This is a genomic window from Mycobacterium hubeiense (assembly GCF_002838065.1).
In the GTDB taxonomy this organism is placed as follows: domain Bacteria; phylum Actinomycetota; class Actinomycetes; order Mycobacteriales; family Mycobacteriaceae; genus Mycobacterium; species Mycobacterium hubeiense.
In genome coordinates this window covers 1-114,098 of record NZ_PIZU01000017.1, presented here as the reverse complement: position 1 = coordinate 114,098, position 114,098 = coordinate 1, and the positions used below count along the sequence as shown (strand labels likewise).

Annotated in this window: 109 protein-coding genes and 1 tRNA gene; 68 read left to right on the top strand and 42 right to left on the bottom strand. The window is 67.4% G+C overall.

The features are described 5' to 3' along the window. Positions 1-44: 44 nt before the first annotated feature. From CWS39_RS15145 to CWS39_RS15135, 3 genes are all read right to left on the bottom strand, one after another. On the bottom strand, positions 45-875 hold the full coding sequence (locus CWS39_RS15145) for an SDR family NAD(P)-dependent oxidoreductase (protein WP_102143745.1): 831 nt from the start codon (positions 873-875) through the stop codon (positions 45-47). Positions 876-977: 102 nt separating this feature from the next. Next, entirely contained in the window at positions 978-4,655 is a 3,678-nt protein-coding gene (locus tag CWS39_RS15140) for a multifunctional oxoglutarate decarboxylase/oxoglutarate dehydrogenase thiamine pyrophosphate-binding subunit/dihydrolipoyllysine-residue succinyltransferase subunit (RefSeq protein WP_102143744.1), read from the bottom strand. A gap of 176 nt (positions 4,656-4,831) precedes the next feature. Beyond that, positions 4,832-5,575 carry a hypothetical protein gene (locus tag CWS39_RS15135; RefSeq protein WP_102143743.1) on the bottom strand — a complete coding sequence of 248 codons (744 nt, stop codon included), beginning with the start codon at positions 5,573-5,575 and terminating at the stop codon, positions 4,832-4,834. Positions 5,576-5,801: 226 nt separating this feature from the next. Here CWS39_RS15135 and CWS39_RS15130 point away from each other — a divergent pair, with 226 nt between their 5' ends. Together CWS39_RS15130 and CWS39_RS15125 are read left to right on the top strand one after the other, a co-directional pair. Beyond that, complete coding sequence (locus tag CWS39_RS15130; protein WP_199178135.1) at positions 5,802-7,001, top strand: multidrug effflux MFS transporter; 1,200 nt, start codon at positions 5,802-5,804, stop codon at positions 6,999-7,001. An 87-nt stretch (positions 7,002-7,088) separates the two neighbouring features. Then, on the top strand, positions 7,089-9,098 hold the full coding sequence (locus CWS39_RS15125) for an MFS transporter (protein ID WP_102143741.1): 2,010 nt from the start codon (positions 7,089-7,091) through the stop codon (positions 9,096-9,098). Between the two features lie 30 nt (positions 9,099-9,128). On the opposite strand, the gene CWS39_RS15120 is transcribed toward CWS39_RS15125, so the two are convergent. Genes CWS39_RS15120 through CWS39_RS15110 form a run of 3 tightly spaced genes read right to left on the bottom strand, consistent with a single transcriptional unit; the run spans position 9,129 to position 14,495 of the window. Next, positions 9,129-10,484 (bottom strand): FAD-binding oxidoreductase, encoded by a 1,356-nt coding sequence (locus CWS39_RS15120; protein WP_102143740.1) that lies wholly within the window; start codon positions 10,482-10,484, stop codon positions 9,129-9,131. Next, entirely contained in the window at positions 10,481-13,894 is a 3,414-nt protein-coding gene (locus tag CWS39_RS15115) for a TM0106 family RecB-like putative nuclease (RefSeq protein WP_102143739.1), read from the bottom strand. Before CWS39_RS15115 ends, CWS39_RS15120 begins: the two co-directional genes overlap by 4 nt. Before the next feature lie 58 nt (positions 13,895-13,952). Beyond that, a complete protein-coding gene (locus CWS39_RS15110; protein WP_233213522.1) occupies positions 13,953-14,495 on the bottom strand; it encodes an LppP/LprE family lipoprotein in 543 nt (180 codons plus the stop codon). A gap of 84 nt (positions 14,496-14,579) precedes the next feature. On the opposite strand from CWS39_RS15110, the gene CWS39_RS15105 reads away from it, so the two are divergent. The 3 genes from CWS39_RS15105 (at position 14,580) to CWS39_RS15095 (ending at position 18,144) form a co-directional block, all read left to right on the top strand. Further along, positions 14,580-16,226, top strand: coding sequence for a DEAD/DEAH box helicase (locus tag CWS39_RS15105; RefSeq protein ID WP_102143737.1), 1,647 nt, complete (start codon positions 14,580-14,582; stop codon positions 16,224-16,226). Then, positions 16,223-17,362, top strand: coding sequence for an acyltransferase family protein (locus tag CWS39_RS15100; protein WP_102143736.1), 1,140 nt, complete (start codon positions 16,223-16,225; stop codon positions 17,360-17,362). Before CWS39_RS15105 ends, CWS39_RS15100 begins: the two co-directional genes overlap by 4 nt. Before the next feature lie 65 nt (positions 17,363-17,427). Beyond that, a complete protein-coding gene (locus tag CWS39_RS15095) occupies positions 17,428-18,144 on the top strand; it encodes a siderophore-interacting protein (RefSeq protein WP_102143735.1) in 717 nt (238 codons plus the stop codon). A 13-nt stretch (positions 18,145-18,157) separates the two neighbouring features. On the opposite strand, the gene CWS39_RS15090 is transcribed toward CWS39_RS15095, so the two are convergent. The 5 genes from CWS39_RS15090 to CWS39_RS15070 are packed head-to-tail and all read right to left on the bottom strand — an operon-like array spanning position 18,158 to position 22,596. Continuing rightward, on the bottom strand, positions 18,158-18,736 hold the full coding sequence (locus CWS39_RS15090) for a TetR/AcrR family transcriptional regulator (protein ID WP_102143734.1): 579 nt from the start codon (positions 18,734-18,736) through the stop codon (positions 18,158-18,160). After that, complete coding sequence (locus CWS39_RS15085; protein ID WP_102143733.1) at positions 18,736-19,959, bottom strand: cytochrome P450; 1,224 nt, start codon at positions 19,957-19,959, stop codon at positions 18,736-18,738. Before CWS39_RS15085 ends, CWS39_RS15090 begins: the two co-directional genes overlap by 1 nt. A 60-nt stretch (positions 19,960-20,019) precedes the next feature. Next, positions 20,020-21,384 (bottom strand): FAD-binding oxidoreductase, encoded by a 1,365-nt coding sequence (locus CWS39_RS15080; RefSeq protein ID WP_102143732.1) that lies wholly within the window; start codon positions 21,382-21,384, stop codon positions 20,020-20,022. Between the two features lie 13 nt (positions 21,385-21,397). Beyond that, positions 21,398-21,868 (bottom strand): DUF3237 domain-containing protein, encoded by a 471-nt coding sequence (locus CWS39_RS15075; protein ID WP_102143731.1) that lies wholly within the window; start codon positions 21,866-21,868, stop codon positions 21,398-21,400. Continuing rightward, positions 21,868-22,596 carry a maleylpyruvate isomerase family mycothiol-dependent enzyme gene (locus CWS39_RS15070; protein ID WP_102143730.1) on the bottom strand — a complete coding sequence of 243 codons (729 nt, stop codon included), beginning with the start codon at positions 22,594-22,596 and terminating at the stop codon, positions 21,868-21,870. The genes CWS39_RS15075 and CWS39_RS15070 overlap by 1 nt, the downstream gene beginning before the upstream one ends. A 77-nt stretch (positions 22,597-22,673) precedes the next feature. On the opposite strand from CWS39_RS15070, the gene CWS39_RS15065 reads away from it, so the two are divergent. Next, on the top strand, positions 22,674-23,324 hold the full coding sequence (locus CWS39_RS15065) for a winged helix-turn-helix transcriptional regulator (RefSeq protein WP_102143729.1): 651 nt from the start codon (positions 22,674-22,676) through the stop codon (positions 23,322-23,324). A 12-nt stretch (positions 23,325-23,336) separates the two neighbouring features. Here CWS39_RS15065 and tap read toward each other — a convergent pair whose 3' ends face one another. Beyond that, positions 23,337-24,554: a multidrug efflux MFS transporter Tap gene (tap, locus tag CWS39_RS15060; protein ID WP_102143728.1), complete on the bottom strand. Its 1,218-nt coding sequence runs from the start codon at positions 24,552-24,554 to the stop codon at positions 23,337-23,339. Between the two features lie 75 nt (positions 24,555-24,629). On the opposite strand from tap, the gene CWS39_RS15055 reads away from it, so the two are divergent. Next, positions 24,630-25,439 carry a uracil-DNA glycosylase gene (locus CWS39_RS15055; RefSeq protein ID WP_102143727.1) on the top strand — a complete coding sequence of 270 codons (810 nt, stop codon included), beginning with the start codon at positions 24,630-24,632 and terminating at the stop codon, positions 25,437-25,439. Continuing rightward, positions 25,436-26,293 (top strand): DegV family protein, encoded by an 858-nt coding sequence (locus CWS39_RS15050; protein ID WP_102143726.1) that lies wholly within the window; start codon positions 25,436-25,438, stop codon positions 26,291-26,293. The genes CWS39_RS15055 and CWS39_RS15050 overlap by 4 nt, the downstream gene beginning before the upstream one ends. Here CWS39_RS15050 and CWS39_RS15045 read toward each other — a convergent pair. Together CWS39_RS15045 and CWS39_RS15040 are read right to left on the bottom strand one after the other, a co-directional pair. Next, positions 26,283-27,032 carry an alpha/beta hydrolase gene (locus tag CWS39_RS15045; protein WP_158240350.1) on the bottom strand — a complete coding sequence of 250 codons (750 nt, stop codon included), beginning with the start codon at positions 27,030-27,032 and terminating at the stop codon, positions 26,283-26,285. The two genes, CWS39_RS15050 and CWS39_RS15045, sit on opposite strands and share 11 nt — an antisense overlap. Further along, positions 27,029-28,636, bottom strand: a complete 1,608-nt coding sequence (locus CWS39_RS15040) for a glycerol-3-phosphate acyltransferase (protein WP_102143724.1) — start codon at positions 28,634-28,636, stop codon at positions 27,029-27,031. Before CWS39_RS15040 ends, CWS39_RS15045 begins: the two co-directional genes overlap by 4 nt. Before the next feature lie 87 nt (positions 28,637-28,723). Here CWS39_RS15040 and CWS39_RS15035 point away from each other — a divergent pair, with 87 nt between their 5' ends. After that, positions 28,724-29,761: an LLM class flavin-dependent oxidoreductase gene (locus tag CWS39_RS15035; protein ID WP_102143723.1), complete on the top strand. Its 1,038-nt coding sequence runs from the start codon at positions 28,724-28,726 to the stop codon at positions 29,759-29,761. On the opposite strand, the gene CWS39_RS15030 is transcribed toward CWS39_RS15035, so the two are convergent. The 4 genes from CWS39_RS15030 to CWS39_RS15015 form a co-directional block, all read right to left on the bottom strand. Beyond that, entirely contained in the window at positions 29,758-30,204 is a 447-nt protein-coding gene (locus tag CWS39_RS15030; RefSeq protein WP_102143722.1) for a nitroreductase family deazaflavin-dependent oxidoreductase, read from the bottom strand. The genes CWS39_RS15035 and CWS39_RS15030 overlap by 4 nt on opposite strands. 5 nt (positions 30,205-30,209) lie before the next feature. Then, positions 30,210-30,647, bottom strand: coding sequence for an HIT family protein (locus tag CWS39_RS15025; RefSeq protein WP_102143721.1), 438 nt, complete (start codon positions 30,645-30,647; stop codon positions 30,210-30,212). Between the two features lie 125 nt (positions 30,648-30,772). Further along, positions 30,773-31,240, bottom strand: coding sequence for a VOC family protein (locus CWS39_RS15020; protein ID WP_102143720.1), 468 nt, complete (start codon positions 31,238-31,240; stop codon positions 30,773-30,775). A 57-nt stretch (positions 31,241-31,297) separates the two neighbouring features. Then, positions 31,298-31,657 carry a hypothetical protein gene (locus CWS39_RS15015; RefSeq protein ID WP_142386849.1) on the bottom strand — a complete coding sequence of 120 codons (360 nt, stop codon included), beginning with the start codon at positions 31,655-31,657 and terminating at the stop codon, positions 31,298-31,300. A gap of 191 nt (positions 31,658-31,848) precedes the next feature. On the opposite strand from CWS39_RS15015, the gene CWS39_RS15010 reads away from it, so the two are divergent. Beyond that, positions 31,849-32,682 (top strand): AraC family transcriptional regulator, encoded by an 834-nt coding sequence (locus CWS39_RS15010; RefSeq protein ID WP_102143718.1) that lies wholly within the window; start codon positions 31,849-31,851, stop codon positions 32,680-32,682. A gap of 3 nt (positions 32,683-32,685) precedes the next feature. Here the strand turns inward: CWS39_RS15010 and CWS39_RS15005 are convergent, their stop codons facing one another. Further along, positions 32,686-33,171, bottom strand: coding sequence for a DNA-deoxyinosine glycosylase (locus CWS39_RS15005; protein WP_102143717.1), 486 nt, complete (start codon positions 33,169-33,171; stop codon positions 32,686-32,688). Positions 33,172-33,252: 81 nt separating this feature from the next. Here CWS39_RS15005 and CWS39_RS15000 point away from each other — a divergent pair, with 81 nt between their 5' ends. Both CWS39_RS15000 and CWS39_RS14995 read left to right on the top strand, forming a co-directional pair. Then, complete coding sequence (locus CWS39_RS15000) at positions 33,253-34,362, top strand: adenylate/guanylate cyclase domain-containing protein (protein ID WP_102143716.1); 1,110 nt, start codon at positions 33,253-33,255, stop codon at positions 34,360-34,362. A 77-nt stretch (positions 34,363-34,439) separates the two neighbouring features. Further along, positions 34,440-35,081 carry a DUF305 domain-containing protein gene (locus CWS39_RS14995; RefSeq protein WP_102143715.1) on the top strand — a complete coding sequence of 214 codons (642 nt, stop codon included), beginning with the start codon at positions 34,440-34,442 and terminating at the stop codon, positions 35,079-35,081. Here the strand turns inward: CWS39_RS14995 and CWS39_RS14990 are convergent. The 3 genes from CWS39_RS14990 to CWS39_RS14980 are packed head-to-tail and all read right to left on the bottom strand — an operon-like array spanning position 35,078 to position 38,151. Next, positions 35,078-36,133, bottom strand: coding sequence for a HAMP domain-containing sensor histidine kinase (locus CWS39_RS14990; RefSeq protein WP_102143756.1), 1,056 nt, complete (start codon positions 36,131-36,133; stop codon positions 35,078-35,080). The two genes, CWS39_RS14995 and CWS39_RS14990, sit on opposite strands and share 4 nt — an antisense overlap. Before the next feature lie 56 nt (positions 36,134-36,189). Next, positions 36,190-36,921 (bottom strand): response regulator transcription factor, encoded by a 732-nt coding sequence (locus CWS39_RS14985; RefSeq protein ID WP_199178131.1) that lies wholly within the window; start codon positions 36,919-36,921, stop codon positions 36,190-36,192. Between the two features lie 36 nt (positions 36,922-36,957). After that, on the bottom strand, positions 36,958-38,151 hold the full coding sequence (locus CWS39_RS14980) for a L,D-transpeptidase (protein WP_102143713.1): 1,194 nt from the start codon (positions 38,149-38,151) through the stop codon (positions 36,958-36,960). A gap of 157 nt (positions 38,152-38,308) precedes the next feature. Here CWS39_RS14980 and CWS39_RS14975 point away from each other — a divergent pair, with 157 nt between their 5' ends. The 6 genes from CWS39_RS14975 to CWS39_RS14950 all read left to right on the top strand — a co-directional run bounded on the left by CWS39_RS14975 (position 38,309) and on the right by CWS39_RS14950 (position 44,655). After that, the gene (locus CWS39_RS14975) at positions 38,309-38,515 is read left to right on the top strand and encodes a heavy-metal-associated domain-containing protein (RefSeq protein WP_102143755.1); all 207 of its coding nucleotides are present in this window, start codon (positions 38,309-38,311) and stop codon (positions 38,513-38,515) included. Positions 38,516-38,528: 13 nt separating this feature from the next. Next, positions 38,529-39,434 carry a DUF8832 domain-containing protein gene (locus tag CWS39_RS14970; protein WP_102143712.1) on the top strand — a complete coding sequence of 302 codons (906 nt, stop codon included), beginning with the start codon at positions 38,529-38,531 and terminating at the stop codon, positions 39,432-39,434. Positions 39,435-39,456: 22 nt separating this feature from the next. Beyond that, positions 39,457-41,685 (top strand): heavy metal translocating P-type ATPase, encoded by a 2,229-nt coding sequence (locus CWS39_RS14965; RefSeq protein WP_102143711.1) that lies wholly within the window; start codon positions 39,457-39,459, stop codon positions 41,683-41,685. 94 nt (positions 41,686-41,779) lie between these two features. Beyond that, positions 41,780-42,190, top strand: coding sequence for a putative copper homeostasis (lipo)protein LpqS (gene lpqS, locus CWS39_RS14960; RefSeq protein WP_102143710.1), 411 nt, complete (start codon positions 41,780-41,782; stop codon positions 42,188-42,190). A gap of 189 nt (positions 42,191-42,379) precedes the next feature. Beyond that, a complete protein-coding gene (locus CWS39_RS14955; protein WP_233213521.1) occupies positions 42,380-43,405 on the top strand; it encodes a PLP-dependent cysteine synthase family protein in 1,026 nt (341 codons plus the stop codon). Further along, a complete protein-coding gene (locus tag CWS39_RS14950) occupies positions 43,405-44,655 on the top strand; it encodes an MDR family MFS transporter (RefSeq protein ID WP_233213520.1) in 1,251 nt (416 codons plus the stop codon). Before CWS39_RS14955 ends, CWS39_RS14950 begins: the two co-directional genes overlap by 1 nt. Here CWS39_RS14950 and CWS39_RS14945 read toward each other — a convergent pair. Then, complete coding sequence (locus CWS39_RS14945) at positions 44,642-45,484, bottom strand: AIM24 family protein (RefSeq protein ID WP_102143707.1); 843 nt, start codon at positions 45,482-45,484, stop codon at positions 44,642-44,644. The genes CWS39_RS14950 and CWS39_RS14945 overlap by 14 nt on opposite strands. Before the next feature lie 38 nt (positions 45,485-45,522). On the opposite strand from CWS39_RS14945, the gene CWS39_RS14940 reads away from it, so the two are divergent. After that, positions 45,523-45,723, top strand: coding sequence for a hypothetical protein (locus tag CWS39_RS14940; RefSeq protein WP_102143706.1), 201 nt, complete (start codon positions 45,523-45,525; stop codon positions 45,721-45,723). Between the two features lie 76 nt (positions 45,724-45,799). After that, positions 45,800-46,369 (top strand): hypothetical protein, encoded by a 570-nt coding sequence (locus CWS39_RS14935; protein WP_102143705.1) that lies wholly within the window; start codon positions 45,800-45,802, stop codon positions 46,367-46,369. Here the strand turns inward: CWS39_RS14935 and CWS39_RS14930 are convergent. The 3 genes from CWS39_RS14930 to CWS39_RS14920 form a co-directional block, all read right to left on the bottom strand. After that, positions 46,366-48,528, bottom strand: coding sequence for a molybdopterin-containing oxidoreductase family protein (locus CWS39_RS14930; protein WP_102143704.1), 2,163 nt, complete (start codon positions 48,526-48,528; stop codon positions 46,366-46,368). The genes CWS39_RS14935 and CWS39_RS14930 overlap by 4 nt on opposite strands. Before the next feature lie 97 nt (positions 48,529-48,625). Continuing rightward, on the bottom strand, positions 48,626-50,521 hold the full coding sequence (locus CWS39_RS14925) for an ABC transporter ATP-binding protein (protein WP_102143754.1): 1,896 nt from the start codon (positions 50,519-50,521) through the stop codon (positions 48,626-48,628). 8 nt (positions 50,522-50,529) lie between these two features. Next, entirely contained in the window at positions 50,530-52,266 is a 1,737-nt protein-coding gene (locus CWS39_RS14920; RefSeq protein WP_102143752.1) for an ABC transporter ATP-binding protein, read from the bottom strand. Positions 52,267-52,353: 87 nt separating this feature from the next. Here CWS39_RS14920 and CWS39_RS14915 point away from each other — a divergent pair, with 87 nt between their 5' ends. Both CWS39_RS14915 and CWS39_RS14910 read left to right on the top strand, forming a co-directional pair. Continuing rightward, positions 52,354-52,935, top strand: a complete 582-nt coding sequence (locus tag CWS39_RS14915) for a DUF3558 domain-containing protein (RefSeq protein ID WP_199178130.1) — start codon at positions 52,354-52,356, stop codon at positions 52,933-52,935. Next, on the top strand, positions 52,932-53,486 hold the full coding sequence (locus CWS39_RS14910; RefSeq protein ID WP_102143703.1) for a DUF3558 domain-containing protein: 555 nt from the start codon (positions 52,932-52,934) through the stop codon (positions 53,484-53,486). The genes CWS39_RS14915 and CWS39_RS14910 overlap by 4 nt, the downstream gene beginning before the upstream one ends. Positions 53,487-53,546: 60 nt before the next feature. Here CWS39_RS14910 and CWS39_RS14905 read toward each other — a convergent pair whose 3' ends face one another. After that, positions 53,547-54,089, bottom strand: a complete 543-nt coding sequence (locus CWS39_RS14905; RefSeq protein ID WP_102143702.1) for a SixA phosphatase family protein — start codon at positions 54,087-54,089, stop codon at positions 53,547-53,549. Positions 54,090-54,113: 24 nt separating this feature from the next. Between CWS39_RS14905 and CWS39_RS14900 the strand changes: the two genes are divergently transcribed. The 7 genes from CWS39_RS14900 (at position 54,114) to CWS39_RS14870 (ending at position 63,218) form a co-directional block, all read left to right on the top strand. Then, positions 54,114-54,638 carry a hypothetical protein gene (locus CWS39_RS14900; RefSeq protein ID WP_102143701.1) on the top strand — a complete coding sequence of 175 codons (525 nt, stop codon included), beginning with the start codon at positions 54,114-54,116 and terminating at the stop codon, positions 54,636-54,638. A 106-nt stretch (positions 54,639-54,744) separates the two neighbouring features. Next, positions 54,745-56,121 carry a PepSY-associated TM helix domain-containing protein gene (locus tag CWS39_RS14895; RefSeq protein WP_102143751.1) on the top strand — a complete coding sequence of 459 codons (1,377 nt, stop codon included), beginning with the start codon at positions 54,745-54,747 and terminating at the stop codon, positions 56,119-56,121. A gap of 123 nt (positions 56,122-56,244) precedes the next feature. After that, entirely contained in the window at positions 56,245-57,393 is a 1,149-nt protein-coding gene (locus CWS39_RS14890; protein ID WP_102143700.1) for a metallophosphoesterase family protein, read from the top strand. After that, positions 57,390-60,017, top strand: a complete 2,628-nt coding sequence (locus CWS39_RS14885; protein WP_102143699.1) for an AAA family ATPase — start codon at positions 57,390-57,392, stop codon at positions 60,015-60,017. Before CWS39_RS14890 ends, CWS39_RS14885 begins: the two co-directional genes overlap by 4 nt. Before the next feature lie 72 nt (positions 60,018-60,089). After that, entirely contained in the window at positions 60,090-60,872 is a 783-nt protein-coding gene (locus CWS39_RS14880; RefSeq protein ID WP_102143698.1) for a DUF2182 domain-containing protein, read from the top strand. Positions 60,873-60,886: 14 nt separating this feature from the next. Continuing rightward, positions 60,887-61,513: a DUF1326 domain-containing protein gene (locus CWS39_RS14875; RefSeq protein WP_102143697.1), complete on the top strand. Its 627-nt coding sequence runs from the start codon at positions 60,887-60,889 to the stop codon at positions 61,511-61,513. Positions 61,514-61,679: 166 nt separating this feature from the next. Next, on the top strand, positions 61,680-63,218 hold the full coding sequence (locus CWS39_RS14870; RefSeq protein ID WP_102143696.1) for a GMC family oxidoreductase: 1,539 nt from the start codon (positions 61,680-61,682) through the stop codon (positions 63,216-63,218). 54 nt (positions 63,219-63,272) lie between these two features. Here CWS39_RS14870 and CWS39_RS14865 read toward each other — a convergent pair whose 3' ends face one another. The 4 genes from CWS39_RS14865 to CWS39_RS14850 form a co-directional block, all read right to left on the bottom strand. Next, positions 63,273-64,943: an ABC transporter family substrate-binding protein gene (locus CWS39_RS14865; RefSeq protein WP_102143695.1), complete on the bottom strand. Its 1,671-nt coding sequence runs from the start codon at positions 64,941-64,943 to the stop codon at positions 63,273-63,275. A 62-nt stretch (positions 64,944-65,005) separates the two neighbouring features. Continuing rightward, entirely contained in the window at positions 65,006-66,826 is a 1,821-nt protein-coding gene (locus CWS39_RS14860) for a dipeptide ABC transporter ATP-binding protein (RefSeq protein ID WP_102143694.1), read from the bottom strand. Beyond that, positions 66,823-67,743 (bottom strand): ABC transporter permease, encoded by a 921-nt coding sequence (locus CWS39_RS14855; RefSeq protein WP_102143693.1) that lies wholly within the window; start codon positions 67,741-67,743, stop codon positions 66,823-66,825. The genes CWS39_RS14860 and CWS39_RS14855 overlap by 4 nt, the downstream gene beginning before the upstream one ends. Next, a complete protein-coding gene (locus CWS39_RS14850; protein ID WP_102143692.1) occupies positions 67,740-68,717 on the bottom strand; it encodes an ABC transporter permease in 978 nt (325 codons plus the stop codon). Before CWS39_RS14850 ends, CWS39_RS14855 begins: the two co-directional genes overlap by 4 nt. A 172-nt stretch (positions 68,718-68,889) precedes the next feature. Between CWS39_RS14850 and CWS39_RS14845 the strand changes: the two genes are divergently transcribed. The 6 genes from CWS39_RS14845 (at position 68,890) to CWS39_RS14820 (ending at position 72,904) form a co-directional block, all read left to right on the top strand. Beyond that, positions 68,890-69,147 carry a hypothetical protein gene (locus CWS39_RS14845; RefSeq protein ID WP_102143691.1) on the top strand — a complete coding sequence of 86 codons (258 nt, stop codon included), beginning with the start codon at positions 68,890-68,892 and terminating at the stop codon, positions 69,145-69,147. Between the two features lie 120 nt (positions 69,148-69,267). After that, positions 69,268-69,492: a hypothetical protein gene (locus CWS39_RS14840; protein ID WP_102143690.1), complete on the top strand. Its 225-nt coding sequence runs from the start codon at positions 69,268-69,270 to the stop codon at positions 69,490-69,492. Between the two features lie 118 nt (positions 69,493-69,610). Beyond that, the gene (locus CWS39_RS14835) at positions 69,611-70,315 is read left to right on the top strand and encodes a response regulator transcription factor (protein WP_102143750.1); all 705 of its coding nucleotides are present in this window, start codon (positions 69,611-69,613) and stop codon (positions 70,313-70,315) included. Beyond that, positions 70,293-71,888, top strand: coding sequence for a sensor histidine kinase (locus CWS39_RS14830; RefSeq protein WP_102143689.1), 1,596 nt, complete (start codon positions 70,293-70,295; stop codon positions 71,886-71,888). The genes CWS39_RS14835 and CWS39_RS14830 overlap by 23 nt, the downstream gene beginning before the upstream one ends. 146 nt (positions 71,889-72,034) lie before the next feature. Further along, complete coding sequence (locus CWS39_RS14825) at positions 72,035-72,334, top strand: hypothetical protein (protein ID WP_102143688.1); 300 nt, start codon at positions 72,035-72,037, stop codon at positions 72,332-72,334. A gap of 78 nt (positions 72,335-72,412) precedes the next feature. After that, positions 72,413-72,904: a beta-class carbonic anhydrase gene (locus tag CWS39_RS14820; RefSeq protein ID WP_102143687.1), complete on the top strand. Its 492-nt coding sequence runs from the start codon at positions 72,413-72,415 to the stop codon at positions 72,902-72,904. Here CWS39_RS14820 and CWS39_RS14815 read toward each other — a convergent pair. Next, positions 72,901-73,320, bottom strand: a complete 420-nt coding sequence (locus CWS39_RS14815; protein WP_102143686.1) for a PaaI family thioesterase — start codon at positions 73,318-73,320, stop codon at positions 72,901-72,903. The two genes, CWS39_RS14820 and CWS39_RS14815, sit on opposite strands and share 4 nt — an antisense overlap. 227 nt (positions 73,321-73,547) lie before the next feature. On the opposite strand from CWS39_RS14815, the gene cysD reads away from it, so the two are divergent. The 4 genes from cysD (at position 73,548) to CWS39_RS14795 (ending at position 77,618) form a co-directional block, all read left to right on the top strand. Beyond that, positions 73,548-74,474, top strand: coding sequence for a sulfate adenylyltransferase subunit CysD (gene cysD / locus CWS39_RS14810; protein WP_102143685.1), 927 nt, complete (start codon positions 73,548-73,550; stop codon positions 74,472-74,474). Further along, positions 74,474-76,318 (top strand): adenylyl-sulfate kinase, encoded by a 1,845-nt coding sequence (gene cysC / locus CWS39_RS14805; protein WP_102143684.1) that lies wholly within the window; start codon positions 74,474-74,476, stop codon positions 76,316-76,318. The genes cysD and cysC overlap by 1 nt, the downstream gene beginning before the upstream one ends. Continuing rightward, positions 76,315-77,043, top strand: a complete 729-nt coding sequence (locus tag CWS39_RS14800; RefSeq protein WP_102143683.1) for a 3'(2'),5'-bisphosphate nucleotidase CysQ — start codon at positions 76,315-76,317, stop codon at positions 77,041-77,043. Before cysC ends, CWS39_RS14800 begins: the two co-directional genes overlap by 4 nt. Before the next feature lie 92 nt (positions 77,044-77,135). Further along, a complete protein-coding gene (locus CWS39_RS14795; protein WP_102143682.1) occupies positions 77,136-77,618 on the top strand; it encodes an Rrf2 family transcriptional regulator in 483 nt (160 codons plus the stop codon). Here the strand turns inward: CWS39_RS14795 and CWS39_RS14790 are convergent, their stop codons facing one another. Then, positions 77,619-78,008 (bottom strand): VOC family protein, encoded by a 390-nt coding sequence (locus CWS39_RS14790; RefSeq protein WP_102143681.1) that lies wholly within the window; start codon positions 78,006-78,008, stop codon positions 77,619-77,621. A gap of 20 nt (positions 78,009-78,028) precedes the next feature. Here CWS39_RS14790 and CWS39_RS14785 point away from each other — a divergent pair, with 20 nt between their 5' ends. Together CWS39_RS14785 and CWS39_RS14780 are read left to right on the top strand one after the other, a co-directional pair. Next, on the top strand, positions 78,029-78,556 hold the full coding sequence (locus CWS39_RS14785; RefSeq protein ID WP_102143680.1) for a GNAT family N-acetyltransferase: 528 nt from the start codon (positions 78,029-78,031) through the stop codon (positions 78,554-78,556). Beyond that, a complete protein-coding gene (locus CWS39_RS14780) occupies positions 78,553-79,560 on the top strand; it encodes a nitronate monooxygenase (RefSeq protein ID WP_102143679.1) in 1,008 nt (335 codons plus the stop codon). Before CWS39_RS14785 ends, CWS39_RS14780 begins: the two co-directional genes overlap by 4 nt. A gap of 17 nt (positions 79,561-79,577) precedes the next feature. On the opposite strand, the gene CWS39_RS14775 is transcribed toward CWS39_RS14780, so the two are convergent. The 4 genes from CWS39_RS14775 to CWS39_RS14760 form a co-directional block, all read right to left on the bottom strand. Beyond that, positions 79,578-80,462, bottom strand: a complete 885-nt coding sequence (locus tag CWS39_RS14775; RefSeq protein WP_102143678.1) for a DUF4097 family beta strand repeat-containing protein — start codon at positions 80,460-80,462, stop codon at positions 79,578-79,580. Positions 80,463-80,482: 20 nt separating this feature from the next. Beyond that, positions 80,483-81,127 carry a response regulator transcription factor gene (locus CWS39_RS14770; protein ID WP_102143677.1) on the bottom strand — a complete coding sequence of 215 codons (645 nt, stop codon included), beginning with the start codon at positions 81,125-81,127 and terminating at the stop codon, positions 80,483-80,485. After that, positions 81,115-82,416 carry a sensor histidine kinase gene (locus CWS39_RS14765; protein ID WP_199178129.1) on the bottom strand — a complete coding sequence of 434 codons (1,302 nt, stop codon included), beginning with the start codon at positions 82,414-82,416 and terminating at the stop codon, positions 81,115-81,117. The genes CWS39_RS14770 and CWS39_RS14765 overlap by 13 nt, the downstream gene beginning before the upstream one ends. Positions 82,417-82,549: 133 nt before the next feature. Continuing rightward, positions 82,550-82,963 carry a VOC family protein gene (locus CWS39_RS14760; RefSeq protein ID WP_102143748.1) on the bottom strand — a complete coding sequence of 138 codons (414 nt, stop codon included), beginning with the start codon at positions 82,961-82,963 and terminating at the stop codon, positions 82,550-82,552. 54 nt (positions 82,964-83,017) lie between these two features. Between CWS39_RS14760 and CWS39_RS14755 the strand changes: the two genes are divergently transcribed. The 3 genes from CWS39_RS14755 (at position 83,018) to CWS39_RS14745 (ending at position 85,746) form a co-directional block, all read left to right on the top strand. Further along, on the top strand, positions 83,018-83,899 hold the full coding sequence (locus tag CWS39_RS14755) for an LLM class flavin-dependent oxidoreductase (RefSeq protein WP_102143747.1): 882 nt from the start codon (positions 83,018-83,020) through the stop codon (positions 83,897-83,899). A 119-nt stretch (positions 83,900-84,018) separates the two neighbouring features. Further along, entirely contained in the window at positions 84,019-85,434 is a 1,416-nt protein-coding gene (locus CWS39_RS14750; protein WP_102143676.1) for a DUF2254 domain-containing protein, read from the top strand. Positions 85,435-85,515: 81 nt separating this feature from the next. Further along, positions 85,516-85,746: a hypothetical protein gene (locus CWS39_RS14745; RefSeq protein ID WP_102143675.1), complete on the top strand. Its 231-nt coding sequence runs from the start codon at positions 85,516-85,518 to the stop codon at positions 85,744-85,746. Here CWS39_RS14745 and CWS39_RS14740 read toward each other — a convergent pair. Next, positions 85,739-86,365: a cutinase family protein gene (locus CWS39_RS14740; protein ID WP_102143746.1), complete on the bottom strand. Its 627-nt coding sequence runs from the start codon at positions 86,363-86,365 to the stop codon at positions 85,739-85,741. The genes CWS39_RS14745 and CWS39_RS14740 overlap by 8 nt on opposite strands. A 588-nt stretch (positions 86,366-86,953) precedes the next feature. Then, positions 86,954-87,026 (bottom strand) — tRNA-Arg (locus tag CWS39_RS14730). Positions 87,027-87,129: 103 nt separating this feature from the next. On the opposite strand from CWS39_RS14730, the gene argS reads away from it, so the two are divergent. The 6 genes from argS to rho all read left to right on the top strand — a co-directional run bounded on the left by argS (position 87,130) and on the right by rho (position 95,705). Continuing rightward, complete coding sequence (gene argS / locus CWS39_RS14725; protein WP_102143674.1) at positions 87,130-88,782, top strand: arginine--tRNA ligase; 1,653 nt, start codon at positions 87,130-87,132, stop codon at positions 88,780-88,782. Positions 88,783-88,862: 80 nt separating this feature from the next. Continuing rightward, positions 88,863-90,200, top strand: a complete 1,338-nt coding sequence (lysA, locus tag CWS39_RS14720; RefSeq protein WP_199178133.1) for a diaminopimelate decarboxylase — start codon at positions 88,863-88,865, stop codon at positions 90,198-90,200. Further along, positions 90,197-91,525 carry a homoserine dehydrogenase gene (locus CWS39_RS14715; protein ID WP_102143672.1) on the top strand — a complete coding sequence of 443 codons (1,329 nt, stop codon included), beginning with the start codon at positions 90,197-90,199 and terminating at the stop codon, positions 91,523-91,525. The genes lysA and CWS39_RS14715 overlap by 4 nt, the downstream gene beginning before the upstream one ends. Further along, positions 91,522-92,604 (top strand): threonine synthase, encoded by a 1,083-nt coding sequence (thrC, locus tag CWS39_RS14710; protein WP_102143671.1) that lies wholly within the window; start codon positions 91,522-91,524, stop codon positions 92,602-92,604. The genes CWS39_RS14715 and thrC overlap by 4 nt, the downstream gene beginning before the upstream one ends. 3 nt (positions 92,605-92,607) lie before the next feature. Beyond that, positions 92,608-93,552 carry a homoserine kinase gene (thrB, locus tag CWS39_RS14705; protein ID WP_102143670.1) on the top strand — a complete coding sequence of 315 codons (945 nt, stop codon included), beginning with the start codon at positions 92,608-92,610 and terminating at the stop codon, positions 93,550-93,552. 278 nt (positions 93,553-93,830) lie between these two features. Then, positions 93,831-95,705 (top strand): transcription termination factor Rho, encoded by a 1,875-nt coding sequence (rho, locus tag CWS39_RS14700; protein ID WP_102143669.1) that lies wholly within the window; start codon positions 93,831-93,833, stop codon positions 95,703-95,705. 52 nt (positions 95,706-95,757) lie between these two features. Here rho and CWS39_RS14695 read toward each other — a convergent pair whose 3' ends face one another. Next, positions 95,758-96,363 carry a TetR/AcrR family transcriptional regulator gene (locus CWS39_RS14695; protein ID WP_102143668.1) on the bottom strand — a complete coding sequence of 202 codons (606 nt, stop codon included), beginning with the start codon at positions 96,361-96,363 and terminating at the stop codon, positions 95,758-95,760. A gap of 137 nt (positions 96,364-96,500) precedes the next feature. On the opposite strand from CWS39_RS14695, the gene fadD1 reads away from it, so the two are divergent. After that, positions 96,501-98,096, top strand: coding sequence for a fatty-acid--CoA ligase FadD1 (fadD1, locus tag CWS39_RS14690; RefSeq protein ID WP_102143667.1), 1,596 nt, complete (start codon positions 96,501-96,503; stop codon positions 98,094-98,096). 42 nt (positions 98,097-98,138) lie between these two features. Here the strand turns inward: fadD1 and CWS39_RS14685 are convergent, their stop codons facing one another. Next, complete coding sequence (locus tag CWS39_RS14685) at positions 98,139-98,543, bottom strand: MarR family winged helix-turn-helix transcriptional regulator (protein WP_199178132.1); 405 nt, start codon at positions 98,541-98,543, stop codon at positions 98,139-98,141. A gap of 95 nt (positions 98,544-98,638) precedes the next feature. Here CWS39_RS14685 and CWS39_RS14680 point away from each other — a divergent pair, with 95 nt between their 5' ends. From CWS39_RS14680 to CWS39_RS14605, 16 genes are all read left to right on the top strand, one after another. After that, the gene (locus CWS39_RS14680; protein WP_102143665.1) at positions 98,639-99,235 is read left to right on the top strand and encodes a maleylpyruvate isomerase family mycothiol-dependent enzyme; all 597 of its coding nucleotides are present in this window, start codon (positions 98,639-98,641) and stop codon (positions 99,233-99,235) included. Between the two features lie 155 nt (positions 99,236-99,390). After that, positions 99,391-99,639, top strand: a complete 249-nt coding sequence (rpmE, locus tag CWS39_RS14675; RefSeq protein ID WP_102143664.1) for a 50S ribosomal protein L31 — start codon at positions 99,391-99,393, stop codon at positions 99,637-99,639. A 75-nt stretch (positions 99,640-99,714) separates the two neighbouring features. Next, positions 99,715-100,788: a peptide chain release factor 1 gene (gene prfA / locus CWS39_RS14670; RefSeq protein WP_102143663.1), complete on the top strand. Its 1,074-nt coding sequence runs from the start codon at positions 99,715-99,717 to the stop codon at positions 100,786-100,788. Further along, positions 100,785-101,621, top strand: coding sequence for a peptide chain release factor N(5)-glutamine methyltransferase (prmC, locus tag CWS39_RS14665; protein ID WP_102143662.1), 837 nt, complete (start codon positions 100,785-100,787; stop codon positions 101,619-101,621). The genes prfA and prmC overlap by 4 nt, the downstream gene beginning before the upstream one ends. Further along, positions 101,618-102,271 (top strand): L-threonylcarbamoyladenylate synthase, encoded by a 654-nt coding sequence (locus CWS39_RS14660; protein ID WP_102143661.1) that lies wholly within the window; start codon positions 101,618-101,620, stop codon positions 102,269-102,271. Before prmC ends, CWS39_RS14660 begins: the two co-directional genes overlap by 4 nt. A gap of 30 nt (positions 102,272-102,301) precedes the next feature. Beyond that, positions 102,302-103,474 carry a glycosyltransferase family 4 protein gene (locus tag CWS39_RS14655; RefSeq protein ID WP_102143660.1) on the top strand — a complete coding sequence of 391 codons (1,173 nt, stop codon included), beginning with the start codon at positions 102,302-102,304 and terminating at the stop codon, positions 103,472-103,474. A gap of 226 nt (positions 103,475-103,700) precedes the next feature. Continuing rightward, positions 103,701-104,132 (top strand): ATP synthase subunit I, encoded by a 432-nt coding sequence (locus CWS39_RS14650; protein WP_102143659.1) that lies wholly within the window; start codon positions 103,701-103,703, stop codon positions 104,130-104,132. Then, on the top strand, positions 104,129-104,884 hold the full coding sequence (gene atpB / locus CWS39_RS14645; protein ID WP_102143658.1) for a F0F1 ATP synthase subunit A: 756 nt from the start codon (positions 104,129-104,131) through the stop codon (positions 104,882-104,884). Before CWS39_RS14650 ends, atpB begins: the two co-directional genes overlap by 4 nt. A 70-nt stretch (positions 104,885-104,954) precedes the next feature. After that, positions 104,955-105,200, top strand: a complete 246-nt coding sequence (locus tag CWS39_RS14640) for a F0F1 ATP synthase subunit C (RefSeq protein ID WP_011561261.1) — start codon at positions 104,955-104,957, stop codon at positions 105,198-105,200. Between the two features lie 20 nt (positions 105,201-105,220). Beyond that, positions 105,221-105,757: a F0F1 ATP synthase subunit B gene (locus tag CWS39_RS14635; RefSeq protein WP_102143657.1), complete on the top strand. Its 537-nt coding sequence runs from the start codon at positions 105,221-105,223 to the stop codon at positions 105,755-105,757. 3 nt (positions 105,758-105,760) lie between these two features. Next, the gene (locus tag CWS39_RS14630; RefSeq protein ID WP_102143656.1) at positions 105,761-107,098 is read left to right on the top strand and encodes a F0F1 ATP synthase subunit B/delta; all 1,338 of its coding nucleotides are present in this window, start codon (positions 105,761-105,763) and stop codon (positions 107,096-107,098) included. Between the two features lie 48 nt (positions 107,099-107,146). Continuing rightward, entirely contained in the window at positions 107,147-108,793 is a 1,647-nt protein-coding gene (gene atpA, locus CWS39_RS14625; protein WP_102143655.1) for a F0F1 ATP synthase subunit alpha, read from the top strand. Between the two features lie 6 nt (positions 108,794-108,799). Beyond that, entirely contained in the window at positions 108,800-109,720 is a 921-nt protein-coding gene (locus CWS39_RS14620; RefSeq protein WP_102143654.1) for a F0F1 ATP synthase subunit gamma, read from the top strand. A 24-nt stretch (positions 109,721-109,744) separates the two neighbouring features. Further along, positions 109,745-111,196, top strand: coding sequence for a F0F1 ATP synthase subunit beta (gene atpD, locus CWS39_RS14615; RefSeq protein WP_102143653.1), 1,452 nt, complete (start codon positions 109,745-109,747; stop codon positions 111,194-111,196). 33 nt (positions 111,197-111,229) lie between these two features. After that, positions 111,230-111,595: a F0F1 ATP synthase subunit epsilon gene (locus tag CWS39_RS14610; protein ID WP_102143652.1), complete on the top strand. Its 366-nt coding sequence runs from the start codon at positions 111,230-111,232 to the stop codon at positions 111,593-111,595. A 21-nt stretch (positions 111,596-111,616) separates the two neighbouring features. Next, entirely contained in the window at positions 111,617-112,051 is a 435-nt protein-coding gene (locus CWS39_RS14605) for a DUF2550 domain-containing protein (RefSeq protein ID WP_102143651.1), read from the top strand. A 36-nt stretch (positions 112,052-112,087) separates the two neighbouring features. Here CWS39_RS14605 and CWS39_RS14600 read toward each other — a convergent pair whose 3' ends face one another. Continuing rightward, positions 112,088-112,663: a cob(I)yrinic acid a,c-diamide adenosyltransferase gene (locus CWS39_RS14600; RefSeq protein WP_102143650.1), complete on the bottom strand. Its 576-nt coding sequence runs from the start codon at positions 112,661-112,663 to the stop codon at positions 112,088-112,090. 58 nt (positions 112,664-112,721) lie between these two features. On the opposite strand from CWS39_RS14600, the gene murA reads away from it, so the two are divergent. Next, positions 112,722-113,978 (top strand): UDP-N-acetylglucosamine 1-carboxyvinyltransferase, encoded by a 1,257-nt coding sequence (murA, locus tag CWS39_RS14595; RefSeq protein ID WP_102143649.1) that lies wholly within the window; start codon positions 112,722-112,724, stop codon positions 113,976-113,978. Positions 113,979-114,098: the final 120 nt, after the last annotated feature.

Here is a 114,098-nt window from a genome sequence, read left to right as displayed (position 1 = left end):
ATTTCGCAACAGCCCGTGAGCGCGACCCAGCGCGCCGAAATCGCTCAGTGCGCGCCGGGCATGAAGCGCGACAGCGCCGGGCCGAACAACCGCTGATAGCCCGACCCGGTGGCCCGCACAATCAAATCGAGCACCTTGGCGTCGGTGCCGATCAGCACCCTGGCCTTGTTCTTGTGGACGCCGTCGAGGATGACGCGCGCGGCCTTCTGTGGCGACGTGCTGGCCAGCTTCTTGTCGAAGGTCTGCGCCAACTCCGTGGTGTCGAGGCCCTCGGCCGCGGTCATGTTGCGGGCGATTCCGGTTTTGATGCCGCCCGGATGCACCGTCGTCACCTTCACCGGATGGCCGGCCAACACCATCTCCTGACGCAGCGCCTCGGTGAATCCGCGCACCGCGAACTTCGCCGCGTTGTAGGCGGCCTGACCGGGCACCGAGAACAGCCCGAAGACACTCGAGATGTTGATGACGTGCCCGTCGCCCGACTCGATCAGATACGGCAGGAACACCTTGGTGCCGTTGACGACACCCCAGAAGTCGACGTCCATCACACGTTCGATGTCCTTGAACTGGCTCACCTCGACATCGCCGGCGAACGCGATGCCCGCGTTGTTGTAGATCTGGTTGACCTTGCCGAAGTGTTCCTTGACCGCGTCGGCGTACACCTGGAACGCCTCGCGCTCGGTGACGTCGAGCCGGTCGGTTTTCACCGGCGCGCCGATGGCCTTGAGGCGCTCCTCGGTGGCCGCCAGACCCTCGGTGTTGACATCGCTGATCGCCAGCTGTGCGCCCGAGCGGGCCAACTCGATGGCCAGCGCCTGTCCGATACCCGACCCGGCACCGGTCACGACGGCGACCTTTCCGGCGAACCCCTCCATGAGCACACTCCCTCGCGTCAGTTGACTCGCAACGAGGTTAGCCGGTACCCGCGGTCCCGCGTCCGCCGGGTTTGGTGACGGTACAGCGTTGAGAAACCAGAACTACGCGAAAGCCTCGTCGAGGATCTGCTGCTGCTCGACGGCGTGCACCTTCGTCGAGCCCGACGACGGCGCCGACATCGCCCGCCGCGAAATGCGCTTGAGACCCTGCAGGCGATCGCAGAGCTCGGGCAGCTCCAGTCCGAATCGCGGCCAGCAGCCCTGATTCGCCGGCTCCTCCTGCACCCAGAAGTACTGCCCGACGTTCGGATACCGGTCGAGCGTCTCCGACAGCCGCCGCTTGGGCAGCGGCGCGAGCTGCTCGATGCGCACGATCGCGATGTCGTCGCGCTTTTCCTTGTTCTTGCGGGCCACCAGCTCGTAATACAGCTTGCCGCTGGTCAACAGCACGCGTTTGACCAGGTCACGGTCGCCGATGCCGTCCTCGTAGGTGGGCTCTTCGAGCACCGAGCGGAACTTCAGATCGGTGAAGTCCTTGAGCTCGCTGATCGCAGCCTTGTTGCGCAGCATCGACTTCGGCGTGAACACCACCAGCGGACGGTGGATGTTGTCGATGGCGTGCCGACGCAGCAGATGGAAGTAGTTCGACGGGGTGGACGGCATCGCGATCGTCATCGACCCCTCGGCCCACAACTGCAGGAACCGCTCGATGCGACCCGACGTGTGGTCCGGGCCCTGGCCCTCATGGCCGTGCGGCAGCAGCAGCACCACATCGGAGAGCTGACCCCACTTGGCCTCACCGGAGCTGATGAATTCGTCGATGATCGGCTGCGCACCGTTGACGAAATCGCCAAACTGCGCCTCCCACAACACAAGTGCGTTCGGGTTGCCCACCGAATAGCCGTATTCGAAACCCACCGCCGCGAACTCCGACAGCGCCGAGTCGTAGACCAGGAACTTGCCGCCGGTCGGTGTGCCGTCGGTGTTGGTGGCCAGCAGCTGCAGTGGAGTGAACTCCGCGCCGGTCTTGCGGTCGATGATCACCGAATGCCGTTGCGTGAACGTGCCACGCCGGCTGTCCTGCCCGGACAACCGCACCAGCTTGCCCTCGGCCACCATCGACCCCAGCGCCAGCAGTTCGGCGAACGCCCAGTCGACCTTGCCCTCGTAGGCCATCTCGCGGCGCTTCTCCAGCACCGGCTTGACCCGGGGATGCACGGTGAAGCCGTCGGGCAGCGCCAGATGCGCGTCGCCGATGCGGGCCAGCAGTGACTTGTCCACGCCGGTCGCCAGCCGACGCGGCAGCGGCTGGTCGGCCTCCACCGACTCGCTGGCGCCCACCGCGTGCTTCTCCAGCTCCCGCACCTCGTTGAACACCCGCTCGAGCTGCCCCTGGTAGTCACGCAGGGCGTCCTCGGCCTCTTTCATCGAAATGTCGCCGCGGCCGATCAGCGCTTCGGTATAGGTCTTGCGCACACCGCGTTTGGTGTCGATGACGTCGTACATCGCGGGCTGCGTCATCGACGGGTCGTCGCCCTCGTTGTGTCCGCGCCGGCGGTAGCACAGCATGTCGATGACGACGTCCTTCTTGAACCGCTGCCGGAAGTCCATCGCCAGCCGCGCCACCCACACCGCGGCTTCCGGGTCGTCGCCGTTGACGTGGAAGATCGGCGCGCCAATCATTTTCGCGACGTCGGTGCAGTACTCCGACGACCGCGAGTCATGCGGTGACGTGGTGAACCCGATCTGGTTGTTGACGATGATGTGGATCGTGCCGCCGACGCGGTACCCCCGCAGCAGCGCCAGGTTCAGCGTCTCGGCCACCACACCCTGCCCGGCAAATGCGGCGTCGCCGTGCAGCATCAGCGGCACCACCGAGAAGCCGTCGGGGCCGTCGCCCTTGTCCAGCAGATCCTGCTTGGCCCGCACGATGCCCTCCAGCACCGGGTCCACCGCCTCCAGGTGCGATGGATTGGCCACCAGCGAAACCTGAATGTCGTTGTCGCCGAACATCTGAATGTAATTGCCCGACGCGCCGAGGTGATACTTCACGTCGCCTGAGCCGTGCGCCTGCGACGGGTTCAGGTTGCCCTCGAACTCACTGAAGATCTGCGAGTACGGCTTGCCGACGATGTTGGCCAGCACGTTGAGCCGGCCGCGGTGCGGCATGCCGATGACGACCTCGTCGAGGCCGTGTTCGGCGGCCTGGTCGATCACCGCATCCATCATCGGGATGACCGTCTCCGCGCCTTCCAGCGAAAAGCGCTTCTGCCCAACGTATTTCGTCTGCAAGAAGGTCTCGAAGGCCTCCGCGGCGTTCAACTTGGACAGGATGTACTTCTGTTGCGCGACGGTCGGCTTCTCGTGCTTGACCTCGACGCGTTCCTCGAGCCACTTCTGCTGTTCGGGCTCGAGGATGTGGGTGTATTCGACACCGACGTGGCGGCAGTAGGAATCGCGCAACAGGCCGAGCACGTCGCGAAGCTTCTTGTACTCGGCGCCGGCGAAACCGCCGACCTTGAACTCGCGGTCCAGATCCCACAGCGTCAGCCCGTGGGTGAGCACGTCGAGGTCGGGGTGGCTGCGGAACCGGGTCTTGTCCAGCCGCAGCGGGTCGATGTCGGCCATCAGGTGACCGCGGTTGCGGTACGCCGCGATCAGCTCGATGACGCGCGCGTTCTTGTCCTCGATCGAGTCCGGGTTGTCGGTGCGCCAGCGCACCGGCTCGTACGGGATGCCCAGCTCGCGGAAGATCTCGTCGAAGAAGTCGTCGCTGAGCAGCAGCTCATGGATGGTGCGCAGAAAATCGCCGGACTCCGCGCCCTGGATGATGCGGTGGTCGTAGGTCGACGTGAACGTCACCAGCTTGCCGACGCCGAGATCGGCGATGCGTTCCTCGGATGCGCCCTGGAACTCGGCGGGGTATTCCATCGCGCCGACGCCGACGATGCAGCCCTGCCCGCGCATCAATCGCGGCACCGAATGCACCGTGCCGATGGTGCCGGGGTTGGTCAGCGAGATCGTCACGCCGGAGAAGTCCTCGGCGGTCAGCTTGCCGTCGCGGGCCCGCCGCACGATGTCCTCGTAGCCGGCGATGAACTGGCCGAATCGCATTGTCTCGCAACGCTTGATGGCCGCGACCACGAGTTGCCGGTTGCCGTCCTTGCCCTGCAGGTCGATGGCCAACCCGAGATTGATGTGCTCGGGCGTGACGGCCGTCGGCTTGCCGTCCACCTCGGCGAAGTGCCGGTTCATGTTCGGGAACTTCTTCACCGCCTGCACCAGCGCGTAGCCGATCAGGTGGGTGAAGCTGATCTTGCCGCCGCGGGTGCGCTTGAGGTGGTTGTTGATGACGATGCGGTTGTCGATCATCAGCTTCGCCGGGATGGCCCGCACGCTGGTCGCGGTCGGCACCTCCAGCGATGCCGACATGTTCTTCACCACCGCGGCGGCGGCCCCGCGCAGCACCTGAAGCTCCGCGCCCTCGGGAGGCGGTGGGGCCGCAGGCGCCTTCGGCTTGGCCGGTGCAGGCGCCGGCGCTGCCTGAGCCTGAGGCTTGGGTTCGGCTTTCGGTGCCGGTGCCGGTGCCGGTTCGGGTGGTGCGATTACCGCCGACGGCTGCCCGTTGCCCACTTGCGTATCGGTGGTTGGCTCGGGGGAGTAGTCGACCAGGAACTCATGCCAACTGGGGTCTACCGACGAGGGATCCTCGCGGAATTTGCGATACATCTCCTCGACCAGCCACTCGTTCTGTCCGAATGGTGATGGTGAACTGCTCACGGCAGCTACTCGCCTCGATTCCGTCGCCTCAGGCGAGCGTGCCGACGGCCGCCCGCCACTCGTATATCCCGGCAATCAGCGGTTACCCCGCTTTGTCGCCGCCTAAAGGCTAACGCTTGTGCCGTCGCGCAGCAGACGACACCGCGGTAATGGCGCTCCGCGCGAACAACCCTCGGCTAGTGCTGGGGGGCCGGCAGCACATGCAGTGCCGCGGGCCAGCGCGGCGGCGGGCTCCCGAACGCCTTGCGCGCGTTGGAAATGATCTTCTTACCCATCAGCCGGTTGCCCACGCCGCCGACCACCGCGCCGATGCCGACCGGCAGCACCTTGCCGAACGCGATCGCCCCGCGCTTGAGCGTGTAGCGCTTGACGAAGTAGCGCAGCAGCCGGTTGTTCAGCTGCGACACCGCGGGCAGCGGCAACGTCGCCGCGCCGTCGGTGATCCACGCCCCGCTGGTGCGGCCCGGACCGAACAGGTCGGCGATCGCGTGCTCGCCGTCCTCGCCGACCAGCACCGCGAGCACCAGCGCGCGACGGCGTTCGCGGTGATCGGCCGGGATGCCGTACACCTCCGCGACGGCGAGCACGAACACCGTCGTCGCCTCCAGGAACACCACCGTCTCACCGGCGACCGCCGACAGCGCCACCAACGTGCCGATGCCCGGGAACGCCGCCGCCGAACCAACGGCCGCACCGCTGGCCATCACCGCGGCCATGTAGTGCTTCTCGAGTTTGGTGACGATCTCGGCGGGTGTCGCGTCGGGGTTCTGGTCGCGCAGCCGTTGCACGTAGGCCCGGATCGCCGGCGCCTGGACGCGGGACCCGCGTTCGATGATCTGCGACAGTGCGCGCGCCAACGCGCCGGGTTCTTCGTCGCCGTTGGTGGTTGCCGGCAGCTTGCTCTTGGAACGAGCGCGCATCGCGGCCTCCTGTCGGGTAGCGGCTGGCCTTACAGGCTAACGCCTCGACAACGAACGACGACCGTTGCGGGGTGCCGACAAGTGACGGCCGTCACTGTCGGCGATCGCGGGAAGAAAATATTGATATGCGGTGCTAACTATCTGCATGGCAGTATCGACCGACGTGACCTCAGGAGCCGAATCCGCGACCGCAGAACGCGAATCGGTGACGCCTGGTCGAACCAAGATGATTCTCGTGCTGGGCGCCCTGGTCGCGCTCGGCCCACTGACCATCGACATGTATCTGCCCGCGCTGCCGGGCATCGCCGATGAGCTGCACGTGTCGTCGTCGGTCGCGCAGCTGACGTTGACCGGGACGCTGGCCGGGCTGGCGCTGGGTCAGCTGATCGTCGGTCCGCTGTCGGACTCGCTGGGCCGCCGCCGGCCGCTGATGGCCGGCATCGTGCTGCACATGCTGGCCTCGGTGCTGTGCCTGCTGGCGCCCAACATCACCGTGCTCGGGCTGGCCCGCGGGCTGCAGGGCATGGGCGCGGCCGCGGCGATGGTGGTCGCGATCGCCGTCGTCGGTGACCTGTTCGCCGATTCGGTGGCGGCGACGGTGATGTCGCGGCTGATGCTGGTGCTCGGCGTCGCGCCCGTTGTGGCGCCCTCGCTGGGCGCGGCGGTGCTGCTGCAGGCGTCGTGGCACTGGGTGTTCGCCGCGCTGGTGCTGCTGGCCGGGGCCCTCCTGGTGATGGCGGCGCTGGCGCTGCCGGAAACGCTGCCGCTGTCGCATCGCCGGCCCCTGAAGGTGCGCGGCATCGGCGCGACCTATCTCGAGCTGCTGCGCGACGTGCGGTTCGTCATCCTGGTGCTCGTCGCCGCGCTGGGCATGTCCGGGCTGTTCGCCTACATCGCCGGCGCGTCGTTCGTGCTGCAGGGTCGCTACGGCCTGGACCAACAGGCGTTCGCGCTGGTGTTCGGCGCCGGCGCGGTAGCGCTCATCGGGGCGACGCAGTTCAACGTGGTGCTGTTGCGCCGGTTCGCCCCGCAGACCATCACGGTGTGGGCGCTGGCCGCGGCGTCGCTTGCGGGCGCGGTCTTCATCGGGCTGACCGTCGCCGGCGTCGGCGGGTTGGCCGGTTTCGTCGTCCCCGTCTGGGCGATCCTGGGCGCGATGGGCTTCGTCATCCCCAACGCCCCGGCCGTCGCGCTGTCGAGGCATCCCGATGCGGCGGGCACTGCGGCAGCGGTGCTGGGCGCCGGCCAGTTCGGGCTCGGTGCGGCGGTGGCGCCACTGGTCGGGGTGCTGGGCAACGACGAGTTCGCGTTGGCGCTGGTGATGACGGCCGGTGTGCTGGTCGCGTTGTTCGCGCTTCTTGCGGTCGGTGCGCAGAGCCGCGACGATGACGTGAACGCCGACGATATGCTCGCCGAGCTGGCCTGATCCGGCCCGGGGGCCGTCCCCCGACTTGTCCGGACCCCAGCGCGGTCCGTAGCGTCGGCTGAATCGTTCACACCGAGTCGACCTGAGATGTCCCGATCGCTGACTGCCCGACAGCAGGGCCGCACCACCACAGCGAACCCCTGGCATGCGCTGTGGGCGATGATGGTCGGCTTCTTCATGATCCTCGTCGACGCGACGATCGTCGCCGTCGCGAACCCGTCGATCATGGAGCAGCTGGGCGCGGACTACGACGGCGTGATCTGGGTGACGAGCGCCTACCTGCTCGCCTACGCGGTGCCGCTGTTGCTGGCCGGGCGGCTCGGGGACCAGTTCGGCCCGAAGAACCTGTATTTGCTCGGTCTGGCGGTGTTCACCGCGGCGTCGTTGTGGTGCGGTCTGGCGGGCAGCATCGAGATGCTCATCGCCGCCCGCGTGGTGCAGGGCATCGGCGCGGCGTTGCTGACGCCGCAGACGTTGTCGACGATCACGCGCATCTTCCCGCCGGAGCGGCGCGGCGTGGCGTTGGGTGTGTGGGGTGCGACGGCCGGGGTGGCCACCCTGGTGGGTCCGCTGGCCGGCGGCGTGCTTGTCGACGGGCTCGGCTGGCAGTGGATCTTCTTCGTCAACGTCCCGATCGGCATCGTCGGCCTGGCGCTGGCGGCGTGGCTCGTCCCGACGCTGCCGACCCAGCGGCACCGGTTCGACGTGCTCGGCGTGCTGCTCTCCGGCATCGGCATGTTCCTGATCGTGTTCGCCCTGCAGGAGGGGCAGACCCACGAGTGGCAGCCGTGGATCTGGGCGACCATCACCGCGGGCGTGGGCTTCATGGTCGGCTTCGTGTACTGGCAGTCGATCAACACTCACGAGCCGCTGATCCCGCTGCGCATCTTTCGCGACCGCGACTTCGGCCTGTCCAACCTGGGCGTGGCAACGATCGGTTTCGTGGTGACCGGGATGATCCTGCCGGTGATGTTCTACGCGCAGGCGGTGTGCGGGCTGTCCCCGACGCGCGCGGCGCTGCTGACCGCGCCGATGGCGGTGGCGACGGGCGTGCTGGCCCCCGTCGTCGGCAGGATCGTCGACCGGTCGCACCCCCGTCCGGTGATCGGATTCGGCTTCTCGATGCTGGCGATCGCGCTGACCTGGCTGTCGGTGGAGATGACGCCCACCACGCCGATCTGGCGGTTGGTTCTGCCGTTCGCCGCGATGGGCATCGGCATGGCGTTCATCTGGTCACCGTTGGCGGCGACCGCGACCCGAAATCTGCCGCAGGACCTGGCCGGCGCCGGCTCGGGCGTCTACAACGCCACCCGGCAGGTGGGCTCGGTGCTGGGCAGCGCCGGGATGGCGGCGTTCATGACGTCGCGGCTGGGCGCCGAGATGCCGGCGCGGGCCTCCGAGCCGCGCGGCGAGGGCTCGGTGACCCAGCTGCCCGGCTTCCTGCACGAGCCGTTCGCCGCGGCGATGTCGCAGTCGATGCTGCTGCCGGCGTTCGTCGCGCTGTTCGGTGTGGTGGCCGCGCTATTCCTGCTCGGATTCGGCGACCGATTCACCGCCGCGGCGCAGGAGCCCGAGCGCGCTGTCCCGCCGGTCGACGACGACTACTTCGACGACTTCGATGAGGACGACTACGTCGAATACACGGTGGCGTGGGACGACCCCCACCCGCGTCCGCAGCCTCGCGCACAGCTGGCCGACGACGACAGCGACACCGAGCCGCTGACGTCGCGCCGCCCCGAACATGTGCTGCCGGCACCCGCGGACACGTGGCACAGCGGCCCGGTCGAGTCGTGGCACAGCCTGCTGCAGGAGCGGAGTTCGCCGGAGCCCGCACCGCCGGCGGAGGCGCCGCAATCCGACACCGACCGCTGGCGCAACATCTTCAACCAGATATTGGCCGACGAGCCACCCGCGCCCGCTGCGGAGCCGATCGGCCTTGCGCACAACGGGTTACACGTCGAGCATGAGGAGCGGTTCCAGACATTGCGCCCGCCGCCGGGGCCCAAGCCGCCGCCGCGGTACAAGACCAACGGCCGGCATTCGCGGAGCGATCCCGACGACTCCTACGGCCGACATTCCCGACCGCGCCGCGATTGATGCGCGAGTGTGCAGTGGCTTCACACTCGGCTAGCGGCGGAACAGGACGGCCGGGTTGAGGTAGCCGGTCGGGTCGAAGGCCTTCTTGACCGTGCGCATCGCAGCGATGTCGGCGTCGGTGCGGGACATGCCGACGTAGTCGCGTTTGCGGCTGCCGACGCCGTGCTCGGAGCTGACGTTTCCGTCACAGCGGGCGATCAGGTCCATCATCGCCGCATAGAGCGCGGGTTCGGCATCGGGGGAGCAGCGCAGCAGGTTCAGATGCAGGTTGCCCTCGCCGATGTGCCCGAACAGCACCGGGATGGCGTCGGGGGCGTGGGCGGCGACGAGCTCCGCCGAATCCCGTGCAAACGTGTCGATCATCGAAAGCGGCAGCGACACATCGAATTTCAGCGGCGGGCCGAACACGCCGAGAATCTCGGCGACCGATTCGCGGACCTGCCACAGCCGCTGCTGGCTGTTGGCGTCGACGCCGACAGCCGGCTCGCCGGCGAGCCGCGCATCCCCTAGCGCGTCGGCCAGCCGCTCGGTCTGGTCGCTGTCGCCGGCCAGCTCGATAAGCAGCTGCCAGGCGCCGTCGACGGGTGCGGCGACGCCGAGGTGTTCGGCGGTCAGCGCGCTGGCCCGCGCGTCGACCAACTCCAGTGCGGCGATCGAGTCCATATCGCGGAACACCCGACCGGTGTCGACCAGAGCGTCCAGCTCGGCGAAGCCGCACACCGCCGTCACCCGGTGTGCGGGTGCGGGGTGCAGCCGCAGGTCCAATCCGGTGATCACGCCCAATGTGCCTTCGGCGCCAACGAATAACGAGGTGAGGTCGTAGCCGGTGTTGTCGCGGCGGACCCGGCTATGCCGGTGCACCACCGACCCGTCGGGCAACGCGATGTCCAGGCCGAGGATCTGTTCGCCCATGTTGCCGTAGCGCACGGTGCGCAACCCGCCGGCATTCGTCGACGCCATACCGCCGACGGTGGCCGAATCCCGCGCCGCCAGGTCCACCCCAAACAGCAGGCTTGCCGCGCTCGCAGCCCTCTGCACCGCCGCCAGCGTCACCCCCGCGCCGACCGCTATGCGCCGCTCCACCACATCGACGTCGCCGATGCCGGTGAGGCGTTCGGTGGACAGCAGCACGTCGTCGTGTTCAGGCACCGTGCCGGCGACCAGCGACGTGCGTCCGCCCTGCACGGTGACGTACGCACCGGCGTCGCGGCATGCCCGCAGCACCGCCGCGACCTCGTCGGCGCTGCCCGGCCGCACCAGCGCACTGGCGCGACCGCGGTAGCGCCCGGTGTGGTCGACGGCTCGACCGTCCAGCACGTCGGGGTCGGTGCTGACATATCCCGCGCCGACGATCTGCGCCAGCCGGCCGGTCAGCGATTCGGTCATTGCCAGCGAGTATCACACGGTGCGAGCGACAGGAACGCACCCAGGTCGACCAGCCCTGCCGGCGTGGACGGCAGGTACTCGGTGAGCGTCTCCGACCGCACGATCACGCTGGCGTATTTCGCCCGGCTCACCGCAACGTTGAGCCGATTTCGGTTGAGCAGGAACGAGATTCCGCGCGGCACATCGTCGATCGAGGAGGCCGTCATCGACACGAACACCACCGGGGCCTGGCGGCCCTGGAACTTGTCCACCGTCCCGACATCGACCTCGCGCAGATCGGCCGCGTCAAGGTACTCGCGCAGCAGCAACACCTGTGCGTTGTACGGCGCCACCACCAGGACATCGGTCGCGGCGAGCGCGCGGGCGCCGTGCTCGTCGGTCCACTGCGCGCCGAGCAACCGACGGATCTCGTCGACGATGGCCTGGGCCTCCTCGGGGCTGCTGGTGGAGTTTCCGTCGTGGGGCACGGTGATAACTCGGATGCCAGGCGGATGGCCCGCGAGATGGCGTGCGGTGGTGCGCTTTTCGTCGGATTGCAGCCGGCCGTCATAGGACAGCCGGGACACCGGCGCGCACACCGCCGGGTGCATCCGGTAGGAGCGATCCAGGAAGTAGCCCCGCTGTTCGGGTAGCGTGCGATGCCCGTCGACGAGCCAACCCAGTGCCGAGGCGTCGACGGGTTCCGGATGGCACCCCTGGCTGACCTGCGGCAGCTGCTGCGGATCCCCCAGCAGCATCAGGTTTTTCGCGGCGCGCGCCACCGCGATGGTGTTGGCCAGGCAGAACTGGCCGGCTTCCTCGATCACCAACAGGTCCAGGCTGCCGGGCGGCACCCGGGCATCATTCGCGAAATCCCAAGCGGTGCCGCCGATTACACAGCCGTCGTTGTCCGCGATGAAGGCCGGGTAAGCGTTTTCGCTGATCTCCTGCCACACCGGATCGGGATCGTGCTTCTTCTTGGCCACCCGCGCCGGGTCGACGCCCGCAGCGAGCACATCGCGAAACAGGTTCTCCACCACGGCGTGTGACTGCGCGACCACACCGACGCGCCACTGGTGCTCGTTGACCAGCGCGGCGATGATCTTGGCGGCGGTGTAGGTCTTGCCGGTGCCCGGCGGTCCGTGCACCGCGAGGTAGGAGGAGTCGAGGTCGAGCAGCGCCTTCGTGATGTCGGTGGCCACGTCGCCTGAAACCCCGCTGTGCGGCAGCGGCGCACCGCTTTTGGTGCGCGGATCGCGACGCAACAGGATGTCGACGATTGCGGTTTCGGGCAGGGCGGGCAGCCCCGCAGCGATCTTGTCGGCGGCGGCCTCGATCGATTCGCGCAGTTTCGCCGTGGAGATCGGCGGGCCCGGCGTCAATGCGAACGGCAGCTCGCGGTACGGCCCGCCGTCTTGTGGCTGGCGTTCGCAGATCACGACTTCCGTTGGCACCGTAGGGTCGTCGATCGCGATGACCTCGGCCTTGCCCGCCGCGCGGCGGTCGGGATGCTCGGCGATGCCGGCCGGCGCGGGCGGGTGATACAGCGCGTAGACGTGTTTGTTGAGCGCGCCCGCGGCGAGCGTCCCGGTGAGCTTGACGTGGCGCTGCGGTTTACGGGCACGCGGCGGGGTGTGCCAGTCGGCGACGACGGTGGCCTTCTCCGCGAGGAAGACGTCGCTGTTGTCGCCCCACTCGTCGACCGGGTTGTTGAGCCGGTCGAAATGCCCCCACCAGAACGGCTTGTCCTCGCGGCGGTGATACCCGCGCGCGGCCGCGATCATCGCCACCGCGGTCTGCTCGGCGGTGCGCCCGTCGACACCGTCGCCAGCGAAGCCCATCAACGTCTGCGACAGGGCGTCGTCCTGCTCGACGGCGCCGCCGTCGGCGACCGGCTGCGCGCCCAGCGGCAGCACGCCGCATTCGATCGCGCGGCTGATCAGCCAGTCGCGCAGGTTGCGCGTCGAGGTGCAGTCGTAGAGGTTGTAGTCCTCGATCTCCTTGAGCAGCACCGCTGCTTCCTCGTCACGCCCGGCGGCGCGTAGCTCGCAGAACCGGGCGTACTGGGTGATCGAGTCGGCGGCGGTGGTGACATCGCCGGACCGCAACTGGCTACCCATATAGAGCGGCTCGAGCGATTTGAGGCTGTAGTTCTCGGTGCCAACGCGAATGCACTTGCGCACCAACGGATACAGGTCCACCAGCACCCCGCTGCGCAGCAGGTCGTCGACTTCATCCTCGCCGACCCCATACCGCCCGGCCAGCTTCAGCAGTGCGGTCTTCTCGTATGCCGCGTAGTGGTAGATGTGCATGTCAGGAAAACGGTTGCGGCGCTTGCGGACCCGCTCGAGGAACTTCAGGAACGCGCGACGTTCGCCGGCCCGGTCGTGCGCCCACAGCGGTCGGAAGGCACCGCCGGCCTCGAGCACGCCGAACATGTACTCCAGCCCCCAGTCGCGGCCGTCGGCGGTCCACAGCGGGTCGCCCTCGAAGTCGAAGAACAGGTCGCCCTTGTCGGGGTGCGGCAGCAGGGTCAGCGGCTGCGGGTCGGCGATCGCATACGGCGGCTTCCCGTCGGTGCGCGGCTGGATCTGCAGGCGTGCCTGTGCGACCAATCCTTCGACGGTGCGGGCGGGCAGCTCGGGCACCGGGCCGTCGTGGTGGGCCAACTGCGTCATCGTGGTGATGCCGGCGTCGAGCAGCCGGGCGCGCTGGCTGACCCGCATGTTGGCCACCAGCAGCAGATCATCGTGGGCGCGGACCGCAATCGCGCACTCCGGGCAGCGGAAGCAGGCCCGGACCGTCTCGTCGTCCCACTGCACGGGCCGGCCACCGGCCAGGTGCGCGTCGAGCAGCTGTTGCAATTCGGCGCGACGCGGCCGGTACACGGGCAGCAGTTCGTCGACCCGGTAGGAGGCCGTGGCGTTGTCGCCGAGCACCAGTTCGACCTCGTCGGCGACCGGCACACCGGCGGCGGCCAGCACATCGGCGTAGGCCGCAAGCTGCAGCAGCGACTCGACCTTGACCGAGCGCGCCAGCTTGGTGTCGCGCAGCCGATACTGCGCGCCGTCGTAAAGCAGGAAGTCGGCGAAGCCGGCGAAGCGGCCGTCGAACATGGCGGCTTGATAGATGACCGGGGCACGACGCTCGACGGCGCGCATGGTCTGCTCGGCGGCGGCGGTCAGGCCGTCGACGGTGTAGGGCGGGCGCCCGATGATTGCGACCGTGTCGTCGGCTCGCAGCTGATCGAGGTGGCGTTGCTCGTGCTCGCCGCCGAGTTTCGCGGTGCGGGCGAGCAATTCGTCCTCGGTGGCGACGGGCGGACCCCAGCCCAGTTGTGCGTCGAACGCCCGCAGCAGCGCGTACTCGCAGCGCGCATGGGCGGCGAGGTCGGATGCGCTGTAGACCACTCTGTCGTCGGCGACGAACACGCTGTCACCCTATGCCCGCGCACCGACAGGTCACGGTGGCGGAATTCGATTTCGCGGCTCAGCTCGTATTGCCGACAAGCTCCACGCCGTTGCCGTTCCACCGGAACTTCACCACGCTGGCCAACCCGTCGATGCCGCCGGAGTACTTCAGTGCGACGGTGTCGCCGGTCGTCGCCGACTCGTCCAATCCGTTGAACCCGTAGGTGTCCGGCACGCCGGTCGGGATGAACTTGCCGAGGTGGAACATGACGGCGCGGGTGTTGGGGTTGTCGGCGTTGGTGTTGGCCTTCACGATCACCGCCGACAGCTGCGCGCATTCGTTGTAGTTCCCGGCGATCGGCTCGGGGCTCCATGGTTGGTTGCTGCGCGGGTCGCGGGGCAGTTCGGACACCGCCTCGGCGATCTCCGGCGCGGCGAGGTTCACCGCGCACGGATCGGCGGGCGCGCTGGTGGTCGGGGTCGGCGCGGCCGCGCGCGGCGGCCCCGTCGTCGGCGGTGCGCTGGTGGCCGTCGGTCCGGGGGTCTTGGAGACGGTGGAATCACCCGAACCGCAGCCGGCGAGCGTGACCGCCGCGACCGCGATCGCCCACGCCCATCTCACAAACCGGCAACATACCGGCATCGGCCCCGGTCATCCGGCAGGCGCGCGGCGGGTCGACCGCGCCGCTACCTCTAGACTTCACACGTGACGTCGCCCGAACTGACCTTTGCTGACCTGCAGATTCACCCGTCGGTGCTGCAGGCCGTCGGCGACGTCGGATACGAAACGCCGTCGGCCATCCAGGCCGCCACCATCCCCGCGATGCTGGCCGGCTCCGATGTGGTCGGCCTGGCCCAGACCGGCACCGGCAAGACGGCGGCATTCGCCATCCCGATCCTGTCCAAGATCGACACGGCCAGCCGCGCCACCCAGGCGTTGGTGCTGGCCCCCACCCGGGAGCTCGCACTGCAGGTCGCCGAGGCGTTCGGCCGCTACGGCGCGCACCTGCCTCAGATCAACGTGCTGCCGATCTACGGCGGTTCGTCCTACGGCCCACAACTGGCGGGGCTCAAACGCGGGGCGCAGATCGTCGTCGGCACGCCCGGCCGCGTGATCGACCACCTGGAAAAGGGCCGGCTGGACCTGTCCCATCTCGACTACCTGGTGCTCGACGAGGCCGACGAGATGCTGCAGATGGGCTTCGCCGAGGACGTCGAACGCATCCTCGCCGACACCCCGGAGTACAAGCAGGTCGCCTTGTTTTCGGCGACCATGCCGCCCGCCATCCGCAAGATCACCACCAAGTACCTACACGATCCCGTCGAAGTGACGGTCAAGGCAAAAACCGCGACCGCGGAGAACATTTCGCAGCGCTACATCCAAGTGTCGGGGCCGCGCAAGATGGACGCGCTGACCCGGGTGCTCGAGGTCGAGCCGTTTGAGGCGATGATCGTGTTCGTCCGCACCAAGCAGGCCACCGAGGAGGTGGCCGAGCGGTTGAAGGCCCGTGGTTTCGCCGCGGCCGCCATCAACGGCGACATTCCGCAGGCCCAGCGGGAACGGACCATCGCGGCGCTGAAGAACGGCGACATCGACATCCTCATCGCCACCGACGTCGCCGCCCGCGGCCTCGACGTCGAACGCATCAGCCACGTGCTCAATTACGACATCCCGCAGGACACCGAATCGTATGTGCACCGCATCGGCCGCACCGGACGCGCCGGCCGCTCGGGTAACGCGCTGCTGTTCGTCACGCCGCGCGAGCGCCACCTGCTCAGGTCAATCGAAAAGGCCACCCGCTCAACGCTGATCGAGGCCGAGCTGCCCAGCGTCGAGGATGTCAACGCCCAACGCGTGGCGAAGTTCCGCGACTCGATCAGCGAGGCGCTCGACGCGCCGGGTATCGATCTGTTCCGCAGGCTTATCGAAGACTACGAACGTGACAACGACGTGACGATGGCCGATATCGCCGCCGCGTTGGCGGTGCAGTCGCGCGACGGCGAAGAGTTCCTCATGGTCGAGCCGCCGCCGGAGAAACGCCGCGAACGACCCGAGCGCTCGGCGAAACCCGACCGCAAGCCCCGCGAGGGCCTGGCCACCTACCGCATCTCCGTCGGCAAGCGGCACAAAGTCGGGCCCGGCCATATCGTCGGCGCGATCGCCAACGAAGGTGGTCTGCACCGCAGCGAGTTCGGCCACATCACCATCCGTCCCGACTTCTCGCTCGTTGAACTGCCGGCCAAGCTGCCGAAGAAAACGCTCAAAGCCCTTGAGAACACCCGGATCTCGGGCGTCAAGATCAATCTGCAGCCGGATCGGGGTCCGGCGAAAAGCCGTCGGAAAACCCCATGACGTTGTCGCGGGACCTGGACGCCCAAGGCGGCCTGGAATCGATTTCGAAAGCCGAGCGGGTCGCCTCGCTGACCGGAATCCGCGCTGTCGCAGCCCTTCTGGTGATGGGCACCCACGCCGCCTACACCACCGGCAAATACCCGCAGGGCTATTTCGGGCTGGTCTGCTCCCGGATGGAGATCGGCGTGCCGATCTTCTTCGTGCTGTCGGGGTTTCTGCTGTTTCGGCCCTGGGTCGACGCCGCGGCCACCGGCGGCCCGCCACCGTCGGTACGCCGCTACGCCTGGCACCGGGTGCGACGAATCATGCCGGCCTATGTCGTCACCGTGTTGGCGGCCTACCTTGTGTACCACTTCCGCACCGCCGGGCCGAACCCCGGACACACCTGGGAAGGCTTGTTCCGCAACCTCACGTTGACCCAGATCTACACCGACAACTACCTGTACGCCTTTCTGCACCAAGGGCTTACGCAGATGTGGAGCCTTGCCGTGGAGGTGGCGTTCTATATCGCGCTGCCTGCGCTGGCCTACCTCCTGCTGGTGTTGCTGTGCCGGCGGCGCTGGCAGCCCCGGTTGCTGTTGACCGGACTGGTCGCATTGTTGGCGATCTCACCGGCGTGGCTGGTGCTGGTGCACACCACCGACTTCCTGCCCGACGGCGCCCGGCTCTGGCTGCCCACCTACCTGGCGTGGTTCGTCGGCGGCATGATGCTGGCGGCGCTGCACGCGATGGGGGCGCGCGCCTACGCGTTCGCCTGCCTGCCGCTGGCGATCATCTGCTACTTCATCGTCTCCACGCCGATCGCCGGTGAACCCACCACCTCACCCGCCGAGCTACGCGAGGCGCTGGCCAAGACGGCGTTCTACACGGTGATCGCGACGTTGGCGGTGGCGCCGCTGGCGCTGGGCAATCGCGGCTGGTACTCGCGATTCCTGGCCAGCAGACCGATGGTGTTCCTGGGCGAAATCTCCTACGAGATCTTCCTCATCCACTTGATCACCATGGAGCTGGTGATGGTGGAGATCCTGCGGTATCCGATCTACACCGGCTCCATGGTCAATCTGTTCGTGGTCACGATGATCGTGACGATCCCGTTGGCCTGGCTGCTGCACCGGTTCACGCGCGTCCGCTCCTAAGGGGCCCCGCCTTGGCCGCTTAGATAGGTTATGCTGCCCTAAGTTGTCGAGTGAAATGAGGGCAGATGTCCGACCAAAAGACATCGCGTGGGATCCAAGGTGCGCTGGTCAAGCTGTGGCGCGGCGGCGACTACGAGATGACCGTCACGGGCCGGACCGAGATCACCCCGAACTACCTGCGGCTGCATTTCACGGCGCCCGAGCTGCTCAACGACCGTCCCCTCCACCCGACGATGTGGGTGCGCGGCTGGTTTCCCGACGGTGCGAAATCGCACCAGCGCGGCTACACCCTGGTCAATCCCGACCCCGCGGCGGGCACGGTGGACATCGACTTCGCCATGCACGACGGGCTGGCCACGCGATGGGCGCAGCAGGCGAAGGCCGGCGACGTGCTCGAGGTGACCGTGCTGGGCAGCAACTTCTCGCTGCCCGAGCCGCCTCCGGCCGGATACGTCATCGTCGGCGACACCGCCTCGCTGCCCGCCATCAACTCCCTGCTCGACGCGATCGGTGACGCCCCGGCGCGGGTGTTCCTGGAGTCGGCGCACGACGACGACCGCGAGCTGCCGATCGCGCGGGACGCCGACGTGGTGTGGGTAGATCGCAAGAACGCCGGCGAGGCGCTGGTCGAGGCGGTGCGCTCGGCGGCGTTCGACGCGTCCGACCACTTCGGCTGGGTGGCGTGCGACAACCGCACCACCCGCGCAGTGGCCAAGCTGTTCCGCGAGGAATACCAGATCCCCCGCAAATCCATTAAGGCGCAGGCGTACTGGTCGGCCTGACGGTCGCTCGCGGCTATTGGCCCGCCCGCTCGGCGGCGGGTATCACGGTGGGGAGTACGAACTCCTCGATCATGGCCCTCTCGTCGGCTTCGTCGCGGCCGGGGAAGACCAGCAGCGACGTCATCACCCGCACCAGCCAGCGCGCCCGGTGCTCGACGTTGTCGCCGGGGCCCAGCGAGGCGACGAACGCCTCCACCAACGCCTTGATGACGTCGGACTGTTCGGCCATCTCGCCGCCGATGGGCCGTTGATTGGTGGCGAACCACGATGACAACGCGGGACTTTCGCGGACCATGCGCAGCGCCACCGTGATGCCGTCGAGCAGCCGCTGCGCTGGATCGTGGACGCCGGCCAGCTTCTCCGTCATCTCCTGGTAGACGCGATAACTCTCTCGGTGCACATACGCGGTGTAGAGCGCCTCGCGATTCTCAAAGTACCGATACAGCGTGGCCCGTGAACATCCTGCCGCACTGGCGATTTCGTGCATGCCGACGGTGGCGGCCTCCTGCCGGGCGAACAACTCGCCGGCCGCGTCGAGGATGCGGTCGGCGGCCACCTCGGAGCGTCGTGCGGCGAGCCAGTCGCCGGGCATCAGGACCTCACCGTGAACGGCACCGACAGCGGCCGTCGTACGTAGCTTCCACCGGCCCAGACGACGCCGGACTCGTCGATCTCGAAATCCGGGCAGCGCGAGAGCAACTCGGTCAACGCGACCCGCGATTGCATACGCGCCGCGGCCGCACCCAGGCAGAAGTGGGCGCCGTGGCTGAACGTCAGGATGTTGCGCGGACGTCGAGTGACGTCGAGTTCGCCTGCGTCCGGGCCGAATTCACGCTCGTCGCGGTTGCCCGACCCGTACAGCAGCAGGGTCTTGCGGCCCTGCGGAATCGTGGTGTCACCGATGGTGACATCGCGGGTGGCGGTGCGGGCCAAGCCTTGAACGGGCGAGGTGAGGCGCAGGAACTCGTCGATCGCGTCGGGGATCAGCGCGGGATTCTCCGCCAGCAGCCGCCGCTGGTCCGGCCGACGGTGCAGCAGCTGCACGGTGCCGCCCAGCATGCCGGTGGTGGTGTCGTTGCCGCCGGTGACCATCGTGAACGTGAACGCCAGGATCGACAGCGTGCCCGCGATATCGCCATCGGCGCCCAGGCCCGCGGCCACCAGATGCGAGATGGTGTCGTCCTCGGGCTCACGGCGCCGCCGCTCGATGAGCTCGGAGAAGTAGCCCATCATCTGCATGACGGCGTCGCCCGCGGTCGCCACGCCGCCGGGTTCGGTGCTGGCCGCGACGATCGCGTCGGTCCACCCGTCGAACTGTGTGCGATCCTCCTCGGGCACACCGAGGTAATGCGCCACCACCATCGACGGCAGCGGTTTGAACAACTCCGCGACGATGTCGCCCCCGCCCTTCGCGCGCAACCCCTCGATGCGCTCGACGACGAACTCGCGGACCTTGGGCTCCACGGCCTCCACTTGGCGAGGCGTGAAGCCGCGTGAAACCAGCTTGCGAAACTCGGTGTGCACCGGCGGATCCTGCATGACGAACGGCGGATTGTCCGCCAGGCCGATCATTTCCAGTTCGCCGTAGTTGACGGTCAGCCCCTGTGCCGAGGAGAAGGTCTCGTGATCGCGCGCCGCCGCCCAGATGTCGGCGTGGCGAGACAGCACGTAGTAGTCATGCTCGGGGTGGTCGGCCGGCACGACGTGGTGTACCGGATCGTGGTCGCGCAGCGCCGAGTACATCGGCCACGGGTTGGGCCAGGTGTCGGCGTCGGCGAGTTCGAAGCGTGCCTCATGAGACACAGAAGCTGTCATGTCTCATGAGTACGACAAATCCCAGACGGTGTCAACTGCCGGCGTTACGTACGCGAACCGCTAGATCGCCGCGCCCGGATTGAGGATGTTGTCCGGATCGAGCGCCTGCTTGATCCGCTGGTTGAGCGCCATCGCCTCAGGCCCCAACTGGCCCGCCAGCCACGGCCGCTTGAGCCGGCCGACGCCGTGTTCGCCGGTGATGGTGCCGCCCAGGCCGACAGCGAGATCCATGATCTCGCCGAACGCGGTGTGCGCGCGTTCGGCCATCGCGGGGTCGGCGGGATCGAAGACGATCAGCGGATGGGTGTTGCCGTCGCCGGCGTGCGCGATCACCGAGATCATCAGGTCGTGCCGGGCCGCAATTTTCGCCACGCCGCCGACCAGATCGGCCAGCGCCGGCAGCGGCACCCCGACGTCCTCGAGCAGCAGCGAACCCTTGGCCTCCACCGCTGGGATCGCGAAGCGCCGGGCCGCGACGAACGCCTCGCCCTCGTCCGGGTCGTCGGTCGAAAACACTTCTTTCGCACCGGCTTCGGTGAATACCCGCGCCATGAATTCGGCGTCTTCGGTGCCGGCCGCGCCGCGGTCGTCGGAGGAGGCCACCATCATCGCGGCGGCATTGCGGTCCAAGCCCATCCGCAGTTTGTCCTCGACGGCGTTGATCGCGACCGAGTCCATGAACTCCAGCATCGACGGCCGGATCTTGCCGGTGATCGTGACGACGGCGCTCGCGGCTGCCTCCACCGAATCGAACGTCGCCACCACGGTGCATGCCGGATGCTGGGCCGGCAACAGCTTCAGGGTCACCTCGGTGATCACCCCCAGCGTGCCCTCGCTGCCGACGAACAACTTCGTCAACGACAGCCCCGCAACGTCTTTGAGGCGCGGCCCGCCGAGGCGCACCGCGGTGCCGTCGGCCAGCACCACCTGAAGGCCCAGCACGTAATCGGTGGTGACGCCGTACTTCACGCAGCACAGCCCGCCGGCGTTGGTGGCGATGTTGCCGCCGATGCTGCAGATCTCGAACGACGACGGATCCGGCGGGTACCACAGCCCGTAGTCGGCGACGGCCTTCTTGACTTCGGCATTCAGCAGGCCGGGCTGGACGACGGCGGTGCGCGTCACCGGGTCGACGGTGATATCGCGCATCTTCTCGGTCGACAGCACGATGGCGCCGTCAAGCGCCGTCGCCCCGCCGGACAGCCCGGTGCCCATGCCGCGCGGTACCACCGCGATCTTGTGCGCCGACGCCCACCGCAACACCGTCTGCACCTCTTCGGTGCGCCGCGGCCGGATCACGGCCATCGCGGTCCCGGCGCTGGGATCGAAGGCGCGGTCCTGCCGGTACGAGGCGAGGATGTCGGGATCGGTGACGACGACACCCTCGGGCAGCTCGGCAATGAGCTCGGCCAATACGGACTGCACCCCCCAATCCTAGTCAGCGCACGGCAAACACCCGATAGTGCACCGCCGAGAGCGAAACCTCGTTGATCGCAACAGTATGAACCGCGTTGAGCCACCGATAGCGTTCGTCGTCGGTGTCGAACAACGGGCTGGACCGCGCGTACATCTCGTCGTGGCGGATCAGTTCACCCGCCGAAAAGCGTTGGGCTACTTCGGGGCTCATCTGGATGCGGCCGGTGTTGGTGAAGTGGATATCCGCGCCGTCGTCGGTGCGCAGCGTGGCCCGCACGTCCAGGCGGGCCACCCGATCGGTGCCGAACAGTGCCCAGTCGCCACCGCCGGGCAGCACGTCCGCGGCGATCGCGTGGCCCTCGCAGCGGCCCTCTTTGATCATGCTCGTAATCCGCATGCCGACCGGCGTGGTGAAGATGTGCACCGGATCGAGCGCGATGCGAATGTCCAGCAGATGCTCGAGCGCCGGCTCCGCGGCGATGTCGACCAACATCACAGCGGCCTGATGGCGTCGGCGAAACGATCGGCCACCCCGGCCGGATCGTCCAGCGAGATCTGCGGGTCAAAGATGTCTAGCCGTCGCAACATCAGGCGTGCGGCGGCGTCGTCGGATGCCGTGATGCGGCACTGCGGCCCGTCGCCCGGTCCGGCCGACCAGGCGCTGCCGTCCCAGCTGATGGCCACCGTCTTGGACGGCGCGACGACCGTGAAGCCGATCGGTCCGCTGCCCATCGGCGCGGCCTGCATCAGCAGATAGAGCTCGCCGAACCCGAACATCGCCTCGAGCGTCGCCGGACTGAACGGTGCCTGCAGGTCGCCGCGCGCGATCGCCAAGTCGTTGCGGTGCACACCGAATTCGATGACCAGACATTGCAGCGCGACGTCGGCAGGGTAGCCGCCGAACGGCATCGGAACCGTCGGCCACGGCGACGGCCCACGGTCCACGGCATCACGCAGGTGATCGACGCCCAACCGAATCGCTTCAGCGAAATCCTTGCTGTCCAAGGCCAATTCGCCGGGAGGTGTTGACGTGCCCAGACGCGCCCGGTGAAAGGACTCCGCGTCGCGAAAGATGCCGCTTGCGACATGGGCGGCCAGGTCGTCGATGGTCCAGCCCTCGCAGGGAGTCGGGGAGTGGCGGTCGACGGTCTCGTCGAGAAGGTCGGCGAAAGCCAGAGCCTCCGCCGCGGCCTCATCGGCCAGCTTGGTGAGTGTGGTCATGTGAACACGCTAAATCCAGATACTTGGAAAAAGCAAGTACTAACTCTGAAAAACCAAGCACCCAGTAGACTGCCGCTATGGCGTCCCGCTCCTACGGTCAGCACTGTGCGCTCGCGAAGAGCCTCGATCTGGTCGGCGACCGCTGGTCGCTGCTGATCGTGCGCGACCTGCTCGACGGGCCGAAGCGCTACGGCGACCTGCTGGCGGGGCTGAAACCGATCGCCACCGACATGTTGGCCGGGCGTTTGCGTGACCTGGAGAAACACGGCCTGGTCCGCAAGCGCAGCCTGCCCAAACCGGCGACCGGCAGCGTCTACGAGCTCACCGACGACGGGCGCGCACTCGAAGACGTCGTCAACGCATTCGCGCGGTGGGGCCGACACCTGCTCGAGACCCGCGAACCACGCGACGCGGTGCGCCCCGAATGGTTGGCCAGGGCCGTGCGGGCCTTCGTCCGCGAGGACCGCAGCGGACCGGACACCGTCGTGCGCTTGGTGACGCCGGAGGGCGCGACGACGATGCGCATCGGTCGCCACAGCGTCGACACGGTCGACGATGACACCGCCGTCGACGTTACGCTGACCGGCGACGTCGATGTGCTGGCCGCGGCGATGGACCCCGGCCGGGTGCCCGCGCTGGTCGCCGACGGCAAGCTCAACATCGACGGCGACCCGCGGGCGGTGCGACGACTCGCGAAAGTCTTTGCCCCGCCGCGGGTCCGGGCCTAGCCAACGCCGGCGCTAACGGTCCAGCTCCCGCAGCGCCGGCAAGAACACCGCGACCACGCCCAGCAACAGCATCGGCAGCGACAGCGCCAGAAACGTCGCGTGCAGGCCCGCCGCATCGGCCAGCGGCCCGGCCACGATCAACCCCAACGGTCCCGCCGCATAGGCCAGCGAACCCATCACCCCGACCACCCGGCCGCGCAGGTGCTGCGGCGCGCGGGTCTGCATGACGTAGTTGTAGATCGGCGCGATCGGCCCGTACACGAAGCCAACGATGCCGCACAGGACCAAGATCAGCGGCAGCGGCGGCAGGAACGCGATCACCGTCATCGCCACACCCAGCGTCAGCACCGCGGTCAACATCACCGCCCGCCGGCTCATGTACTTCGACAGCACCGCGTAACCCAGCGCGCCGATCAGGCCGCCGACGCTCAACGCCATCAGCACCCAGCCCAGCTGTGCCGGCTCGTCGCGGTCGCTGAAGTACTTCGGAAACAGCACGCTCTCCATCGGCATGTACAGCCCCGTCGCGGCCAAATCCACGAATGCCAACGTCCGTAAAACCGGTGTGCGCCAGACGAACCGGAGCCCCTCGACGATGCCCGTCCACACCCGCTCGGGCAGCTGCTCAAGGTCGGGCTTGCCGGCGCCTTCCAGCCGCAGCACCGAGATCGCGGCGATCGACAAGCCGAACGTGCCCGCCGTCACCCACATGGTGTTGATGCCGCCCAATGTGGCGATCAGCAGGCCGCCGATGCCGGGGCCGACGATGTAGGCCAGGTTGAACACCGCCTCGTAGACGCTGTTGGCGTGATCCAGCGTCCACCCGGCGCGGGTCGCCGCCTCCGGCAGCATGGTCTCGCGCGCCGTCATCCCTGCCGGGTCGAAGAACGCGCCCAGCGCGGCCAGCCCGGCGAGCACCGCGACGTTGACCGCGTCCGCCCCGAACGTCAGCGCCAACACCGGCACCGCCGCCACCGACAACGCGGACAGCAGATCGGAGATCATCGACACCCGCCGCCGGCCCAGGTAATCCACTGCCGCGCCGGCGATCAGCGTGGCCACCAGCAGCGGCAAAGTCCCCGCCATGGCCACGATCGACGCGTCCAGCGCGGATCCGGTGCGCCGCAACACCAACCAGGGGAACGCGACGATCGAGATGCCGTTGCCCGTACCGGCCATCAGCGCGGCGAACAGGATCAGCAACAGTGGGCCGCGCTTGGAGGTGTTCATCGGATACCGCGGCCGAATCTAACAGCGAACCAACCCGCTCGGCACCGCATTTTCCGCGGCGGGCACAGTAATGGTGTGCTGTTGGCTCATCCCCGCACCGGCGCGTTGTTCGACTCGCCGGTGCCGCCGGGTGCCGGCTGGCCGGGTGATCCCGCGACGCCCGACACCGTGGCCGCACTCGACGCCGCGCAGGTCTGCGCGCTGGCCGCCGCCGTGACGTCGGTCGACGAGCTCGACGCCTTGGTGTCGGTGTGCCGCGCCTGTCCCCGGCTGGTGGCCTGGCGCGAAGAAGTGGCGGTCGTCAAGCGGAAGTCGTTTGCCGATCAGCCCTACTGGGGCCGACCCGTAACCGGTTGGGGCGCAAAAGAACCACGATTGATGATCGTCGGTCTGGCACCGGCCGCCCACGGCGGCAACCGCACCGGGCGGGTGTTCACCGGTGACCGATCCGGCGACTTCCTGTTCGCCGCCCTGCACCGCGCCGGGCTGGCCAACCAGCCCGAGTGCGTGGACGCCGCAGATGGGTTGGTGCTCAAGCACACTCGGGTCGCGGCGGCAGTGCGATGCGCACCGCCGGGTAATGCGCCCACGCCGGCCGAGCGCGTGACGTGTGCGCCGTGGCTGGACGCCGAATGGCGGCTCGTCGGCCCCCATGTAAAGGTGATCGTGGCGCTCGGCGCGTTCGCCTGGCGCGCGGCGTTGCACATGGTGGGTGATCACCCGAAGCCGGCCCCGAAGTTCGGCCACGCCGCGACGGCCGAGCTGCCGTCTGGCAGGCACCTGATCGGCTGCTTCCATCCCAGCCAGCAGAACACCTTCACCGGGAAGCTGACACCGGCGATGCTCGACGAAATCTTCGCTCATGCAAAGGATCTGATGTCATGAGCGTCACCGTCATCACCGACAGCGTCGCGTGTCTGTCTCCGCAGCTGCGGGCCCGGCTCAATATCGGCATGGTCGGCATCATCCTCATCCTCGACGGCACGCAGTACCGCGACGGCGTCGACCTCACCGCGGAAGAGTTCTACGCCCGCCTCGACGACACCATCAGCCACAAGACCGCCGCGCCGTCGGTGGGGGACTGGCTCGACGTCATGGCGGGTGCGGTCGACGCCGGCGCCGACGGTCTGCTCGTCGTCACCCTGGCGCAACGGTTGAGCAGCACCTTCGACAGCGCGCGCGCGGCCGCCAGAATCGTCGGCGTCCCCGCAGAAGTCGTGGATTCCAAGACCGCGGCCGCCGCCGAGGGCCTATACGTGCGTCGGCTCGCCGAAGAGGCGCACCGCGGTGCAAGTCTCGAGGTACTGGTCCGAAATGCCGAAAGTCGGCGTGGCTCATACCGTCTGGAGTTCGTGCTCGAGGGGCTCAAGCGGCTCGCCTACACGGGGCGGATGCCGACGTCGCTCGCGAAGTTCGGCGACGCCATCGACGTCAAGCCGATGCTGACCTTCGGACCCGAAGCCGAGGTGCGGCCCGTCGGGGCGGTGCGCGGCATCCGTCGCGGCATCGAGCGCGTCTATCGGCGGGTGCTGGCGGTTTTCCCGGAGGGCAGCCCCGGCCGCGTCGTGGTCAGCCACGCGCTGCTGGACGACGACGCCCGTCAGCTCGCCGAGCGCATCCGCATCGCACGACCCGACGTCGAGGTCGACATCGCGCTGTTCAGCCCGGTGATGGCCGCCAGCACCGGTCCGGTCATCGGTGTGGCGTGGGAGGATCCGGCGCTGACGGCTACCGGTTGACCGGGTGCTGCTCGAACGCCCACTCGACCGCCCGCGTCACCGCGGGGACACCTTCGAGCTGGAACGCGTGCCCCATGCCGTCGACGAGATCGATGCGACGGGGGTCGGACGCCGCGCGGTACACGTCCAGCGCCGCCCGCGCTCGAACCATCGCGTCGGCCTTGCCGTGCACGATGGCCACCGGCACATGAACCCGTCGCACCTGGGCGGTGGGCGCGCCGGAGGACTGCCAGATCGGCGAGATGCGCGTCCCGGTCGCGCGGCGCATGTACGCGCGTCCGGCCGTGGTGCGGGTGAACAGGGCCGCCGCTGCGCCACGGGCCGTGGTGACCGATCGCCACGACGTCGCGATGCTGACCAAGACGATGCCCGCCAGCCCGCCGTTGCCGACCGCATGCGACAGCACCGCCAGCGCCCCCATCGACGCGCCGACCGTGACGATCTGGTCGACCGCGCCGCCGAGGTGGGCCACCGCGGCCCCGACGTCGTGTACCTCGAGACGGCCCAGCGTGCACTCGCCGTCGGACATGCCGTGCCCGCGTCCGTCGTACGTCAGCACCAGGTAGCCGGCATCAGCCAGTGAGCGCGCTTGTTCGACGACGGCTTCGAGTCGACGGGTGGCCGAAAAGCCGTGCACGACAACGACTCCGCCGCGGGGTGTGTCGGACGGGTGGTACACGTCGCCGGCTAGCCGGGCGCCGTCGGCCGTCCGCAGGATGATGTCGTCGACGCGGGTCACTGCACCGCGCCGCCATGTTGGCCGGCGAGGTCGGTGACTTCGACCTCCGAGACGGCGCCGGCCTCCCGCGCCGCGGCGAGCGCGCCGTCCACGTCGTCGGTGTGCACGTGGCAGCGCCAGGTGTGATCGCCGCCCGCGATTGCGATCGTGTCGCCGAGCGCCAGCCACCTCTCGCGCAGCTGCTGCAACCGGGCGCGGTCGGCGCTGATAAGGCACATCACCTCGTATTGTCCGCCGGCGCCGGCCTCCATGGCTTCCGCCTGCTGTGTCGCGGACGCGAGTTCGATCGGCGGATTCGCCAATCCGGTGACCGCCTCCGCCAGCGCGTCCAGGAACAACACATAGCCCACCCCGCCGGCGTCGACCACCCCCGCGCGGGCGAGCGCGGGCAGCAGATCGGGTGTCCGCATCAACGAGCGCCGCGCTTCCTCGGCGGCGGCGGTGACCACGTCGGCGATGGCGCCGGCGGCCGCCACGGCCGTCGCCCGCCGGGCCGCGTCGTCGGCCACGGTCAGGATGGTGCCCTCGACCGGGTCGCCGACGGCGTCGCGGGCCGCCGCCGCGGCCGCGGTGAGCGCCGAGGCCAGGTCCGCGGCCTGGAAGCGATCGGGCAGGCTGGTGGCGAACCCGCGCAATGCCTGCCCGAAGATCACGCCCGAGCTGCCGCGACCGCCGTACAAAGCGCCGGTCGCGACCGCGTCCACGACGTCGCCCGGAAGCCGAGCGGTGACCGCGTCCATCATCGCGACCAGGTTGTCGCCGGTGTCGCCGTCGGGTACGGGATAAACATTGAGGCGGTTCAGCTCGTCGCGGTGGCGGTCCAGTCGCGCCGCCAGTAACCCGACCATCGCCTCCAGGGTCGCCGCCCGTGTCTCGTCACGCCGGGCACGGCGACGGTCGGCGTCGTAGAGCAGCCGGTTCGCCGCGATCTGCAGCTTGTCGGCCGGGAACGGTGCGTTGCCGAGCACCCGCTTGACGAACATTGGCAGCACGACGGCCCCGGCCAGCGCCAACCCCCAACCGGTGTGGGTGACGGTCAGCACCACCACCAGAATCAGGTCGGCGACGAAGGCCGCCAGCCCGGTTTCCTTGACCAGCCGACCGATCGCGAGCCCCGCCAGCAGCAGCGCCGCGCCCGGCCAGTACAGGACGGCCAGCGCGCCCATGGCCGGCGACAACCCCCGGCCGCCGGCGCCGCGCAGGAACACCGACCAGCAGTGGCCGATCACCACGGCCGCGNCCAGCAGCAGCGCCGCGCCCGGCCAGTACAGGACGGCCAGCGCGCCCATGGCCGGCGACAACCCCCGGCCGCCGGCGCCGCGCAGGAACACCGACCAGCAGTGGCCGATCACCACGGCCGCGGCCGCGCCGACCGCCAACCACTTGTCGTCGCGGGCGAGCATCGCGGCGGCCACACCCTTGAGCACGTCCAGCCCGCCGCCCAGCGCGACCGCGCCGAAGCCGCCGACCCGGTACAGGCCGGTGCCGGAAACGGTGCCGGTGCCGACCGAACGCAAATCAGTGCCGTGCCGGCGCAGGGAAACGATCTGAGCGAACGGGACCGCGCCCAGCAGATACGCCCCAACCACGACGAGGACGTCCATATGTCGATAGCAGCGCCGTAACGTGAGCTTGTCAACTGTTTCGCCTGCCCAGGGAACGCGTTGCGGCGAATTGGCGTTGACGCTGTCATGCGACTTTCCGTGCTCGATCTCGTCCCGGTGCGCACCGACCAGTCGACGTCGGATGCGTTGGCGGCGACGACGCACCTGGCGCAGACGGCCGACCGGCTCGGCTACACCCGTTACTGGCTCGCCGAGCACCACAACATGCCTGCGGTGGCAGCCACCAGCCCGCCGGTGCTGATTGCGCACCTGGCCGCGCAGACGTCGCAACTGCGGCTCGGCTCGGGCGGCGTGATGCTGCCCAATCACGCGCCGCTGGCCGTCGCCGAGCAGTTCGCGCTGCTGGAGGCCGCGCATCCCGGGCGCATCGACCTCGGCATCGGCCGGGCGCCCGGTTCGGATCCGGTGACGTCGATGGCGCTGCGCGGTGCGGCCGGCCGCGATGATCGCGACATCGAGGCGTTCCCCGATTATCTGGACGACGTGGTCGCATTGATGAGCGCCCGCGGGGTGCGGGTGCCCATCCCGAATCAGCGCTACATCCTCAAGGCCACACCCTTGGCGACCTCAGAGCCGATGCTGTGGCTGCTCGGCTCGTCGATGTATTCCGCGCATCTGGCGGCGGCCAAGGGATTGCCGTATGTGTTCGCGCATCACTTCTCGGGTCAGGGCACCGCTGAAGCGCTGGCGGTGTACCGCTCCGAGTTCCGGCCGAGTGATCTGGCTTCGGAGCCGCTGACATTCCTGACGGTCAACGCCGTGGTAGCCGAAACATCCGCTGAGGCAAGGGCTTTGATGCTGCCGAACCTGCAGATGATGGCTCGGCTTCGCACCGGTCAGCCGCTCGGGGCGCTCGACCTCGTCGAGGACGCCGAAGCGGCGTCGCTGAGTCCGCAGGAGCAGCGGATCGTCGACGCCGGGTTGCGGCGGGCGGTCGTCGGATCACCTTCTGAGGCCGCCGAGCAGATGCGGGCGCTGGCCGAGGAATTCGGCGTCGACGAGGTGATGGTCAACCCCGTCGCATCGGCCCGGCGCGGTACGGATCCGGCGTCGTCGCCAGGACGCGTCAAGACACTGGAGCTGTTGGCCAAAGAGCTGTTCTAAGGCGTCAGCACCACCACGGGGATCGGCCGCGACGTCCGCTTCTGGTAGTTCTCGTAGCGGTTGGCGTTGTTCTTGTTGACGATCTCCCACAGCCGTTTGTAGTCCGGATCGTCGGGCAGCACGGGCTTGGCCGTTACCTTGAATCGTTTTGGCCCGACGTTGATTTCGACGTTCGGGTTCTTCTTCAGGTTGTGGTACCAGCCGGGCGCCTTGGGGTCACCGCCCTTTGAGGCGACGACGAGGTACGTGTCGCCGTCCCTGGCGTAGGTCAGCGAATTCGTGCGCGGCAGTCCGGTCTTGGCGCCGACGGTATGCAGCAGCAGGTTCGGCGGGCCGAACGGGATCCGGTGGCCGATGCGGCCGTTGGTGCCCTGGTAGATCTTGTCGTGCAGCATCAACAGCGGCACGCCGATGCGCTGCTCGATCATCCGGGAAATGTCCATGACGCTCAGTCTTGCTGAGCCGCATCCAACTGCGCCAGCGCCTCGCGCAGCAACCGGCCGGACTCCTCGCGGTCGGGGTCACGGCGCAGCACCATGCCCCTGGCGAATGACAGCTTGTCCCCGCTGCGCCGCGGCACTACGTGCAGGTGGATGTGGAAGACACTCTGGAACGCCGACTTGCCGTCGTTGATGACGACATTGTTGCCGTCGGCATCCAGACCCGACAGGCGCGCGGCCTTGGCGATGCGCTGGCCCAGCGTCGCCATGCCCGCGACCGTATCCGGCGCGGTGTCGGTCAGGTCGACGGTGTGGCGCTTCGGGAACACCAGGGTGTGGCCGCGGGTGAACGGGCGGATGTCGAGGATGGCCAGATAGTCGTCGTCCTCGTAGATGCGGATGGCCGGGGCGTCGCCGGCGACGATGGCGCAGAAGACACAGGACATGCCGCAACGGTAGCGGGTCGTCGCGAGGCCAACCCGAGGCCAACACCCGCGAGACTGTTGTTACCGGGGTCGCTACTCGCACTTCGTCTGGATAACGACAGTCTCGCGGTGGTGGGCTGGAGCGGCTAGACGTTTTGTTTGGCCCACTCGCTCAAGCGGCGTTTGGCCTCCTCCGGTGACACGTCCTCGACGCGGGTCATCACCGTCCAGCGCTGACCGAACGGGTCGACGATCGACGCGAACCGGTCACCGGTGACGAAGGTCTGCGCAGGCTCGCGGACCGTGGCGCCCGCGGCCTCGGCCTTGGCGACAACCGCGTCGACGTCCTCGCAGTACAGCCCGATCGAATGGGTGGCCGGGGCATGGGGGTCCGGCGCGGCGATCTGATAGGCCTCCGCCGGGTCGCCCAGTTGCAGCCGGCCGTTGCCGAAATCGAGTTCGGCATGGGCGACCGTGCCGTCGGGTCCGTCCATCCGATCTACCAGTTTGGCGCCGAAAACCGACTCGTAGAAGTCGATCGCCTCTGCGGCGCCGTCGACACACAGAAACGGGGTCAGGCTCGTGTAGCCCTCCGGAATCGCTTTGACGCTCATGTCACCGAGTGTCGTGACGGACCCCCAAGGCCCGCTTGGAAAAACGCGCCAACGCGTTCACGGATGCACGGGGGCGAGCGTCTCGTTGATGACGCCCGGCGGCTGCCTCACCGGCGGTGGTGGGGGAGCGGGCGTCAGCACCTCGCTGATCCCGCCGACCGGCGGCACGTCAAACCTCGGCTTCGGCGGGTCGCAGCGGGCTTCCTGGCCGGGCTGCTGGTCGTGCCACACCCCGCCGAGCCCTTTACAGCACCCCTTCACGCCCTCGTACCAGCTGACGTAGTCGTCTTCCTTCTGCGCTTCGTAGCCCGTCACGCATTCTTGATAGGCGGCTTCGTCCCAGCCCTGGGTGTCGGCGCAGGCGATCGCACTGTCGCCAAAAGCGCTGCCGCTCAACGTCGCAGCCACCGCAATCAAGCCGCCGAGCGCAAGCTGCCGAAAATGTGCGCTTCTAGATAGAGATATCATCAGGCGTCCTCACGTGATGAGGCGGCCTCAACGTCCGTCCGCGGATCGGACGGAAAGGTCGAAAATGTGCTAGCCGGCAAAGTCTAGGCCTGGCAGGGCACCTGCAAGACGGGTTCGCAGAACTCGTAGCCTTGACATCCGTGGGCGCTTGGAAAAACGCGACACAACCGGCCCCCATCCGCGGCCTGGTCGGGCGCGCCGCGAGCGCCGACGTCTTCGACCTGCACCGCTGGGCGCCATCAGAGGACACTGCACGGTTCGTCGACCATTTCTGGTCAGTCAGCTGGGATCTTCGCGGGCGCGAACCGCACGACAGCACCGTGATCACGTTCCCGTCGGTTCATCTCACCCATGAGTGGGGGGAAGACGGTCCGCGACACGGTTTTCGGTTGCCGGCGACACTGGTTCACGGTGTGGTGGAGCGGGTGTTTCGCACCACGATCAGCGAGCGCGGCGCGGTGGTCGGCGCGCGGTTCCGCCCGGGTGGCTTTGCGGCGCGGTTCAACCGGGATGCGTCCGCATTGACCGGGCGCGTGCAACTGGCCGACGAGGAGTTGTTCGGTGGGCCAATCGATCTCGACAACGACATCAGCTCGGCGGCCGCTGCGCTGGATGTCGCGATCGCGGCCTACCGGGGTGAACTCGATGCGACGTACGTGGCGCTCACCGCGTTGATCGACCGGATCCGCGATGACGACCGGTTGCACCGGGTGGATCAGGTGATGCAGTGCTCGCCGTGGAGCGTGCGCACGACGCAGCGGGTGTTTCGTCGATACGTCGGCGTCCCGGTGAAATGGGTGCTGTGCCGATACCGCTTGCAGCAGGCCGCGCTGGAAATCGAGACCCATCCAAGCGTCGACTTCGCCGACCTGGCCGTCCGGCTCGGCTGGTATGACCAGGCGCATTTCATCAACGACTTCCGTGCGATGCTGGGCTGCACGCCGGGCGAGTATGCCGCCAGACACGGCGGCTGAGGGTCACGCCAATGCGGTCCGCCAGGCTCGCAGTTTGTCCGGGTAGCGCATGGTCTGAGCCGGGCTCGTCGACGGCAGCCGCACGGTGGGGATCGACGGCTTGTCCTGCACCAGCCGGCTGAAGTTCTGTTCGGCCGCCGCGCCGTTGAAGACGATGCGCTCGATCGTCGGATGCTCGACGAGCAGCGCCGCAAAATCGTTGGGCACCATGCTGTCTCGTTCCACGGCGGAGTCCAGGCTGCCGACGCGGCGGCACGAATGCAGCACATCCCACACCGCGACACCGTGGGACTGCAACGCCGCGACGCGCTCCTGATATGGGCCGGCGGAGTCGAACCCGAAGATCTCACCGGTGATGCGCCAGAACGCATTTCGTGGGTTTGCGTAGTACTGCCCAGCCGCCAGCGACATCGCGCTCGGCATGTTGCCGAGGATCAGCAGCCGCGCGCCGTCGCCGATGATCGGCGGCAGTCCGTACAGCGTCGTCATGGTCCCATCACATCGGACATCGTGCCGAAGCGGACGCGGAATCGGACTCGACGGCCCCGGTTGAGCGAATAGTGTGGCGGCATGGAGGCTGACCTCGATTTCGAGGCGCTGGGCCTGCTCGACGGGCTCGAGGGCGAGGCGCGTAAAGAACGCGCGGAGCTTATCGCCTGGCTGCTCGAGCGGGGCTTTGACATCGAACACATTCGCGCGTCGGTGGCGGCTCCGCTGATGCTGCCCGCCTACCGGGTGCTGGGCGACGACGGGACCCTCGTATCGGCGCGCGAAATCTGCGAGTCGACGGGAATCGAGCTGGAGCTGCTGCAACGCCTGCAGCGGGCCATCGGCCTGCCCCGCATCGATGATCCCGATGCCGCTGTCTTGCCGCGTGCGGACGCCGAAGCGGTACGGCACGTGACGTTCTTTTTGGATCTCGGCTATCACCCCGACGATGCGGTTGCCGTGATGCGGGTGCTCGTGGAGAGCCTGGGGCATGCGGCCGCGATGATGCGCGAAGCGGCCCTGAAGACGCTGTTGCGGCCGGGGGCCACCGAGATCGAATTGGCCAAGGCGTCCGAGCAGTTGGCGATTCGCGCGGCTCCCAAGATCGGGCCGCTGATGGACGACCTGACACGTCTGGAACTGCGGCACTCGTTCGAGCAGGAGGCCGTCACCGCCGCCGAGCGCGCCGCGGGCATGCTGCCCGGCGCCCGAGCGGTCACTGTCGCCTTTGCCGACGTCGCCGGGTTCACCCGGCTGGGGGAGGCGATGCCGCCCGAGGAGTTGGAGCGCCTGGCCAGCCGGCTGGCCGAACTTGCCCACGATGTCGCGACGGCTCCGGTCCGGTTCGTCAAATCGATTGGCGACGCGGTGATGCTGGTGTCCTTCCAGGCCGTCCCGCTGTTGTCGGCGGTGCTGGACCTCGCCGACGAAGCGGCGGCAAATGACTTGCCACGCTTGCGAATCGGTGTGGCATCCGGTTGCGCGGTCACCCGGGCCGGCGACTGGTATGGCAGTCCCGTCAATCTGGCCAGCCGGGTGACCGCCGCCGCGCGTCCCGGGACGGTGCTGGTCGCGGAATCGACGCGGGACGCCGTCGGCAACGCCGATGGCTTCGAATGGTTCCCGATGGGTGCACGCCGCCTCAAAGGCGTGCGCGACGAAGTGAAGCTCTTCCGCGTCGAGCGGGCTTAACCCGCCCGGGGCGGGCTTTATCGAAACTTCATCGAACCACTAGCGGAGCCTGATGGATCGCCGGAAGGCTCGTAGACATGTGGAAGCGAACAGTTCTGATCGGTGCCGGCGCCATCACGGCGCTGGTTGTCTCGGCCGGGTGTAGCGATTCGACCGAACCTGCGACGGAGCACGAACCGGGGCACACCACGTCGGCGGCGGCAAGCCCGACCACCACGCAGCGTGCCGAAGCGCATAACGACGCCGACATGATGTTCGCGCAACACATGATTCCCCATCACCAGCAGGCGGTCGAAATGAGCGACATGCTGCTGGCCAAGCAGGGCATCGATCCTCGAGTGAGCGAACTGGCCAATCAGATCAAGGCCGCCCAGGGCCCCGAGATCCAGCAGATGCAGGACTGGTTGAAGCAGTGGGGCAATCCGCCCATGCCGCCGATGTCATCGATGCCCCCGGGACACGGTGACATGCCGGGCATGTCGGGCATGGCCGGCATGATGTCCGAAGAGGACATGACGGCGCTGAACAACGCGCAGGGCGTCGAAGCCGGCAAGCTGTTCCTGACGCAGATGATAGAGCACCACGAGGGTGCAATCACCATGGCGCAGAAGGAAATCGACGACGGTCAATATCCGCCGGCGATCGAAATGGCACGGGCGATCGTCACCACGCAGCAGCAGGAAATCGACACCATGAAGCGGCTTCTCGGCGAGCTCTAGCTCCGATCGAATGGCAGCGTGACCGTGAAAGTTGTTCCGGTCCCTGGGCCTTCGCTGGCCACGCTGATCCGGCCCTGATGAGCTTCGACGATCGCCTTCGTGATCGCCAAGCCGATTCCGGCCCCGCCGTGGTCGCGGTCGCGTGCCGTATCGGTGCGATAGAAGCGTTCGAATACATGCGGTAGGTGTTCGGCGGCAATTCCGTCGCCGTTGTCTGCCACGGTGATCCGGAGCTGACCCCGGTCTGCGCGGGCAACCACGTCGACCCGGCCACCGCTCGGAGTATGTCGAAGGGCGTTGTCGAGCAGGTTGCCCAGCACTTGGGCGAATCGCTGTGGATCCACCCATACGCAAGGTAGATCCGCGTCGACATCCGATGCGAGCGCAATGCCCTTGGCTGCGAATCGGTCTGTCACCGAGGCCACCGCGGCGCCGATCAACGTGTCGGGCGGCACCGAAGTCGGAGCGATGAGGGCGCCACCTTCTTCCGCCTGAGCAAGCGCCGCAACGTCATCGGAAAACCGGACCAGCCGCTTGGTCTGGTCACGCAACAGGGTGGTGGTTTCCGGGTCAAGGGTTTTCACGCCGTCCTCGACGGCTTCGAGATAGGCCTCCAGCACAGACACCGGTGTGCGAATCTCGTGAGCGAGGTCACCGAAAAGGCGACGCCGGGTCGCTTCCACCGATTCGAGTCGACCTGCCATCTGATTGAACGCCTCTGCCAGAGCGTCGAAATCGTCGCCCAACCGCGGTGGGGACACGCGAGCGTCGTAGCGCCCGTCGGCAACGGCCGCGGCGGCCGAGGACACTTCGGTGACCGAGCGTTGCACCCGCCTGCTGAGGTACCACGTCACCACCAGCGCTGCCAACGCGGCCACACCCAAGGCCACCCCGATGGAGATCGCGGTGGCGTATGTGTACGCCTCTTCGGCGTGCATCTGCTCGCTGGATTCGGCTGGTACTCCGGCGAGTTCGAGATGTTCGCGAAACAGCGGCGGCCCGACGACAGCGGCCACGATCCAGGTGGTCACCGCACCGGCCAGCAGCACCATGGCCTGGGCCGCCAGCAGCCGGACCCCGATTCCCGGACTGCGCTTCGTCGGCGACGTCACTGTCCATCTCCCATTCGATATCCGACGCCCCGGACGGTGATCACGAACCGGGGGGCGGCCGGATCGTCGCCGAGCTTGCGTCGCAGGTGGCCGATGTGGACATCGACGAGGTGCTCGTTGCCGACGTAGTCGTGCGTCCAGACCGCGTCGAGAAGCTGCCGTCGACTCAAGACGACACCGGGTCGAGCCGACAGCGCGGCCAAGACATCGAATTCGGTGCGCGTCAACATGATTGGATCATCATCGATGAACACCTGCCGTCCGGCAACGTCGACCCGTAACGGGCCGAACACCCGCGGGGGTTGCGCCGGGCCGACCTCGCTACCCGGGGTGACGCTGCGGGGACGGCGCAGCATGGCTCGGATGCGTGCCACCAATTCGCGGGGGCTGAACGGCTTGGTCACATAGTCGTCGGCGCCGACGGACAGGCCGACAATGGTGTCCATCTCGGTGTCGCGCGCGGTCAACATCACCACGTAGGCATCCGAGAAGGTGCGCAGCTGGCGGCATACCTCCAAGCCGTCGAGGCCCGGAAGCGCAAGGTCGAGCACCACAACGTCGGGGTCGTTCTCCCAGGCCAAGGCGAGCGCATGGTGCCCGTTGTGCGCGGTGCTGACCTCGAAGTGTTCCCGCTTGAGGTAGCTGGCCACCACTCCGGCCAGCGGAACCTCGTCGTCGACAACCAGTGCCCGATACCCGGCCGAGCCGCCACCCTGATGTGCCGTCATACCTGTCATCGTGCCCCGACGCCGGCTGAACAAGCCTCACGCGCTCGCGTTGCCCGCCTTCCACAGCTCCCAGGGAATGTTCCAGTCGCCGAGCCCATCCGTACCCGGCAAGGTCGAGCCGACGGTGTTCACGACCTGGACGACGTCGCCGCGTTTCGTGTTGTTGAAGAACCACACCGCGTTGCTGGGGCTGACGTTGAGGCAACCGTGGCTGACGTTGGTGTTGCCCTGGCTGCCCACCGACCAGGGCGCGGAGTGCACATAGATTCCGCTGTAGGACATCTGGGTGGCCCAGTCGACCTCGAGGCGGTATCCGTTGGGCGAGTTGACCGGTACACCGTAGGTCGACGAGTCCATGATCAGGCGCGGGTAGCGGTCGCCGATGATGTAGGTGCCGTTGTTGGTCGGTGTGCTGTTCTTGCCCATCGACACCGGCATGGTCTTGGCGAGTTCACCGTTGATGCGGACGGTCAGTTCCTTCGTGTTGTCGTCGGCCGTCGCGATGACCTCGTCACCAATGGTGAAGCGGGTGGTGACGTTGTCTTGACCGAACAGCCCGTCCCCGAGATCGACGCCGTAAACGTTCACCGCGACCTCGACCGTCGTCCCTGGCTTCCAGAAATTCTGTGGGCGCCAACGGACCTCGCGATTGCTGAGCCAGTAGAACGCGCCCTCAACTTCAGGCGTGGTGGTGACCTTGATGGACTGCTGGGCGGCCAGCCGGTTAGGGATGTCCTCGTCGAACCGGATCGCCACCGGTTGCCCGACGCCCACCACCTCACCATCGTTCGGCAACACGTAGGGCATGGTCAGGTTCTCCGGTGCGCGGGTCTGGAACGTCATCTGATTACGCGCGACACCGCCCAAGCCCAGCGCCTCTGCCCGCAGCGTGTACTGCTTGTTGTAGCCCAACGGCTCGGCGCTCGACCAGATCAGCCCGTCGGAACTGAGCTGGCCCGCCACCGGCTCGCCCACTTCATTGACCATGCTGACCGGGCCGAGCACTCCGCCGTCGACCCGCACGGTGACGGGCTGCGCGACCTCGACGCCGACCGCGCCGTCGGTCACCGACGCCTGCAGCTTCGGCACCAGCAGGTCGTCGAATGGGTCGCCCTTGTCGGGGATCGTCTGCACCGGCGGGGGAGCGGAGTCGGTGCACGCAATCAGCGCAAGCGCGATCGCCGGGATCAGCACAAGGGCCGCCAGCCAAGATCGATGCCGACGGATCATCTACACACCGCCTTCACAGTCGTACTGCTAGTCGAGCCTGCTCGCCGCCCCTATGGCTCCGCTAGTCCTTCGATGAAGATTCGATAAAGCCGGATGGAATACCCTGGGGGGGTATGGTATGACTGCATTGGAAGAGATCCACAGAAAGGACCGCCGCATGAGCACCACCACCGTCACCGTATCGGGCATGACCTGCGGACATTGCGCCTCATCGGTGCGTGAAGAGGTCGGCAGCATCCCCGGCGTCGCGGCGGTCGATGTCGATCTGAACAGCGGCACTGTCACGATTGACAGCGACCGACAGATTGACGCCGACGTGATCCGGGGCGCGGTCGAAGAGGCCGGCTACCGGCTGGCCAGCTGAGTAAGGGCAGAAAGTGAACGCTCCCCAGAAGATCGCCGGCTTCGTGCTCGGCCTTGTCGTGGTGTTCGCCGCCGCCGTCGGGCTCGGGGCCGCCGTCGGCCCGGATCGCGGCAATGTCGCAGTCGAACCAAAGGACACCTCGGCGCGCGCTGCGAGCGCGGATCTGCCCGACGGCCTTACATCCACAAAGAACGGCTACACCCTCGAGCTCGCCGAAACGCGCGTGGATGCCGGTCCCCAAGTGCCCCTGCGCTTTCGCATCATCGGGCCCAACGGCGTCGCGGTCACAAACTACGTCGAAAGCCACGAAAAGCAGCTGCATCTGATCGTGGTCCGTCGCGACATGGTGGGCTATCAGCATGTGCATCCGACACTGGATGCCAGCGGAACCTGGAGCGTCCCACTGGATCTCAGTAGGGCGGGGGACTACCGGGTGTTCGCTGACTTCACCCCGGCCGGCGGCCAGGCCCTGACATTGGGCGCGGACCTGGACGTCGCGGGCCGATACGACCCTCGGCCCTTGCCGGCCGCCGCCACGACGGCCACTGTCGACGGCTACACCGTGCGCATCAACGCACACCCACGGGCCAACGAGGAATCCGAGCTGACGCTGTCGATCACCCGAAATGGCAAGCCCGTCAGCGATCTTCAGCCCTACCTGGGCGCCTACGGCCATCTGGTTGCGCTGCGCGCCTCCGACCTGGCCTACCTTCACGTGCACCCGATGGGAGAGCCCGGGGACGGCACCACACCTGCGGGCCCCGACATCGGCTTCCACACCACATTCCCGAGCGGCGGCGGCTACCGGCTGTTCCTCGAGTTCAAGCACGACGACGTGGTGCGCACCGCCGAGTTCACCGTGTCCGTTGACGACGCGCAGCCCGTCGACCAGGCCCCGGCGACCGGCCACGGCCACTAACATCAACTTTCAGGAGAGCACCATGGCAACCGGCCACGTCGAACTGCAGATCGGCGGCATGACGTGCGCCTCATGTGCCGCGCGCATCGAGAAGAAGTTGAACAAGCTCGACGGGGTCAGCGCAACGGTCAACTTCGCGACCGAAAAGGCAAGCGTCGACTACGCGGGCGACATCTCCGCAGACCAGCTGGTGGCGGCCGTCGAGCAAGCCGGATACACCGCCGCGCTGCCTGCGCCGAAGGCCCCAGAAGGTGCGCCGTCCGAGGATGACCCGACCGCGTCGCTGCGTCAGCGGCTGCTGATCTCGCTGGCGCTATCGGTGCCGGTGATCGCGATGGCGATGGTCCCGGCGCTGCAATTCACCAACTGGCAGTGGCTGTCGCTGACGCTGGCGGCGCCGGTGGTGGTGTGGGGCGCGTGGCCGTTCCACCAGGCGGCGTGGGCCAACCTGCGGCACGGCACCGCCACCATGGACACGCTGATCTCGATGGGCACCATCGCCGCGTTCGGCTGGTCGGTCTATGCGCTGTTCTGGGGCACCGCCGGGATGGCCGGCATGACGCATCCGTTCGAGCTCACCATCTCCCGCACCGACGGCACCGGCAACATCTACCTGGAAGTGGCCGCCGGCGTCACGACGTTCATCCTGGCCGGCCGCTATTTCGAGGCCCGCTCGAAGCGGCGGGCTGGCGCCGCGCTGCGCGCACTGCTCGAACTGGGCGCCAAGGACGTCGCCGTACTGAAAGACGGTGTGGAACAGCGTATTCCGGTTGAGCAGCTGGCTGTCGGCGACGAGTTCATCGTCCGCCCCGGCGAGAAGATCGCGACCGACGGCGTGGTGATCGACGGCTCGTCGGCCGTGGACGCGTCGATGCTCACCGGCGAATCGGTGCCGGTGGAGGTCGGCCAGTGCGACCAGGTGGTGGGCGCCACCGTCAACGTGGGCGGACGACTTGTGGTGCGGGCCAACCGGATCGGCTCCGACACCCAGCTTGCGCAGATGGCCAAGCTCGTCGAGGACGCACAGAACGGCAAGGCGAAGGCACAGCGGCTGGCCGACAAGATCTCCGCGATCTTCGTGCCGATCGTCATCGCGCTATCCGTTGCCACGCTTGGATTCTGGATCGGTACCGGGGGTCCCGTCGCCGCTGCGTTCACCGCCGCGGTGGCTGTGCTGATCATCGCCTGCCCCTGCGCGCTGGGCCTGGCCACGCCCACCGCCCTGATGGTCGGCACCGGCCGCGGCGCGCAGCTCGGCATTCTCATCAAGGGCCCCGAGGTGCTGGAGTCGACTCGGCGTATCGACACCATCGTGCTGGACAAGACCGGCACCGTCACCACGGGCGCCATGACCCTGCTCGACGTGATCACCGCTGACGACGAACAGCCCGATCAGGCGTTGCGGCTTGCGGGCGCACTGGAGGACGCTTCGGAACATCCGATCGCCAAGGCTATCGCTGCGGGCGCCCGCGACAAGGTCGGTGAACTGCCGACGGCCACGGATTTTACGAACCTGGAAGGGCTTGGCGTACAAGGTATTATCGACGGGCATGCGGTGATCGTCGGCCGGCCCCGGCTGTTGGCCGATTGGTCGCAGCCCCTGCCGGACCGGCTGACCGCCGCGATGCAGGAGGCCGAGGCCGACGGCAAGACGGCCGTCGCCGTCGGGTGGGACGGTAAGGCGCGCGCGGTGCTCGTGGTGGCGGACGCGGTCAAGCCGACGTCGGCCGAGGCGGTGGGCCAGCTGCGGGCGCTGGGCCTGACGCCGATCATGTTGACCGGAGACAACGAAGCCACCGCGCGTGCGATCGCCAAAGAGGTCGGCATCGACGAGGTCATCGCTGAGGTGTTGCCACAGGACAAGGTCGCCACCGTCAAACAACTACAGGCCGCGGGCAAGGTGGTGGCCATGGTTGGCGACGGCGTCAACGACGCGGCGGCGCTGGCGCAGGCCGATCTCGGGCTCGCGATGGGCACCGGCACCGATGTGGCGATCGAAGCCAGCGATCTGACGCTGGTGCGCGGTGACCTGCGTGCCGTGCCCGACGCAATCCGGTTGTCCCGCAAGACGTTGTCCACCATCAAGGGCAACCTGTTCTGGGCCTTCGCCTACAACGTCGCCGCCCTGCCGCTGGCCGCCGCCGGCCTGCTGAACCCGATGCTGGCCGGCGCGGCGATGGCGTTCTCCTCGGCGTTTGTGGTCAGCAACAGCCTGCGGCTGCGCGGTTTTCAGCCGACACAGTCACGATGACCGGTCGACCCCAGGTTGCGACTGTGTCACAACATGACCTTGGCCCGCGTCCTTCTCGCCCCCCGAACAGCGACCACTTACAGTCGGGTGCATTGTGACGTTCGATGACGCCCGCACTCGGTCGCTGCTGAGGTCAGCGATCGCGGTGGCGGCCGCGTGCTGGGTGCTCGTCATCGCCTCCGACTGGTGTATGTCGGGGTCCGATGCGCCTGCCGTCCATCTTCCGCACGCCACTGCGGCGTCGACCGGACACGAGACTGCGGCGATCGTGGAGCACCCCCACATCCAGGACGCCACCACACACCACGCGCCCGACCTGGCCTCAGCGGTGCTCCCGCGGACAGCTACCACGTTGACGGCGCTGGCCCTGGTCGCCGCCGTCGTCGTCGCGACGGGAGTGTGCATCTGGCGCGTCCTTCCGGTGATCCGCGGTCCACCGCGGGTGCAGCCCGCCACCCTCGCCGGTCAACAGCTCTTGACCCGGCTCTGCATCGCCCGTCGCTGAACGGTCAGCATCAGGCCGATCGCGCCTCTGTCGCGAACGGTTGGTGACCGCTGTCCGATTCAGCGGCCGCGCAAGTGCGGCTCCGATGCAGAAGCGAATGACGTCATGAACCATGCCCTATCCATCCATGCCCCCGAACTGTCGGGGCCACGACATCGCGATCTCCGCAGAAACCGCAAGCCGAGCACAATGGTCGGCCACACACCGGTGCTGTGGATTTCCACGCCATTCAGTAGCAGCGACCGCGGCTTTTGGGCCAAGCTCGAAGGCTTCAATCCGGGCGGCATGAAAGACCGGCCCGCCATGCACATGGTGGAACGCGCCCGTGCCCGCGGCGAGTTGCAGCCCGGTGCACGAATCATCGAATCAACCAGTGGCACATTCGGTTTGGGCCTAGCGCTGGCGGGCACCATGTACCGGCATCCGGTGACCCTGGTCACCGATCCGGGGATGGAGCCCATCATTCAGCGGATGCTGTCGGCGTTCGGCGCCTACGTCGATCTGGTCACCGAACCGCATCCCGCCGGTGGCTGGCAGCAGGCGCGCCGCGACCGGGTGGCCGAGCTCTTGTCCCACGACGAACACGCCTGGTATCCCGATCAATACAACAATCCCGACAACGTTGACGCCTATCAGCCGCTCGCGTTGGAGCTCAATGCCCAACTCGGTCAGGTGGACATGCTGGTGTGCTCGGTGGGGACGGGCGGGCATTCGGCCGGGATCGCGCGAGTGCTGCGTCAGTTCAACCCGGACATGCGGTTGATCGGTGTCGACACGATCGGCTCGACGATCTTCGGTCAACCCGCGTCGTCGCGTCTGATGCGGGGGCTGGGATCGAGCATCTATCCGCGCAACGTCGACTACGCGGCCTTCGACGAAGTGCACTGGGTGGCACCGGCGGAGGCGGTGTGGGCCTGCCGCACATTGGCCGCCACGCACTATGCCAGTGGCGGATGGAGCGTCGGCGCGGTCGCGCTCGTTGCCGGTTGGGCGGCGCGTAATCACCCGCGCGGAACCACGATTGCAGCCGTCTTCCCCGATGGTCCGCAGCGCTATTTCGACACCGTCTACAACGACGACTACTGCCGTCAACACGGACTGCTCGATCGCGACCCGCCGAGCGAGCCGGCGCTGATCGCCCACCCGGGCGAGCACGTGGTGCAGTCCTGGACCCGCTGCGAGACGGTGATCGACCCGATGGAGGTGGCCGGCTGATGGGATTCCTAGCACAGTTCCGCAGTTTCGACGTGCCGAGCCGAATGCTGATGATCAACCAGTTCGGCATCAACATGGGCTTCTACATGTTGATGCCGTATCTGGCCGGCTACCTCGCGGGCCCGCTGGGGCTGGCGGCGTGGGCGGTGGGCTTGGTGCTCGGGGTCCGCAACTTCTCCCAGCAGGGCATGTTCATCCTTGGCGGGACGCTCGCGGACCGACTCGGTTACAAACCGTTGATCGTCGCCGGATGTCTCTTGCGGACGGGCGGCTTCGGCCTGCTCGCCGTGGCCAACTCCTTGCCTGCGATGCTGATCGCTTCCGCGGCAACGGGTTTTGCCGGAGCACTGTTCAACCCGGCGGTGCGTGCCTACCTTGCGGCCGACGCCGGTGAACGACGCGTCGAGGCCTTTGCCCTGTTCAACATCTTCTATCAGGCGGGCATCCTCTTGGGGCCGCTGGTCGGGCTGGCCTTGGTCGTGTTCGACTTCCGGATCACCGCGCTGGCCGCGGCACTCGTCTTCGCCGGGCTGACCCTGGCGCAGCTGCTCGCACTGCCACAGCACAGCGCCGAACCAGCCGCGGAGAAGACCTCGATCATCGACAACTGGCGGGTAGTGGTGGCCAACCACTCATTCTTGGCGTTCGCGGCGGCGATGATCGGCTCGTACGTGTTGTCTTTCCAGATCTACCTGGCCTTGCCGCTGCAAGCGGCGAATCTGGTGCCGCATGCCGAATCACTGCTCGTAGCTGTACTTTTCGTGGTTTCCGGGCTGGTCGCGGTGGCCGGGCAGTTGCGCATCACCCGCTGGTTCGCGGCGCGCTGGGGATCAGGGCGCAGTCTGGTCGTAGGCATGACGATCCTTGCGGTGTCGTTCATGCCGTTGACCATTGTTCCCGACGGGACGCGTTTCGGTACCGTCGCCGGGATCACCGCTTTGGTGGTGGCGACGGTCTTTCTGGCGGTCGGATCTGTCGCGGTGTTTCCGTTCGAGATGGACACCGTCGTCGCGCTCGCTGATGGGCGGCTTGTGGCCACTCACTACGGCTTTTACAACACCATCGTCGGCGTCGGAATCCTGTTGGGCAATGTGGCCACCGGCTCGTTGTTGGCCGCGGCCCGGGGTGCGGGTGTCAGTGAATTGGTCTGGGCGGGTTTGGTTCTCGTCGGGGCGCTGTCGGCGCTGGCGCTGTGGAGCCTCGACCGCGCCAAGCGCCTGCAACCCGCGCGCACTGTCACTGCACCGTGATCGGAACACCCTCGGAGGGCTGGACGATGACAAACCCGTTGCCGTAGAACGAAACCTGCAGCGCCTCACCGGAACCCCGGCCGATCAGCGCGCCCGCCTTGAAGCTCGTCTTGAGCTGGGTCTGCAGGTTCGCCGACCAGGCCACCACGGCGTTGGTGTCGGCGAAGGTCGGCGCCTCCGCGGCATTGAGTACGACGGGCGGACCGTCGGTCGTCAGCGCCACCCAGCCGGTGCCGCGCAACGTGGTGTTGAACAGCCCGCCCGCCACCATGCTGCCGCCCCGTACGCGCTCGATGTTCCAGTCGAGGCTTGAGGAAAACGCCAGCACGTTCTTGCCGCTGATCGACAAACCCGCGTTGTTCAGTTGGAGCAGATGCACATCGAAGGCGCGGTCGGCGAGAAACACATCGCCCTGGCCCTGGCATCGCATCAACGGCAGACCCTCACCCGTCAATGCCTTCTTGATGAACTTCGACGCGCCGCCGCCCTCGAAGGCGAAGTCGACGTTGCCCTGATAGGCGACCATCGACCCCTGTCGGGCCATGAACGGTTCGCCCAGGCGCACGCGCAGCATCTTCGTGTTCTGATTGGCGATCGGCTGGGCTTCTTTTTCGCTGAACCGCCCGTCGACCAGATCGCCTGTGATGCCCGCGAACCCGTCACCGGAGGCGGCGGCGACCGGGACAGCCTGAGGCGGCCCGCCCATCGGGGCCTGGCTCACCTGGCCGCGATGCGAGACCTGATCGGTCCAGCGCTGGCCATCCCACCAGCGATACTCGTAGCGGCCTTCGGGGTCGGGTTGCCAGCTCGGTTGACCAGTTGTCGTCATGGACACCAAAGTAGGCCAACGGCTGGCATCCTTAGGGCATGGCAAAGGAAATCGACCGCACTCGGGCCAATAGCGCCCTCGCGGTCATCAAGCAGCATCCGGGCATGGTGCTGTTCGCCGTCTCGCCGGCCCTCATCGCAGTCGGTGTGGTGTGGGTGGTGTTCGGCGCGGGATGGGCCGCGCTGCTGTTGATCGCCTTGGTGCTCGCCGGCGGTGCCGCGGTCCTGATGAAGCGCTGACCAGCGGCTTTTACCGAACCGTTCGCTGAAGGTGAAACCCGTATCACCGGCGTTGTAACAGTGTAATTATGTAATCATGCGACATCATTTCCATGGTCGGCCCGGCCGCCCTGGCGGCTGGCAACAGGCCCATCAACCCGATGCAAGCGACGCATCGGACTGGTTCGCCGGGCGTCTGCCCGACGACTGGTTCGTCGGCGATCCGACAGTTGTCGTCGACCGCGAAGAGATCACCGTCATCGGTCGTCTCCCCGAACCCGAAGGCGGCGAAACCGAAGCCCGCGCCTCCGGTCGGGTGGCCCGGTTCCGCGAGGAAACCCGCCCCGAGCGCATGCGCATCGCCGACGAGGCCGAGGAGAGGTTCGGCCGTAAGGTCTCCTGGGGCGTCGAAATCGGGGCAGTCGGTACCGACAGCTATGAGCGAATCCTGTTCACCCATATCGCCGTTCCCGTGATGACGCGGCTCAAGCAGCCGGAGCGTCAGGTGCTCGACACCCTGGTGGATGCCGGGGTGGCGCGGTCGCGGTCCGACGCACTGGCGTGGTGCGTCAAGCTCGGCGGCGAACACGCCGAGGAGTGGCTGGGCAAGCTGCGCGAGGCGATGAAGAACGTCGACGACCTCCGCGCCGAGGGCCCCGGGGTCTAGACCCGCTCAAGCCCCACGTAGGCCGAACTCAGCGTCGAGGTCTGCGAGAGCGGGTCCAGCAATCCGCCGTCGACGAGCAGGTTGCGGTTCACGCCGTAGGATTCGGGCTGCTGACCGCCGCGCGGATCGAAAATCCTTGAGCCCCAACCATGGTCGATCACCACAACACCGCGGCGCGGACGATCACTGATCGACGCGGGCAGCTCGATCGCACCGACCGTCGAGTACACCTTCACCCGGTCACCGTCGCTGATGCCCAGGGCCGCAGCGTCTTCGGGGTGAACGAGCACCTCGTTGTGTTTGCCCGCGGGATGCAGCGACGGCAGCTCGTTGAGCCAGGAATTCATGGAATGCCGATGGCGGCGGTTGCCCAACTGAAACGGGTAACCGTCCGGCGCCGCAGGGTGCGGTTCGGCGAGCAATTCCCGTGCCCGCGCGAGGAACTCCGGCGGTGCCGCGTGCACCATCTTGTCGTCGGTGCGCAGCGCCTCGCGGAAATGCCCGAACTCGCGGGGGCCGAGCACCATGCCGTGCGGATGCGCCATGACGTCGCGCCATTTCAGCTTGCGCCCGTTGATTTTTCGCGACGTCGCGACCATCAGGCGATCGAGCCAGCGCGGGCCGAACGCGAGACCCGGCCGCCCGCTGATCCTGGCGAGGCGCCGAGTCGCCTTGATGAATCCGTTGACACCCCTGGCCCCGAACAGCGGCTTACCCATCGCGAGCGCCAGATCGACGAAGATGCGCCACTCCTCGCGGGCGCCTGAGGGCGGGTCGACGGCCTTCGCCCCGTACTGCACATACGGTTCGTCGTGCATGCTGCTGGTGAACGCCAGCAGGTCGTCGCGTTCCAGCCAGTGCACCGCGGGCAGCAGCCAGTGCGCGTGGCGGTGACTTTCCCGTTGCACGAAGTCGATCGCCACCAGCAGGTCGAGTTGCGCCAGCGCGTTGTCGAGCTTGGCGCCGTCCGGCCCCGACACGACCGGATTGCCGCAATTGATCATCAAAGCGCGGATCTGGCCGGGCCCCGGCGTGGTGATTTCGTCGGGCAGTTCGGACAGCGCGTGTGCGCCGGCGACCATCTCGCGACCCGCCAGCCGGCTCTTGTGCGGTTTGGCCTCAGCGAAACTCGCGAGCCGGAGCGTGTCGACGTAGCCGGGCTCGAAACGACGTCCGCCCGGTCGGTCCATCCGCCCGGTGATCACGTTGAGCACATGGCCCAGCCACTCCGCGACGGTTCCGCCGGCGTGCAGCGAAACGCCGGTGCGGGTGACCACCATCGCGGCCTGGGCCGCGGCGAAGTCGCGCGCCACCCGCTCGATGCGTTCGCGCGGAAGGTCGCATCGCGCAGCCAGATCGTCGAGGTCCGCCTCGCCGACCAGCCGCCGCAGCTCGGGAACTCCGGTCGCGAGCTCCGCGCAGTCCTGGCGATGCTCGAGGCCCAAGTCGAGGATCACCTTCACCATCGCCAGCAGTAGCGCCCAGTCCTGTCCCGGGCGGACGGCCAGATGTACGTCGGCCTTCTCGGCGGACTCGGTGCGCAACGGGTCGACGACGACAATCGTCGCGCCCTGCTTCTGCCGATCCAGCGCCCGCCGCCAGCCGCCGGGCACCGTCTCCAGCCAATTCCACGCGCTGACAGCGGGATTGGTGCCGATCAGCAGGAAGTAGTCGCAGTTGTCGATGTCGGAGACCGGCGACATCAGCATCGACCCGTACATCGCCGTTGCCACCACATGCATCGCGTTCTGGTCGACCGAGCCGACGAAGTAGCGGCTGTGGGTGCCGATCGCGTCCAGCCAGCCGTTCATGAAGATGACGTTCGACGAGGAGAACCCGGTGGGATTGCCGTAGTAGACGCCGACCGCGTCGGGGCCGTCCGCGTCGATGAGCGCGTTCATTCTGGCGGCGATGTCGGCTATCGCCTCGTCCCAGCTGGCCTCGACGTAGGTGTCGCCGACGCGCCGCATGGGATTGAGGATTCGCCTCGGGTGCTCGACGAGCTGGTGCGCGGTGCGGCCCTTGGCGCAGAAATCCCGCCAGCTGTGTGGGTTCTGCTTGTCGGCGGCGATCTTGGTGACGCGGTTGTTCTCGACCGTCACCTCGACACCGCACGCGGCCAGGCAGTACCTACAGAAGGTATGCACGGTGGTCGACATGCGTCCATCGTGCCGAACTGTCGTCGACGGCATCACCCGATTCGGATTGAGCACACCGCTTGATTTCGGCTCGCGCCCCATCTGCTCTCGGCAGGAACTAGGCCCGCGCCATGGCCCAGTACTCGCCGTGCCGGGCCAACAGCTCCGCGTGGGTGCCGCGTTCGACGATCCGCCCGTCCTCCAGCACCAGGATCAGATCCGCATCGCGGATCGTCGAAAGCCGATGCGCGATAATGAAACTTGTCCGATCACGGCGCAGTTCGGCGGTGGCGTGGGCGATCAGCAGCTCCGTGCGGGTGTCGACGGAACTCGTCGCCTCGTCGAGGATCAGCAGCTCCGGGCGGGCAAGGAATGCCCGGGCGATCGTGATCAGCTGTTTCTCGCCGGCGCTGATGGTGCCGCCGTCGTCGCTGACCCAGGTCTGATACCCGTCGGGCAGCGTGTGCACGAACCGATCCACGTAGGCGGCCTTGGCGGCCTCGACAACCTCGTCCTCGCCGGCGTCCGGTCGGCCGTAGGCGATGTTGTCGTAGATGGTGCCGCCGAACAGCCAAGTGTCCTGCAGCACCATGCCGATCCGCGACCGCAGCGAGTGCCGGCTGACCGTCGAGATATCCACGCCGTCAACGAGGATGCGGCCCGAGTCCACGTCGTAGAACCGCATTAGCAGGTTCACCAGCGTCGTCTTGCCCGCCCCGGTGGGCCCGACGATCGCGACGGTGCTGCCCGGTTCGGCGACCAGCGACAGGTCCTCGATCACCGGGATGCCGGGGCGGTAGCTGAAGTTCACGTGGTCGAACTCCACGCGGCCGATCCGCTGCCCGTCGGGCGACGGCAACGCCCGCGGTGCGTCCGGCGGCTCCTCGTCGGCGTCCAGCAGGTCGAAAACGCGTTCCGCGCTGGCCACCCCGGACTGCATGGTGTTGTACATGCCGGCCACCTGCGTCAGCGGTTGGTTGAACTGGCGCACGTATTGGATGAACGCCTGAATGCTGCCCAGTGTGATCTGGCCCGTCGCCACCTGCACCCCGCCCACCACCGCCACTGCGACATAGCTGAGGTTGCCGATGAACGTCGTCGCCGGCGCCACCAACCCCGAAAAGAACTGTGCGCCAAAGCTGGTGTGGTAGACGTCGTCGTTGAAATCGCGGAACTGGGCCAGCGCGTGCTCCCGGTGCCCAAACGTCTTCACCAGGGTGAAACCGCTGTAGGTCTCCTCGATGTGCGCGTTGAGCCGGCCGGTGTTGGCCCACTGCGCGACGAACAGCCGCTGGGACCGTCGCGTGATCCAGCGAACCGCCCACAGCGACAACGGCAGCGTCGTCACGGTGATCAGCGCCAGCAGCGGTGAGATAGTCAGCATCGCCACCAGCACCGCGAAAATCGTCAGCACCGACGTCAACAGCTGACTGATCGTCATCGCCAGCGAGGTCTGCACGTTGTCGATGTCGTTGGTGACGCGGCTCAACAGTTCACCGCGCTGCCGGGAGTCGAAGTACGACAGTGGCAGCCGGTGCACCTTGTCCTCGACGTCGGCCCGCAACGCCACCATGGTGCGCTGAACCACGACGTTGAGGATTCGGGCCTGGATCCAAACCAGCAGCGCCGCAATCAGATACAAGCCCAACGCCAACAGCAGCGTGCGGCCGACGGCGGCGAAGTCCACGCCGCGACCGGGCACCACGTCCATGCCGGACAGCAGATCGGCGAAGGTGTTGTCGCCTCGTGCGCGGGCGGCGTCGACGGCCTGCTCCTTGGACAGACCCGCGGGCAGTTGCCTACCGATCACCCCGTTGAACAACAAATCGGTGGCGTGCCCGAGAATTCGCGGCCCGATCACACCGATCGCGATGCCGGCCACCCCCAGCAGGATCACCAACGCGGTGAGCCCGCGCTGCGGGGTGAGGCGTTTGACCAGCCGGATGGCCGAGCCCTTGAAGTCGCGCGAGCGCTCCGTCGGCGCCTGCATGACTCCGCGGATGGGACGCCCCATCGGGCCGGTCACGGTCGAGCCCCCGCGCCCATCGACTGGGAATCCGCGAACTCCGCGTACGTGGGGCAGTCCGCCAGCAGCGTGGTGTGTGTGCCTACGCCCACCACGCGACCGTCGTCGACGACGATCACCTGGTCCGCCTCGGCGACCGTCGAAATGCGCTGCGACACAATGACAACCGTCGATCCGGCCGACACCTCAGCCAAGGACTCACGAACCCGGGCGTCGGTGTGCACGTCCAGCGCCGAGAACGCGTCGTCGAACAGATAGATGGCCGGCCGACGGATGACGGCGCGCGCGATCGCCAACCGCTGCCGCTGCCCGCCGGAGAAGTTGATCCCACCCTGAGCCACCCGCATCTGCAGACCGTCGGCGTGCAGGCGGACGAAATCGTCGGCCGCCGCGACCCGCAGTGCTTCCCACATCTCGTCGTCGGTGGCATCGGCCTTCCCGTAGCGCAGGTTGTCGGCCACCGTCCCGGAGAACAGGTACCCGCGTTGCGGCACCAATCCGATTGCGGTCCAGAGCTGTTCGGTGTCGTAATCGCGCACGTCAACGCCATCGATGAGCACCGAACCGGCGGTGACGTCATACAACCGGCAGATCAGCGACACCAGCGTCGACTTGCCCGAACCCGTCGACCCCACAATGGCGGTCGTGGTGCCGGGCTGCGCCACGAACGAAACATCCTCCAGCACAGGTTTCTCCGCGCCGGAATAGCTGAACTCCGCGGATTCCAGCCGGATCTCGCCGCTGATGGTGCCCGGAAGCACGGGATGAGCCGGGCTGACGATCCCGGGCGCGGTCGACATCACCTCGCTGATCCGCTCGGCGCACGCCGAGGCCCGCGGGAACGACACCAACATAAACGTCGCCAGCAGCACCGCCATCAGGATCTGCATGAAGTAGGACAGGAACGCGATGAGCGATCCGACCTGCATCTGCCCGGCGTCGATGCGCAAGCCGCCGAACCAGATCAGCGCCACGCTGGAGACGTTGATCACCAGTGTGGTCACCGGCAGCATCAGCGCCTGCCATCGGCCGGCATCCAGCGCGGTGTCGGCCAACGCCTGATTGGCCTGGGCGAACCGCGCCCGCTCGTAGGGCTCGCGGGCGAAGGCGCGGACCACCCGGATGCCGGAGAGCTGCTCGCGCATGACGCGGTTGATGCCGTCGATCAGCCGCTGCATGGTGCGGAAGATCGGCAGCATGTGCGACACGATCCAGTAGTTCGCCAGCGCCAGCACCGGCACGCTGACGAGCAGAAGCCACGACAGCCCGGCGTCCTGGTGGATGGCCATGAAGACACCGCCCACCGACATGATCGGCGCGGTGATCAACATGGTGCAGGTCAGCTGCACCAGCAGCTGGATCTGCTGGACGTCGTTGGTGGTGCGGGTCAGCAGCGACGGCGCACCGAAGCGCGCGGTCTCCGCGGCGGAGAAGCCGATGACGTGGTGGAAGATCGCCGAGCGCAGGTCGCGGCCGAAACCCATACCGGCCCGCGACCCGAAGTACACCGCGCCGACGGCGCACAACACCTGCAGGGCGGTGACCCCGAGCATCACACCGCCGAGCTCGACGATCCTGCGCGTGTCACCCTTGGCCACGCCGTCGTCGATGATCGCGGCGTTGACGGTCGGCAGATACAACGACGCCAGTGTGCTGATCACCTGCAGCACGGCTACGACGGTGAGCAGCCCTCGGTACGGCCGCACGTACTGTCGCAGCAGCGCCCAGAGCATTTCGTAACTGTCGCACATTCCCGTCGGTGGCTTGAAAAGCCTGGTCAATCGGCATGTCGGTGGTTGACCCAACCCCGCCCCGCTACAGTGCAAGGCGTGACCCCCCGCACGTCAGACACAGGCCGCACCCGCAACATCAAGGCGTTGACGGCGTTAGCGGCGGCCATGATTGCGGCGCTGGCCGCGTGCTCCGATTCGGAGCCGGCCTCACCCGAGGCGACGGAAACCACCCAGGCCCAGGACAACATCCAGCACGGGCCCTTCTTCCCGCAATGCGGCGGGATCAGCGATCAGACCATCGGTGAGCTCACCCGGGTCACCGGGCTGGTGAACACCGCCACCACGTCGGTGGGGTGCCAGTGGTTGGTCGGCGGCAGCATCGTCGGCCCGCATTTCTCGTTCACCTGGTTTCGCGGCAGCCCGATCGGGCGTGAGCGCAAGACCGAAGAGCTTTCGCGCGCCAGCGTGGAGGACATCAACATCGAGGGCCACAACGGCTTCATCGCGATCGGTGAGGATCTGACCCTGGGCACCAACCTGTGCGAGATCGGCATCCAGTTCGAGGACGATTTCATCGAATGGTCGGTCAGCTACGCGGAGAAACCGTTCCCCGACCCGTGTGAGGTCGCCAAGGAACTCACCCGCCAGTCGATTGTGAACGCCAAATGAGCCGACGCTACCGCCGGTTGTTCGCCGGGTTGGCCACGCTGCTGGCTGCCGCGACGATGCTGCTGGGCTGCACCCGAACGGTGGAGGGTGCCCCCGCGATGGCGGGGTCGGGCGACGTGCCGCGCAACGACGACTCCGAGCGGCAGTACCCGAACCTGCTCAAGGAATGCGAGGTGCTCACCGAGGACATCCTCGCCGAGACGGTCGGCGCCGACCCGCTGGACATCCAGAGCACCTTCGTCGGCGCGGTATGCCGGTGGCAGGCCGCCAATCCCGCCGGATTGATCGACATCACCCGGTTCTGGTTCGAGCAGGGCAGCCTGGACAACGAACGCGAGGTCGCGCAGAAGCTGGAGTACCAGATCGAGAACCGCTCGGTCGCCGGTGTCCAGTCGATTGTCATGCGGCCCAATGACCCCAACGGCTCCTGCGGTGTGGCCAGCGACGCCGGTGGCGTCGTCGGGTGGTGGGTGAACCCGCAGGCGCCGGGCATGGATGCGTGCGGGATGGCGATCAAGCTGATGGAGCTGACGCTCGCGACCGCCTCCTAGCCCGGCGATTTCGGCGCAGTTGGTCGCGCTCAGCGCGACTGCGCGCGCCGAAATCACTGTCTAGCGCGGCACGTGGAACGTCACCAGCGCCGCACTGCTCAGCGTCAGCGCCTCCCACGGCTCGGCGGTACGCAGCACCGCGATCGCGGACGTCGGAAACTTTGTCGAAATGCTTGCGGCCGCAGTGGTATTGCTGCCCTCAGCGGTGGCCAGGCCCAGCGCCACCTGCGACATCGCCGGCTCGTGGCCGATCACCAGCAGCGTCTCCACGTCAGGGTCGACGCCGTTGATCTCCTCGATCACCGCGCCCGGCGTGGCGTCATAGAGCCGCTCCACGAAGCGCACCGGCGCGTCGATCCGGGTGCGCGCCAACGTTTCGCGGGTGCGTTGCGCCGTCGAGCACAGCACCGCGTCGATCGCCGGCGCGTGCGCCCGCAGCCAATCCCCGGCCAGGCCGGCCTCGCGGATGCCGCGGGGGGCCAGCGGGCGATCGTGGTCGACCACCCCGGGCGGGTAGTCGGACTTGGCGTGCCGAAGTAACAGCAAGGTGCGATAGCCGCGTCCATCCCCGAGTCGCTTCGCTCCTGCCCGCCGGTCGACCACGCGCTAGACGGTACGCTTCGACGAATGAGCGCCGCCCGAGCGACCGCCGCCCGCATGCGGGGTGGCTTCGTCGGCGCCTGCGCGGCCGCGACGGCCATCGGCGCGCACAGCCTCGGCGGCGGCGGTTTGCCCGCCAGCCCCTCACTTGTCGTGCTTGTCCTCGCGTGCGCCGTCATCGGCGCGCTCGCATCCTCGGCGAAAGCGCGTCGTTCCGTGCCGGCGGTGACGCTGTACCTGTCCGTGGGTCAGGTTGTCGGGCACTGCGTCCTGGCGGTGGCCGGCGGCCACACGCATACCGGCCAGTGGTCGCTGCCGATGCTGGCGGCGCATCTGGTCGCCGCGCTCGGCGGTGCGGCGTTGATCTGTGCGGCCGAGCGCCTGCTGGCTGCCCTTGTCGGCAGCATCTGGCGTCTGGTCATGGTGCTGCTGGCGCTTCGCGGCGACGAGCAACGATGCATCCGACTGGTGTGGACGCACACCGGCCTCGCGGTGCGGTCGGTGGTCTGCGGCGGGTGGGGCACCCGCGGGCCGCCGCCGCTAGCGGCCTGACCTGACCCCGGCCCAGCGCCGCATTTCCCTCACCTCGTCGGTGCGCTCGCGCGCGCCGTCGTCGCTGCGTCCAGCGCACCGCAAGAACTCCATGAAAGAAGCCTCTATGTCTGTGCCCGAACAAACTGTCGACGCCGCACCGGCCGTCGCCCCCACCGCTCCGGCGCGTATGCGGCCGCTCGTGCTGCGGCTGCACTTCTACGCCGGGGTGTTGATCGCCCCGTTCATCCTCGTCGCCGCGCTGACCGGCGCGCTCTATGCGCTGGCCCCGTCGCTGGAACGCCTCGTCTACGGCGACATCCTGTTCGTCGAACCCGCCGGCAACCCGCTGTCCCTCACCGAGCAAGCCGCTGCGGCGGAGAAGGCGTTCCCTGCGCTGGCCATCGCCGGCATGCGCCCGGCCGAGGGACCGACGGACTCCACGCGGGTGCTGTTCACCGACCCCGCTCTCGGCGAGGACACCGTGCGCGCCGTCTTTGTCGACCCGTACACCGGTCGGGTGCTCGGCGACGAGGCGGTGTGGTTCGGCTACCTGCCGCTGAGTACCTGGCTGGACGGCCTGCATCGGCATCTGCAACTCGGTGAGCCGGGCCGCGTCTACAGCGAGCTTGCGGCGTCGTGGATGTGGGTCGTCGCGTTGGGCGGCGTGTACCTGTGGATCGTCAAGGCACGCAACGAGCGTCGGCGCAACCGTGCGGGTCGCGTACTGCGCGTGGACCTCAGCGTGGCGGGCCGAAGCCGCACCATGAATTGGCATGGTGTGACGGGGGTTTGGCTACTGCCGATGTTGTTGTTCTTGTCCGCCACCGGAATCACGTGGTCGTTGTATGCCGGTACGACAGTCGACGACATTCGCGCAGCATTCGGATGGCAACGCCCACAATTGAATACCGAACTGACTATTCAGAACAGCAGTGGCCCAGTCGATTTCGACGGCGTGGTCGCTGTCGCCAACGGACACGGCGTGCGCGCGCCGCTGGAGGTCACGCTGCCGGCCGAACCAGGTCACGCCGTCGGTGTGACGGAGGTCGACAAGGCCTACCGGCTGACCACCAATTCCGTTGCCGTGGACCCCGCGAAGCTGACGGTCTCCAACGTCATCGACTACCACCGCGACTACTCCTTCGTCGCCAAGCTGGCCGACTGGGGCATCCGTATGCACATGGGCTTCCTGTTCGGCTGGCTGAACCAATTGCTGCTGCTCGCCGTCGCGGTCGCCTTGGTGGCCGTCATCGTGCTCGGGTACCGGATGTGGTGGCAGCGACGCCCGACCCGCGGCTCGGCCTGGGCGCTCGGACGCGCGCCGCGGCGTGGCGCGCTGCGCACGCTGCATCCCGTGGCGATCGTGGCCATTGTGGTGACCGCGATCGCGATGGGGTGGTTCCTGCCGCTGCTCGGCGTCAGCCTGGTCGGATTCCTGGTGCTCGACGCCGTGATCGGGGCGGTCAAGGCGCGCCGGGCACGCGTCGCCCGCTCGCTCTAGGGCTGTCTAAGGTGTTTGCTGACGCACATGCCGATCGAGGTCCCCCGACTTGTCGGAGGCCCGACCTACACTCGCCTTGCCTGACGCAGAAACGGCATCGAGCAGCGGGAAGGAGGGGCCGAGATGCGATTTGTGCACACCGCCGACTGGCAGCTCGGCATGACCCGTCACTTCCTCAACGGTGAGGCGCAGCCGCGCTATTCGGCCGCTCGCCGCGATGCCGTCGCGGGCCTGGGGACGCTGGCCGCGGAGGCGGGCGCGGAGTTCGTCGTCGTCGCCGGTGACGTCTTCGAACACAACCAGCTCGCCCCGCGTGACGTCAGCCAGGCACTGGAAGCCATGCGCGCCATCGGGATTCCGGTGTACTTGCTGCCCGGCAATCACGATCCGCTGGACGCATCATCGGTCTACACCAGCGCGCTGTTCACCGCCGAATGCCCCGACAACGTCAGGGTTCTCGACACGGCCGGCGTGCACGAGGTGCGCCCTGGTCTGCAGCTCGTCGCCGCGCCGTGGCGCTCCAAGGCGCCGACGACCGATCTGGTCGCCGACGTGCTCGACGGCTTGCCCGCCGACGGGGTCACCCGCATCGTCGTCGGCCACGGCGGCGTCGACGTGCTGGATCCCGACAAGAACAAGCTGTCGCTGATCCGGCTGGCCGCGGTGGAGGACGCGCTGGCCCGCGGTGCCGTGCACTATGTGGCGTTGGGGGACAAGCACTCTCGCACCGAGGTCGGGTCGACGGGGCGGGTCTGGTATTCGGGCTCACCAGAGGTCACCAACTACGACGACGTCGAACCCGACCCCGGGCACGTGCTGCTGGTCGACATCGACGAGAACGATCCGAGTAGGCCGGTGCGGGTCGAGCCGCGGCGGGTCGGCCGGTGGCGGTTTGTGACACTGCGTCGTGAAGTGGACAGCGGCCGCGACGTGGCCGACCTCGACATCAACCTCGACCTCATGGCCGACAAAGAGCGCACCGTGGTGCGGCTCGCGTTGAGCGGTTCGCTGACCATCACCGACAAGGCCGCGCTCGACGCGTGCTTGGACCGCTATGCCCGGGTGTTCGCGGCACTCACCGTTTGGGAGCGGCACAGCGATATCGCGGTGCTTCCCGCCGACGGTGAGTTCGACGATCTCGGCATCGGCGGATTCGCGGCCGCCGCGGTCGATGAATTGGTTGCCGCCGCAAGGGAAGAGGGCGAGCAGGGCGACGACGCCCGGGCGGCGCTGGCATTGCTGTTGCGCCTCGTGGACCGGGGTGCCGCGTGAGACTGCACCGGCTGATCCTGACGAACTATCGCGGCATCACGCACCGAGAGATCGAGTTTCCCGATCGCGGTGTGGTGGTCGTCAGCGGCGCCAACGAGATCGGCAAGTCGTCGATGATCGAGGCGCTCGACCTGCTGCTGGAGGCCAAGGACCGGTCCACCAAGAAGGAGGTCAAACAGGTCAAGCCCACCCATGCCGATGTGGGTGCCGAGATCACTGCCGAAATCTCCACCGGCCCTTATCGATTCATCTACCACAAGCGGTTCCACAAACGGTGCGAGACGCAGCTGACGGTGTTGGCCCCGCGCCGCGAAGAGCTCAGCGGCGACGAGGCGCACGAGCGGGTGCGGGCATTGCTGGACGAGACCGTCGACCTCGACCTGTGGCGCGCCCAGCGGGTGCTGCAGGCCGCGGCGACCGCACCGGTCGATCTGTCCGGCTCCGATGCGCTGTCCCGGGCGCTCGACGTCGCCGCCGGTGAGGCCGTGCAACTCTCCGGCAGTGAGCCCTTGCTGATCGACCGCATCGACGCCGAGTACCTTCGCTACTTCACGCCGACGGGCCGCCCCACCGGCGAATGGGCCGCGGCGGTCAAGCGGCTGCACGACGCCGACGCGGAGGTGGCCCGCTGCGCCGCGGCCGTCGCCGAGGTGGACGAAGCGGTGCGGCGCCACGCCGCGCTCACCGAGGATCTCGCCCGGCTGGCCGCCGAGCGTGAGCAGGCCCGGCACCAGTTGACGGTCGCGCGCACGGCCGCCGAGGCCGTCGCCGCGCTGACGCAACAGCTGAAGGAGGCCGAGGTGGTCGCCGCCGCGGCCGACGCCACGCACGCCGCGTCGGTCACCGCGCTCACCGAACGACGCCGGCTGCGCGCGGAGATCGACGAGCGCGCCGCCACGATCGCCGAACTCGAGGCCGCCGCAGCCGAGGCCGCCGAAGAGGAGGCGACCGCGCGTGAGGTCCAGGACGAAGCCGACGCCGCGGCCGACGCGGCGCGTACGGCGGTGGAGACCAGCCAGGCTCGCGTCGACGCCGCCCGCCGCGCGGTGCACCTACTGGCCGACCGCGACGAGGCCGATCGGCTGGCCGGACGGCTGACCAAAATCGACGCGGCGCAGCGCGACCTGGATCGGATCGAGCGCGAGCTGTCGGGAATCGCGTTGACCGACACGACGATGCGGGCGATCGAAGCCGCGGCGCTGGCGGTCGAGCGTGCTGCCGCCCAGGTGCAGGCCGCGTCGGCGCAGATCGAACTCGTCGCGGCCGCCGACATCGAGCTGCGGGTGGCGGGCGCGCCGGTGGTGCTCGACGCCGGCGCCGGCTGGTCGGCCAGCGCCACCGCGCCCACCGAGATCGAGGTGCCGGGGCTGCTCACTGCGCGGGTGGTGCCGGGCCTGCCCGCCTCGGACATGCAGGCGAAACTCGATGTGGCTCAAGGGGTTCTGGCCGAAGCGCTGGCCGCCGGCGGTGTCGACGACGTCGAAGGCGCGCGCCAGCTGGACCAGCGGCGTCGCGAACTCATCGCCGCCCGCGACCGATTGACGGTCACCCGCGACGCGCTGACCGGTGACGATACCGTCGACGGGCTGCGGGCACGGCTGGCCGAACTGCGCGACGGCGCGCCCACCGAGGCGGGGCTGTGGGATACGGCCGTGGACACCGCTGCCGCCCGCGCTGAACTCGACGCGGCGGCCGCGGCTCACCAGCAGGCCGTCGCGCACTGTGAGACCTGCCGCAAGGTCGCCGCCGCGGCGGGCAAGAGGCTGGCCGAGAAGTCCACGGCGGCGAGCGTGCTGCGCGAGAAGGTGGGCGCCGCCCACGCCGAATTGACCGTGGCGCGCCAACGGCTGGCGTTGCAACGTGAATCCGTCAGCGATGACGCGCTGGCCGTCAAGGCCGAAGCGGACGGCGACGCCGCGAGGAGCGCCACCACCCGCGTCGCAGAGCTGGGCGGTGAACTCGCCCGCACCGCACCCGACACCGTGGCCAAGGCGCTCGACGACGCGGTGCGTCGCGCCGATTCCCTGGACAGCCGGCACGACGAGGTGGCCGAGGCGCTGCGGGAGGTCAGCACGCAGCTGAAGGTGTATGGCACCGAAGGCCGCAAAGGCCAGCTGGATGCGGCCGAAAGCGAACGCGAGCATGCCGAAGCGGAGTACCAGCGGGTGCACCGGCGCGCCCGCGCAGCACAGATGCTGCGTTCGGTGATGGCCAGGCACCGCGACGCGACCCGGTCGCGCTACGTCGATCCGTTCCGCGCGGAACTAGAACGGTTGGGCCGCATCGTGTTCGGCGACAGCTTCGAAGTCGACATCGACAGCGAGCTGCGCATCTGCAGTCGCACGCTGTCGGGCCGCACGGTGCCCTACGACTCGCTGTCGGGCGGGGCGAAGGAACAACTCGGCATTGTGGCGCGCCTCGCCGGGGCGGCGCTGGTCGACGCGCAGGACAGTGTGCCGGTGGTCATCGACGACGCGCTGGGCTTCACCGACGCCGACCGCCTGGCCAAGATGGGGGCGGTGTTCGACGCCGTCGGCGACGACGGTCAGGTCATCGTGCTGACCTGCAGCCCGCAGCGCTACGCCAGCGTCGCCGGCGCCCACCACATCGAACTGACCGCCTGAAATCACCGCTCGCCGGCAAATCCTCCGTCTGGGCCGCCGACCGATGCCATAGTGGGTGAGAGGACGGCCGATGTGAGCGTGAGCGAAGTTCGCAGAGCGGCGGGCAGAAGCGACATCTGGCTGCCGGCAGCGTTGCTGATTTTGGCCGGTCTGGGCTGGTGGTGGTCGGCCGTCAGCGCGGAGGACATGGGCGCCGGGATGGCCGGCGACCAGATGCCGGGAATGCCGATGCACCCGCAGCCCGCCATGTCGTTCATCGCGTTCCTGGTCGCGTGGGTGGCGATGATGGCCGCCATGATGTTCCCCGCGGTCGTGCCTGTGGTTCGTCTCTACGGCCGAGCGGCCGCAAACGGGCAGGCCGCACCGGTGGCGTTCTTCGTCGGCGGGTACCTCGTGCTGTGGAGCATCGTCGGCATTCCCGCGTTCTTTGCGTGGAGTCGCCTGCACGAGCCGCTCATGGATGGCAGTCCGTGGGCCGGGCGCGTCGCCGGTGCGGTGGCCCTCGGCGCCGGGCTGTACCAACTCACGCCGCTGAAGTCAGTCTGCTTGCGGCACTGTCGATCACCGCTGTCGTTCTTCCTGCGCCACGGCAAGCACCTCGACCGTCCACTCGGGGCGTTCGTGGCCGGGGGCCGTCACGGAGTGTTCTGTGTGGGCTGCTGCTGGATGTTGATGGCCCTGCTAGTAGCTTTCGGCGCAATGCAATTGGCATGGATGCTGATATTCGCGGTGCTGATTCTTCTGGAGAAGGTCGCGCCGTTCGGCGAACGGCTCGCCGTCGTGACCGGGGTGGCGCTGCTGGTTCTGGGTGGCGCGCTTTTGGTGCACCCCGCATTCGTTACCCATCTCGTCTGATCGAAAGGCACGCCATGACAACGACCGAACAGCGCACCCGGTGGTACCTCAAGGGCCGGGGGTATGAGTTCTGCAACTGCGCGCCCGGGTGCGGCTGCAACTTCCACGGGTTTCCGACGTCGGCGGACGGCAGCTGTAAGGCGATGGTAGGCAACCACATCTTCGAGGGGCGATGCGGCGACGTCGACCTATCGGGCGTCAAGTCCATCGCGGTCGTCAACTGGCCGAAGGCGATTCACGACGGCAACGGCAAGGCGGCATTCATCGTCGCACCGCAGACCACCGACGAGCAGATCGAGTGCTTGTCGCAGATCTATACCGGCCGGCTCGGCGGCGACCCCTGGGGCATACTCGGCACGACGTACCAGGTCGCAGGTCTGGTCAAGACGCCGATCGAGTTCGACGGCAGCGGGGTGCAGGTCACGATGACGGCCGAGGGTGTCGGGCGCGCAACGGGTGACACGTTCAGAAACCCGGTGACCGGCGAACCGCACCAAGCCCAGATCGTGCTGCCGGACGGCTTCATCTGGAAGAAGGGCGAGTGCGGGATCGGCTCGTTCCAGGTCGAGATCGAGGGCATGCGACTCGACTTCACCGACACGAACTGGATCTCCTACGAGTTCGACTGGTCGAACGGCTGAGCCGCTCTTGACCGCTGCGGCGAGTGTGCAATGACCGCGGCGAGTGTGCGTAGGCTGCGGGATTTGTCGAGGATCGGCACAGTGAGCGCACGCTGGACGCGGTCATTGCACACTCGGCCAGGCGAACTGACCGCACACGACCGGCCCGGCTCATAGACTGCGGCGGGTGGACGCCGATTACGTAGTCGTGGGAACAGGTTCTGCGGGGGCGGTGGTGGCCGCCCGGCTCAGCGCTGATCCGTCGCTGGCGGTCGTGGTGCTCGAGGCCGGCCCGCGGGACAAGGACAAATACATCCACATCCCCGCGGCATTCGCCAAGCTGTTCCGGAGTCCGGTCGACTGGGACTATCTGACCGAACCGCAAAAGGAACTCGACGGACGTCAGATTTATTGGCCGCGAGGCAAGACGCTGGGCGGTTCGTCGTCGATGAACGCGATGATGTGGGTGCGCGGATTCGCCGCCGACTACGACGAGTGGGGTGAGCTGGCCGGCGACGAGTGGAGCTACGCCAACGTCGAGAAGTACTTCAGGCGCATCGAAAGCGGCCCGCTGGTCATCTCACGTCAACGTAGTCCGCGCAGCTCGACGGCGGCGTGGCTCACTGCGGTGCGCGAATGTGGCTACCCACTCGAGGACCCCAACCAAGCTGAACCCCAAGGCTTTTGCGAAACCCGGGTCACCCAGCGCCGCGGTTCGAGGTGGAGCACCGCCGACGCCTACCTCAAACCGGTACTGCGCCGGCCGAATCTGACGCTGCTGACGGAGGCGACGGCCACGCGCGTCGTGTTCGACGGAACACGCGCCGCAGGCGTGGAATTCGCCCAAGACGGCACCCGTCAGGTGGTCACGGCCCGCCGCGAAGTGGTGCTGTGCGGTGGCGCGATCAACAGCCCGCAGCTGCTCATGCTGTCCGGCGTCGGGGACCGCGATCAGCTCGCCGAGCACGGCATCGACGTCGTCGCACACTCACCGGAGGTCGGCGCCAATCTCCTCGACCACTTGGTGGTCCCGCTGGGCTTCGACGTGCCCCACGACACGCTTTTCGCCGCCGAGAAGCCCCTGCAACTGGTCAACTACCTGGTCCGTCGTCGCGGCATGCTCACCTCGAACGTCGGTGAGGCCTATGGCTTCGTCAAGAGCCGCCCGGATCTCGACCTGCCCGACCTCGAGCTGATCTTCGCCCCGGCGCCGTTCTTCGACGAGGGCATCGGCGACCCGTACACCGGGCACGCGGTCGTGATGGGACCGATCCTGCTGAAGCCGCACAGCCGCGGCACCATCGCACTGCGCTCCGCCGACCCGCGCGACAAGCCGATTATCGACCCGCGCTATCTCACCGACGAGGCGGGCGCGGACCGTGCTGCGCTGATGGCAGGTCTGCGGATGTGCGCGACCATCGCAAAGTCGCCTGCGCTCAAGGACGTCATCGGCACCATCGCCCGTCCGCTCGGCGCTCGCGAGCTGACCGACGAAACCCTCGAAACGGCGCTGAATACGTTGTCGCACACGCTTTATCACCCCGTCGGCACCTGCCGAATGGGCCGCGACGACGCCAGCGTCGTCGACCCGCAGCTACGGGTGCGCGGCGTCGAGGGGCTGCGGGTGGCCGACGCGTCGATCATGCCGACGATCATCCGCGGGCACACTCACGCCCCGGCGGTGATGATCGGGGAGAAGGCCGTCGACCTGATCCGCCAGCAGTGATTTCGGCGTGCGCAGTCGCGCTCAGCGCGACCCAACGCGCCGAAATCGCAATAGCTACGGCTTCATGAAGCCGATCTTGGTGTAGTCCAGGTCGCCGATGCCCGCCGGCCCGAAGTTCGCCAAATTGCTTCGCACCGCGAGGTTTCCCGCCGACTGGAACAAGGGCAAGCTGTGCACTTCCTCCCAGATCAGCTTGTCGACCTCGTTGGCCATCTCGCGGGCCTTCGCTGGGTCGAGTTCGCCCATGGTCTTCATGGCCAACTCATCGATCTGCGGGCTGCTGATCTTGCCGAAATTGCTTTCCGCGCCAGTGGTGTAGATCTGATTGATGCAGCACAGCGAGAACGCGTCGCCCACCCACGTGAACTGGGCGATGTCGAAATCTCCGACGTTGATGTGATTGGTGAAGAAACCCGGGCCCGCCTTCGCGTCCAGCTCGAGCTTCACCCCTATCTGCGCCAGGCTGTTCTGCGCGATCTGGCCGACCTGCCGCGTGGTCTGCGCGTCGTAGAGCACGTCGCGCACCACCAGCTGGCGGCCGTCCTTCTCACGGAACTGGCCGTTGAGCCGCCAACCCAACGCATCGAGCTCCTGCTTGGCCTTCTCCGGATCGAACGCGACCACACCGCTGTTGTCCTGGTAGCCCTCCTGCCCGGCGACATACAGGTGGTTGTTCAGCGGCACGGGATTGTCGGCCAGCCCGCGCTGGCTGATGCTGGCGATGGCCTGCCGGTCGATGCCCTTGGCGATCGCCTGCCGCAGCGCCTTGTCCGCGAGGATCGAGCCGGGCGCACCGTTGAACGTGAAGTGATACCAACTCGGGCTGGGCGCACGCCGGATCGAAATGCCCGGCGTGTTGCGGGCAATGGTCAACTCGTCGAGCGAAGCCACCCCGGTGGCGTCGATCGTGTTGTTCTGCAATGCCGGGATGCGGGCGGCGTCGTCGAGCACCAGATAGGTGATGCTGTCCAGCAGCGGCGGTGCACCCCACCATTTCGGGTTGCGGGTCAACGTGATTCGCTGCGCGGTCCGGTCCAGCGACGTGATCATGAACGGTCCGGCCGACGGGCCAGGGCCGTCGAGTTGTCCCTTGTTGAACACGTCGGGATTGGCGGTCATGCTCTTGGGCAGCAGCATGGTGTTGCCGGCGAACATGCCCTGCCATTCGGCATACGGCTGGGCGAACGTCACGATCGCCTGCCGGTCGTCCACTCCGCGGGTGACCGATTCGACCCGGTCCGCCCCGTTCGGGCTGGCGATCGCGAACGCCTTGTCCTTACCGCTGGTCGCGTTGATCTGCGAGGCGATGTCTTCCCACGTGATCGGCGTGCCGTCGGTCCAGGTGGCTTTCGGGTTGATGGTGTAGGTGACCTCTTGCGGGTTGGTGCCGGTCAATTCGACACTGGTGAAGTAGTCGGTGTTGACGGACGTGGACCCGTCCGAGCCGACGTGGAAGGCGCGCGGCATCGTCGCCCGCAGCATCGAGGCGGCGTCGGCGACGTTGCCGTCGATGTGCAGCGAGTTGAAGTTCGCCGGGAACGCGGTCAGCGCCAGCCGCAGGTTGCCGCCCTTCTGCAGCGTCGCCGGATCCTGCGGATTGATGTCGTTGGTGGTGCCGACCTCGGCGGCACCCCCCGCGGGCGGGGGTTCGTCGGTGCCGCGCGAGCAGCTCGAGAGGGTCAAAGCCGCGATCAGCGTTGCCACAGCCAAGCGTCGGAGGTTCATGCCGACCGACTCTAACCGCGATCGGAGTTCCGGCGGGCAGGAGCGAAGCGACTCGAGAAGTGTCACGGCTGAGGCACTGCGGCAAGCAAACGCCGGGTGTAGTCGTGTTGGGGGTTGGTGAACACCTGATCGCCGTCGCCCTGTTCGACGATCTTGCCCTTGTACATCACCGCCACCCGATGCGCGAGGTGCTTGACCACCGACAGGTCGTGCGAGACGAACAGATACGACAGCCCGAACTGCTGCTGCAGATCCATCAACAGGTTGATGATGCCGGCCTGGATCGACACGTCGAGCGCAGACACGGGCTCGTCGAGCGCTAGGATCTTCGGCTGCAGCGCCAACGCCCGCGCGATGCCGATGCGCTGCTTCTGCCCGCCGGAGAATTCCGCGGGATACCGGCTGGCGTCCTCACGGCGCAGCCCGACGATGCCGAGCAGCTCGGCGACCCGCGAATCCACCCGGTTCTTGTCAAAACCATTGGCCTGCAACGGCTCCGCCAACACATCGAAGACCGGCAGCCGCGGATCCAGCGAGGCGACCGGATCTTGGAAGACCACCTGCAGATCGCCGCGCAGCCCGCGGCGGGCGCGCCGATCCAGTGTCGCCACGTCACGGCCGAGCACTTCGATGGAACCCGATTGCGGGGCAACCAGATCCAGGATCTGATGCAAGGTCGTGGATTTGCCCGACCCCGATTCGCCGACGATGCCCAGCGTGTGGCCTTCAAGCAGCTCGAAGCTGACCCCGTCGACCGCCCGCACCTCGCCGACCTGCCGTCGCAGCACCACACCCTTGGTCAGCTTGTAGGTTTTGACCAGATCACGCACCCGCAGCACCATCGGCGCATCGGCGGGCGCCTCGACGGGAGGTGGTTCGGTTGAGACACCGTAGATCTCGGCTGCGCTGCGCCCATCCACCTGCTCGGTGCGGATGCACGCGGCCAAGTGGTCGGGCCCAACAGGCAATAGCGGAGGTTCAGCCGCGCGACACTCGTCGATGGCCAGCGGGCAGCGCGGCGCGAACGGACACCCCGGCGGCAGTGCGGCCATCGACGGCGGCGCACCGGGAATCGGCACCAGCCGCGCGCCCTGCGGGGCGTCCAGCCGCGGCACTGATCCGAGCAGCCCGACGGTGTAGGGCATCCGGCGATTGCGATACAACTCATCGACGGCCGCCACCTCGACCGCGCGTCCGGCATACATCACCAAAGCGCGGTCGGCGAATTCGGCGACCACGCCGAGGTCGTGGGTGATGATCAGCACGCCCGCGCCGGTGACGTCACGCGCGGTCTTGAGCACGTCGAGGATCTGCGCCTGCACCGTGACGTCCAACGCGGTGGTCGGCTCGTCGCAGATCAACAGGTCGGGGTCATTCGAAATCGCGATAGCAATGACGACGCGCTGGCGTTCACCGCCGGAGAGCTCATGCGGAAACGACCGGGCCCGTCGTTCGGGCTGGGCGATGCCCACTAATTCCAGCAGCTCCACCGCCCGCGCCGCAGCCGCACCCTTGCTCATGTCGGGGTTGTGCACGCGAAGCGCCTCGGCGATCTGGTCGCCCACCGTGTACACCGGGGTGAGCGCCGACATCGGATCCTGGAACACCGTGCCGATGGTCTTGCCGCGGATGCGCGACATCTCCTGATCTGCGAGCCCGACGATTTCCTTGCCCTGCAACCGGATCGAGCCCGACACCTCCGCATACTCGGGCAGCAGACCGACAACGGCCATCGCGCTGGCCGACTTTCCGGCGCCGGACTCGCCCACCAAGGCGACCACTTCGCCGGGGCTAACCTGAAAGTTCATGCCGCGCACGGCGTCGACACGCTCAGTGTCGGTCGGGAACGTGACGGTCAGATCGCTGACTTCGAGCAGGCTCACCTGCGTCGCCTCCGTCGCAAAGCGCGGCTGCCCGGGTCGAATGCATCGCGCAACCCATCGCCGACGAGGTTGGCGCACATCACGATCAACACCAGCACGCCCGCCGGAATCAGGAATAGCCACGGGAACGTCGTCGCCGATTTGGTGCCGTCGGCAATCAAGGTGCCCAGTGACACGTCGGGCGGCTGGATGCCAAAACCCAGGAAGCTCAAACCGGTTTCGGCCAGGATGGCGATGCCGACGTTGAGCGTGGTGTCGATGATCAGGATCGACGCCACATTCGGCACGATGTGGCGGGTGATGATGCGCCAGTTGCTGACGCCCATATACCGTGCCGCGGAGACGAATTCGCGCACCCGCAGGCTCATCGTCAAACCCCGCACGATGCGCGAGCTGATCATCCAGCTGAACACCGAGAACAGCACGATCAACCAGAACACCCGGGCCGACGTCTCCAGGCGCGGCGTGACGATCGCGATCAGGATGAAGCTCGGCACCACCAACAGCAGGTCGACGATCCACATCAGCGTGCGGTCGCGCCAGCCTCCGAAGTACCCCGCGATCGAGCCGACGGTGGCGGCGATCAGCGTGGAGATGAAGGCCACGCAGACACCGATGAGCATCGATTTCTGCATGCCGCGCAGGGTCAGCGCCAGCAGATCTTGGCCAAGCGCGTTGGTGCCGAACCAGTGCTCGAGGTTCGGCGGCTGCTGCAGGGCGTAATAGTCGAGGTCGGTGTAGGAGTACGGCAACAGCGGCGGCAACGCGTAGCAGCTGATGAACATCGCCACCAGCAGCGCCAGCGATATCACCGCGGGCTTGTTGCGCAGGAACCGGCGCAGCACCAGGGTGCGCCGCGACGCGAACCTCTCGACGTCGATGCCCGCCTTGGCGGTGGTGGAGGTCTGTTGGGTCATGTGACACGCACCCTCGGATCGAGTGCGGCGTAAATGATGTCGGACAGCAGCCCCGCGAGCAGCACGGTGGCGCCGGAGAACACCGTGACCGCCGCGATGATGTTGGTGTCCTGCGTGGCGATGCCCTGCACCACCCACTCGCCCATGCCGTGCCAGCCGAAGATCTTCTCGACGAACACCGCGCCCGTCACCAGCCCGCTCACTCCGTACGCGAACAGCGTGGCCATCGGGATCAGCGCGGTGCGCAGGCCGTGTTTGAACAACGCCTGGCGCCGCGTCAGCCCCTTGGCGCGGGCGGTGCGGATGAAGTCCTGGCCCAGCACGTCGAGCATCGCGTCGCGCTGATACCGGCTGTAGCCGGCGATCGCCGTCAGCGCCAGGGTGAAGGTCGGCAGCACCAAATGCTGTAAGCGGTCGACGAACTGGTTCCACGCGCCGCCTACCGCGTCGGGTGAGGTTTCGCCCGTGTACTCGAACAGCTGCACACCGAGGATCGAATTGACCCGCAGCGCACCGAGAATCAGCAGATTGGCGATCACGAACGTCGGCGTGCTGATCACCAGCAGCGCCAGCGCCGTGATCACCCGGTCGGAGAGCCGGTATTGCCGGATCGCCCCCCACGCGCCGACGACGACGCCGATCACCGTGCCCAGCACCGAACCGATGAACACCAGTCGCAGGCTCACGCCGACGCGTCGGCCCAGCTCGTCGGACACCGGCTGACCCGCGACGGTGGTGCCGAAGTCGCCGCGCACCGCGCCCGACACCCAATGCGCGTATCGGATCGGAATCGGCTTGTCCAGATCGAGCTCGGCGGCCTTGGCGTCGATCGCCGACTGCGGTGGACGCGGGTTGCGCTGCAGCAGGCTGTCGAGCGGCTTGAAGCTCAGCGATGTCAGCGAGAACGTCAGAAACGACGCCAGCAGCAGGAGCACCACGTAGTTGAGCAGCCGCCGTGCCAAGAATCGCGTCATCGGCGAACTCCGGCGGCAGGCATGCGCACAGGTTATGAGATGACGGCGGCCACGGTCTGATTTGAACCGCTGGCGCGGCGTGCTGGGCGATTCGCACCGCGCATCCAGGCTGAGCACAGGTCGGCCGGTTTCACTGGCCTGTACCTGCAGTTTTACCACGGAGGGTCAGGACATGGATGCGAGGAAACGGAAGAACGCCAAGATGCTGGCGGCATACATCGGCGCCAGCGCCCTGGTCGCACTGATCGCGGTCGGCGTGCTGGCGGCCGTCGACAGCCCCGAGGAGGCCGAGACGGGCGCGTACCCGAAGATGACGCTGGGGGAGACGACGACGCAGACGACGCCGCCGCACGCGCCCGTCTCGTCGAAGGCGCTGCCGCCGATCAAGGGCCCGGCCCCGCTGCCGTCGGAAGAAGAGGCCGCCAAATAGGCGTTTTACCACCGGCAGCTTCGGTTACTCCGATGAGTCGAGAGGTCAGCGCCGACCTCTCATGAACTGCTAGCAGACACCGAAACAGAGAGGTCAGCGGTGAATACGAAGCAGCTCAGGATGGTATTGGCGGGTGTGGGTGCCAGCGCCGCTCTCGCGATAGGCGCCCTCGGCGCGGGTCTCGGCCAGGCACTGCCCGACAAGGCGATGCTCAGCGAGGACCCCGAGATCACCCTCGGCGAAACGAGCACGGAGACGACGGCGCCGACGGAGCCGGAGGTCTCGGTCGTCAAACCCCCGATCACGACGCCGCCGGCGACCGTATCGACCGGGGAACCGCAATAGTCCTGGGTACCTTCACAGCCCGCTCATAGCAAAGGCACAGCTTCCGCCCAACCCCGCCTCCAATAATGGAGCCGTGGCCGGTGCGGAGGTGAACCAGAGCGACGCGGGCCGCGTCGTCATGCGCCGGGCCGACGGGAATCCGATCCGGGTGCTGGTCGTCGACGACGAACCCGTGCTGGCCGAGCTGGTGTCGATGGCGCTGCGCTACGAGGGCTGGGATATCGCGACGGCCGGCGACGGCGCCACCGCCATCGCGCTCGCCCGGCAGAATCCGCCCGATGTGGCGGTGCTCGACGTCATGCTGCCCGATATGAGCGGGCTGGATGTGCTGCGCAAACTCCGCGAGCAGATGCCCGGACTGCCACTGCTGCTGCTGACCGCCAAGGATTCGGTCGAAGACCGCATCGCCGGTCTGACCGCGGGTGGCGACGACTACGTGACCAAACCGTTCAGCATTGAAGAGGTGGTGCTGCGGCTGCGCGCACTGCTGAGGCGCACCGGGGTGAGCAGTGAAACCGGCGACGCCAAGCTGGTCGTCGGCGATTTGGTGCTCGACGAGGACAGCCACGAAGTCACCCGCGGCGGCGAGCTGATCACGTTGACCGCCACCGAGTTCGAGCTGTTGCGGTTCATGATGCGCAACGCCAAGCGGGTGCTGAGCAAGGCCCAAATCCTCGACCGCGTATGGAGCTACGACTTCGGCGGTCGGTCCAACATCGTCGAGCTCTACGTGTCCTACCTACGCAAGAAAATCGACAGCGGGCGGGAGCCGATGATCCACACCCTGCGCGGAGCCGGGTATGTCCTCAAGCCCCCGCGCTGAGCCGCCCGGCGTCTGGACGCGCATTCGCTCGCCTCGGACGTGGTCGCTGCGGGCGCGCCTGCTCGTCAGCCAGGTGGCGCTGCTGGCGGTGGTGTGTGCCGGCATCGGGATCGCGACTGAGTTTGCGCTGCAACGCTTCTTGATGCATCAGCTCGATGAGCAGCTGAAGGAGGCGGGGCGACGGTCGGCGGCGATCTTCGACATGCCGCCCCCTCCGCCGGGAATGGTGCCGATGCCCGGCTACGGTCCGCCGCCGCGGTTTCCCCGCCGCGTGATCATTCGCGAGGACTACGGGTCCGGACCGGCGTTCCTCAACGCGCCAGGGCAAGCCAGCCGAACGGTCGGCGCGGTGGTGTCTCATGGTGTGCCCGTCGATGCCGGCGTCATCACCGCCGACGGGACACGCATCGAAATCAGCGCCGCCGCAGCACAACAGCTCGCGCAGATCCCGCCGAATCGCTCCCCGGTGACGGTGGAGCTCGACGGACTCGGCCGCTACCGGGTGATGGCCATGCATCCGCATCGCCCGGGCGAGACCATCGTCACCGGACTTCCGACCTCCGACGTCGACGACACGCTGTTGTGGGTGTTGGTGATGTTCTGCGTCGTCGGGGCTATCGCGTTGGTCGCGGCGGCGACGGCGGGCATCCTGATCATTCGCCGCCAACTTGCGCCGCTGTCAAGGGTTTCCGCGGCGGCCCGCGACGTGGCCGACCTCGAACTCGACCGGGGTGAGGTGCGCCTGCCCACCCCGATCGTCAAGGTGGACCCGGCCGGTGCCCACACCGAGGTCGGCCAGCTCGGCTCGGCGCTGAACCGCATGCTGGACCGCATCGCCGGCGCGCTGCGGGCCCGGCACGCCAGCGAGACCCGCATCCGTCAGTTCGTCGCCGACGCCAGCCACGAGCTGCGCACACCGCTGGCCGCCATCAGCGGCTATACCGAACTGGCGCAACGCAAACGCGACGAACTGCCCGACGACGTCGCGCATGCGATGAGTCGGGTGCAATCCGAATCCGAGCGGATGACCCATCTGGTCGAGGACATGCTGCTGCTCGCGCGCCTCGACACCGGCCGTCCCCTGGAGCACGGCCCGGTGGACCTGTCGCGGTTGGTGGTCGACGCGGTCAGTGACGCGCACGTCGCGGGTCCGGATCACAAGTGGTCGCTGGACCTTCCCGACGAGCCGGTGATCGTCGACGGCGACGAGGGGCGCCTGCATCAGGTGCTGGCCAATCTGCTGACCAACGCGCGCGTTCACACCCCGGCGGGCACCTCGGTCACGGTGTCATTGACGACGGACGACGACGGGGCGGTGCTGACGGTCGCCGACGACGGCCCCGGCATCCCACGGTGGCTGCAGCCGGAAATCTTCGAGCGGTTCGCCCGCGGCGACACCTCGCGGTCGCGACGCGGCGGCAGCACGGGTTTGGGCCTGGCGATCGTCGCCGCGGTGGTCAAGGCCCACCGCGGCACCATTGAGGTGCACAGTGAGCCCGGCGCAACGCATTTCGTCGTTCGCCTGCCGCGCAACTCACAGCCGCCGCACAGGCCGACCACAACGGGCGCCTAGCCGATTCGGTCACGCTGAAGCGAGTGGTCCTCGCTATACCTGCCGAGCAGACGCAGACTCGCACGATATCCACACGGGTAATGCGATTCCGCGTCTGCTTGCCACGGGACCACCGGCTACGACCTGCAATCGAGAAAGGATGCACCATGAAAGTCACCAAACTGGTTGCCGCATCGGCCATTACGGGCAGCCTGGGCCTCGCCGCACTCGGCGTGGGCGCCGGCATCGCCTCCGCTGATCCGCCGATGCCCGGACCGGGAGGACCCGGACCCGTCCACGTGGAACACCGGCCCGACGTGCCGCCGCAGGACCGCGACGCGTACTTCCGGGCCGTGCGGGATCACCGGCCGTTCCGGTATCAGGGGCACTGGGTGACACCGGTGTTCGATCCAGGCCATCGGGGCTGGGGCTTCTGGCTGGGGCCGATCTGGATCCCGCTGCTCTGATCGGCCGTCGCCCCTCGCGACCCTGGTGCAGAATTCGGCGCAGGGGATTCCGGATCAGCCCCGTGTGAGGAGGTCGACATGTCGGCAACCGACCAATACCTGGCCAACAACGCGCAATACGCCGAGACCTTCAAAGGTCCACTGCCGTTGCCGCCCAGCAAGCACGTCGCCGTCGTCGCGTGTATGGACGCCCGCCTCGACGTCTACCGCATCCTCGGTCTGGGTGACGGCGAGGCGCACGTCATCCGCAATGCCGGCGGCGTCATCACCGATGACGAGATCCGCTCGCTGGCCATCAGTCAGCGACTGCTCGGCACCACGGAGATCATCCTCATCCACCACACCGACTGCGGCATGCTGACGTTCACCGACGACGAATTCAAGCGAGCGATCCAGGATGAGACCGGCATCAAACCGGAGTGGGCCGCCGAGTCGTTCACGGATCTGGAAGAAGACGTGCGTCAGTCGATGCGCCGCATCGAGGCGAGTCCCTTTGTCACCAAACACGAATCGCTGCGGGGCTTCATCTTCGACGTAGCCACCGGCAAGCTCAACGAGGTCAGCCGCTAGCCCACCTTGTAGGTGGCGATGGCTTTTGCCACGGCCTCGCCGTCGGGGGTGACGACGTCGACGTCGCAGTGCACCAGCGTGCGACCTCGCCGCAGCGCCCGCCCCACACCGATGAGGTCGGTCGAGCGCGCCGGCGTGAGATATTGCAGCGACATCGACGTGGTGACACCGCGCAGCGAATCCGGCACGTCGGCGCCCGCCCACGCCGCGGCCATCACGGTCACATCGGCCAGCGTGGCGATCGCCCCACCGTGGACCATGTCGCCGATCGTGACGTTGGACGGGTCCCAGGGCAGGCGCAGTCGCACCTCGTCGCCGTGGAGAACTTCGGCGACGATGCCGAGCTTGGCGACCAACGGCGATTGCGGGATGAATTGCGCCATCACATCGGCACCGGTCGGGGTGGTAGTTGTCATGCGCCCAGTATCTGGGCGTACAGCAGCAGATCAATTACCTCCGGGGTAAGCGGCTCGACCCGCCCCCGTCCACCCGCGAGTGTGCCGTTTCATACGCGACACGCCGCGGCGACCGTATGAGGATGCACACTCGCCAGGCGTCCGCGTTGACAGAGCAGGCCAGAGCTGGTTTCATACCAGGTTATGCAGATAATTCTGGTCATCTCTACCAACTTAATGAGGATGCGATGACTGCGGCGGCCGAAACCAAGCCCGCCGGCCACTACGAGCTGAGCCATCTGCGCGCGCTCGAGGCCGAGGCGATCCACATCATCCGCGAGGTGGCTGCGGAGTTCGAGCGGCCGGTGCTGCTGTTCTCGGGCGGCAAGGACTCCATCGTGATGCTGCACCTGGCGCTCAAGGCGTTCAAGCCGGGCCGGCTGCCGTTCCCGGTCATGCACGTCGATACCGGGCACAACTTCGACGAGGTCATCGCGGCCCGCGACGAGCTGGTCGCCGAGCACGGCGTGCGGCTGATCGTCGCGAAGGTGCAGGACGACATCGACGCCGGGCGAGTGGTCGAGACGATCCCGAGCCGCAACCCGTTGCAGACCGTGACGCTGCTGCGAGCCATCCGGGAGAACAAGTTCGACGCCGCATTCGGCGGCGCCCGTCGCGACGAGGAGAAGGCCCGCGCCAAGGAGCGGGTGTTTTCCTTCCGCGACGAGTTCGGCCAGTGGGACCCCAAGGCGCAGCGGCCCGAACTGTGGAACCTCTACAACGGTCGCCACCACAAGGGCGAGCACATCCGGGTGTTCCCGCTGTCCAACTGGACCGAATTCGACATCTGGTCCTACATCGGCGCCGAGAAGATCAAGCTGCCGTCCATTTATTACGCACACCGCCGCAAGGTATTTGAGCGCGACGGCATGCTGCTGGCGGTGCACCGCTATATGCAGCCCCGCAAGGACGAACCCGTCGTCGAGAAGTCGGTGCGCTTCCGCACTGTCGGCGACGTCACCTGCACCGGCTGCGTGGAGTCAACGGCGGCAACGGTTTCCGAGGTGATCGCCGAAACCGCGGTGTCGCGGTTGACCGAGCGCGGCGCCACCCGCGCCGATGACCGGATCTCGGAGGCCGGCATGGAGGACCGCAAGCGAGAGGGCTACTTCTGATGACGACGCTGCTGCGGCTGGCAACGGCCGGATCCGTCGACGACGGCAAGTCCACGCTCATCGGTCGTCTGCTCTATGACTCCAAGGCCGTCATGGAGGACCAGCTCGCCGCCGTCGAGCGGACCTCCAAGGAGCGCGGGCATGACTACACCGACCTGGCTTTGGTCACCGACGGCCTGCGCGCCGAGCGCGAGCAGGGCATCACTATCGACGTCGCCTACCGCTACTTCGCCACGCCCAAACGGAAATTCATCATCGCCGATACGCCGGGCCATATTCAGTACACCCGCAACATGGTCACCGGTGCGTCGACGTCGCAGCTGGTGATCGTGTTGGTCGACGCCCGTCACGGGCTGCTCGAGCAGTCGCGCCGCCACGCGTTCCTTGCCTCACTGCTGGGCATCCGCCACATCGTGCTGGCCGTCAACAAGATGGACCTCATCGGCTGGGATCGTGAGCAATTCGAGAAGATCCGCGACGATTTTCACGAGTTCGCCGCCCGGCTGGATGTCCATGACGTGACCACGATTCCGATGTCGGCGCTGCTCGGCGACAACGTGGTGACCAAGTCGGAGAACACGCCATGGTACGACGGGCCCTCGCTGCTGTCGCATCTGGAAGAGGTGTACATCGCGGGCGACCGCAACCTCGTCGACGTTCGTTTTCCCGTCCAGTATGTGATTCGCCCGCAGAGCCTCGATCATCACGACCACCGCAGCTACGCCGGCACGGTGGCGAGTGGTGTCATGCGTCCCGGCGATGAGATCGTCGTCCTGCCCACCGGAAAGACCAGCCGCATCACGGCGATCGAGGGTCCGAGTGGGCCGGTGCAGGAAGCCTTCCCGCCGATGGCGGTTTCTGTCAGCCTCGCCGACGACATCGACATTTCGCGCGGCGACATGATCGCCCGGCCGAACAATCAGCCGAGGGTGACAAAGGAATTCGACGCGACGGTGTGCTGGATGGCCGATGAGTCCTCGCTGGAGCCGGGCCGCGATTACGTCATCAAGCACACCACCCGCACCACCCGCGTCAGGGTGACCGCGCTGGATTATCGGCTCGACGTCAACACGCTTCACCGCGACAAGTCGGCCACCGCACTCAAACTCAATGAGCTGGGCCGGATCTCGCTGCGTGCGCAGGTGCCGCTGCTGCTCGACGAGTACAGCCGCAACTCGGCCACCGGCTCGTTCATCCTGATTGATCCGCATACCAACGGCACCGTCGCGGCCGGCATGATCCTGCCGTACGTGACCGCACGTACGTCGAGCCCCAATACGGTGCGCCACGAATCGCTGTGCAAGGCCGAGGACCGGCTGTCTAAGGGCCGCACCGTGTGGTTCACCGGGCTGTCCGGATCGGGCAAGTCGTCGGTGGCGATGCGCGTCGAGCAGAAGCTACTCGAAAAGGGTGTTCCCGCTTATGTTCTCGATGGCGACAACCTGCGGCACGGCCTCAACGCCGACCTCGGGTTCTCGATGGCCGATCGCGCCGAGAACCAGCGTCGGCTGGCCCACGTCGCGGCCATTCTCGCCGACTCCGGCCAGGTGGTGCTGGTTCCCGCGATCAGCCCGCTGGAGGAGCACCGCGCGCTGGCGCGGCAGGTGACCACCGAGGCGGGTCTCGAATTCTTCGAGGTGTTCTGCGACACCCCGCTGGAGGACTGCGAGCGTCGCGACCCGAAAGGCCTGTACGCCAAGGCGCGAGCCGGCGAGATCACCCACTTCACCGGGATCGACAGCCCCTACCAGCGGCCGAAGAATCCCGACCTGCGGTTGACGCCGGACCGGTCGACCGAAGAACTCGCCGACATGGTGATCGAGCTGCTGGAAAGCCGGCAGTGACCGATCACGACCTGGCGGCGCGGCTCGCGACGCAGGCCGGCGAGCTGCTGCTGGAGGTCCGCGCAGAGTTGGCCGATGCCGGCGAGGCGGAGCGGAAAGCCGCGGGGGACAAGCGATCCCACGACTTTCTGATGGAGGCTTTGGCGGCCGAACGCCCCGACGACGTGGTGTTGTCCGAAGAAGGTGCCGACAACCCGGCGCGGCTCACCGCGGCGCGGGTGTGGATCGTCGACCCGCTCGACGGCACGCGGGAATTCTCGGAGCTCGGCCGCGACGACTGGGCCGTGCACGTTGCGCTGTGGCAGTCCGGTGAACTGGTGGCGGGTGCAGTTGCCCTTCCGGCGCAGGGCATTACGCTCGGCACGCCGTCGGTCCAGCCGCCGCCGGCCGCGCCCGATAAGCCGCGGATCGTGGTGTCGCGGACCCGCCCGCCGGCCATCGCGCTGGACGTGCGCGACGCGTTGGATGGCATGCTGGTCGAAATGGGTTCGGCCGGAGCGAAAGTCGCCTCCGTCGTGCAGGGCTTGTCCGACGTGTACGTGCACGCCGGCGGACAGTACGAATGGGATTCCGCGGCACCCGTCGCGGTGGCCCGCGCCGCCGGACTGCACACCTCGCGCATCGACGGCTCGCCGCTGACCTACAACCGCCCCGACCCGCTACTGCCCGACCTGGTCGTGTGCCGTCCCGAACTGGCGGACGCGGTGCTCGCCATCACGAGCTAAACCTTGCGCGAGATCGACGAAATGGTCGCTCGACAGGCGCTCCCAGCAGCCATTTCGTCGATCTCGGCAGCATCCCGACTAACCTGGTCAGAATGCGGATGTCGGCCAAGGCGGAGTACGCCGTCCGCGCCATGGTCCAGCTTGCCACGGTCGATGACGGTGTCCTGGTCAAAACCGATGACCTCGCGAAGGCGCAAGGCATCCCGCCGCAGTTCCTCGTCGACATCCTCTCCGATCTGCGCACCGATCGACTGGTGCGCAGTCACCGCGGCCGCGAGGGCGGATACGAACTCGCCCGTCCACCCGCGGAAATCAGCATCGCCGACGTGCTGCGCTGTATCGACGGCCCGTTGGCCAGTGTCCGCGACATCGGCCTCGGCGATCTGCCCTACTCCGGGCCGACAGCCGCGCTGACCGATGTGTGGCGCGCCCTGCGGGCCAGCATGCGGTCGGTGCTGGAAGAGACGAGCCTCGCCGACGTGGCGGCTGGCTCCCTGCCCGAGCACGTCGTCAAACTCGCGGGTGCCTACATCGAGCAGGAAGAGCGGCGCGGACACCACTCCGGCGACGGGTGATCAGCCGCCCGAACCGTATGGCCGGGTGATGATCTCCAGGTAGTGGCCCGACGGGTCCTGGAAGTACACGCCGCGGCCGCCGTCGTTGTGGTTGATCTCGCCCGGCCGAGCACCGCGCGGGTCGGCCCAGTGCTGCATGCCGCGCTCGCAGATCCGCCCGTAGATGGCGTCGAACTCCTCCTCGGACACCAGAAACGCGTAGTGCTGCGGGGGGATGTCGGCGTCGTCAGGCGCCTGTGCAAAGTCGAGGCTGACCCCGTGATTGAGCTCGACCGCCAGAAATGGGCCGAATTCCTTGGCGTCGGGCAGGCCGAACAGCTCGGTGAAGAACTTCGCTGACTCTTCGCGGTCTTTGGCGGCAACAATGGTGTGATTGAAGGTGATAGCCATAGCGACTCCAGTATGAAGCCATGATTGACGACGACGTGCTGATCGGCCCGCGGCTGACGCTGCGCGCACCGCGACTCGACGACGCCGACGCGCTCTTCGAGCGGATCGCCTCCGACCCCGAGGTGACTCGCTATCTGTCGTGGACGCCGCACCCCAATGTCGATGAGACCCGCCGCGTCATCAACGAGTTGTTCAACGTCGGTGTCGAGCGAACCTGGCTCATCGAGCTGCGCGACGGCGGCCCGGTCGGCTTGTGCGGATGGCGTCAGCCGCAACCACACGCCGTCGAACTCGGCTATTGCCTGAGCCGGCAATGGTGGGGCCAGAAGGTCATGTCCGAGGCGGTGATGCTGCTTCTCGACGAGGCCCACAGCGATCCACGCGTCTACCGCGCGTGGGCGGTCTGCCACGTCGACAACACCGCATCGGCGCGACTCCTGGAACGCTGCGGCCTCGCGTTCGAGGGGCGACTCGTGCGCTACGGGATGTTTCCGAACATCAGCACCGAGCCGCAGGACGTCATGATGTTCGCGAAGGCGATTCGATGAGCCGGTTCGACTTTCGCGAGCTGGCGGTCCCGGTGATCGTCGCTCCGATGGCCGGCGGCCCAAGCACCCCGGAACTGGCGGCGGCGGGCGCCAATGCCGGTGGGCTCGGGTTCGTCGCCGCGGGATATCTGACCGCCGACGTGTTCGCCGAACGCCTGGCCGCGGCGCAGCAGGCGTCGTCCGGGCCAATGGGCGCCAATCTCTTTGTGCCGCAGCCCAGTGCGGCCATCCCCGCCGAGATCGAGGCGTATGCCGTGGCGCTGGCCGTCGAGGCCGAGCGCTACGGAACAAGCCTCGGCGAGCCCCGCTTCGACGACGACCAGTGGGGCGCCAAGCTGGAGGTCGTGCTCGATCTGCGGCCGGACGTGGTTTCGTTCACGTTCGGCCTGCCGTCCGCTGCTGAATGTCGGCGTCTGCGGGACGCGGGCATCACGGTGGTCAGCACTGTGACGACGGTGGCCGAGGCGCGGTTGGCGGTCGATTGCGGCGTCGACGCGGTTGTCGCGCAAGGCCCCGCGGCGGGTGGGCATCGCGGCACCTTCGACCCAACGGCACAGCCGGCCACGCAGCCGCTCGGCGAACTCGTCGCTGCCGTCGACCTGCCTGTCATGGCCGCCGGTGGCTTGGCGACGGGCGAGGACGTCCAACGCGTGCTGCGGGCCGGGGCCGTCGCCGCACAACTCGGTACCGCGTTCTTGCTTGCCGACGAAGCGGGCAGCAGCCCCGTCCATCGCGCTGCCCTGCAGGATCCGCAGTTCACTGAAACCGTTGTCACGAAAGCATTCTCCGGCCGTTACGCTCGCGGGCTACGCAACCGCTTCATCAATGAACACGAAGCGCAGGCGCCGTTCGGCTACCCCGAAATCCATTACCTCACCAGCCCGGTGCGCAAGGCCGCAGTGCAGGCCGGCGACCCGCACGGCACCAACGTGTGGGCTGGCACCGGGTTCCGAAACTGCAAGTCCGTGCCGGTGGCCGAGATCATCGACGAGCTAGTTCGTTGAGCGCAATCTCAACGCCGTCACCGCAGCGTCTCGACCACCACGTCGCCGTTGTCCGAGCGCACGGTGACGACTGCGGCGGCGGTCTCGGGGTCGCTTGCGCGTGGCACCCGCACCGATGTGTCGCCGTTGTCGGTGCTCGCATTCACCACGTACGGGCCACGCGCGGGCAGTGCGACGACGACATCACCGTTGTCACTGGTCGCGTCGACCGTGCGTGGGGCCGCGTCGGCGAAGTCGACGTTGACGTTCCCGTTGGAGGTGGTCGCAGTGAACGACTCTCTCACCGAGATCGGCTCGCGGGTGACCACCTCGCCGTTGTCGGTGTAGACCTCGATCCGCCGGGCCGACCCGCTGAGCACGATCGCGCCATTGTCGGTGCGGGCGATGAGCGCGTCGAGATCGGCCTGCGCGAGCACCACGCCGTTGTCCTGCTCGGTGGTGACCGTCAGCCTGCGGGCCAGGTCGGGCGGCAGGACAACGGTGATCTCACCGCCGCGGCTCCACTGCAGAAACGGCGACGACTCGCCGTTGATCGTCACCCGGGCGTCGGCCCCATCCGTGGTGACCGCCAACGGTTTTGCGCCGGCCCGCGTCGAGTTCACCATCCGCAGATCGGCACGCGGTTCGCGGGCTTGCCGGTCAGTGGTGATGCGCACGGCCACCGGCACCGAACCGGTGTCGACCACCAGCGATCGCATCGCAGCCGGCAGCGGCTGGGAGTCGGTGATGACGCGGAAGGTGCTCAACCCCCACGCCACCACACCCAATGCCGCGACGCAGCCGACCACCAACACGGTCGCGGCGACAGTCAGCACGACGCGCACCGCGGTGCGCCCACCGGGTGACAATGGCGGCGGCGGACCGGCCGGCGCGGGCGGAAGAGGGGGTGCAATGGTCGTCATCGAAAAGCCCTTTCAGTAGTTCAGGATTCGAGGAAGCGCAGCACCGCCAGCACGCGGCGGTTCTCGCTCTCGTCGGCAGCCAGGTCCAACTTGGTGAAGATCGACGCGATGTGCTTTTCGGCTGAGCCGACCGAGATGTGCAGCGCGGACGCGATCGCCGAGTTCGTCTTGCCCTCGGCCATCAGCTGCAGCACCTCACGCTCGCGCGGCGTGAGCTGATCCAACGCGCTGCGACGGTGTGAGCGAACCAAGATCTGCGACACCACCTCCGGGTCGAGCACCGTGCCGCCGCCGCCGACCACCTCGACGGCGTCCAGGAACGCCGGGACGTCGGCCACCCGGTCCTTGAGCAGATAGCCGAATCCCTTTGTGTCCGAGGCGATCAGATCGGCGGCATAACGCTCTTCGACATAGTGCGAGAGCACCAGAACCGGCGATTCGGGATTCTGGCTGCGCAGCAGGGCGGCGGCGCGGATGCCCTCGTCGGTGAACGTGGGCGGCATCCGGACGTCGACGATCGCCAAGTCCGGCCGGTGCTCGTTGACCAGCCGCAGCAGGTTCGTGGCATCCGGCACGCCCGCGACCACGTCGTGCCCGGCATCGGTCAGGATGCGCTCGATGCCGGCCCGCAGCAGCGCGGAGTCCTCGGCGATCACGATGCGCATGGCAGCACCGCGGTCACGATGGTCGGTCCCGTCGGAGGACTGGACACGCCGAACGAGCCGCGTGCGGCGCGCACCCGTTCCTCCAGCCCGCGCAGCCCCGTCGCGGTCTCGCCGGCCTCGATGACGGCCCCGCCGCGCCCGTCGTCGAACACCGAGACATTCAGCAGGTTGGCCGATTCGTCCAGCCGCACGGTGACGACGGCCTGCGTCGCCTGAGCATGTTTGGCGACGTTGGTCAACGCCTCGGCGACGACGAAGTAGGCGACCGATTCCACTTCGTCGGGCAGCCGCCGCGGCAAGTGGATGTTCAGCGTGGTCGGCACGGCCGAGCGCTGCACCACCGCCGACAGGGCGGCGTCCAGCCCGCGGTCGGACAGGATCGTCGGCGCGATGCCGCGCACCACATTGCGCAGCTCGACCAGTGCGCTCTTGGCATCCTCATGCGCCTCCGCGATCAGCGTCCTGGCCGCCGGCAGGTCGGTGTCGAGCTTGGTCTGCGCCAGCCCGATGGTCATCGCCAGGGACACCAGCCGCGGCTGCACGCTGTCGTGCAGGTCCCGCTCGATGCGGTGCCGCTCGGTCTGCGCCGACGACACCGCACCCTCGCGGGCATCGCTCAACGCGCTGACCTGGTACTGCAGCGCCGCCGTCGACGACGGTGAGAGCAGCCAGCGGTCGATCGCCGCGTCCAGAGCGGGGGCGAACACGAGGATCGCGAGCGCTCCCAGCACCGCCAGAATCGCCAGCACCCACGCCAACGGCGGCGAAACGAACGCCAGTCCGGCGTCGTCGTCGCTGCGCCGCACCGCGATTGCGGCGGCCGGCCCGAGAAACGCGAACACCAGCAGCGCGAACGCGATACCGACGGCCAGCACGTCGTAGATCATCCGCAGGTAGTGCTGGGCGGCGCTCTTCCAGAACCGCGCGCCGCTGATATCCAGCCACAGCTGATGGGCCCAGCGCTGAAAGCCGCTGTACTGCGAGAGCCGGCGCGGCGGAACCGGGATGCCGAGGCCGAACACCGCTTCGCTGCGCATGCGTTCCACCCATTCGACGCCGCGCATCAGGTAGATGAACACCACGACGGCCAACACGAACCCGATGACCGACGGGATCGAGGAGATGCCAATGATCAAGATGGACAACGGAATCCAGAACCACACCAGCGCTATCGCGGCGCCGGTGATCATCGACGCCGTCGGCACCAGGCCGAGGTTTCGGCGAGGTTCGGCGATGTCGGCGTCGACGGCAACGGGTGCCGGTGCGGGTGTAGAGGTGACTGCGACCATGTCTCCAACCTACGAACCACAGCGCCGCCGCGACACAACGTTTTCCCCAGACCTGTGTGGGGGTTAACCCCCACCCCCTGCGATTTCGGCGCGCGCAGTCGCGCTCACCGCGACCCAGCGCGCCCGAAATCCCTCACTTCGGCGCAGTGAGCTCCAGCGCGATGTTGTCCGGGTCGCGAAACTCCAGAATATACGCCGGCCCGATGTCCTTCACCGGCTCGTGGGCGATGCCCAAATCGTCGAGATGCCGTGCGGCGTCGTCCAATTCGGCTCTACGCGCGACGCGGAAGGCAAGATGATCTAGGCCGACGCGGTTCTCATCGAAGCGACCGGAGGCAACAGGGCGCAACCCGATCAACGCGCCGCCCAGGTCGTAGATCACCCCACCGAACAGAAAATCCAGCGCGGTACGAGTGGCCTCGCTGGCGTTATTGGGAAGCTCGAGCAACACCGGCCAGTCGAAGACGCTCTCGTAGAACTGCCGCGACCGCTCGATGTCGGTGACGGTGAGGCGCACGTGCGCGATAGACGAGGTGCTGATCGGCATGGCCCACATGTTGCCAGCAGCAGGCGTGCCAGAATCGCCGTCGTGCAGATCGGGATGACCATGCCCGTCATGGAGCCAAACCTGGACGCGGCCACGTTGAAGGAGTGGGCCGGCGTCATCGATAGCGGACCGTTCTCGTCGCTGTGTTGGGGAGAGCGCATCGCGTTCGACAATCCCGACAGCCTCACGCTGCTGGGCGCGCTGGCGGCCTGGACGGACCGAGTGCGCTTGGTGACGACGGTGGTGGTTCCGCAGCTGCACGACCCGGTCATGCTGGCCAAGGGGCTGGCCACCGGCGACATGCTGTCCGGCGGCCGGTTGACGGTCGGAATCGGTGTCGGCGGTCGGCACGAGGACTACCACGCCGTCGGCGCCGACCCGGCCACGCAGACGATGCGGGGGATGGCCGAACGAGTCGCGGTGATGAAGCGGGTGTGGTCCGGCGAGAAGGTGACCGACTCCGTCGTGCCGGTCGGGCCGCCTCCCGTGCAGGCGGGCGGCCCGCCATTGCTCGTCGGCACCATCGGCCCGAAGACCGTACGCAGCGCAGCCACATGGGCCGACGGTCTCGCGGGCATGACGCTGGACGTGAATGTCGACAAGCAGAACGAGCTGTTCGACGTGGCACGGCGGGCCTGGGCGGAGGCCGGCAAGCCCAAACCGCATCTGGCGACGTCGTTTTGGTTCGCGCTCGGCGACGGCGACGCGGCCCGCGCGCAGGTGCACCGCCATCTGCGCCGCTACATGAATTGGATTCCCGCCGAGTACGTCGACGCGATGGCGCCGACCACTGGCTGGGCCGGTAGCGAAGACGAATTGCTCAGCGTCCTAAAGAAATTCGCCGACGTCGGAACCGACGAAGTGCACCTCATCCCGACGAGCCCCGACATCGACCAGCTGCGCCGCGTCGCGGACGTGGTGAGGGGTCTCGGCTAAATCCCCGTCGACTCTGCGTACAGGGCGCTGAAGTTCGAGTAGCCCACGCACTCAGCGCAGACTGAACGACTCGTAGCAAACCCTGCATCCGCGAGGCCGATCGGGTGCAAACTTAGCTGGTGGCCACAGCGAACCTGCTGAGCCGCCGCAGTGTCGTCCGCGAATATCTGCACGGCGCCTACTGGGTGCTGCCGACACTCGGCATCATCATCGGCCTCGGCGCCGGGGCGCTGTTGTCGATGATCCCGGTGAAGCCGGGCTCCCTCATCGACAAGATGATGTTCCAGGGCACCGCGGCCGACGCCCGCGACGTGCTGATCGTCGTGTCCGCGACGATGATCACCACCATCGGCATCGTCTTCTCGCTGACGGTGTTGTCGCTGCAGATCGCGTCGAGCCAGTTCTCTGTGCGGCTGCTGCGCAGCTTCCTGCGTGACGTGCCCAATCAGGTGGTGCTCGCGATCTTCGCGTGCACCTTCGCCTACAGCACGGGCGGCCTGCACACCGTCGGCGAACACGCCAGTGGCGGCGCGTTCGTGCCCAAGGTCGCCGTCTCGGGCTCGTTGGCGTTGGCGTTCATCAGCATTGGCGCGCTGATCTACTTCCTGCATCACCTCGTGCACTCGATCCAGATCGACTCGATCATCGAGAAAGCGCAGCAGCGCACACTCGCGCTGGTGGACGAGTTGTACCCCGAACTCGACACGCCCGACCGGCAATCCGAGTCCCCGCCCACACCGCCGGACCAGGCGGCTCCGCTGCTGGCGCCGCAGTCGGGGTATTTGCAGACCGTTGAGATCGATGACATCGCCGCGACCGCCGCCGCGAGCGGTCACACGGTGCAATTCGTGGTGTTCGTCGGCGATTACGTGACGGCCGGCGGGCAACTGGGCTGGTGCTGGCGGCGCGGTGAGGCGGCGAGCGCGGCCGAGCCCGACGTGGTCCAGCGCTGCCTGCGCAATGTGCACATCGGGTTCGAGCGGACCCTGCAGCAAGACATCCGGTTCGGCCTGCGCCAGATCGTCGACATCGGTTTGCGGGCGCTGTCGTTGGCGATCAACGACCCCTACACGGCAATCCAAGTCGTGCATCATCTGTCGGCGGTGGAGTCCGTGCTGGCAACCCGGGCGATGTCCGACGACGTCCGCCGCGACGAGTCGGGGGAGGTGCTCGTGTGGCTGCCGTATCCGGGCTTCGCGACCTACCTGCATCTGGGCTGTTCGCAGATCCGCCGGTACGGCACGCGCGAGCCGCTGGTGCTGGCCGCGGTGCTGCAGCTGCTGAGTTCGGTCGCCCAGAACTGCGTGGACCCCGCCCGCCGCGCCGCGGTGCAGACGCAGATCGACCTGGTGGTGCGGACCGCGAAGCGGGAATTGACCGACGAGGCCGATCGCGAGCTGGTCATCGGCGCCGCGACCCGTGCCACGGACGTGGTCAATCGGCCCGGCACCTTGGCGCCGCCTCCGTCGGTGTTCGGCCAGGTCGCGGCGGTTGCGGCCGCGTCGGCAGCCACGCAGCGCGCCGACGGTGGCTAACGGGCTGCCGCGGTGGGACGATAGATCTATTGAGGCCCTCCTTGGGAGGCGGGCAAATTGCCAGCTGATCAGGAGTTGACGATGAATCTGAAGAAAATTGCAGCAACAGTCGCAGCAACCGGCGCCCTTGCGTTCGGCGCCGTCGCCGGTGCGGGCTCGGCCCAGGCCGACGACAAGTGGTGGTGGGACCCGGTGCCGCCGCCGGGGCACATCAGCCATCTGCCGTTCGTCCCGCCACCGGGGCACATCAGCCACCTCCCGTTCGTGCCCCCGCCGGGGCACTGGGACAAGCCCTGGAAGTGGGTTAAGTAGCGGCTAGCGGCTTGAGCCGACTGACGGCGAAGGCTGCGGCGTCGCTGACCATTCCGTTGGAGCCGTAGAGGTTGTGCGCCCACCCTTCGCCGTGGTCAGCGCAGATCGGGTCGTTGGGCACGCACTGCTCGATGGTCTTGTCTTTGTACAGCGGGCCTATGGTGACCGGTGGGAACCCGATCATGTTCATGAATTCGTTGGACGGCTTGCCGAAGAGGGCGACCGCGGCGACGTGGTCGGCGATCTCGGGGGCCATCGGCTGAGGCACGTCCAGGTCGAGAGCGCCGTCAGGCACCGCGTCGTTGGTGACGAAACCCGCGACCGCGGCGCCCTGCGAGAACCCGCCGAGCACCATTTCGGTGTCGGGGCAGTTCGCCGCCGTGGCCTGAATGCGGTTGGCGGCGTCGCGAATCCCGTCGATGGCGGTGCGGAAGTCGGTGTTCGCGGGGTAGTTGACCGCGTAGACGTCGACGGAACGCGGCGCGGCTTGGGTGCGTACCGCATCGACGAACTCCTGGCCGATTCCGCCGACGCCGGGCGGCTCGTACGTGCCGCGGGCGAAGATCACTTCCACCTCGGGGCACGGCTGGGCCGATGCGGACGGCGCAGGGGCAACCATCAAGGCCGAGGTAAAAAGAAGTGCAATCACGAGGAATCGAGCGGTTCGATAGGCGCGCACGTACTCCATGCATACCAGACGGCGACGACGCACGCCGGATGGACTCATGCTCCAACATCGTGAAAGTGCCGCTGCACCTGCGGTTTTCGCGTATGGTCCGCTGCGGTATGTCGATCCTCACACGAAACGCGGCCCGGCGTATGAGGCGATGGTGGTGTTTCGCGCGGTCTCGCCCAGGCCAGCTGTTCGTACGCCGTGTGGCGGCTCGCGTCGACCCGTTGCTGTACCGCACGACCGGCGGCCGCTTCGCAACGTCGATGGGGACCGTCGTAACGGCGCCACCGATCCCGAGTAGCACGCCCGCCTGTTCGCGCTCGGCGAGCGGGTCTACCCCGGATGGCGCGACTATCGCGCCAAGACGGATCCGATCGGTCGTCAGATCCCGATCTTCGGGCTCAAACCGCGCTAGTGCTTCGTGGGGCCAATCCCGAACCGAACGATATGGTCGTGCCGTATCGGGTTCTAACAGCCGTTTCGTCGATCTCGGCGGCCAAGGAGAAGGGCCGCCTGTCAGGGCCTTCGGTAGAGTGCCCCCGGCAGGATTCGAACCTGCGGCCTTCTGCTCCGGAGGCAGACGCTCTATCCCCTGAGCTACGGGGGCGCATGCGAAAGAACTGCGCCGTTGGGCTCCGACAGCCTAGCGCATTGCGATGACCGGAAACGGATTCGGGGCCTGACCACCTCAGACCATAGGATGGACCCTCGTGACCCCCGCCGACCTGGCCGAGCTGCTCAAGACCACCGCCGCCGCGGTGCTGGCCCAGCACGACCTCGACACCGCCGCGCTGCCCGCGACGGTGACGGTCGAGCGTCCGCGCAATCCCGAGCATGGTGATTACGCCACCAATCTGGCGCTGCAGCTGGGTAAGAAGGTCGGCGTCAACCCCCGCGAGCTGGCCGGATGGCTGGCGACGGCGCTCAATGACGCCGCCGGCATCGCCTCCGCCGAGGTCGCCGGGCCCGGCTTCGTCAACCTGCGGCTCGAGGCGTCCGCCCAGGGCGTCATCGTCAACAACGTCCTCGCCGCAGGCGAGAAGTACGGCCACTCGGAGGTGCTAGAAGGCCAAAAGGTCAACCTCGAGTTCGTTTCCGCCAATCCCACCGGGCCCATCCACATCGGCGGCACCCGCTGGGCCGCCGTCGGCGACGCCCTCGGCCGCCTGCTGACGACCCAGGGCGCCGACGTCGTCCGCGAGTATTACTTCAACGACCACGGCGCCCAGATCGACCGGTTCACCAACTCGTTGATCGCCGCGGCCAAGGGCGAGCCGACGCCCGATGACGGCTACGCCGGCGAGTACATCAAGGACATTGCCACCCAGGTGCTGGCCAAGGAACCCGACGCGCTGAGCCTGCCCGACGCGGAGATGCGCGAAACCTTCCGCGCCATCGGTGTCGACCTGATGTTCACCCACATCAAACAGTCGCTGCACGATTTCGGCACCGACTTCGACGTCTACACCCACGAAGACTCGATGCACACCTCCGGGCGCGTCGCGCACGCCATCGAGCGGCTTCGCGAGGCCGGCAGCATCTACGAGAAGGACGGCGCAGTCTGGTTGCGCACCACCGACTTTGGCGACGACAAGGACCGCGTCGTCATCAAGAGCGACGGCGCTCCGGCCTACGTCGCCGCCGACATCGCCTACTACCTCGACAAGCGCGAGCGCGGCTTCGACCTGTGCATCTACATGCTCGGCGCCGATCACCACGGCTACATCGCCCGGCTCAAGGCCATCGCCGCCGCGCTCGGCGAGGACCCCGCCACCGTCGAGGTGCTCATCGGCCAGATGGTGAACCTGGTCCGCGACGGCCAGCCCGTCCGGATGAGCAAGCGGGCCGGCACCGTCATCACCCTCGACGACCTTGTCGAGGCCATCGGCGTCGACGCCGCCCGCTACTCCCTGATCCGGTCATCGGTGGACACCCCCATCGACATCGACCTGGAGCTGTGGTCCAGCGCGTCCAACGAAAACCCGGTCTACTACGTGCAATACGCGCATGCGCGGCTCTCCGCGCTCGCCCGCAATGCCGCCGAGCTCGGACTTGCGCCCAGCACCGAGCACCTCGACCTTCTCACCCACGAGAAGGAGGGCACGCTGATCCGCAATATCGGCGAATTCCCGCGCGTGCTCAAAACCGCTGCGGCCCTTCGTGAACCACACCGCGTATCCCGCTACCTCGAAGACCTTGCCGGTGATTACCACCGGTTCTACGACTCCTGCCGCGTGCTGCCCCAAGGTGATGAGGAGCCGAACGCACTGCACGGCGCCCGGCTCGCCCTGTGCCAGGCCACGCGCCAAGTCATCGCCAACGGACTCGGGATCCTCGGCGTCACGGCCCCGGAGCGGATGTGATCGCTCACCCCGCCGGACCCCGGCACGCAGAGGAAATCCACCACGCCGGTGCGCCGCCGCGGCCGCAGTCGCCCGCCGATATGCTCACCATCGCGCCGAATGTGTGGCCGCGCAACGCCGTTCGCGGCGGCGACGGCGTGGTCGCCATCGCCGGGGTGAAGGTCACCGACATCGCCGCCGAATTCGGCACACCGGTGTTCGTCATCGATGAAGACGACTTCCGATCCCGCTGCCGCGAGATGGCTAATGCATTCGGCGGCGGGCAGAACGTCCGCTACGCCGCCAAGGCGTTCTTGTGCACCGAGATTGCGCGTTGGGTCGATGAAGAAGGACTCGCCCTCGACGTCGCCAGCGGCGGCGAGCTGGCCGTCGCCCTGCACGCGGGCTTCCCGGCTGAGCGAATCGCCCTGCACGGCAACAACAAATCCCTCGACGAGCTGACCGCCGCGGTGAAGGCCGGTGTCGGCCACGTCGTGCTCGACTCGATGACGGAGATCGAGCGGCTGGATCAGATCGCCGGCGAACACGGCGTGGTGCAGGACGTGCTGGTGCGGGTCACCGTCGGCGTCGAGGCCCACACCCACGAGTTCATCTCCACCGCGCATGAGGACCAGAAGTTCGGCCTGTCGCTGGCCAGCGGCGCGGCGATGGCGGCGGTACGACGGGTGTTCGCCACCGACCACCTGCGCCTCGTCGGCCTGCACAGCCACATCGGCTCGCAGATCTTCGACGTCGCCGGATTCGAGCTGGCGGCGCACCGGGTGATCGGCCTGTTGCACGACGTGGTCGACGAGTTCGGCATCGACAAGACCGCACAGATCGGAACCGTCGATCTCGGTGGCGGACTGGGCATTTCCTATCTTCCGCACGACGATCCGCCGCCGGTCACCGAGCTGGCCGACAAGCTGCAGGAGATCGTGCGCAACGAGTCCGCAGCGGTCGGACTCCCGGCACCGCGTCTGGTCGTGGAACCCGGCCGCGCCATCGCCGGCCCCGGCACCATCACCCTGTATCAGGTGGGCACCGTCAAGGACGTGGCCATCAGCGCCACCGCCCACCGGCGCTACGTCAGCGTCGACGGCGGTATGAGCGACAACATCCGTACCTCGCTTTACGGCGCCGAGTACGACGCGCGGCTGATCTCACGCCTCAGCGAGGCCCCTCCCACGCTGGCCCGCATCGTCGGAAAGCACTGCGAAAGCGGCGATATCGTCGTGCGCGACACCTGGGTGCCCGATGACATCGCGCCCGGTGACCTGATCGGCGTCGCCGCCACCGGCGCCTACTGCTATTCGATGTCCAGCCGTTACAACCTGATCGGCCGCCCCGCCGTGGTGGCCGTGCGCGACGGGCACGCCCGCCTGATCCTGCGCCGGGAGACGGTCGATGATCTGCTCAGTCTGGAGGTAACCAAATGAATACCAACGACGAGAAGCCCATCGGCGTAGCGGTATTGGGTCTCGGCAACGTCGGCAGCGAAGTCGTGCGCATCATCGAGGAGAGCGCGCCCGACCTGGCCGCCCGCATCGGTGCGCCCCTCGAGCTGCGCGGCGTCGGTGTGCGCCGCGTCGCCGACGACCGCGGTGTGCCGGTCGGGATGCTTACCGACAACATCGAAGAACTGGTGTCGCGCGACGACGTCGACATCGTCGTCGAGCTGATGGGGCCGGTCGAACCCGCCCGCAAGGCCATCCTCACCGCGCTGGAACAGGGCAAGTCCGTCGTCACCGCCAACAAGGCGTTGATGGCGCAGTCCACCGGCGAACTGGCGCAGGCCGCCGAGCACGCCCACGTCGACCTCTACTTCGAAGCCGCGGTGGCCGGCGCGATCCCCGTGATACGCCCGCTCACCCAATCGCTCGCCGGTGACACCGTGCTGCGGGTCGCGGGCATCGTCAACGGCACCACCAACTACATCCTGTCCGAGATGGCCAGCACCGGAGCCGATTACGAGACCGCGCTGGCCGATGCCAGCGCGTTGGGCTACGCCGAGGCCGACCCGACCGCCGACGTCGAGGGTTACGATGCCGCCGCCAAAGCCGCGATCCTCGCCTCTATCGCGTTCCACACCCGCGTCACCGCCGACGACGTCTATCGCGAAGGCATCACCAAGGTCAGCCCGGCCGATTTCGCCTCCGCCCGTGCGCTCGGCTGCACCATCAAACTCCTCGCCATCTGCGAGCGGCTCACCAATGGTGAAGAACAGCAACGTGTTTCGGCCCGCGTGTACCCCGCGCTGGTGCCGCTGGACCATCCGCTGGCCGCGGTCAACGGCGCGTTCAATGCGGTGGTGGTGGAGGCGGAGGCGGCCGGCCGGCTGATGTTCTACGGCCAGGGCGCCGGTGGCGCACCGACCGCCTCGGCGGTGCTGGGCGATTTGGTAATGGCGGCGCGTAACCGCGTGCAGGGCGGCCGCGGGCCGCGCGAATCCAAGTACGCGAAGCTGCCCATCGCGCCGATCGGTGCCATCCCGACCCGCTACTACGTCAACATGAACGTCGCCGACCGGCCGGGCGTGTTGTCCACCGTCGCAGCCGAATTCGGCAAGCGCGAAGTCAGCATCGCCGAGGTTCGCCAGGAGGGCATGGTCGACGAGGTCGGCCAGCCCTGCGGCGCGAAGGTCGTCGTCGTCACCCACCGCGCGACCGACGCGGCGCTGTCGGAAACCGTCGCGGCGCTCGCCGACCTCGATGTGGTGCAGAGCGTCAACAGTGTGCTGCGATTGGAAGGAACCGCCGAATGAGTGCACCGACGTCGGCCGTCCACACGCCCTGGCCCGGCCTGATCGCCGCCTACCGCGACCGGCTGCCGGTCGGGGAGGACTGGGCGCCGGTCACGCTGCTCGAGGGCGGCACCCCGCTGATCCACGCCACCCGGCTGAGCGAATACACCGGCTGCACTGTGCATCTCAAGATGGAGGGGCTCAACCCCACGGGGTCGTTCAAAGACCGCGGTATGACGGTAGCGGTCACCGAGTCAGTGGCCCGCGGCCAGCAGGCCGTGCTGTGCGCGTCGACCGGCAACACGTCGGCGTCGGCGGCCGCCTACGCTGCGCGCGCCGGCATCACCTGTGCGGTGCTGGTGCCGCAGGGCAAGATCGCGATGGGCAAGCTCGCCCAAGCGGTCATGCACGGCGCCAAGATCATTCAGATCGACGGCAATTTCGATGACTGCTTGGAACTGGCCCGCAAGATCACCGCGGACTTTCCCACGGTTTCGCTGGTGAACTCCGTCAACCCGTATCGCATCGAGGGTCAGAAGACCGCGGCGTTCGAGATCGTCGACGCGCTCGGCCGCGCCCCCGACGTCCATGCACTGCCGGTCGGCAACGCCGGCAACATCACCGCGTATTGGAAGGGCTACACCGAGTACCACCGCGACGGCCTGTCGGACCGGCTGCCGCGGATGCTGGGCACCCAGGCCGCCGGCGCCGCGCCGCTGGTGCTCGGTGAGCCGGTCAAGGAGCCCGACACCATCGCGACGGCGATCCGAATCGGCTCGCCGGCGTCGTGGACGTCGGCGGTGGAGGCCCAGCAGCAGTCCAAGGGCCGTTTCCTGGCCGCCACCGACGAGGAGATCCTCGCGGCGTATCACCTGGTAGCCCGCACCGAAGGGGTGTTCGTCGAGCCGGCCTCGGCAGCCAGCATCGCGGGCCTGCTGAAGTCGGTCGAGGACGGCTGGGTCGCGAAGGGCTCGACGGTGGTGTGCACGGTGACCGGCAACGGACTGAAGGATCCCGACACCGCGCTCAAGGGCATGCCGACCGTGACGGCCGTACCGGTTGATCCCGTCGCGGTGGTCGCAAAGCTGGGGCTGGTTTAGCACGTGACACAGAGTCTGCCTGCCGGGTTGACGGCCACCGCCGTCGTCGCGGCGTCCAGCGCGAACCTCGGGCCGGGGTTCGACAGCCTGGGCCTGGCATTGAGCCTGTACGACGAAATCGTCGTCGACACAACCGAATCCGGGCTGACGGTCGAGGTCGAAGGGGAGGGCGCCGGCCAGGTGCCCCTGGACTCGTCGCATCTGGTGGTGCGCGCTATCGAGGCCGGTTTACGGGCGGTGGGATTCACCGCGCCCGGGCTAACCGTGCGCTGCCGCAACGACATTCCGCACTCTCGCGGTCTGGGCTCATCAGCGGCCGCAGTGGTCGGTGGGCTTGCGGCGGTGAATGGCCTTGTGACACAAACGGGTTCGACGGCGCTGAGCGAAACCGAACTGATCCAGCTGGCCAGCGAGTTCGAAGGCCACCCGGACAATGCGGCCGCCGCGGTGCTCGGCGGGGCGGTGGTCTCGTGGACGGAGCCCGCCGGCACGCAACCGCGCTTTGCGGCCGCGCCGCTGCGGCTGCACCCCGACATCCACCTGTTCCCGGCCATCCCCGAGCAGCGGTCGTCGACCGCCGAGACCCGTGTGCTGCTTCCCGAGCAGGTCAGCCACACCGACGCGCGGTTCAACCTCAGCCGGGCTGCGCTGCTGGTCGTCGCGCTCACCGAGCGGCCGGACCTGCTGATGGCGGCCACCGAGGACGTGCTGCACCAGCCGCAGCGCGCCGTGGCGATGCCGGCCTCCGCGGAATACCTGCAGATCCTCCGGCGTTACGGGATTGCGGCGGTGTTGTCCGGGGCTGGGCCTGCGGTTATCGCCCTGACTTCGGCGCCAGAGTTGCCCGCAGAGGCCCTGGAGTACGGCGCCGCCAACGGGTTCACCGTCAGCGAGATGGCCGTCGGGGAAGGCGTTAAGTGGACGTCAGGGGTGGTGGCGCGGAGCTGATTGGAGCTGATCGCCAGCGCAGGGTTTCTTGCTTCCGGCTCCGAAGCGGGTTATTCTCGCTGTCGTCCAGCAATCGCAGCCTCTCAGCCTGCGCCGACACTAGGACGACCACTCATCTTCCCCGTGTTCTACTCGTGGACTGACGGTTCGCCGTCGCTTGGCGGCGGATCTCGGCCATCGTCGTTGCAGAGGCAACGGCGGGACCTTGGCATTCAGCGGATCGGCTGGATGTAACGACCCCTCGCGCTCCGAAATCAGCGAGGGAAGAAAGGAAATCCGTGACTGAAACGGACCTCATCACGGCTGGTGGCAGCAGCGAAAACGCCGAGCTGCCGAACCCCGTGACTTCAGACATTTCATCGCCCGCGGCCGTCGACGCGCCCACCGCTGCGCCGGCCGACGAGGCACCTGCCGCGACTGCACCGACCGCCGATGTGGCGTCGGGTGCTCGCTCGGGCTCCCTGTCGACGATGGTGTTGCCCGAACTGCGGGCACTCGCCAAGGAGATCGGCGTGGAGGGCGCGTCCGGCATGCGCAAGAGCGAACTGGTCGCCGCCATCCGGGAGCGCCGCGGCGACTCCAACGGCCGTGCCCCGGAGCCGGCCGCCGAGGCCGCCGACCCCGCCAACGGCGTCACCGCCGACACCGCCGAGCAGGCCCCGCCGCGCCGGGAGCGTCGCGCTGCCTCTCGTGACACCGGAGCGCCGGCCGCCGACGAGGCCAAGGCGGAGACCAAAGCCGACGATAAGGCTGAGACCAAGGCCGACCAGAAGCCCGACGAGAAGACCGACCGGCCCAAGGCCGACAGCGATCAGGCGAAGACCGCCGAGCCGGAAACCAAGCCCGACCGCGCCGAAGGCGGCGATCAGCAGGGCGGCCAGCAGAGCCGCGGTGACGACGACGGCGAGGGTCGCCAGGGTCGCCGGGGCCGGCGCTTCCGTGACCGCAGGCGTCGTGGTGAACGCGGCGGTGGCGAGGGCGGCGACACCGAGCTGCGCGAGGACGACGTCGTCCAGCCCGTCGCCGGCATTCTCGACGTGCTCGACAACTACGCGTTCGTCCGCACCTCCGGCTACCTCGCCGGGCCGAACGACGTGTACGTGTCGATGAACATGGTGCGCAAGAACGGCCTGCGCCGCGGTGACGCGATCACCGGCGCCGTGCGGGTGCCCAAAGACGGTGAGCAGCCCAACCAGCGGCAGAAGTTCAACCCGCTGGTGCGCATCGACACCGTCAACGGCGGCCCCGTCGAGGACGCCAAGAAGCGGCCGGAGTTCGGCAAGCTCACGCCGCTGTACCCGAACCAGCGGCTGCGGCTGGAGACCTCGCCCGACAAGCTGACCACCCGCGTCATCGACCTGATCATGCCGATCGGCAAGGGACAGCGCGCGTTGATCGTGTCGCCGCCGAAAGCCGGTAAGACGACGATCCTGCAGGACATCGCCAATGCGATCACGACCAACAACCCCGAATGCCACCTGATGGTGGTACTGGTCGACGAGCGTCCTGAAGAGGTCACCGACATGCAGCGCTCGGTCAAGGGCGAGGTCATCTCCTCGACCTTCGACCGTCCGCCGTCCGATCACACCCAGGCCGCTGAGCTGGCCATCGAGCGGGCCAAGCGCCTGGTCGAGCAGGGCAAGGACGTCGTCGTGCTGCTCGACTCCATCACCCGGTTGGGACGTGCGTACAACAACGCATCGCCGGCGTCGGGCCGCATCCTGTCCGGTGGTGTCGACTCCACCGCGCTGTATCCGCCGAAGCGGTTCCTCGGCGCGGCCCGCAACATCGAAGAGGGTGGCTCGCTGACGATCGTCGCGACCGCCATGGTCGAGACCGGGTCGACCGGTGACACCGTGATCTTCGAGGAGTTCAAGGGCACCGGCAACGCCGAGCTCAAGCTCGATCGCAAGATCGCCGAGCGGCGCGTCTTCCCGGCCGTCGACGTCAACCCGTCCGGCACCCGCAAGGACGAGCTGCTGCTCTCGCCGGACGAGTTCGCGGTGGTGCACAAGCTGCGCCGCGTGCTGAGCGGGCTGGACTCGCATCAGGCCATCGACCTGCTGATGAGCCAGCTGCGCAAGACGAAGAACAACTACGAGTTCCTGGTGCAGGTCTCCAAGACCACGCCGGGCTCGATGGACACCGACTAGCCAGCGATTTCGGCGTAGCTGGTCGCGCTGAGCGCGACCCAGCGCGCCGAAATCACACGGCGGGGTCGGCCTTCAGCGCGGACATGACATAGCGGCGCACCTGCCGCAGGATCTGTGTCGCATCGCTCGCGTCCAGCGTGTTACCCGGCACGGTGGCCAGCGAAAGTATCGCGCGCGCAACCCATTCCGCGGCTTCGGCGATGTCGATGTCCGGGTGCACCTCGCCGCGATCGCGGGCAGCGACGAGGTAGGGCGTCCAAAAGTCCGCCAGGTCGGGCACCAAACCCTGGACGCCCGCCCCCGCACACGCCGCGAACTCCTCGGGTTCGTCCATCCGCAGCTTCATCAGCAGGGTGCCGGGGTCGTCGTAGGCGCTGTGCCCATGCACGATGCCCGCTGCGATCTGCTGATCCAGCCCGTCCACCTGCGCCAGCATCTCGTGCGATTCCGACCAGTACGCGTCGTTCAGGCGCACGATCGCAGCCCCCAGCAGCGACACCTTGTCCGGGAAATGCCGGTACAGCCATCCCCGCGAGACACCGGCGGCCTCGGCGACCTCGGAAACCGTGGTGGCTCGAATTCCCTTGACGCGCAAGCACTCTTCCGCTGCGTCGATCAGTCGATCGCGGACACTTTTGGCGGCGGCGCTCGTCGTCACCGGGCGACTCCTCGTCGTTGGCGTCGCGGGGTCGGCCGCGACACGTGCATTCTGCCAACTGGCAGACGGGTACCGGGCATCACGCCACTCATGGTAGACAGTTTCTAAATTCTGTTCACTGCTATCGAGGTGGGCCAATGGCGGACACGTTGCAGCAGTTGCTCCGCGACCGCGCCGAGCACGACGCCGTCGCGGTCAAGTACGGCGACCGCAGCTGGACGTGGCGCGAACACATCGCAGCCGCGTGCACCCAGGCCGCGGCGCTCATCGCGTCCGCCGACCCGACGAGGCCCCTGCACGTCGGAACCCTGCTCGGCAATACGCCGGAGATGCTGACGGCGTTGGCCGCCGCCGGCCTGGGCGGCTACCCCCTCTGCGGCATCAACACCACCCGCCGCGGCGACGCCCTCGCGCGAGACATCGCCAAAGTCGACTGCCAGATCCTGCTCACCGACGCCGAACACTGGCATCTCCTCGACGGCCTCGAGCTGTCGGGTGTCACCGTCTTCGACACGTCCACCACCGAATGGGCCCAACTGCTGGCCGACGCGCCGGATCTCACGCCGCACCGCGAAGTCGGCCCGGACGACACCTTCATGATGATCTTCACGTCGGGCACCAGCGGCGAGCCCAAGGCCGTCGAGGTCCCGCATTCCATGGTGCTGTTCGCCGGCTCCGCGCTGGTCGAGCGCTACGGCCTGGACAGCTCCGACGTCTGCTACCTGGCCATGCCGCTGTTTCACTCCAACGCCGTGTATGCGGGCTGGAGCGTGGCGCTGGGCGCCGGGGCGGCGATGGCGCCGGCGAAGTTCTCCGCGTCGCGATTCCTCGCCGACGTCCGCCGCTACGGCATCACCTACATGAATTACGTCGGCAAGCCCTTGGCCTACATCCTCGCCACCCCCGAACAGCCCGACGACCGCGACAACCCGCTGCGCGTCGCGTTCGGCAACGAAGCCGCGGACCGAGACATCGAGGCGTTCAGCCGCAGGTTCGGCTGCACGGTGTGGGACGGCTTCGGCTCCACCGAGACCGCGGTCATCATCACCCGCCCCGATGACTGCCCGGCGGGGTCCATCGGCAGGGGCTTCCCGGGCGTGGCCATCTACCACCCGGACACGCTGACCGAATGCGCGGTCGCCGAGTTCGACGAGAACGGCGCGCTGAAAAACGCCGACGACGCGGTGGGGGAGTTGGTCAACACCAGCGGCGGCGGGCTGTTTCGCGGCTACTACAACGATCCCGACGCCACCGGCGAACGGATGCGCCACGGCATGTACTGGTCGGGTGATCTGGCTTACCGCGACGCCGAGGGATGGATCTACCTCGCGGGCCGTACCGCCGACTGGATGCGCGTCGACGGGGAGAACCTCACCACCGCGCCGATCGAACGCATCCTGCTGCGGCTGCCCGCCATCAACCGGGTCGCGGTGTATCCGGTGCCCGATGAGTTCGTCGGCGATCAGGTGATGGCCGCCATCGTGCTGCAGGACGGCGCCGAGCTCACACCCGACGCGTTCGAGAAGTTCCTCTCCGAACAGCGCGACCTGTCGCCCAAAGCGTGGCCGCGCTACGTCTGGATCGCCGACGATCTACCGAGCACCGCAACCAACAAGATCCTCAAGCGTGAGCTCGTCGCCCTCGGCGTCGAACCCGCCGGCCGGGTGCTGTGGAAGCGCGAGGGCACGACATTCTTCCGCGAAATTGCATTCCAGCAGGAAAATGCTGAGTAGCCACCTGCCTCGATGCAATCTCGCGGCGTACCGGGATCAAGATCACGCGTATGGGTCAGTGATCTCCCGCAGCGCCAGCAAAGCCTCGGTGAGCTGCCGGTAGGCCGTATCGCCCAGGTGCGCACGCCATTCGGCCTCGACTTTGGCCACTTCGGCGGCCGCCACCGCGCACAACTTGCGGCCGCGCGCACTCAGCGTCACCAGCCGGGCCCGCGCGTCGGCCGGGTCCGGCTTGCGTACGACGTAGCCGCTGCGTTCGAGCTCGTCGACCAGCGCGCCCGCGGTCTGCTTAGTGACGCGTGCCTGCTCGGCGAGATCGGTGAGGCGAATTCCGTTGGGGCTCAACCGTTGTCCGATACGGCACTGGGCCATTGTGAGGTCGTCGAACCCGGCCGCGCGCAGCGCCTCGTACACTCGCGTCTCGGCGGCGCGGTGAGCAACGAACATCAGTATTGCGGCATTCGGCGTGTCGGTCACACCGTTGACTTTAGTACGGATGGCTGACTATATTAATCAGGATTCCTTACGAACGGGAGGCCCTGATGGAAGCCGACGACATCTGGCGTCATATCGACGAGCAGCGATCCGACCTGGCCGACTTCTTGGAGACCCTGACCCCGCAACAGTGGGCGACGCCGTCGCTGTGTACCGGCTGGACGGTGCGCGACGTCGTGGCGCACCTGACTCAGTCGAAGCTGGGCTGGAGGAGACTCCTGGTCGAGGGCCTGCGGTCGGGCTTCCGGTTCAACGCCATGGTGTCGCGGTGTGCGCGCCAAGACACCAGCACGCCCGAGGAGCTCGTCGCCACTTTGCGGTCCATGGTCGGGTCGCGGCGTAAACCACCGGGAACGGCCGTCGTCGACCCGCTGATGGACACCCTGGTGCACGGCCAGGACATCGCCATCCCATTGGGTGTGTCACGCTCGATGCCGGTCCCGCTCGCCGTGCTCGCCGCCGAACGGCTCTGGACCATGGGATTTCCCTTCAACGCCAAGCGCCGCTTCCGCGGCACCAAGCTCACCGCCACCGATGCGGATTTCTCGGTGGGCACGGGGCAGGAGATCAAGGCGCCGATCCAGGACATCGTCCTGACGCTGGCCGGCCGCGAAACTGCATTCCGGCAGATAAAGAGCGAGTAGAGGCCTGCCGGAACGCAATCTCGAGGCGGAATAGCTGCGTCAACTCGCGCGTTTAGGCCCTTGGCGGTTGAGCTGGCATAATGGACCGCTGCCCCTCGGTTCCGGTTCACGCCCGATACGGGCGACCCGGCGGCCAACGATCGAAGAGGACACCAATGAAATCGGGTATTCACCCTGACTACGTAGAGACCACCGTGATCTGCGGTTGTGGCAACACGTTCACCACCCGCAGCACGAAGAAGAGCGGCCAGATCCACGTGGAGGTCTGCTCGCAGTGCCACCCGTTCTACACGGGCAAGCAGAAAATCCTCGACAGCGGCGGCCGGGTGGCCCGCTTCGAGAAGCGCTACGGCAAGCGCAAGGCTGCCGACAAGGCCGCCGAGAAGGCCGCCACCGACAACTAGCTGGCTTACCGACGCCCGCTCTTGCGCCTATGCGCAGGCCGGGCGTCGGTTTGCGTTTACGGGAAGAAGGTCGACATGACGGACACAGCGCCGGCGATCGATGCGGTGCTGGCCGAGCATGCCGACCTCGAAACGAGGCTATCCGACCCGAACCTGCACTCCGACGCCGCCAAGGCCCGCAAGGTCGGACGACGCTTCGCGCAGCTGGCGCCCATCGTCGCCACCTACCGCAAGCTCGAGGCCGCCCGCGGCGACCTGGAGGCGGCCCGGGAACTGGCCGCCGACGACGAATCCTTCGCCGCCGAAGTACCCGAGCTGGAGGCCAAGGTCGATGAGCTCGACACCCAGCTGACCGACCTGCTCGCCCCGCGCGACCCGCACGACGCCGACGACATCGTGCTGGAGGTGAAGTCCGGCGAGGGTGGCGAAGAGTCGGCGCTGTTCGCCGCCGACCTGGCCCGCATGTACATCCGCTACGCCGAGCGTCACGGCTGGACCGTGACCGTGCTCGACGAGACGCATTCGGATCTCGGCGGCTACAAGGACGCGACGTTGTCGATCCGCAGCAAGGGCGATTCCGCCGACGGGGTGTGGTCACGGCTGAAGTTCGAAGGCGGCGTGCACCGCGTGCAGCGCGTCCCCGTCACCGAATCGCAAGGGCGAGTGCACACTTCGGCGGCCGGCGTCCTGGTCTATCCCGAGCCCGAGGAAGTCGAGCAGGTGCAGATCGACGAATCCGATTTGCGCATCGACGTTTACCGCTCCTCAGGCAAGGGCGGCCAAGGCGTCAACACAACCGACTCCGCGGTGCGCATCACGCACCTGCCCACCGGCATCGTCGTCACCTGCCAGAACGAACGCAGCCAGCTGCAGAACAAGATCCGGGCCATGCAGGTGCTGGCCGCTCGACTCCAGGCGATGGCCGAGGAGCAGGCGCTGGCCGAGGCATCCGCCGACCGGGCCAGCCAGATTCGCACCGTCGACCGTAGTGAGCGCATCCGCACCTACAACTTCCCGGAGAACCGGATCGCCGACCACCGCATCAATTACAAGGCACACAATCTCGACCAGGTGCTCGACGGCGACATGGACGCGCTCCTGGACGCGTTGGCCGCTGCCGACAAACAGGCCAGGTTGCAGCAAGCATGACCCGACTCCGCCACGTGATCGACGCCGCCGCGGTGGCATTGGCCGAGGCGGGAGTCAACTCGCCGCGCGCCGACGCCGAACTCCTGGCGGCGCACGCGGCCGGCACGGATCGGGGGCGGCTGGCGTTCGCCGATGTCGACCCCGAATTCGGCGATCGCTACGAAGGCCTGGTCGCCCAGCGGGCCAGTCGCGTTCCGCTGCAACACCTCACCGGCACAGCGGCATTCGGCCCGGTGACGGTGGCGGTGGGTCCTGGCGTGTTCGTGCCCCGGCCGGAAACCGAGGCGATGCTGGAATGGGCTGTGCCACAAGACCTGCCGAAGAACCCGTTGATCGTCGACCTGTGCACGGGCTCCGGCGCGTTGGCGCTCGCGCTCGCCAAGAATTGGCCCGACGCACGCGTCGTCGCCGTAGATGACTCGGACACCGCGCTCGACTACGCCCGCCGCAACACCGCCGGGACGCAGGTGGAGCTCGTGCGGGCCGATGTGACGGAGCCGCATCTGCTGGGCGACCTCAACGGCCGCGTCGATCTGCTCGTCGCCAACCCGCCGTACATCCCCGACGGCGCACAACTGGAACCCGAAGTGGCCCAATATGATCCGCCGCATGCACTGTACGGTGGGCCCGACGGGATGACGGTCGTCGACGCCATCGCGGTAGCTGCAGCGCGGCTGCTGACCATAGGCGGTCGCTGCGCCGTCGAGCACGACGACACCACCTCGGTCCGCACCGTCGTAGCCTTCACGCGCACAAGCCACTTCGATGAGGTCACGCCGCATCGCGACCTCGCCGGCCGCCCCCGGTTCGTGACCGCCAGGAGGGTGTCGTGACAGAACTCTTCGACTGCACCGACCCTGACCAGCGGGCCACCGGCATCGCGTCGGCGATCAGCGCGCTCAAAGGCGGCCGCCTGGTCGTGCTGCCCACCGACACCGTCTACGGCATCGGCGCCGACGCCTTCGACAACACCGCGGTCGCCGCGCTGCTCGCCGCCAAGGGCCGCGGCCGCGATATGCCCGTTCCGGTGCTGGTCGGGTCGTGGCACACCATCGACGGCCTCGTCTACAACGTGCCCAACGCCGCCCGCGAGCTGATTCAAGCGTTCTGGCCCGGGGCGCTCACCCTGGTGGTGCGCCAAGCACCGTCGCTGCACTGGGATCTCGGCGACGCACACGGCACCGTGGCGCTGCGCATGCCGCTTCACCCGGTCGCCATCGAACTGCTCCGCGACGTCGGCCCGATGGCGGTGTCCAGCGCCAACATCTCCGGGCAGCCCGCCGCCGTCACCGCGGCCGAAGCCCGTGAGCAACTCGGCGATCGCGTCGAGGTCTATCTGGACGCCGGACCGGCCGCGCAGCAGGCTGCGTCGACGATCGTCGACCTCACCGGCGCGCATCCGCGCATCCTGCGGACAGGTCCGATCAGCGCGGAATCGATCGCCGAAGTTCTTGGTGTTGACCCCGCGACGCTGACCGACTGAGCCCAGCATGGTGGCGTACGGTTCACCGTGATGACGGCCCAGCAGTATCTTGCGCTGACCGATCAAGGTGCGGGCGTCCCGCTGCGTGAACTCGCGCTGGTCGGCCTCACCGCAGCGGCTATCACGTATTTCGCCACCGGCTGGGTGCGCGTGCTGGCCACCCGGCTGGGTGCCGTGGCATACCCGCGCGACCGCGATGTGCACACGTTGCCGACCCCACGCATGGGCGGGCTGGCCATGTATGTCGGTGTGGTGGGCGCGGTTTTGTTGGCTTCGCAGCTGCCGGCGTTGACCCGAGGCTTCGTGTACTCCACCGGGCTGCCCGCGGTCGTCGTCGCGGGCGGGCTGATCATGGCGATCGGCCTGATCGACGACCGCTGGGGCCTCGATGCGCTGACCAAGTTCGCGGGCCAGATCACCGCCGCGAGTGTGCTCGTCACCATGGGCGTCGCGTGGAGCGTGCTCTACATCCCGATCGGCGGGGTCGGCACCATCGTGCTCGACCAGGTGTCGTCCATCCTGCTCACGCTGGCGCTGACGGTGTCGATCGTGAACGCCATGAACTTCGTCGACGGCCTGGACGGCCTTGCGGCGGGGTTGGGACTGATCACCGCGTCGGCCATCTGCATCTTCTCCGTCGGCCTGCTGCGCGACCACGGCGGCGACGTGCTCTTCTACCCGCCCGCGGTGATCTCGGTGGTGCTGGCCGGGGCATGCCTGGGCTTTCTGCCGCACAATTTCCACCGCGCGAAGATTTTCATGGGCGACTCCGGCTCGATGCTGATCGGGCTGATGCTGTCGGCGGCGTCCACCACCGCGGCCGGCCCGATCTCGCAAACTGCGTACGGGGCGCGTGACGTCTTTGCGTTGCTGTCGCCGTTCCTGCTCGTCGTCGCGGTGATGCTGGTGCCGGCCCTGGACACCTTGCTGGCGATCGTCCGGCGCACCCGCGCCGGGCGCAGTCCGCTCAGTCCCGACAAGATGCATCTGCACCATCGGCTGCTGCAGATCGGTCACTCGCATCGCCGCGCGGTGCTGCTGATCTATCTCTGGGTCGGGATCATCGCATTCGGCGCCGCCAGCACGATTTTCGTCGACCCGCGCTACACCGGCGCGGTCATGCTGGCCGCGATTCTGGTCGCGATTGTGGCGACACTGATCCCGCTTCTGCGTCGCGACGACGAGCTGTACGACGAGGAGTAGTAGGTCGGTCTACCGTGTGGTACGGTGCTGGCAGAACCCGAAAAACCTCGCGGGTTGCCGGCCCTCCGGGCCGCCGGCGCAGAGCCGGCCGGCACGGACAAACGACCGACAAAGGGAGCTACCCCTTGGGTGATTCCACCGCGCTTGTCGCCCTCCGATACGCTCGGCAGGCCACGCACAGAATCATCTGGGAGAACTCCTCTGACCGCGGGATTGAGGTGAAGCAGTGACGACGCCAGCGCAAGACGCGCCGTTGGTGTTTCCGTCCGTTGCTTTCAGGCCGTTGCGCCTGCTCGCAATCTGTGTAGTTCTTGCCGGCTTGGTGACCCTTGGTGCCGGACTCATGGGTTATCCGATGGTCGGGGTTTTCTTCGGAATCGGACTCGCGCTGGGTTTGCTCAACGCGATCCTGATCCAGCGGGCGGTGGAGTCGATCACCGCCGACGCGCATCCGCTGAAGCGCAAGATGGCGCTGAACTCCGCGACGCGACTGTTGGTGATGACGGTCATCGGGCTGACCATCGCATTCATCTTCCGGCCGCAGGGGCTGGGCGTCGTGTTCGGCATGGCGCTGTTCCAGGTCGTGCTGGTGGTGTCCACCGCGCTGCCGGTGATGAAAAAGCTGAAGGCTAACGGAGTCGAAGAGGCACAGCAATGAGCGAGACGATCCTGGCCGAAGCCGCCATCCAGGTCGGCCACCACACCGAGGCGCACTGGTTCGGGCTGACGGTCAACACCGACACGGTGCTGGCGACGGCGATCGCAGCGGTGATCGTCATTGCGCTGGCATTCTTCTTGCGCGCCAAGGTCACATCGACCGGCGTGCCCAGTGGTGTGCAGCTGTTCTGGGAAGCCATCACCACCCAGCTGCGCAATCAGATCGAGACGGCGATCGGCATGAAGATCGCACCGTTCGTGCTGCCGCTGGCCGTGACACTCTTCGTCTTCATCCTGGTGGCCAACTGGCTTTCGGTGCTACCCGTGCAGTACAAGGACTCCACCGGCGCCGTGCACGAGCTGTTGAAACCGCCTGCCTCCGATATCAATTTCGTGTTGGCGCTCGCACTGTTCGTGTTCATCTGCTACCACGCCGCCGGCGTCTGGCGCCGCGGCATCGTCGGGCACCCGGTCAAGCTGATGAAGGGTCACGTCGCGTTCCTGGCGCCGATCAACCTCGTCGAAGAGATCGCCAAGCCGATCTCGTTGTCACTCCGACTTTTCGGCAACATCTTCGCGGGCGGCATCCTGGTGGCGCTGATCGCGATGTTCCCGCCGTGGATCATGTGGGCACCCAATGCAATCTGGAAGAGCTTCGACTTGTTCGTCGGCGCCATCCAGGCGTTCATCTTCGCCCTGCTGACGATCTTGTACTTCAGCCAGTCGATGGAACTGGATGAGGAGCACCACTAGCCAGCTACCGCAATCGATGCTCGACCCACGTCCTGGCAGGACGCCTGCCAGTTATCAAGGAGGATAAGGAATGGATCCCACTATCGCTGCCGGCGCGCTCATCGGCGGTGGACTCATCATGGCCGGCGGTGCTATCGGCGCCGGTATCGGTGACGGTATCGCCGGTAACGCGTTGATCGCTGGCATCGCGCGGCAGCCTGAGGCCCAGGGCCGACTCTTCACGCCGTTCTTCATCACGGTCGGTCTGGTCGAGGCGGCGTACTTCATCAACCTGGCGTTCATGGCGCTGTTCGTGTTCGCCACGCCGGTTGCATAGTCAGCTTGGTTACCGAAGCCATGGTTGATCTCGCCACGTCGGTTCTCTCCCGAGAAATCCTCGCGGCCGAAGAAGGTGGGCAGAGTAACTTCCTGCTGCCCAACGGCACCTTCTTCTTCGTGCTGATCATCTTCCTGATCGTGCTCGGCGTGATCGGCAAATGGGTCGTGCCACCCATTTCCAAGGTGCTGCACGAACGCGAAGCCATGGTGAAGCAGACCGTCGAGGACAGCAGGAAGGCGGCAGAGCAGTTCTCGGCCGCCGACAAAGACTATGAAGCAGAAATGGCCAAGGCGCGCAGCGAAGCCTCGGGGCTTCGCGACGAGGCTCGAGCGGAAGGCCGCAAGATCCTCGAAGACATGCGTGGCCGGGCCGGCGAAGAAGTGGCAGCGACGTTGCAGAAGGCCTCCGAGGAACTGAAGCAGCAATCCGATGCCATCGAAGGTGACTTGCGGTCGTCGGTGGAGACGCTGTCGGCGACGCTGGCCAGCCGCGTGCTGGGCGTCGAGGTCACCGGCGCGAAAAGCGCTGCGGCAACGTCTGCTTCGGGACGGTAGGTCATGTCGACATTCATTGGTCAGCTCGTCGGGTTCGCGGTCATCGCGTTCCTGGTGATCCGCTTCGTGGTACCGCCGGTGCGGCGCCTGATGGCGGCGCAGCAGGACACCGTGCGCAGGCAGTTGGAGGAAAGCGCCGAAGCCAAGAAGAAACTGGCCGAGGCCGAGACAGCGCACGAAAAGGCCGTGGAGCAAGCCAAGTCCGAGGCCAAGCGGGTGACCGAAGAGGCGCGGGTGGACGCCGAGCGCATCGTCGAACAGCTGCGCACCCAAGCCGATGCCGAGGTTGAGCGCATCAAAGTGCAAGGCGCTCAGCAGGTTCAGCTGCTTCGTGCCCAGCTGATCCGCCAGCTGCGCGGTGATCTCGGCGTCGAATCCGTCAATCGCGCAGCCCGGTTGGTGCGTGAGCACGTGTCGGATCCCGACTCGCGGTCGGCAACCGTCGACCGTTTCCTCGACGAGCTCGAGGCGATGGCACCGTCGGAGGCGGTCATCGTCGACCCGGTGACGGCACGGCTGCGATCAGCCAGCCGGGAATCGCTTGCGGCACTGGTCGGCAAGTTCGACGAACTGACGGCGGACCTGGGACCCGACCAATTGTCGGCGGTGGCAGACGATCTGGCCTCGGTGGCCAAACTGCTGGCGGGTGAAACCGTTCTCACCCGCCACCTCGCGGATCCCGCCGACAATCCCGAGCCGAAGCTGGGCCTGCTGGAGACCCTGCTGGCGGGCAAGATCGGCGACACCGCGATGGACATCCTCAAGGCCGCCGTCTCGGGCCGCTGGTCCAGCGACTCAAACCTCGTCGATGCCGTGGAGCACGTCGCGCGGCTGGCCCTGCTGGTGCGCGCGGAACGCGAAGGTGTCGCCGCCGAGGTGGAAGAGCAGCTGTTCCGGTTCGGGCGCGTCCTGGACTCGCAGCCGCGGCTGGCCACGCTGCTGGGCGATTACACCGCCCCGGCGGCCGGGCGGGTCAAGCTGCTCAACGATGTGCTGGAGCGCGGGACCGAGGTGAATCCGACGACGGCGCAACTGCTTTCGCAGGCCGTCGAACTGCTCCGCGGCGAGCGCGCCGACGATGCGGTGCTCGACCTCGCCGAACTCGCAGTGGCACGCCGCGGCGAAGTGGTGGCGCACGTCAGCGCGGCCGCGGACCTCAGCGATGCGCAGCGGACCCGACTGACCGAGGTGCTGTCCCGCATCTACGGCCACCCGGTCTCGGTGCAGCTGCAGATCAACCCCGAATTGCTCGGCGGCCTCAACATCGCCGTCGGCGACGAGATCATCGACGGCACCCTGTCGTCCAAACTGGCCGCCGCGGAAACAAAGTTGCCGGACTGACCCCACGCAATAACAAGACCTAGACCCGAAGCAGGAAGACGAAAAGCCATGGCAGAGTTGACTATCTCCGCTGACGACATCCAAGGTGCAATCGAGGATTACGTCTCCGGTTTCACCACCGACACCGCTCGGGAAGAGATCGGCACCGTTATCGACGCCGGCGACGGCATTGCGCACGTCGAGGGCCTGCCCTCGGTGATGACGCAGGAACTGCTCGAGTTCCCCGGCGGGGTGCTCGGTGTCGCGCTGAACCTCGACGAGCACAGCGTCGGCGCCGTGATCCTCGGCGACTTCGAGAAGATCGAAGAGGGCCAGCAGGTCAAGCGCACCGGCGAGGTGCTGTCGGTCCCGGTGGGTGACGGCTTCCTCGGCCGCGTGGTCAACCCGCTGGGCCAGCCGATCGACGGCCGCGGCGACATCGAAGGCTCCGAGCGTCGCGCCCTGGAGATCCAGGCGCCGTCGGTGGTGCAGCGCCAGGGCGTGAAAGAGCCGCTGCAGACCGGCATCAAGGCCATCGACTCGATGACCCCGATCGGTCGCGGCCAGCGCCAGCTGATCATCGGCGACCGCAAGACCGGCAAGACCGCCGTCTGCGTCGACACCATCCTCAACCAGCGGCAGAACTGGGAGACCGGCGATCCCAAGCAGCAGGTGCGCTGCGTGTATGTGGCGATCGGCCAGAAGGGCACCACGATCGCCGCCGTGCACCGCGCGCTCGAAGAGGGCGGCGCGATGGACTACACCACCATCGTCGCCGCACCGGCTTCGGACTCCGCCGGCTTCAAATGGCTTGCGCCCTACACGGGTTCGGCCATCGGACAGCACTGGATGTACGACGGCAAGCACGTGCTGATCGTCTTTGACGACCTGTCCAAGCAGGCCGAGGCGTACCGCGCCATCTCGCTGCTGCTGCGCCGCCCGCCGGGCCGCGAGGCGTACCCCGGTGACGTGTTCTACCTGCACTCGCGGCTGCTGGAACGCTGCGCGAAGCTGTCCGACGAACTCGGCGGCGGCTCGCTGACCGGTCTGCCGATCATCGAGACCAAGGCCAACGACATCTCGGCCTACATCCCGACCAACGTCATCTCGATCACCGACGGCCAGTGCTTCCTGGAGACCGACCTGTTCAACCAGGGTGTGCGCCCGGCCATCAACGTCGGTGTGTCGGTGTCCCGCGTGGGTGGCGCCGCGCAGATCAAGGCGATGAAGGATGTGGCCGGCTCGCTGCGACTCGATCTGTCGCAGTACCGCGAGCTGGAGGCGTTCGCCGCGTTCGCCTCCGATCTGGACGCCACCTCGAAGGCGCAGCTGGAGCGTGGCGCTCGGCTGGTCGAGTTGCTCAAGCAGCCGCAGTACCACCCGCTGCCCGTCGAGGAGCAGGTGGTGTCGATCTTCCTCGGCACCGAGGGGCATCTGGATTCCGTGCCCGTCGAGGACGTCAGCCGTTTCGAATCCGAATTCCTCGACCACATGCGGGCATCCGAGCCCGACATGCTCAAGGAGATCCGCGAGAGCAAGAAGCTGTCCGACGAGGCCAGCGAGAAGCTCGTCGAGGTCATCAACCAGTTCAAGAAGGGCTTCTCGGCGACGGGCGGCGGCTCGGTCGTGCCCGATGAGCACGTCGAGGCGCTGGACGAAGAAGAGCTCGGCAAGGAAGCGGTGAAGGTACGCAAGCCTGCACCGAAGAAGAAGTAAGAAGCAATGGCTGCCACACTTCGCGAACTGCGCGGACGGATCCGCTCCGCTGGGTCGATCAAGAAGATCACCAAGGCCCAGGAGCTGATCGCGACGTCGCGCATCGGCAGGGCGCAGAACCGCCTGGAGGCGGCGCGGCCCTACGCCTTTGAGATCACCTCCATGTTGACCACGCTGGCTGCCGAGGCCGCGCTGGACCATCCGCTGCTCGTCGAGCGCGAGGAGCCCAAGCGGGCCGGCGTGCTGGTGGTGACGTCCGATCGTGGTCTGTGTGGCGCGTACAACTCCAGCGTGTTCCGCCGCGCCGAAGAGCTGTTCTCTCTGCTGCGGGGAGAAGGCAAGACGCCGATCCTGTACACGGTCGGGCGTAAGGCGTTGAACTACTACAGGTTCCGCAACTGGAAGATCACCGAGTCGTGGAGCGGCTTCTCGGAGCAGCCCAGCTACGAGAACGCCCGCGAGATCGGCTCCACACTGGTGGACACGTTCCTGTCGGGCGCCGACGACACCGGCGACGACCCGGGCCCTGACGGCATTCTCGGCGTCGACGAATTGCACATCGTCTACACGGAATTCAAGTCGATGATGTCGCAATCGGCTGTCGCACACCGGATCGCGCCGATGGTGGTGGAGTACGTCGAAGAAGAGACCGGACCTCGCACGCTGTACTCGTTCGAGCCCGACGCGACCGAACTATTCGAGGCCCTGCTGCCGCGCTACCTGACCACCCGCGTATACGCGGCGCTGTTGGAGTCCGCGGCATCGGAATTGGCGTCGCGCCAGCGGGCGATGAAATCGGCCACCGATAACGCCGACGACCTCATCAAGGCCCTCACGTTGGAGGCCAACCGCGAGCGGCAGGCCCAGATCACCCAGGAAATCAGCGAAATCGTCGGTGGTGCAAACGCACTCGCCGACGCCCGATAAGCCCCGTAGGAAGCGAAGAAGAATATGACTGCTACCGCCGAAAAGCCGGCCACCAAGAACAGCAAGGACACCAGCGGCCGCGTGGTACGCGTCACCGGTCCGGTCGTCGACGTCGAATTCCCCCGGGGCGCAGTGCCGGAGTTGTTCAACGCGCTGCACGTCGATGTCACCTTCAAGGATCTGGCGAAGACGCTGACGCTGGAAGTCGCACAGCACCTGGGCGACAACCTGGTGCGGTGCATCTCGCTGCAGCCGACCGACGGCCTGGTGCGCGGCGTCGAGGTCACCGACACCGGTGACTCGATCTCCGTGCCGGTCGGCGACGGCGTCAAGGGCCACGTGTTCAACGCGCTCGGTGACTGCCTCGACGATCCCGGCTACGGCAAGGACTTCGAGAAGTGGTCCATCCACCGCAAGCCGCCGGCCTTCGATGAACTGGAACCCCGCACCGAGATGTTGGAGACCGGCCTGAAGGTCGTCGACCTGCTCACGCCATATGTGCGCGGCGGCAAGATCGCCCTGTTCGGTGGCGCCGGCGTCGGCAAGACGGTGTTGATCCAGGAGATGATCAACCGCATCGCCCGCAACTTCGGTGGTACGTCGGTGTTCGCCGGGGTGGGTGAGCGCACCCGCGAGGGCAACGACCTGTGGGTCGAGCTCGCCGAGGCGGACGTGCTCAAGGACACCGCGCTGGTGTTCGGCCAGATGGACGAGCCGCCGGGTACCCGTATGCGCGTTGCCCTTTCAGCGCTGACGATGGCCGAGTACTTCCGCGACGAGCAGGGTCAGGACGTGCTTCTGTTCATCGACAACATCTTCCGGTTCACCCAGGCCGGTTCTGAGGTCTCGACGCTGCTGGGCCGCATGCCGTCCGCGGTGGGTTACCAGCCCACACTCGCCGACGAGATGGGTGAGCTGCAGGAGCGCATCACCTCGACGCGTGGTCGCTCCATCACCTCGATGCAGGCCGTGTACGTGCCCGCCGACGACTACACCGACCCGGCGCCGGCGACCACGTTTGCGCACCTGGACGCGACGACGGAGCTGTCCCGTGCGGTGTTCTCGAAGGGCATCTTCCCGGCGGTGGACCCGCTGGCGTCCTCCTCGACGATCCTCGACCCGAGCATCGTGGGCGACGAGCACTACCGCGTCGCGCAGGAAGTCATCCGAATCCTGCAGCGGTACAAGGACCTTCAGGACATCATCGCGATTCTCGGTATCGACGAGCTGTCCGAAGAGGACAAGCAGTTGGTGAACCGGGCGCGGCGTATCGAGCGCTTCCTGAGCCAGAACATGATGGCGGCCGAGCAGTTCACCGGCCAGCCGGGTTCGACGGTTCCGCTGACAGAAACCATCGAGGCGTTCGACAAGCTCACCAAGGGTGACTTCGACCACCTGCCCGAGCAGGCGTTCTTCCTGATCGGCGGCCTGGACGATCTGGCCAAGAAGGCCGAGAGCCTCGGCGCCAAGCTGTGATTCTCCTCTGCAGCCCGCGAAAGGTGGTGTGACGTGGCGGAATTGGATATCGACATCGTCGCGGTCGATCGAAAGATCTGGTCGGGCAAGGGCACCTTCCTGTTTACCCGCACCACCTCCGGCGAAATCGGCATCCTGCCCAACCACATCCCGCTGGTGGCGCAGCTCGTCGACGACGCAATGGTGCGTGTCGAGCGCGAAGGCGAGAAGGATCTGAGGATCGCGGTGGACGGCGGCTTTCTCTCGGTCACCGAACAGGGCGTCAGCATCCTCGCCGAGACCGCTGAATTCGAGTCGGAGATCGACGAATCCGCTGCCAGGCGCGACGCCGAATCCGACGATCCAGTAACGGCCGCCAAGGGTCGCGCGAGGCTTCGCGCCCTGGGGCAGCTCGACTAGGGTCCGCCGGTGAGCGCGTCCATGATGATCATGGCCGCGCTGGTCGGCGTGCTGCTCCTGGTTGTCCTCGTGCTGTCCTACCGGCTGTGGAAGCTGCGGCAAGTGGGCGGCACGGCCGCGATTCTGCGTGACTATCCCGCGGTCGGCGGACACGGGTGGCGGCACGGTGTAATGCGCTATCGCGGCGGAGAAGCCGGGTTTTATCGGTTGTCGAGCCTGCGGTGGTGGCCTGACCGCCGGCTCAGTCGGCGCGGTCTGGAAATCGTGTCGCGGCGCTCACCGCGCGGCGACGAATTCGACATCATGACCGACGAAATCGTCGTGCTCGAACTTCGCGACACCAGTCCGGATCGCCGCCGTGGTTACGAGGTGGCGCTGGATCGCGGCGCGCTCACCGCATTTCAGTCCTGGCTGGAGTCACGCCCGTCCCCGCGCGCGCGACGGCGCAGCGTCTAACCCGTCCGGCGGGTAGGAGCGAAGCGACTCGGGGAATTATGTCGCGGGACCGCCGGGTTGCCACAGCACGTCGCCGTCGGGGTTGGCCACCCGCGACAGGATGAACAGCAAGTCGGACAAGCGATTCAGGTATTTGGCCGGTAGCACGCTGACCGATTCGGGATGGGCGTCGATGGCGGCCCACGCCGACCGCTCGGCTCGCCGCGCCACCGTGCGGGCCACGTGCAGCAGCGCCGAGAGCGGCGTACCGCCTGGCAGCACAAACGAATTCAGGGCCGGCAGTGGTTCGTTGAACTCATCGCACCACGACTCCAACCGATCGATGTAGGCCTGCGTGATGCGCAGCGGTGGACGCTCGGGATTCTCCACCACCGGAGTAGAAAGATCGGCACCAGCGTCGAAGAGATCGTTCTGAATCTGGCGCAGTACCTTGAGAATTTGCTCACCGGGGTTGCCCAATGCCACCGCCACACCGATCGCCGCATTGGTCTCGTCGCAATCGGCATACGCCGCAAGTCGCAGGTCGTTCTTCGAAACTCGGCTGAAATCACTCAAACCAGTGGTTCCGTCATCGCCTGTGCGGGTATAGATGCGGGTCAGGTGAACAGCCATGGTGAAACCGTACCGGGCTAACTGACACTGGAGTACCTCGCTGTTTACACTAACCCGCGTGAGCGAGCGTTTCGTGGTGACCGGCGGAAACCGGTTGCAGGGCGAAGTTGCTGTCGGGGGGGCCAAGAACAGCGTATTGAAGCTGATGGCGGCCTCGCTCCTGGCGGAGGGCACCAGCACGATTACCAATTGCCCCGACATCCTCGACGTGCCCTTGATGGCCGAGGTCCTGCGCGGGCTGGGTGCCACGGTGGAACTGAACGGCGAAACCGTCCGAATCACCGCGCCGGACGAGCCGAAGTACGACGCGGATTTCGCCGCGGTGCGGCAGTTCCGCGCGTCGGTGTGTGTTCTCGGCCCGTTGGTCGGGCGGTGCAAGCGAGCGAAGGTGGCTTTGCCCGGTGGCGACGCCATCGGATCGCGCCCTCTCGACATGCACCAGGCCGGGCTGCGTCAGCTGGGCGCCAAGTGCAACATCGAGCACGGTTGCGTCGTCGCCGAGGCGGATCACTTGCGGGGCGCGGAAATTCAGCTGGAGTTTCCCTCCGTCGGCGCGACGGAGAACATCCTGATGGCCGCTGTGCTGGCCGAAGGCGTCACCACAATTCACAACGCCGCCCGCGAACCCGACGTCGTCGACCTCTGCACGATGCTCAATCAGATGGGCGCGCAGATCGCCGGCGCCGGCTCCTCCACGCTGACGATCACCGGTGTCGATCGGCTCTATCCGACCGAGCACCGGGTGATCGGCGATCGCATCGTCGCGGCCACCTGGGGCATCGCCGCGGCGATGACCCGCGGCGACATCTCGGTCACCGGCGTCGACCCGCAGCACCTGCAGCTGGTGCTGCACAAGTTGCACGACGCCGGCGCCACCGTCACCCAGGACGACAACGGCTTCCGCGTCGTCCAGTACGAGCGTCCGAAGGCGGTCAACGTCGCGACACTGCCGTTCCCGGGGTTTCCGACCGACCTGCAGCCGATGGCCATCGGCCTGGCCGCGATCGCCGACGGCACGTCGATGATCACCGAAAACGTCTTCGAGGCGCGGTTCCGGTTCGTCGAGGAGATGATCCGGCTGGGCGCCGACGCGCGGACCGACGGCCACCACGCGGTGGTCCGGGGGATCCCGCAGCTGTCGAGCGCGCCGGTGTGGTCGTCGGACATCCGTGCTGGGGCGGGGCTGGTGCTGGCCGGCCTGGTGGCGGACGGAGACACCGAGGTCCACGACGTATTCCACATCGACCGGGGGTATCCGCTGTTCGTGGAGAACCTGGTGAGTTTGGGTGCGGAGATCGAGAGAGTAAGCTCGTAGCAGTACCCACGGCCCCGGCCGAACGGCCGGCGGACGGGGATTGACGTCTCTATTTACATGGAGTACGCTGGCAGGGTTGCCTGCCGAGCGGGTGTGTTGTTTGAGAACTCAATAGTGTGT

Coding starts and splice junctions, on each gene's coding strand:
- CWS39_RS15145 (WP_102143745.1), bottom strand. CDS start 875: ATGGAGGGGTTCGCCGGAAAGGTCGCCGTCGTGACCGGTGCCGGGTCG.
- CWS39_RS15135 (WP_102143743.1), bottom strand. CDS start 5,575: ATGCGCGCTCGTTCCAAGAGCAAGCTGCCGGCAACCACCAACGGCGAC.
- CWS39_RS15130 (WP_199178135.1), top strand. CDS start 5,802: ATGATTCTCGTGCTGGGCGCCCTGGTCGCGCTCGGCCCACTGACCATC.
- CWS39_RS15125 (WP_102143741.1), top strand. CDS start 7,089: ATGTCCCGATCGCTGACTGCCCGACAGCAGGGCCGCACCACCACAGCG.
- CWS39_RS15120 (WP_102143740.1), bottom strand. CDS start 10,484: ATGACCGAATCGCTGACCGGCCGGCTGGCGCAGATCGTCGGCGCGGGA.
- CWS39_RS15100 (WP_102143736.1), top strand. CDS start 16,223: ATGACGTTGTCGCGGGACCTGGACGCCCAAGGCGGCCTGGAATCGATT.
- CWS39_RS15095 (WP_102143735.1), top strand. CDS start 17,428: ATGTCCGACCAAAAGACATCGCGTGGGATCCAAGGTGCGCTGGTCAAG.
- CWS39_RS15090 (WP_102143734.1), bottom strand. CDS start 18,736: ATGCCCGGCGACTGGCTCGCCGCACGACGCTCCGAGGTGGCCGCCGAC.
- CWS39_RS15085 (WP_102143733.1), bottom strand. CDS start 19,959: ATGACAGCTTCTGTGTCTCATGAGGCACGCTTCGAACTCGCCGACGCC.
- CWS39_RS15075 (WP_102143731.1), bottom strand. CDS start 21,868: ATGTTGGTCGACATCGCCGCGGAGCCGGCGCTCGAGCATCTGCTGGAC.
- CWS39_RS15070 (WP_102143730.1), bottom strand. CDS start 22,596: ATGACCACACTCACCAAGCTGGCCGATGAGGCCGCGGCGGAGGCTCTG.
- CWS39_RS15065 (WP_102143729.1), top strand. CDS start 22,674: ATGGCGTCCCGCTCCTACGGTCAGCACTGTGCGCTCGCGAAGAGCCTC.
- tap (WP_102143728.1), bottom strand. CDS start 24,554: ATGAACACCTCCAAGCGCGGCCCACTGTTGCTGATCCTGTTCGCCGCG.
- CWS39_RS15050 (WP_102143726.1), top strand. CDS start 25,436: ATGAGCGTCACCGTCATCACCGACAGCGTCGCGTGTCTGTCTCCGCAG.
- CWS39_RS15035 (WP_102143723.1), top strand. CDS start 28,724: ATGCGACTTTCCGTGCTCGATCTCGTCCCGGTGCGCACCGACCAGTCG.
- CWS39_RS15030 (WP_102143722.1), bottom strand. CDS start 30,204: ATGGACATTTCCCGGATGATCGAGCAGCGCATCGGCGTGCCGCTGTTG.
- CWS39_RS15025 (WP_102143721.1), bottom strand. CDS start 30,647: ATGTCCTGTGTCTTCTGCGCCATCGTCGCCGGCGACGCCCCGGCCATC.
- CWS39_RS15020 (WP_102143720.1), bottom strand. CDS start 31,240: ATGAGCGTCAAAGCGATTCCGGAGGGCTACACGAGCCTGACCCCGTTT.
- CWS39_RS15005 (WP_102143717.1), bottom strand. CDS start 33,171: ATGACGACGCTGTACGGACTGCCGCCGATCATCGGCGACGGCGCGCGG.
- CWS39_RS15000 (WP_102143716.1), top strand. CDS start 33,253: ATGGAGGCTGACCTCGATTTCGAGGCGCTGGGCCTGCTCGACGGGCTC.
- CWS39_RS14995 (WP_102143715.1), top strand. CDS start 34,440: ATGTGGAAGCGAACAGTTCTGATCGGTGCCGGCGCCATCACGGCGCTG.
- CWS39_RS14990 (WP_102143756.1), bottom strand. CDS start 36,133: ATGGTGCTGCTGGCCGGTGCGGTGACCACCTGGATCGTGGCCGCTGTC.
- CWS39_RS14985 (WP_199178131.1), bottom strand. CDS start 36,921: ATGACGGCACATCAGGGTGGCGGCTCGGCCGGGTATCGGGCACTGGTT.
- CWS39_RS14980 (WP_102143713.1), bottom strand. CDS start 38,151: ATGATCCGTCGGCATCGATCTTGGCTGGCGGCCCTTGTGCTGATCCCG.
- CWS39_RS14975 (WP_102143755.1), top strand. CDS start 38,309: ATGAGCACCACCACCGTCACCGTATCGGGCATGACCTGCGGACATTGC.
- CWS39_RS14965 (WP_102143711.1), top strand. CDS start 39,457: ATGGCAACCGGCCACGTCGAACTGCAGATCGGCGGCATGACGTGCGCC.
- CWS39_RS14955 (WP_233213521.1), top strand. CDS start 42,380: ATGGTCGGCCACACACCGGTGCTGTGGATTTCCACGCCATTCAGTAGC.
- CWS39_RS14950 (WP_233213520.1), top strand. CDS start 43,405: ATGGGATTCCTAGCACAGTTCCGCAGTTTCGACGTGCCGAGCCGAATG.
- CWS39_RS14945 (WP_102143707.1), bottom strand. CDS start 45,484: ATGACGACAACTGGTCAACCGAGCTGGCAACCCGACCCCGAAGGCCGC.
- CWS39_RS14940 (WP_102143706.1), top strand. CDS start 45,523: ATGGCAAAGGAAATCGACCGCACTCGGGCCAATAGCGCCCTCGCGGTC.
- CWS39_RS14935 (WP_102143705.1), top strand. CDS start 45,800: ATGCGACATCATTTCCATGGTCGGCCCGGCCGCCCTGGCGGCTGGCAA.
- CWS39_RS14930 (WP_102143704.1), bottom strand. CDS start 48,528: ATGTCGACCACCGTGCATACCTTCTGTAGGTACTGCCTGGCCGCGTGC.
- CWS39_RS14925 (WP_102143754.1), bottom strand. CDS start 50,521: ATGGGGCGTCCCATCCGCGGAGTCATGCAGGCGCCGACGGAGCGCTCG.
- CWS39_RS14920 (WP_102143752.1), bottom strand. CDS start 52,266: ATGCTCTGGGCGCTGCTGCGACAGTACGTGCGGCCGTACCGAGGGCTG.
- CWS39_RS14910 (WP_102143703.1), top strand. CDS start 52,932: ATGAGCCGACGCTACCGCCGGTTGTTCGCCGGGTTGGCCACGCTGCTG.
- CWS39_RS14900 (WP_102143701.1), top strand. CDS start 54,114: ATGAGCGCCGCCCGAGCGACCGCCGCCCGCATGCGGGGTGGCTTCGTC.
- CWS39_RS14895 (WP_102143751.1), top strand. CDS start 54,745: ATGTCTGTGCCCGAACAAACTGTCGACGCCGCACCGGCCGTCGCCCCC.
- CWS39_RS14890 (WP_102143700.1), top strand. CDS start 56,245: ATGCGATTTGTGCACACCGCCGACTGGCAGCTCGGCATGACCCGTCAC.
- CWS39_RS14875 (WP_102143697.1), top strand. CDS start 60,887: ATGACAACGACCGAACAGCGCACCCGGTGGTACCTCAAGGGCCGGGGG.
- CWS39_RS14865 (WP_102143695.1), bottom strand. CDS start 64,943: ATGAACCTCCGACGCTTGGCTGTGGCAACGCTGATCGCGGCTTTGACC.
- CWS39_RS14855 (WP_102143693.1), bottom strand. CDS start 67,743: ATGACCCAACAGACCTCCACCACCGCCAAGGCGGGCATCGACGTCGAG.
- CWS39_RS14850 (WP_102143692.1), bottom strand. CDS start 68,717: ATGACGCGATTCTTGGCACGGCGGCTGCTCAACTACGTGGTGCTCCTG.
- CWS39_RS14845 (WP_102143691.1), top strand. CDS start 68,890: ATGGATGCGAGGAAACGGAAGAACGCCAAGATGCTGGCGGCATACATC.
- CWS39_RS14840 (WP_102143690.1), top strand. CDS start 69,268: ATGGTATTGGCGGGTGTGGGTGCCAGCGCCGCTCTCGCGATAGGCGCC.
- CWS39_RS14835 (WP_102143750.1), top strand. CDS start 69,611: ATGCGCCGGGCCGACGGGAATCCGATCCGGGTGCTGGTCGTCGACGAC.
- CWS39_RS14830 (WP_102143689.1), top strand. CDS start 70,293: ATGTCCTCAAGCCCCCGCGCTGAGCCGCCCGGCGTCTGGACGCGCATT.
- CWS39_RS14825 (WP_102143688.1), top strand. CDS start 72,035: ATGAAAGTCACCAAACTGGTTGCCGCATCGGCCATTACGGGCAGCCTG.
- CWS39_RS14820 (WP_102143687.1), top strand. CDS start 72,413: ATGTCGGCAACCGACCAATACCTGGCCAACAACGCGCAATACGCCGAG.
- CWS39_RS14815 (WP_102143686.1), bottom strand. CDS start 73,320: ATGACAACTACCACCCCGACCGGTGCCGATGTGATGGCGCAATTCATC.
- cysD (WP_102143685.1), top strand. CDS start 73,548: ATGACTGCGGCGGCCGAAACCAAGCCCGCCGGCCACTACGAGCTGAGC.
- cysC (WP_102143684.1), top strand. CDS start 74,474: ATGACGACGCTGCTGCGGCTGGCAACGGCCGGATCCGTCGACGACGGC.
- CWS39_RS14795 (WP_102143682.1), top strand. CDS start 77,136: ATGCGGATGTCGGCCAAGGCGGAGTACGCCGTCCGCGCCATGGTCCAG.
- CWS39_RS14790 (WP_102143681.1), bottom strand. CDS start 78,008: ATGGCTATCACCTTCAATCACACCATTGTTGCCGCCAAAGACCGCGAA.
- CWS39_RS14785 (WP_102143680.1), top strand. CDS start 78,029: ATGATTGACGACGACGTGCTGATCGGCCCGCGGCTGACGCTGCGCGCA.
- CWS39_RS14780 (WP_102143679.1), top strand. CDS start 78,553: ATGAGCCGGTTCGACTTTCGCGAGCTGGCGGTCCCGGTGATCGTCGCT.
- CWS39_RS14775 (WP_102143678.1), bottom strand. CDS start 80,462: ATGACGACCATTGCACCCCCTCTTCCGCCCGCGCCGGCCGGTCCGCCG.
- CWS39_RS14770 (WP_102143677.1), bottom strand. CDS start 81,127: ATGCGCATCGTGATCGCCGAGGACTCCGCGCTGCTGCGGGCCGGCATC.
- CWS39_RS14765 (WP_199178129.1), bottom strand. CDS start 82,416: ATGGTCGCAGTCACCTCTACACCCGCACCGGCACCCGTTGCCGTCGAC.
- CWS39_RS14760 (WP_102143748.1), bottom strand. CDS start 82,963: ATGCCGATCAGCACCTCGTCTATCGCGCACGTGCGCCTCACCGTCACC.
- CWS39_RS14755 (WP_102143747.1), top strand. CDS start 83,018: ATGACCATGCCCGTCATGGAGCCAAACCTGGACGCGGCCACGTTGAAG.
- CWS39_RS14745 (WP_102143675.1), top strand. CDS start 85,516: ATGAATCTGAAGAAAATTGCAGCAACAGTCGCAGCAACCGGCGCCCTT.
- CWS39_RS14740 (WP_102143746.1), bottom strand. CDS start 86,365: ATGGTTGCCCCTGCGCCGTCCGCATCGGCCCAGCCGTGCCCCGAGGTG.
- lysA (WP_199178133.1), top strand. CDS start 88,863: ATGCTCACCATCGCGCCGAATGTGTGGCCGCGCAACGCCGTTCGCGGC.
- CWS39_RS14715 (WP_102143672.1), top strand. CDS start 90,197: ATGAATACCAACGACGAGAAGCCCATCGGCGTAGCGGTATTGGGTCTC.
- thrC (WP_102143671.1), top strand. CDS start 91,522: ATGAGTGCACCGACGTCGGCCGTCCACACGCCCTGGCCCGGCCTGATC.
- fadD1 (WP_102143667.1), top strand. CDS start 96,501: ATGGCGGACACGTTGCAGCAGTTGCTCCGCGACCGCGCCGAGCACGAC.
- CWS39_RS14685 (WP_199178132.1), bottom strand. CDS start 98,543: ATGTTCGTTGCTCACCGCGCCGCCGAGACGCGAGTGTACGAGGCGCTG.
- CWS39_RS14680 (WP_102143665.1), top strand. CDS start 98,639: ATGGAAGCCGACGACATCTGGCGTCATATCGACGAGCAGCGATCCGAC.
- rpmE (WP_102143664.1), top strand. CDS start 99,391: ATGAAATCGGGTATTCACCCTGACTACGTAGAGACCACCGTGATCTGC.
- prfA (WP_102143663.1), top strand. CDS start 99,715: ATGACGGACACAGCGCCGGCGATCGATGCGGTGCTGGCCGAGCATGCC.
- prmC (WP_102143662.1), top strand. CDS start 100,785: ATGACCCGACTCCGCCACGTGATCGACGCCGCCGCGGTGGCATTGGCC.
- CWS39_RS14655 (WP_102143660.1), top strand. CDS start 102,302: ATGACGGCCCAGCAGTATCTTGCGCTGACCGATCAAGGTGCGGGCGTC.
- atpB (WP_102143658.1), top strand. CDS start 104,129: ATGAGCGAGACGATCCTGGCCGAAGCCGCCATCCAGGTCGGCCACCAC.
- CWS39_RS14640 (WP_011561261.1), top strand. CDS start 104,955: ATGGATCCCACTATCGCTGCCGGCGCGCTCATCGGCGGTGGACTCATC.
- CWS39_RS14635 (WP_102143657.1), top strand. CDS start 105,221: ATGGTTGATCTCGCCACGTCGGTTCTCTCCCGAGAAATCCTCGCGGCC.
- CWS39_RS14630 (WP_102143656.1), top strand. CDS start 105,761: ATGTCGACATTCATTGGTCAGCTCGTCGGGTTCGCGGTCATCGCGTTC.
- atpA (WP_102143655.1), top strand. CDS start 107,147: ATGGCAGAGTTGACTATCTCCGCTGACGACATCCAAGGTGCAATCGAG.
- CWS39_RS14620 (WP_102143654.1), top strand. CDS start 108,800: ATGGCTGCCACACTTCGCGAACTGCGCGGACGGATCCGCTCCGCTGGG.
- atpD (WP_102143653.1), top strand. CDS start 109,745: ATGACTGCTACCGCCGAAAAGCCGGCCACCAAGAACAGCAAGGACACC.
- CWS39_RS14605 (WP_102143651.1), top strand. CDS start 111,617: ATGATGATCATGGCCGCGCTGGTCGGCGTGCTGCTCCTGGTTGTCCTC.
- CWS39_RS14600 (WP_102143650.1), bottom strand. CDS start 112,663: ATGGCTGTTCACCTGACCCGCATCTATACCCGCACAGGCGATGACGGA.